Raw genomic sequence first — 115,343 nt, forward strand, 5'->3', positions numbered from 1 at the left:
TTTTTATTATTTACTACATAAGTTCTATATAAATTTTAATAATAAAACCCGTAATAACTATATGACTAATAACAGCAATAATAAAATTAATTATTTTGTAGTTTAAGCTCGATTGGAAGTATTTTTCAACGAAATATAAAAAGTGATGTCAGAGTTGTTCGGATTATATACCCAGCAAATTGTGCTTGATCACCTATTTTTTGCTTCAAATAATTACAAATCCTTAGCGTCATGGAAATTTTCTACATAAATTTGAAGATGTATCTCTTTGCCTTCGAATGTTTTCACAAAGATATCATATACCTGCAAATTTCTAAGTTTAGTAAAAGTATTCGTATCCGGTTCTTCTGCAGTTCCTGCCATTTCTGAATCTAAATCCTTTTCGCCAAGTGTATTAAGCAAGGTGGAGAACTTTACTTGATTCTTCTTAACTTGCTTATTTAGTTTTTTGACTGAAGATTCTTTTACGGTAAATAATGTAACCATATAAGCTACTTCATTATTACTTGTATCCAAGGCCTGTACCATAGAAGTGCATTTCATTCCTGTTATTTCAAATTTTTTTCCTGCCGCAGATGTTATTACAATATCAGCTTTTCCTTGAGGTACGATATTGGTCTGCAATGCTGTTACCCCTGTTCCTTTTGCAACCACGCCTCCCAAATACATTGCAACATCATCATTCACTTCCGTAAACATTTTTTTAGGTTCATACTCATTGGGGAAACCATGGCTTCCAATAACTACCAATACTAATAATAAAAAGAGTTTTCTCATTTTTTCTCCTTCGCGCCGTAGGTGTCAACCTAACATTATTTTAAACCGCATTACATGAAAGTACAATATCGGCTTTGAAAACGGTGTTAGACGTTTTGTTCTTTAGTAATAATCCATCTATTTTTTGTTTTTGAAGCAACATAGCCTTTTGGCAATATATACATTGCTTCATACAATGGATATTTAATAATTATTTCTTCTAATGCCACAACTCTAGCATCTTCAGTATTCAATTGTCTGCCAGATAAAAATTGCCAAGATTCATCTTCATTAGAATATACTACTAATTTTATTTTTTCATTATTTTCGAGAACATATTTATCTGTAAAAGTTATCGAACTTTTTGTTTGTAAAAATTTCCATTCTTTTTTATCGATAATGAAATTATATGTATTAATTAGTAGAATCAGCAAAACCATCCAATAAAGATTATATAAGATGCAAATTGCTTTGTTGCTAAATAATTGACCCTTTAAAATAAAAGAAATTATATTAAGAATAACATAAATTACAATTAAATATATAGAGACTTTATAACTAAAATATTCTCTTTTCTTATTTTTCCATAAATTATTTAAAAGCATTTCATAAATTTCAATATTTTCGTGCACGAATTCATCAGTCTTTTGAATATTAGATTTTCTTCTTGCATCTAATTTTTTTTTACTCACTTTATTGCACAATATTGTCACACATAATCCAACACATATTAAAACAAACGAAATCAATAGGTAATTTATTGAGGATAACAAATTATGATCTTTAATAAAATAATACATTTTTACCCCTTAACTTTCAGCACAGTGTGTATAACATTCGCTTAATCTGCACTTGCGGTCTGTCTGTAATGTCAGGTTGAAGCGGCGCAAAGCTGCGGAAAGCAACTTTTGTGACAAAGGTTTTATCGGCTTTGAAAACCTTGTTATGCTTTTTTTATTTTTACCTTGCCAGTTGATTTTAATAACTGAATCATATTTAGTAAAATACAAATACCACACAAAAACAACGATAAATATATATTTGTAAGTAATTCTCTTTTGACTTCAGGTTCTCTTACTGATTCAAAAGAAAGCTTTACAATTTCAAATATTGGATACCCTTTTATTTCTGGAAGCTTTAATACTTCTTTTATAATAACAGCAATATAACTTAAATATACTCCAACAGCCGTATATACCAAACTTATTAAAGAAATTATAAGTACACCCATCTTGTTCATTTTGCCTTTTGCCCAAACATAGCCTTTTTGTGAAAGATAAAAATATATTAAACCTGACGCACCTGCGATTCTACCTAACAAAAATAAAATGAATGTTACTAATATTCCAGGAATAGAAAAAACTATTGCTGCTATTGAACCTTGAAGATAATTATTTGGTTGGAGCCTAAAATCTTCATACGCATTGTTAATTTTAGTTTCTAATCTTTTTGCACAAGAAGAACACATTGGAACCGGAATACCATCAACATCAAATATATTAAGTCCATCTGTTGCTGTACAGTTATCTCCACTGCATTTTGATTTTTCTTGTGGGTATTTTTGTTTAATATACCCAGTTATGTCATCGATTACTTCTTTTATTTTTGAAATTTTGAAAGGTAAAAAATATTCTGTAAATACAATATGAACATCAAAAGACTGATCGTCAAAAAAATCTATACTTTTTGCATATCCTTTCCTTTTCCAAGATAAAATTTTCTTTTTATCATCTTCATTTAATTCAATTGGAAATATGAAATTCACATTTTTCTGATTCGCCCCATCTGCAAACATAACATATGTATTATTTATAAATCCATAAAAATATGTTCCGTTATTTTTGAACCCAAATTCTTTGCCCAATTTTTTTAAACCTGGAAAAACCATCCTATTCCCCCTTTTTCTGAAAACCACGCCTATAGCGTGTGAGCATAACATTGTTTTAAACTGCAACGCAGCTTGTCTGCGTTGTCAGCTTTGAAAACGGTGTTATGTGTTATTTCAAATTCTCATAGTGTGACCACATTCTAATAATTTTTACTGTGCCCTCATATTCAATACTATCTTCTACCATTTTTCCAACATAAACTTGATAGACAAATCTATGCTGAATGTTTAATCTTCTGGAAAAAAGACCTGACAAATTTCCTACCAAAGCTTCATATGGTGGTTGATTTTGAAAGGGATATTTCCTAACAATTTCTATCAGTTCTTTGGCTTTACTATCCAGTTTTGCTGATTTCAAATTCTGTATATCCTTTATAGCTTGTTTTTCATATACAATTTTATACATTTACCACTCTACATCTTTTTCTGAAATACATTCGCTTAATGGAGTTTCAATTCCACTTTTAAGAGAATCATACATTCCTGGAATCGAGTTTAAATATAAAGTCTCCTGAATCGCATTCCAATCATCTTCGCCAATTAATACAGCATTTTTTCCTTTACTATTTGTAAGAGTAATTGGTTCTGAATTGAAATTTACATTTGCAATAAGCTGAAAAAGCTTTGCCCTCGCTTGAGTTACGTTCATCGCATGCATATAAGACCTCTATCATTAGTATAATGTACACTATTACGTACGTCAATATACTTTTTGTCTATTCTTTAATGTTAAAAACCGAAGTTTCATTAAAATTCAAAGGAATATATCTTTGATGAAATATAATTTCCACTATCATCGAATTTAATTGATAAATAGGTAAAAGGCATTCCAAGGGTAAAAATAGATCCTTGCTTTAAGAAATATGACAATTCATTATCTTGAGTGTATTCCATTTCAACGGCTGTAGTTCCAAGTAACTCTAAAACTTTTTCCTTATTTAGCCTTTTCTTTTCTAATATTTGAATTAAATCATCAGACATTTCAAATCTATGACTTACTTTATCCCATTTATTTTTATCAAATTTAGTTTTTTTATTTGATATATAAAAGATACACAATGAGGCAATAAAAAATACAATTACTGATAAAACAATTTTATTCTTTTTTTCCATAATTCAATAGATAATCAAACGCCGCCACTGGCATTGTACACATAACAAGGAATTACCACAACTGTATTCAGATCTTTTATTCCGAGCAAATCATTTTGCATTACGACGACAGGACGTATTTTTGACGGCAAACTGCCTACCGGCTGCCCAAAATCAATTGTCCATATCTCACCATGTGTCATTTTTTAATTCCTCCCACATAGTGTTCATTGAACCTCGGGCAATATCAGTTTCCATTTCGGCATAGTTTTCTTCATTCCGTTTTTTTTTCAAAGACTCGAGCATTTTTTCCATTAAAATAATTGTCTGTTCATAGGAAAGAGAAAGTACTTGTTCCGTAAAATCTGCGTAAGCGGTATCTGACATATTGCACCTCCAACTTTCATTATACCATATTTCAAACAATTTTTCACAAAATTATGTTTTTTTTATCGGATGCCTGATGACCGTTTTCCATTTTTCCGGAGAACTTTTTCTGGGGTCTGAAAGATAAATTTCATGGTGCAAACGTTTTTCCGTCATATCGTTTTCATATCCATTTGATCGAATGAAATCATCCATAATTTTTACGCTTGTCGGTTCATCGTCATAAGAACCGTTATGCATTATCTGAACGCACAAGCCTTCTTCAATCGATAGAAATTCCGCAGAGGAGCAATCGATTTTTTTCTTTTCAGCAGCAGTCTTTACAGCCCAATCAAAATCTTTTTTTGTAACAAAATCTGGAATACGAATTACCGAAATCCAATTGAAGCTTGATTTGTCTGAATAGTCTACGCCGTCAATCCCGGCCTGCCACCAAAAACCTTCCAACGGAGGAACAACATATTCAAAAAATTCGTTAATTTTATAATCAGTCTTGTAACTCATTTTTAGAGTATACGCTACCGCATATAATACTCCAACTGCCCGCTGATAAGCGCCGCCTGCTTCATTTGGATTTCCTTTTCCCCTAACTGCAATATAATTCATTTTTGGAACTGTTACAATTTCTGGTTTATTTTTGGGAAGATAAAATTCCCGGTATTCTTTCTTGAAATCAAATGCCATTCTTTTCTCCATAATAGCTGCCCGAAGGGCAGTCCACATAACATTCGCTTAACCTGCATTTGCGGCTTGTCCGCAATGTCAGCGTTGAAGCGGGTGTTAGGTGTTATTAATTAACGTTATACCCGAAATTTTCTTGTTAGAAGAGTTTCTTTCCACCACGTTTCTCTTGCTAATATGATTTTATCATCAATGGTTGATTTAAAAATTTCTAAAATTGAATATCTAAAATTTTTCTTTATATATTCAAACTCTATTTTTTTTAGTTCCTTATTTCCTCCATGTCCATTTGCTATATAATTTTCCCATCTTCCAAGAATCATATTTTCTCCATAGGCTGAACCTACATACATTTTTCCAGAATTTATATCTGTTATTAAGTATACGCCTTTCTGATTTTCCAACGCAGTTTTCCATGAATCTATTTTAATTAAGTTTGAAAGTTCATTCCAGCTTACATTTACTTTGTCATAACCTGGAAAATCAATTTTTATAGATTCTCTCTTAATTTCCAAAACATTCATATTTTCTATATACTTTTCTAATCGTAAATATGAAGCTCTAAAATCTTTCTTAAAATTAATAATCAGTTTACCAATGAACTCATTCGCTACATTTAGCAAACAGGTTTCATATTTATATTTACTATTTTCTTCACTTACAGAAACACTTTCATAAATACCAGCAAAAAGCCATTCATCTTTATTCCAATAAATTAGTGACAATATATATTTTCTCCCAAAGTTTTTTTGACTTTGATTCTCTTGCCAATTTTTAAAATTTCCTTCAAGGAATGCATACTTTGGCTCAAATATATCATCACTTCCAGTTGCACAATGAGTTTTTATTTCTTTACATTTTTCTTGCAAAAAAGGAATTAACCTACCTATATTCATATCATTTTCCTATTTATTGCTAAAGTACTCTTACTCTCTTTATATTAAAAACTGCTTAATTTAGTCATTTATTTTTTACCATATAAAAAGTAACTCTTTCACTATGATTATCAGCCGAAGTCCAATATATTAATTCTTCTCCATTTTTGTAATGAATTATTGGTCGTTGAGATATTTCATTTTTACCCCAAGCCCAACAAGGATTATTTGGAGGTGCCTTTCTATATTCTTTTAATGTTGGAAGTCGATAACCATTTGCATTTTTATCTAAAACAAAGCCTTTCGCATCTGTATTATAGTTATTATACAGATTTATAGGTTTTTCATTCAAATAATAACAAGGTGTGAGACCTTCTTTTATACTTAAATCATTACAATATGCAATTGCATAAAAAAACCTATAGTTAAATACAGGTTTTAACGAATCTTCTAAAGGAAAATCCTCTACAACATAAAGAGTTTTCTCTTGTTCCTTTGTGGGTATAACATACTCCATTTTTTTCCTCCATAACTCAGTGCACCGTTCGCCTAACATTCGCTTAACCTGCATTTGTGTCTTTGCCGACGCACAAAGCAGTGGCAAAGTTGGCGCGAAAGTTGCGGTGCCGTATAGGCACTTTAAGCAACTTTCGTGCCAAAACAAATGTCAGCGTTGAAGCGAGTGTTAGAAAGTTCCTTTAGTACTATACTCAGGGTCTATCTTCCTTAAAACTCCTTCGATTACTTGAATAAATACATTTATTCTTTTTTTACTTGCATCAAAATTTACATTTTTAATACTAGATATAGCAAGTAAATGTAATTCTCTACAATAATCCAAAAATAAATTTTTCTCAGTGCTGCTCAAGTTAGAATAGTATTTTTTATAATATTCAGCATATTTCATACCAACGCTATAAGGATAATGTCTATTATCACGCATTTGTCTAGGGTTGGTTATTATAGTTTGAACTTTTTGCAAAACATCAAAATGACTTGGAATATCACCAAGTATACATTGCTCCATCAGTAATTTTCCATATTGATTATCTATTTGAAAAGTGTCATAATTATTAATAGTGTGAGCAAAAGAGTATGCATTTTGAATATAAACATCTGCTTGATCAAGTTCATTTAATGCAATCATTGCTATAGAGTATTGTAGCCAAAATTGAGGATTTTCTTTACACAATCGAAAATCTTTTGCAAGCATATAGAAATCAATAATATGCTTTCTATGTTGATTTTTATTACGAAAAATTTTTTCTAAATTTCCATACATTGTTAGTTCTTTTACAAATAATTTTGAGAATGAAGTATGCCTCTTTTCTGCAACTTTTGATGCATTATAAATAGTTGAGAATAGTAATTCATTACTACCTAATAATTCGATTAAACATTGAGACAAAATAGATGACTTTAATACTACTTGTCCAGTTTTAAAATCAAAAATTTCTTGAAAATCTGAATCTTGACGTAAAATATCTAAATTAGCTTCAAAGTCAATAAGTTCTTGTAAATCATTAATATCAGGGCTGAGACCAATAACATCTGAGACTAGCAATAATATAAATAGTTTAAAACCAGATTCACTTGATGTCATTTTTTTAATTATGGCTTCTATTCGTTTTTTTATATCTTTTGATTTTATAATATCGATAAGAAAAAATGAAAGTTGTTTTTTACATTTTCTTTGTAGATAGTCTTTTTTCTCATTATCTGTATAGTGAGCTATATCTCCCCAAAAATTATATTTATTTAATAATTTTACAAATTCATTAATATCATTATCAGTTAATATATTTAAATCAATTCCATGGTGATTAAAATTTAATGAGTTCTCTAGATTTGCAATAGTTACATCATAGATATTTGTTCGTTCTGATAACACTACTTTTATATCTTTTGATAATAATTGAGCCAATATCTTTTTAGTAGTATGATAGAATAAGTTGTAACGATCAATTATTATTACAATCTTACCGTTCTCCTTTGAAATGAACTCAATTTCTTCATCAATATTTTGATAGGGTTTATTAAAATAGAATACCTTATATCCATTACTGCTTAATTGATAAGACAAAATATTGAGGCACAATGTTTTTCCGTTACCCATGTTTGAATGAATAACCGGAATCAAATCATCATTGAAACAATCAACTATAGTGTTAATTGGATTACGCAAGATTACGTAGTCAGAAGTAGCAGTAGAAATTGATTGTTCTATTAATTTCTGATTAATATTTCCCCAGAAAAGTAAATTAAAAACATCGGAATCATTAACTTTCTCTTTGAGAGAGTTTGTAAAAACCCGCTGCTCAAAGCAGGCTAATGCATTTTTATCAAATTCTTCATATTCAATCTTTTTTTTACTCATCTCAATTGAAAATAACTCAACTCCCGCTCTACACACTTGTCCATACCGCCCTAATTTTTCTATATTTAGATCAGTTTCTTTATCCCAAACAACAAAATATGTTTTTTTTATGTTATGAGCATCACTAAAAAATAGGCGTTTGATATCTAAATCCCCGTCAAGTGAAAAGCCAATAAAAAGGATAACATCAGCTATATTGATATCTGCTTTCAATTGTTCATACCATGTAGAGGATGTTATTGTATCTACTAAATATGACCTTCCTATCAGTTTGAAAAAATTATCAATATTTGATTGTGACAATTCCTTAATATAACCATTTAGATGAATAACTAAATTTGACTTATTTCTATATGATGCAATATCTTGTTCAATTGATGCACTATCGATAAGCTTTTTATTTTTTATAAAAATATTTTCTAATAAATCATCGTAATTTGTTGTATATATCCGAAACCATTTTTGTTGAGAAAAAGAATCGTAATAAGACTCATATTCTGCTATAGTGAAAATTTCCCTTATAGATTGAATTAAGGCAGATATACCGTATTTCTCGATATATTTTTCTGCTGCAAACTGCAAATCAGAATCGCCATCCTTTATACCACATTTAGTATAAATATACTTCGCTAATTGGCTTCCAATAGGTAATCTATTATTGTTATGATTTTTAGCACCAATTGAAAAACCAGAACCAAGAAAAAGCATTACTCTTTTTCCGTCAGAAATCTTTTCAAGCAAGTCATATAATTCAATCATTATTATCTCCTTCTGGTTAATCTTCCTAACATTCGCTTAACCTGCATTGCCGCAAAGGCAATGTCAGGTTGAAGCGGGTGTTAGACGAATTGAATTTTTATCCCTCTACAAGTCTTCCTGTTAAATATTTATGTAAAACACTTCCTGCAAAAATTTCATATTCCATACCTTCTTCAAAAGCTTTGGCTTTTAGATTATTTATATCTTGCTTGGCAAGTATTACATCTATCTTTTCTTTTTTCATAAGCATAGTTTTAGCAGCTTTTTTTAAATCATTGCGAAGATCATAAAAATTTTTTACCGCTTCCCATTCATCATTTTCTATAGATTCATACAGCTCTTTTTCAGTATTCATTTTCTTCTCCTTTAATATCAAGATATTTTGCCGTATATTTTCTACTTGGAAAAATAGTTTTCAAAAAACAAACATTATTTTCAAGTACGCAAGGAACTACATATACATATCTATCAATTTCTACAAGAAGCAAAAGTTGATTTGGATATTTTTCTTTATTTGGATGCTCTAAAATATCCAACAAACTATCTTGTTCAATTGCTATAATAATCCGCTCAAACGATATATTTCTATCTCTTTTAAGCATTATATTCTTTTCATTATTCCAATCGAATATCATACTATAAATAATATATCACTTTTCCAGTTTTTTAACAATAAATCCTAATATTACAAACACCACAACCGTCGGAATGACTTATATTTTGTTAATTTCCTTAATAAGTTTTAAAATTATTAGATAAAAATTTATTTTTTCTCATCCTCAAATAGCCATTATAATAAAAGACACTCTTGCTCAAAGTAACCTAACCCATTAATTGGGGCTTTAAACTTTAATTTATAAAAATATATCCTATTTTTCAAAGTTACAGCTTATCGTGCCGTAAGGCATCCGTCTAACATTCGCTTAACCTGCATTGCTGTAAAGTCAATGTCAGGTTGAAGCGGGTGTTAGATTTCCTTTCATAAATATAATATAATTCTAAAAAATTGAAAAACGAAACAGTCAATTTAATTAATCAATAATGTTTGACAATTTTTCATTTGGTAACTCATAAAAAATTTTGATCTCTAGTATATATTCCAGAATTTTTATTTGATTTTATGATTATTATTTAAAACAAGTAAAAAATTCTGTGCTAATCTACTATCTAAAGGTGCAGCAAAATTGGTTAGTTTGACATAAAATTCTGAAATATCTTTATAGGAAAATGAAAGTTCTTTACCAATTCTAAATTTAGAATTAGGAAATTTTTCAAAAAAACTTTTATTTATGATAGCTCTATTGTGAACAATTAGATTTCGTTTTTTTACAATTTCATCAAACCACATCATATCTTCTTCATTTAAAAACAATTTAACCTCTATTTTTTCAAATCCACGTTTTATATCATTAGTTTTACCATAAGCTATATTTTTTATTTTGCTTGACTCTAAAATAGCAGACTGCTTCGCTACAATTTCTTCCAGAATATTTTTTAAATACATAATAAGATTATCAACACCTCGTGCATATAGAAACTGCCCTAAAAATTTTTCATATTTATAAATAGAAAACCAATGATCAAACTTACCACTTCGTACTAAATCTGATAACTCTTTAAATCTATTATTTTTGGAATCTTCAAGAACTTCAGATGCAAAATATCGTATTTCATAAAAATTTTTCGGAATACTAGCAAATTTATCTGCAAGCAAAAGGAATGTAATAAATCTGTCAATATCATTTATTTCTGTAGTAAATTTCAAATATGATTCTGTACATTCTTCTAAAATGATAGCATCAAACTTATTTTTGAGGTTATCAGTATATTCATTTTCCATATAAACATCACTCCTTCACGTAAATAATAATATAAAAAGAACTACAGAACAATTGAAATGAGTCTAACATTCGCTTAAACGGCGGCAAGCTTGACTTGCCGTCCGCTTTGAAGCTTTGTTATACGACTTTTAGCAAGTTTTTTATTTGCAAATCTACATATTTTACGATTTTAATATCAGTTTCTTTTTCAAATAGATTTGTGTTATGTTTTTCATTAGTTTGGATTAGTATTTTTATAGGAAAATCCTTACCACAAACAGCATTTTCCAAACTAGCAATAGCATCATCTATAGTTTCAGAATTTTTTTGAATTTTTATAGGAATTAGAGAATTATCATTTCTGATAAAACCATCTATGCCCTTATTTCGTTGAACAGGAATTGCATTTAATAAAGACAATAAATTATTTTCAAATGAATTTTTTTCAATATAAGAATCAATACCTTTTGAAAGAACTCCAGATTCTGATATTATCATTTCTGAAAGTCGTTTTTTAGAAAGTTCAATAGCATCAAGATTTTTATCTATGCCAATAAATTTACGATTTAGTGATTTTGCAGCAACACAAGTTGTTCCGCTTCCACAAAATGGATCAAGAACAACGTCACCATCATTTGTAACAAGTTCAATTATTCGCTGAATAAGTTTTACAGGTTTTTGTGTTGGATATCCACATCTTTCTTTTGCTTTAGGATTTAAGAAAGGAATTTCCCATACATCAGATAAAGGAACACCTTTTTTCTCTGATGTAAGAACAATATTTCCTTTAGAATCTTTTTTATATTCTGATTTACCATTTGAGTTTCTTACTCGTTCTTGTAGAATCTGATCAATATTCGTAGATGGTGAATAATCTGTGTAAAACTGATTAAATTTAAAATTTTTTGTTTTACTATAGAAATAAATATTTTGGTGAGCATTTAAAAGCCCTTTTTTTGAATTAGACCATCTCTTATATGACCAAATAATTTCACTTTGAAAATTATTTTCGCCAAATATCTCATCAAGCTCCATCCTTAAATAGTGAGAGGCATATCTATCACAATGAAGAAATATAGAGCCATTATTTGTAAGAATCCGCCTTATTTCTTTTAAAATTGGCGAAATAAAAGAAATATATTCAGCTTTTGAAGAAAACTTATCATTAAATGAATATGTCTTGCCATTAGAACGAGAACTTAATTCGTGCTCTTTTTGGGAAAAAAACGGTGGATCTAAATACACAAGATTTACAGAACTGTCAGCAATATTTTTTAATACTTCACAAGCATCGCCTGTAATAACAGAATTCAAATCAACAGTAGTCATATTCCGCTGTCCTTTCATCTGCAATTTTTTCGAGAATCTCTTTTAAATCAAAGCCTGTATATTCTTTTATAAAATTCCATGCATCATCGCCCGCATAATATTTGCCATTTATACCTTCATATAAAGTTTTTAAGGTTTCTTGTATGCGAATAGCCTGTTCTCGTTGTGGATAGTAAAACATAACACGAATAGGTTTATATCCTTTTTGACTTATTACCTTTACACGAGTATGTTCTTTTGTGATGTGGTCTCCATCGGTTGTCGCATCACGCCATTTTATTTCTAAAGCATCTTTACTATTTAAAAAATCTATTTCATAAGTCAAAGGTCTTTTTCCAAGTGTATTTGGAATTCTTGTTTTACTACCATTCGGATATTTATGTTTCAAACATAAAACTGCGGATTCTTCAAGAAATGAACCTGCATATTTGTAAACAAAACGTCCTTTGTTTTGGTATATGTCGATTAAATTCCCTTCTGATTCAGATATCCCTAAAACTCTATAAATTAAAAAATGTGAATTATCATCTGATTTCATTTCTTCTGTACGTTCATCAATTTTCATACGCAATTCACTTGCGTATTTATCCGAAAGAGATTTTATTTCTTTGTATAATGCTGTATTCATATCTCTAAATATAATATATATTAGTCAAAATTTCTATATCGTTTCTCAACTAGCCCTGAGGGCTATGCGTCCTAACTACCGCTTAACCTGCATTGCCGTGCCCGTATAGGGCTTGGCGTGGAAATTGCATAAAGGAAGCGGAGCCGCTTTAGCGGCACAGCGACATAAGCAATCTCCATGACAAAGGCAATGTCAGCGTTGGAGCGGGTGTTAGACGAATTGAATTTTTATCCCTCTATAAGTCTTCCTGTTAGATATTTATGTAAAACACTTCCTGCAAAAATTTCATATTCCATACCTTCTTCAAAAGCTTTGGCTTTTAGATTATTTATATCTTGCTTGGCAAGTATTACATCTATCTTTTCTTTTTTCATAAGCATAGTTTTAGCAGCTTTTTTTAAATCATTGCGAAGATCATAAAAATTTTTTACCGCTTCCCATTCATCATTTTCTATAGATTCATACAGCTCTTTTTCAGTATTCATTTTCTTCTCCTTTAATATCAAGATATTTTGCCGTATATTTTCTACTTGGAAAAATAGTTTTCAAAAAACAAACATTATTTTCAAGTACGCAAGGAACTACATATACATATCTATCAATTTCTACAAGAAGCAAAAGTTGATTTGGATATTTTTCTTTATTTGGATGCTCTAAAATATCCAACAAACTATCTTGTTCAATTGCTATAATAATCCGCTCAAACGATATATTTCTATCTCTTTTAAGCATTATATTCTTTTCATTATTCCAATCGAATATCATACTATAAATAATATATCACTTTTCCAGTTTTTTAACAATAAATCCTAATATTACAAACACCACAACCGTCGGAATGACTTATATTTTGTTAATTTCCTTAATAAGTTTTAAAATTATTAGATAAAAATTTATTTTTTCTCATCCTCAAATAGCCATTATAATAAAAGACACTCTTGCTCAAAGTAACCTAACCCATTAATTGGGGCTTTAAACTTTAATTTATAAAAATATATCCTATTTTTCAAAGTTACAGCTTATCGTGCCGTAAGGCATCCGTCTAACTAACGCTTAACCTGCATTGCCGCAAAGGCAATGTTAGGTTGAAGCGGGTGTTATGGCAAAATTACTGCTTTTACAGAATTAGATTTCTTAATTTCTTTTTTCATTAAGAAATATTCTGTACTGTTTTTGACAGCGTACCCTTCTATTATGATATTTTTCCTAAGCGGCGTAAAGCCGCGTACTACTGATTCTTCGCGTAACCCCTAAAGTTCAATTTCATTTTAGGAAGAAAGCTCGACTTGCTTTCTAAAATATTCCTTTTTTCTATAAACCTTATTTCTAAAAAATTAAAGAAAATTTATATATCTATTTTTCTTTCCTCCGAAATGTTGGCGTACAATTTCTTCATGACCATCTTCAAATATAAGATTAATTTCCAAATTAATTTCCACTGTATTATCTTTTTTGTAAGTAATCGGAATTTCGAAATAAATACAATAATCTTCTGTTTCTGGATATTCTTCATGTTTGAAGTTTACAGTCTTATATTCTTTGAAATATTCAAGGTATTCATCTTTTCTGTCGTATTTTGAAGTAATTACTGAATGGTATATTTCTGTTATATCCATAAATACCATTTCTCGTTCATTTCGAGTCCAACTACTTGAATCCATAAAAGAAGAAGAATTTCCATTTTTTATTAATTCATTATTAAGAATTTCAGCTTTTATAATTTTCCCAGATTTGCTTTGTATTTTAAATTGAAAATAATATCGTCTACGATAATGAACAAAAAAAATATTATAGCCTTCATAATCATAACTTGGAAAAAAAGATGAATCTATATAGACATTTGAATCTTCATATTCTGCATTACTATTTTCATATGCATCATACATTAATCCGACAAAGAAAAATCTATATACAAGAAAAAGAAATAATAAAATTGAAGATGTTATAAAAAATACTTTCTTCATTTTTCCTTCTAAAAAAGCAGGCCAGTAACCTGTCGCCATAACATTGTTTTAAACCGCAAACCGGCTCGTCCGGTTTGTCGGCTTTGAAAACGGTGTTATGTGATTTATTAACTAAATTTTCTTTTTAAGGAAGCTATATTTTCTATCTCCTCTTTCTTTTTATATTTATTCAATATTAGACTTTCAATAACTTTATATGTTTTATACAAATCATACTTACTTATAATTCCATATCCATGAGAACCTTCATTCCCAACATTTTTTAATATTTTCAAAGTCTCTTTTTGTGGACTATTTATTTTTTTGCAGTTATCTATTCTTTCAGATAAATTTCTAAACTTACCATCTAAAGATGTTTCTGAAACTCCTAATTCGGTTAAAAACATATCTAAAAATACTCGTATTTTATTTGCACATGAATTTTTATCAGAGAAGTATAATAAAAAACTTTCTCGGAGAACCTTTTTCAAATCTTCATTTAGTAAATAATCTATATTAATAAAATCTTTTACTCTTTCGAAATATTTGATTTCATAGACTTCTTCAACATATCGTTCACAATAATCATCTATCTGTTGGGTATAATACTCTGAATAGGATGATTCTCCAAGAAAGGCAATTTTTTCAGAACAATTATTACAGCACAAGAAGCCTATAAATGAATTTCTGAACCAATCTGTATCATATTCTCCATAATAATCAGTTCTTATTTTTTCATTAAAATTCTTGTACTCTTCATTTATAATAGATTTATCATCACTTATACAAAGTCTTCCTTTTTGACATTCTGGACATAAAAAATCTGTTTGAATGGGATATTTCTTTTTAATATCAGAGTAGCCAATAATTAATCTATCAGGAAAAAATAAATCTTCTTTTTTATCTGAAAAAATTTTAAATTCTTCATCATATATTTTACTTAAAATTTTTGATTCTATTTCATGAATATCATCCATATATTCTAAATAATAAATTGAATTTTTATAAACAATTTCAATTCTCGTATTTTCAAATTGAATTGCTAATTTTGAAATATTGTTTCTTTTATCAAACGTAATAAAGAATAAAGTAAAAGAAATACTTTTGCTTTGATTATCTTCTATATTAAATTCTTTTGAAGTTTCATCTAATTTTTTATATTTTGCTTTATATTTTTTTCCTGCATTAGTTTCATTTTTAATTTTCTTAGCAAGATTCTCGAAATCATCATATTTCATTTTTTTCTCCTAAGCGCCTAATAGGGCGTCCACATAACATCCGCTTAACCTGCATTTGCGGCTCGTCCGCAATGTCAGGTTGAAGCGGGTGTTAGATGTTTTCATCTATTTTATTGGCTTTTAAAACTGCATGTATCATAGCATCATTTTTATACTGCTCGCCTAATTCTTTTATATTCTCAATAAATTTTTTACTATCTTCAATATATTCATAAAAAGAATACACCTCAAGATTTCCTTTTGCATAACAATAAAATATGTCATTATATTTTTTACACAATTTGAAAAATAACTTATATTTTTTTGTTTTAATTAAATAATATAATAAATGCATTACAGGGTGTATAATAGTATCCATTATCATATACTGCCATAATTCAAATGAAAAACCTGTTGGCAAATCTTTTCTCTGTAAATCCGCTTCTGTATACAACAGCACAATATTTTTATATTCATTCAGTTCAAAGATTAGTTTCTTCTGTAATTCTGTAATATGCTTATTCCTATTTTTTATATAATTTTGTTTATTGAATATATCGATATTACTTATTTCTTGAAAATCTTGGTTATGTACAATAGCGTTTAGTTTATTTTTTGAAAACATAATCCATTCCAAAAGATGCGCAATGACATCTTTATAATTCCAATCATCATAATTACTGACGAGTTGTTCACTTTTGTAACTACTTATAAAATCAGCAATATCTATTTCTATTTTATTGATTTCTGTTATTATTTCTTTAATTGTCATTTTTCTTTTTTTCTGTATCCATAATTTTTATCAGTTGGTTCTTAAATTCAGGAATAATGTTTTTTGCAACATCCCACACAATTTCATAATCAACGGAAAAATAACCATGAATGAGTTTATCTCTCATACCGGCAATATTTCTCCATGGAACTTCTTTATATTTAATGATTATATCATTTGAAATGTTTTTAACGGCTTCTCCAATAATTTCAATACTCCGTGCAAATGCCCGTTGCGTTTTTTCATCTTTTAGAAACGCCTCTTTTGTCATAGTACCTGTTTCAGATTCCAAAAAAATGATTTCATCAAAAATATGATTATACAAATCTTCATTGGATCGATACATATTCAACCTCATTGAGTATTCTCTGACCAATATACGGACTTAAACTTTCTATAGTTAATAAATCTATTTTTGTATTCAAATTATCTTCCAAGTAATAAACTAAATTTATAAAGTTATTATAGTTTTTTTTATTAGCATGAAATTCTACTAATATATCAATATCGCTATTTTTATTTTGTTGATTATGTATATAAGAACCAAAAAGACCTATTTTTTTTACGCCATAGGACTGGAGAATGTTTTTATTATATTCTAAGAAATTAAAAATCTCTTTTTTTTCTTTAGGTTTCATAGCTCTATTATACTTTTTTTTAATATTAAATCTAGCTTTATATCTAAAAATTCAGCTCGTGCAGTAGCACGAGTCCATCTAACATTCGCTTAACCTGCATTTGCGGCTTTGCCGCAATGTCAGGTTGAAGCGGGTGTTATACCGGATATTCCATCGCCCAATCCTCAATTAATAAGCCTTCTACTCTTGAAAACTCCTTGATATTGTGTGTTATCAATGTTCCACCGTTTGCTAGAATTGTTGCTGCAATCATCATGTCATTCGGACCGATTATGGTGCCATTTGACGATAAAATTTTTCTTAATTTTCCGTATTCTATCGATGATTTTTTATCAAAAACAGCTGTCGGATATAAATCTAAAAATGGTTTATAAACTGAAATTGTCTTTTCATAATCGTTGGAATTCCTTGCCCCGTATTCGAGCTCCGCAAGAACAACAGACGGAATAACTATTCGATATCCTTGCCGCTTCCAAAATACTGCCAAATATTTTTTTTATTTGATTCCTCGCGTAGGTCGAAAGGAAGCCCATTAACAGCAACCGTTTTTTTCATAAAAATTCTGATAGCTGTCGGTAAATCCAGTCCGTAATAATCATAGATATGAGTAACTTCACCTTTTAGAGCTTGATCAACTCTAATTTGAACAAGTGTTGTATTTATCATCACTTCCTCCCTTTTAAGCATTCGATATTCATACATTCATATAGATATTATATATTTAAATAAGTTGTTTTTCAAGGTTGCATCAAGGCTGTTTTTAATGATAGAACTTGTAACTATTTAAAACTTAAATGTCCATTTTCTAATACAAACTGTATTGTCCCAAAAATGATCTTTTTTGTTCTTGAACTCAATTCTGCAAATAAATTTCGTATTTCTGTTTCAGGATATTTTTATTATTATAGAACAAAACTACTTGCTTTTTTAATCTGATATAGATCTAATTCCTCAACTCGTCCGGATAATTCGTTTTTATACACCTCTTTTATATCACCGCCCTATGCGGCGGTGTCGGTATAACATTGTTTCAGCCCTTCCTCATAATATCATAAAAACTACTCGTTCGCAATCTAAACTGTTACAAGATAAGAAATTAAATCTTTCTTCCATAGTATCCACCGGAACACATCATCAACAGCCAGATTAGGCCTATCTTCGCTAAATAGGATAAAGACAAATCGCATTCAATCTATAGGATACATAATTAATAATACGCTCGGTACCAAAAGTACAAATTGATAATCTTGCTATGATGTTTGATGGCGAGAAGATGAAATTACACTCCACCTCACCATAAGATTATGTTCGGCATAGAGGTTAAATACTCAGACCAGATATTTATCATATCCATCGCAAGTCACATCTAAAGAAAACTTCTAAAACCTGAAGTTTTTAGCAGTTCCCAATACTTTCTTAGAATATATCTTCCTTTTTGACATTCCCCCGATTTCGCTATATACTGAAATCATCATAGATGATAGCGACTCTCTTAAAGAGAGAATATCTATCGGTATTCTACATTTATTATTTCATGATAGGAGTTTTTATGATTATTTTGACATTGAACTGCGGCAGTTCTTCGGTAAAGTATCAGGTGTATGATTGGGACAATAAAAGTGTCCTCGCATCGGGTGTTGTAGAGCGGGTAACCCAACCCGGCAGCGTGATTACCCACGAGGCAAGAGGAAAAGACAAGTATGTGCTGGAAAGTCCTTGTCCAACCCACACGGATGCGGTTCAGCTCATCATTAAAACGTTGACGCATTCGTCCGTAGGTGTTATCACCGATATGAATGTGATTAAGGCTGTCGGGCACCGTGTGACCCATGGCGGAGATAAGTTTATCAAATCGGTTATCGTAACCCCCGAAATTCTCAATACGTTCCGCGAAGTACAGGATTTAGGTCCGCTCCACAACCCTGCCAATATCATGGGTATCGAGGCTGCCCAGAAGATTTTACCGAATGTCCCGCACTGCGCGATTATCGACACGGCATGGCATCAGACGATGCCCGAGACCAGCTTTATGTATGCTATTCCGCATGAATGGTATGAAAAATACTATGCCCGCCGCTACGGATTCCACGGTACCAGCTTTTTATACACAGCAAAGCGGGCGTCCGTCATTCTTGGAAAAAAGCCTGAGGATACCAATATCGTCATCGCCCATATTGGGAACGGCGCTTCGATGTGCTGCGTTAAGCAGGGCAAGAGTTTCGATACCTCGATGGGACTGACGCCCTTGGAAGGCTTAGTCATGGGAACCCGCTCCGGCGATTGCGACCCGGCGCTTCCCTTCTATATTATGCGAAAAACCGGCATGACACCGGCGGAAATGGATACTGCCTTGAACAAGAAATCAGGCTTACTCGGTGTTACCGGACAATATGTTGACCGCCGCGATGTTTCAGAAGCTATGGGGGAAGGCGATAAACGGGCACGGCTTGCCTTTAATATGGAAGTATATCGCTTGCAAAAATACTTTGGCGCCTATATTGCTGCGCTTGGTCAAAAACCGGATGCAATCGTCTTCACTGCCGGTGTAGGAGAATTCGGCTTTGACACCCGGCTCGCCGTCTGCGAAGGCTTAACCCATCTCGGTATCAAGATTGATCCCAAAAAGAATGCGCTTGCCCGCACCCGCAATGCAGAAACCTGCATCAGTGCTGATGACTCGCCGGTAAAGATATTTGTTATCCCCACCGACGAAGAGCTCGTTATGACGGAAGACGCATATGCATTGATGAAGGGAACCTACGACGTGCATACCAAGTTCACCTATTCATTCCAGTCGCCCGACTATGTCAACAAAGCTCGCGCGGAAGGCTTAAAAAAAGACCTTGAAAAAAAACCGGAACTTGCAAACATCGTCGTAAAGATTCCCGGCGCACGGTAAACATGGGGCTGTCTAAAAACTTCAGTTTTTGGACAGCTTCCTTAGATTTAGATGCGATGTTTAAAATTAAGTCGTTGCTGTATAAAAACTTAATTTTAAACTCGTCGGGGATGTCCCGAAAGTAACCAACTTTTGGGACATCCCCATTGTTTCTGACATACATCCGTGCATGTCGGGAGTTGAAGTTTCGCCTGATGCGTTTATCCTCGGCCGGACGAAAGGCTTACAGCTGATGTGAGGTCGTCGGACATCTCTAAAAAGCTAACCGAGCTTTTAGAGATGTCCATAAACCTTATATCTCGTCTAGGATTGCGTACAGGTACCCGCATCAGGCCGTGTTCTTCCCTCACTCCCCTTGTCTGCAACCATAGTTCTTTTTACATAACCAAGGTTCTTTTTTATTGGAATCGCTTTTTGTATAGAAGATTTTTGATATTATATTCTAATTTCCGATTCGTTGTCGAGCAGTGTGTATACTGAGTACTGCTCAATGCGTCCAAATCTTTAGGAGGATATATTAATGGATAAAAATGGAAGGACGAACCTGTTTTTAGGCTGGGCAGCGGTGCTGATGCTTGCCGCATCGGTTTTATTTACCGCCTGTCCCAATGCAACAAAGACACCGGAGTCGCCTACACCGATGCCTGAGTACACACCCGTCGCTTACGACAAACTTGCAGAATACCTTGCAAATACTGCTTCAACCACAGAGATAAACAAAATCGAAGTAACCGGTCTTGAGGCAGAGCACTTAAAAGGGGATGATTTCGGATATCCCCCTAAACCGAGTCCGCTCGGAGCAATTCTGCAAGCCCACCCGACTAAAAAGGTTGCACTTAAATTAGGCGGAAGCGTATCAGCTCTTATGGATATGCCCTTCTGCTTTTACGGCTGCAAAAGCCTTGTAAGAGTAACGGCAATACCGAAAGGTGTTAAGGATATGACTGGCTGCTTTGACTCATGTACAAGCCTTACGCAGGCGCCGGTACTGCCGGAAAGCGTTACGAAGATGACCGGCTGCTTTCGAGACTGTACAAGCCTTACAAAGGCGCCTGCGATACCGAAAGGCGTTGACGATATGAAAAGTTGCTTTGCCTCATGCACAAGTCTTAAAGAGGCACCGGCAATACCGAAAGACGTTAAAGATCTGAAAAGTTGCTTTGCCTCATGCATAAATCTTACGCAAGCACCGGCAATACCGGAAGGCGTTAAGGATATGAGCTACTGCTTTCAAAACTGTACAAGTCTTACAAAGGCTCCGGCATCAATACCGGCAAGTGTTGAAAATATGAGTCAATGCTTTGAAAACTGCACAAGTCTTACAGAGGCTCCTGCATCAATACCGGCAAGTGTTAAAGATATGAGCCAATGCTTTCAAAAATGCACAAGTCTTACGCAGGGACCGGCAATATCGGAAGGCGTTGAGGACATGAAAGCCTGCTTTTGGGGCTGCACAAGTCTTACGGAGGTTCCGGCAATACCGGCAAGCGTTACGGAGATGTCAGGCTGCTTTCTCGACTGTGAAGTGCTTACCTCCGTTACGCTTAAATGCAATTATGGTGACGGTAAGTTTGTCAGTGCATTCAAGAGCTGCATTGCCCTCGGCGAAAAGAGCATAAAAGTACCGCAAGCGTATTACGGCAACTACACTACAGCTAAAGCGCTCCATAGTATGGTTGTTCCCGGCACTACCGAAGCCGAAAAAAAAGCAAAGTTTGAAGGGCTGACGCAGCTTAATCCTTAATTCAATGCATAATGGATAATTCCTTTAATTGATAATTGGTAATGGGTAATCGATGTTGGCGGCAGAAGCCAATTATTACCCATTACAAATTGCAAAATTATTTCCATCCCCTTCGCCCCATCCTATCTTCTTTAAACAACGAGCTTAGTCATCTATTTAAGAAAAAGCAAACTGCACTTTTGTATTTTAATATTGGTTTCTTCTTGACAATTACTTCTGTTTAGCATTAGTATAGAAGTATGATAAGAAGTTTTGATGATATAGAAACAGAAGCAATATGCAAAGGTAATAAAAGTAAAAAGTTACCGATGACAATTCAGAATGTTGCAAGAAGAAAACTTCGAATGATTGAAGCTGCAAAAGTGGTAGAAGATTTAAGGATTCCTCTGGGAAATCGTTTAGAAAAACTTGTTGGGAATTTAGACGGATTTTATTCAATCAGAATAAATGATCAATGGAGAATTATATTTAAGTTTGAAAATGGAGGTGCAGAAAATGTTAGAATCACAGATTATCACTGATGAAGATGAAAAATTACCCAATATTCATCCAGGAGAAATTCTTAAAGAAGATTTTTTAAATGCAATGAACATTTCTGCATATCGTCTGGCAAAAGAAATCAATGTTCCTGAAACAAGAATCTCCGAAATAATTCACGGAAAGCGTTCAATTACTGCGGATACCGCTATCAGATTTTCAAAATTCTTTGGAACGACAGCAGAATTCTGGCTCAATCTTCAGAATTTGTATGATTTAGAAGAAGAAAACAATAATCACTCCCGAGAATTTGAAACAATAAAAATGCACGCATATGCATAAATTGTCTAACATCCGCTTCAACGCTGACAAACGGGATTATGCCCATTTGCAGATTAAGCGAATGTTAGCAGCCGAATATGACTATGATACGTTGAGGATTTTCAGTAGCGGCACGGATAAATAAGTGCTTTTGAAAATAAATTTTTCGTAAGCCGTTTGAAAATAGACGATGCAGATACGAGGCGCGAGCACAAATTAACCGCAGGCACGGTAAAAAATATACATCCTTGTATATTTTTTACCTACGTGTTTGCAGGGCAAACACGCTACTGACTAAAACCCCCGCCATCCGTGGCGGTTCTGATACGTTGAGGATTTTCAGCAGTGGCACGGATGCCACTACTGGTTTAAACAGTAGCGATATTTCGGCAAAGCCGAAATTCGCCATTAAAAGTGTACAGGGATGTACACTTTTAATGATGCAACGAAGTAGATGCGCCGTATATTTTCAAACGGAGAAAAGGAGACTCGTATGTACATAAAAAAATTGATAGGCACCCAATGCTATCTTGCGCCGCTCAATATTGAAGATGCCGAACAGTATGCCGTTTGGCTCAACGATATGGAAGTGACCGAAAATCTGCAATTAATTTCGTCGATTATTCCTGTCGATGGAGAAAGAGAGCTTCTAAAAAAGCTCGCTCAAGATCACAATTACGGTATCATCGACAAAAAGACTAATGAACTGATTGGCAATGTCGGCTTTATCGACATCAATCATCTTCACCGGACGGCGGAAATCGGTATCTTCATCGGCAATAAGGGCTATTGGGGTAAGGGATACGGGCGAGAAGCGCTGTCGCTGCTGCTGGATTACGCTTTTAAAAAGCTCAACTTGCATAATATTCTATTACGAGTGTATGACTTTAATCAGCGTGCCGTTGCCTGCTACGAAAAAGTCGGCTTTAAAAAAATCGGAGAAATCCGCGACGGTTTAACCCGAAATATGGAATATCACAATATCATCCTGATGGATATTCTACCTGCAGATTTTTACGAAGCAAATCCGCAGTATAAAGTTGAAAAATAAGGAAACGCTTGCATAAAGTGTCGGAACTTCATAAAATACCGGAGTAACTTCAGCGGCCACAATAAGGCTGCCTCGTTATCCGTCGAGTTTCGGCAGAGCCGAAACATCGCTTATTAAACATGTGCGCTTTTCGCGCACTAATTCAACAGTTTCCAAAATACACATTTTATCCAACTGTTGAATTTTAAGGAATACCATGCTTGACTATCGATTTATCAAAAATAATTTGGAAGCGGTTAAACAAAATATTATTAACCGTGCGATGCATGCCGATGCGGAAGCTGCCGTCCGCCTCTTTGACGAACGAACTGAGATGGTAACTGCGTTGCAAGGGCTTCAGGCAAAACGAAATGAAAACTCCCTTGCAATGAAAAAGGCAAAGGACGCCGCAGAACGAAATGCACTTATCGAAACGGGTAAGGCGATCAAGGCTGAAATTGCAGCTGCCGAAGCAGCATTAAAAGAAAAGGAAGCGGCGCTTGATGCGGCCATGATGCAGATTCCGAACATGGCGCATCCCGATGCTCCCGTCGGTAAGGAAGATACGGAAAACTGCGAAGTAAAGCGAGTTGGTACCGTTCCTCAGTTCGATTTTGAGCCTAAGGATCACGTACAACTGGCGGAAGCGCTCGACTTAATCGACTTTGATGCTGCGACAAAGGTCTCCGGTGTAAAGTTTTACTACCTCAAAAATGAAGCAGTGTTTTTGGAACAGGCGCTGGTACTGTATGGCCTGAATATTTTGCGCAAGCACGGATTTATCCCGTTTATTACCCCGGATGTCGCAAAAGAAGAAATTCTCCGCGGTATCGGTTTTAATCCGCGCGGAAGCGAATCGAATGTCTATACTATAGAAGACGAAGGTACCTGCCTTGTCGCCACGGCGGAAATTACGCTTGGTGGCTATCATGCGGACGAAATACTCGAAAAAGCAAAGCTCCCGTTGATGTATTGCGGACTTTCGCACTGTTTTCGGCGCGAGGCTGGAGCTGCGGGGCAGTTCTCCAAGGGATTATACCGCGTACACCAATTTACCAAGCTGGAGATGTTCGTATACTGCACCCCCGAAGAATCGGATGCCATTCACGAAAAACTCCGTCTTATCGAAGAAGAAATCTTTACCGGTTTAGGCATTGCGTTCCGCGTTGTCGACACCTGTACCGGAGACCTCGGCGCTCCCGCCTATCGTAAATGGGATTTGGAAGCATGGATGCCCGGGCGCAACGGCGGGGAATGGGGAGAAGTTACCTCTACCTCAAACTGTACCGACTATCAGGCGCGCCGCCTCAATGTACGGTTTAAAGACGATGACGGGAAAAATAAATATGTGCATATGCTGAACGGTACGGCGATTGCCGTGTCCCGTGCGCTTGTCGCCATCATAGAAAATTATCAGCAGAAGGATGGCAGTATCAAAATTCCCGAAGTACTGGTGCCCTATTGCGGATTTGACGTCATCAAAAAGAGATAGGAGCGTTTGCAAAGTCTTGCATAAACCTCTCTATTTTTATATAATGCGTGATAATTTACTAAATTTCTGGAGTATCTGTCTATGAGCGGAGTGAGCATTGCATTATTGGTATTTTTCATTATAGTTGCTTTTTTAATTGTGGGGTTGGTATTATTACAGAATGAAGAAGGAGACAGCTTAGGCGGTCTTTTTTCGGGTGGATCGAATTCCGCATTCGGCTCACGTTCCGGCAACATTCTGACAAGGGCAACGTATACCCTGATAACACTTTTCTTTGTCGTTACCTTTTTCCTTGCATGGCTGAACAAAAGTCCCGGCGATTCCGGCTTGCAGCAAGACGCTCAAATACAGCAGGCGGAAACAGCAACGGAATGGTGGAAAGAGAAAGATTCCGATTCCGGCAAAACCGATACTACGGAAAATACCGAAACCGATCCTCGATCTTCCGAAGAGGCGGCAGCTAATAATACGTCTCATTAAAAAGAACTGTTGTATTTAATAACTGTTTTTGTTTTTTGGAATATGAATCGAAATAAGTTGCGGCGAGATGAATATATCTCTATTTCATTCTAGGATTGTTCCTCTATAAAAGGAGCGTACAGGTAGGCATGAAATATTTTATTACATTCGTTAGCACACTTTTTTTAATGGCCGGTTTAGTATTCTGTGCAGATATAACACCACTCTCATTCTATACCGAACCGGTGCTATTCCCCTTTAGCGAAGTTGTCGGCATTGCAGAAGACAGCCATGATTGTCTGTACTTTGCTACCCGTTCTGGTCTTATTAAGTATAACGGGATTACGTCCGAAAAATATGAACACCTGCCTTTTGATAATACTACGATCCGTTCAAGTCAGATTCAGACAGCCTATATGGACGCCGATGACATACTTTGGCTTGGCACATACAACGGATTGGAGCGCTTCGATATTAAGAATGGAACAATCACCCATTTTCCTGTCAGCGATGATGTGATTACAGCGGTTTTTCGCGATTCAAAGCGGCACTTATGGATAGGGACAATTAATGGATTATATTTTTGCCGCGATGGAGGCTGTAAGAACTTTACCCCTTTCAATAACCATCAATATAACTCTTTTATCGGGAACAACACCATCAGATCAATCAGCGAGGACTCTCGCGGTGTCATTTACGCCTCAACGTATGACGGGGTGTGGCAATACAATGAAACAGAGAGGTCTTTTGAGCCGTGCAGCCTCATACCTGAGGGATGTCCCGGAAAAAACGGTGTTGTTTACCATTTTATCGAAGACATCAGCGGCGTATATTGGCTTTCCGTTTGGGGAGTTGGACTTATCCGTATTGTACCGGACAAAAATAAATATGAAATCTATTCGCTACCGGATGCGCGAATATATACACTCTATAATAATTTTATTACCGACGATTACATTGCGGTAGGTACGTGGGGCGGCGGTCTGTACGTCATCAATAAAAAGACAAAAGAAGTAACCCCATATAAAGCTAATCAGAACCTGGCGGGGGCTCTGACCAATAATGTCGTATATTCACTTTTTATAAACAAATACAATATGCTCTTTGTCGGGACCGCTGATGCGCTCAATATAGCGGATTTGAGCCGCCTTTCAGGCGATATTGCCGTACCGCTCTATGACGAAGATGCTGCAAGTCAAAAAAAGTTATCGCATCTTGACGATACAATCTCTTGTTTAGCATCCAGTACGAACTATATTTGGGCGGCTTCCAATAATATCCTTGTTCGATACGACCTTGATCAGTTGGAACCGGAAGAGTTCCCGTTCATAGTGAGTAAAGATCAAGTAAACGGTGTGATTATTTATTCTATCAGTGTTATCAGCGATACGGAAGCTTGGATAGGTACTAATAAAGGCCTGTACTTCTTTGATTCAAATACGGCTTCATTTACGCCGATTTCTTTATATAACGGCAGAATATCCGATACTTCAAGTTTTTTGGTGCGTTCTGTTTATCAAGACGCTGATGATACGCTCTGGATCGGTACGTACGGTGCGGGGCTTGTCCATTTTTCACCCATAAAGGGAATACTTTCACAATACCGTCATTCAGACGTTCCCCGTTCGTTAAGTAACGATATTATCTTTTTTACCAATCGAGACAGTCGCGGTACACTGTGGATAGGTACAAATAGAGGTCTTTGTCGATATGTATCGGAGACAGACGATTTTATTTCGTACCTGTACGACGTAAATAAGCCTACGGGAATTTCTGCCAATCGTATTGATTCTTTTTGCGAAGATTCAAGAGGATTTCTATGGTTTGGCACAAACGACGGCGGTATTTGCCGGTTCGATCCAAAAACAGAACTCTTCCATACCTATACAAAAAGTATCGGTCTCTCCTCTAACCGGATCATCGGTATTACCGATGCGGATGACGGATTTCTATGGATAACAGCACTCAAATATTTAAATTTATTCGATATAGCACATGAAACGGCTCAAGCATATAATATCACCAATATACGCCGATATGGTTATTTCTCATGTGCGCCCATTGCTTTAAAAGACAAGGGATTGTTTTTCTTCGGCACCGATAAGGGTATATTAAAAATATCTCAAGAAAAGCTCTATGCATTCAGACTCCAGTTTGCGCCCATTAAAATACGAGCATTGACTGCAGACGGCCAGTCAATTAACCTTTATACAAGAAAGCAATCAATTACCTTCAGTTACAAAACAAAGGATATTAAAATTTCGTTTGCAGCGCCCTACTTTTCTCAGCATAAAAAGCCAATCGCTGCCTACAAATTGGTAGGCTTTGATAAAGATTGGGTTGTTGCTTCAGATAGGGATTTTGTACGATACACTAACCTTTCCCCCGGTTCGTATACGTTCTTAGTAAAAAATGTAGCAGAGGGACAAGATGTCGTACACGACAGCATTTCGTTCACCATACGGCAGAGTTTTCTTATTTCTCCCGTTATGATTTGGTTTTATATAGTCGTAGTATCTGTGATTGTTTTCCTAGCATATAAGATTCATAAGTTGTATTGGTTGCAGCGATATACCGATCTGCTCGAAGAAAAACAACTAGTGCTCATACAAGATAACTTTACCCTCAAAGAGCTTTCCCTGCTCGATCACTTAACCGGAATAGGCAATCGCCGGTATATCGATATGCTCGGTTTAAAAATATGGCAAATGGCGATAGAGCATAATGTTCCGATAGCGGTTATGATGTTCGATATCGACTTTTTTAAAAATTATAATGATCGCTTCGGCCATCAAGCAGGTGACGAACTGCTGCGTTTGATTGGAGCAGATTTAAAAAAGCGCATTAGAACGGAGACAGACTTGATAGGTCGGTATGGCGGAGAAGAATTCTTGATTGTAATGTATAATTTGCCTCCTGAAAAGGCGATTCATATTGCGGAAGGAATCAGGAAAACAATAGAAACAATGCATGGGCGGTACGCCACAGAAATGGTAGGACAGGCAACTATCAGTATCGGAGTCTTTGCGGGGAAACCTACCGAAAAAGATACTTTTGAACAAATGATCCATAAAGCGGATTGCGCCCTCTATCGCGCAAAACAGACGGGAAGAAATAAAGTTGTATTTTATGATACGACGATGGATCAGATAACAGACTGTAACTGACATACCGGCTATCCCTGATGCGGCTCGATCGAAATAGTGCTCACAGAATATTGGAATATTAAAAAGGAGCAGTGTGTGTGTAACCTTACTACTATGCGAAATATCGGCATCATGGCGCATATTGATGCCGGAAAAACAACGACAACCGAACGTATTCTTTTTTATACCGGAAAAATTCACCGTATTGGAGAGATTGATGACGGCGCTGCGGCAATGGATTGGATGCAGCAGGAACAGGATCGAGGTATAACCATTCAAAGCGCAGCAACAACAACCTATTGGCGTAATCACCAAATCAATATTATTGACACTCCGGGGCACGTCGACTTTACTGCTGAGGTGGAGCGCTCCTTGCGCGTACTCGACGGTGCAGTTGCCGTACTCTGCGCGGTAGGGTGGGTACAGCCGCAGACGGAAACGGTGTGGCGGCAGGCGGATCATTACCATGTACCGCGCATCTGCTTTGTAAACAAAATGGATAGAATCGGCGCCGATTTTTTTGCGGCGATGGAGGATGTTAAAGAAAAATTCAGCTGTACGGTGATGCCGCTAGAAATTCCCATCGGCAGCGCGGAAAGTTTTGAAGGAGTTATCGATCTTATAACAATGGAAGAAATCCGCTGGGATGCGGACACCGAAGGCGAAAAATTTACTCGCAGCCCGCTTTCCGACCAATACCGTGCGGAGGCTGAAAAATATCGTGAAAAAATGCTGGATGTTGTTTCCGCCTACTCTGATGCGGTAACGGATTTAATACTTGAGGGAGAACCCATTCCGGCAGAATTGATCAAAAAAGAAATTCGAGCGGCGGTACTCCGGCGTGATTATATTCCATTTTTGTGCGGAGCTTCGCGGCGCAATATCGGTATTCAGCCGCTCATCGACGCAATTGTGGACTATCTGCCCGCACCCGACGAAGTTGCTCCTGCCGAAGGAATACAGGTCAAAAAAGGTACAGCGGTTTCCGTTCCCTGTAAAAGCGACGGTGTGCCGCTTGGTTTAGTCTTTAAGATTCAATACGATCGAGAGGCCGGTGCGCTCTGCTATGTCCGTATGTATTCGGGAAAGGTAAAATCCGGTGATCAGATATATAATGTCGGCAAGAAAAAGCGGGAGCGGATCGGCCGTATCCTGCGGATGCACTCCAATAAATCCGAGCCGATGGATAGCGTGGAAGCAGGAGATATTGCCGTATTTGTCGGGCTCAAATTGGCGCAAACGGGCGATACGCTCGGCAGCGAAGGGATGCCGATACTCCTTGAATCCATGCAGTTCCCCGAACCGGTTATCTCCGTAGCCATCGAACCGAAAAGTCTTTCGGAAAGCGATAAACTCAAAGAAACACTCGCGATTCTATCACGGGAAGATCCCACCTTTATAAGCCGTGAGGATGCGGAGACGGGACAGCTGATTATCTCCGGTATGGGTGAACTGCACTTGGATGTTCTTACAACCCGTATGCTGCAGGACTTTAAGGTGGAAGCCCGTATCGGCAAGCCTCAGGTAACCTACCGCGAATCCGTTACTCAAACGGTAGAACACACCGAGCGATTCAGCAAGGTGCTGGCCGGTAAAGAGCAGGCGGCACAGCTCACGCTCCGTGTAGAGCCGCTTGAACGAGGTTCGGGGAATAGCTTTAAGAACACGGTTAAGGTCTCGACGGGCGGCACTCCGCAGGCGCATTCCCTACCTGAAGATATTATCGAGGCGGTGGAGCACGCGATCCGCGGCGCCTTTAATTCGGGTATTCAATACGGCTATCCGTGCGTAGACATCGGCGTAACGCTCATCGATGCCGAATACGACGAGCTGACTGCGACAACCTTTGCGTTTGAAGCCGCCGCTGCGATGGGCTTTGACGAGGCGTGCCGAAAAGCCGCTCCCGAACTGCTTGAGCCGGTGATGAATGTTGATATTCTCTGTCCTAAGGAATTTGTCGGAGATGCGATGAGTCAGATGACGCAGCGCGGCGGCATGGTACTCGGCATGGATTCGAAGCCGAATATCGATGTCATTCATGCACAAGCGCCGATGGCGAAACTCTTCGGCTTTTCTACCGATTTACGCTCCGTTACGCAGGGACGCGCCTCTTTTACGATGAGCTTTAGTCATTTTGAAATTAAAAAAGGCGGCCTCGGCAGCTAACCGACCAACAACCGGTTAACCGGCAAAGCAGGTGCCGACATCCCACGCGGCGCGAATCATCGGGTGGTCTTCCGGTACTTTCTTGACCTTATCGGCGACCTTACTGAGGGGTACGGCGGTGATCCCCCCCTGTTGCAGAGCTGTCATAACGCCGTACCGTTCCTCTGCGGCGAACTCGGCAGCAGCAGCGCCGAAGCGCGTTGCCAATATACGGTCATAGCCGGAGGGGGTACCGCCCCTCTGCAAATAGCCGAGCACCGTAACCCGCGCATCGGCACCGGTAGCCGCTTCTATCTCCCCTGCGACCCGATATCCGATCGAACCGACCATAGATTTACGTGCTTCCTTTAAGGCTTTTTTGTTCATATCCTTTTCGCTAAACGATACGGCACCTTCGGCAACAGCAATTACGGAAAAATGTTTTCCTTTTTTACGGCGTTCCAGTAAGTGCTCGGCTATTGCTTCAATCCGGTAGGGGATTTCGGGGATGATAATAACATCGCTGCCGCCGGCAATACCCGCGTAGAGCGCAAGCCATCCCGCCTTATGTCCCATAATTTCTATCACCATAATACGGTTATGACTCGCCGCCGTCGTATGCAGCCGGTCAATAGCATCTGTTGCAATATCAAGCGCGGTGTGGAAGCCGAAGCTCATATCATTATGCACAATATCGTTGTCGATGGTTTTCGGAATACCGATGATATTCAGTCCTTCATTTGCGAGCATATCGGCAGTAGTCTGCGAGCCATTGCCGCCGAGGACGGCGAGACAGTCTAAACGTAAGTCTTTGTAATTTTTTTTAATACAATCAACCGCCCCGCTGCCGTCCGCATTACGCCAACCGCGGTCTTTAAACGGTTTTTCACGGGAAGCCCCCAAAATAGTCCCTCCGCGCGCGAGGATGCCGGAAAGATCTTGCTCCGTCAATATATGATACTTATTTTCGATGAGGCCGCGGTACCCTTGCTCAATACCAACCACTTCCATTCCGTAACGGTTCATCGCTGTCCGAGCTAAAGCTCTGATAGCGGCGTTTAAGCCGGGAGCATCGCCCCCCGATGTTAAAATGCCGAGGCGTTTATGTGCAGTCATATTAAAAGAATACCCTGCTTTCCTCGCTTATGCAAGTGCGCACTGGTAACAGGTATAAAAATTCGCTATACTGAAAAAATGAGTGAATTGATACAACCGAAAGTTCTTAAAGGATTTAGAGATTTTTTACCGCGCGACGAAATACGGCGAGCACTTTTAATCGAAACCGTTACCAATGTATTTAGAAATGCAGGGTTCGTACCCATCGACACCCCTGCTTTGGAATATTCCGAAGTGCTGTTGCGCAAAAGCAACGGGGAAACCGAAAAGCAAGTATTCCGTTTTAACGATAACGGTGGACGCGACATTGCGCTCCGTTTTGACCTGACCGTCCCCTTTGCCCGCTTTATTGCGGAACACTACAGCGAATTATATTTTCCGTTTAAGCGGTATCATATTGCAAAAGTCTGGCGCGGCGAAAAACCGCAGGCGGGACGTTACCGCGAGTTTATTCAATGCGATTTTGACAGCGTCGGTTCGGACTGTGCTTATACCGATTTTGAAATCCTGAAAGTCATGTATAGCGCCCTCAAAGCGCTCGGCGTTACAAACTTCCGTATTCATATCTCGCACCGCGGCATATTCAACCGGTTTTTAGACAGGCTGGAGCTAAAGGATAAAAGCGAAGACATCCTCCGCATTGTCGATAAATTAGCAAAAATCGGCAAAGAAGCAGTAATCGAACAACTCGCGGAAATTGCCGGAGCGGAAAAGGCCGAGCAGATTGTGCAATACAGCAACAGCTTTCCGGTAGGTGCCGATTTTGAAACGGTTCTTGCGCATATAGAATCGCTTGCAGGAGGCGCCGCCCCCGATACCGCTCGCTTGCGGGACGTATATCAGCTCCTATGCGACGCAGGTATCGCGGACAGCTTTGTGCTTGACCCCTCCATTACACGCGGCCTTGACTACTACACTGGCATTGTGTACGAAACCTTTTTAACCGACCTTCCGCAGCTCGGGTCGGTTTGCTCCGGCGGCCGCTACGACAATTTAACGGGACTCTACATGAAAGATACGGTGAGCGGGGTCGGCGCTTCGATCGGACTTGACCGTCTCCTCGCAGGATTGGAGCAGCTCGGCATCGGCTCCAAAGAGGCCTGTTTTATCGATGCAATCGTATTTTACGAGAAAGGCAACTCCATCCGCCGAAACAGCGCAGCGGCGAGTTATCTGGAACAATGTGGCTGCCGCGTAGAGGTCTTCCCCGAACCTAAGAAGATACAGCAGCAGTACGGCTATGCCGAAAAGAAAGGCATCGACTGGGGGCTTTTTATCGAGCCGCTGCCGGAAGGTTCCGATAGCAACAGCGAACCGGATGAGGTCTCCGTTTCTCCGGCACTGCAGAACTGTGCCGAAATGCCGGTGCGTCTTAAACACCTGCCGAGCCGTACGGAAACCCATCTATTATTAAAAGATGTTCCGGCATCTCTAAAAGGTGGTAAAAAATGATTATTGCAATAGACGGCCCTGCAGGTTCGGGCAAAAGCACCGTTGCGAAGATGATTGCGGCGGATTTGGGCTTCACCTTTATGAACACCGGCAGCTTTTACCGTGCAATGGCACTCGCAGTACTCCGTTCATTAGGCGGAGACGAAAGCGGCGCCGGTGCAGAAAAACCGGATTTAACAAACGAGGCCAAGTGGACGGATTTTGCAAAAAACGTATTGCTTGAATATAAGCGGGATGGAATGTATTTAGACGGCCGCTGCGTGGAACCATATCTTCGCAGTGATGCCGTCGAATCGATAGTCGCCGCTCTCTCCGCGATTGTGCCTATCCGGCACCTTATCAACAAAAAAATCCGTGCCGCTGCAGCAAAACTCAACATCGTCTGCGAAGGCAGGGATATGACCACCGTGGTATTCCCTAATGCCGAATGCAAGGTATACCTCGACGCCTCCGTAGATGCCCGAACACGGCGCCGTTTTGAACAAGGTACCAGCAGCCTTTCTGAAGCCGAAATACGGAAAAATATCGAAGAGCGGGACGCTATCGACCGGAATAAAAAAGAGGGCAGTTTAAAAATTGCCGAAGATGCTTTCTATTTAGATACATCGGACTTGACCATAATGCAGGTTTGTGAGAAAATAAAAGACAAAATACACGATAAAGGGTTATTTATGGAACAAAAGGAAGTGGCAATGGATGCAGTTACAAATTCCGATCAGAGCATCCAAACACAATTACCAGAGGAGTATTTAAATTTTGAATCTCCTGAAGTCGGAACATTAAAAGAAGGCCGTATTATTGCGATAACCGATGATTCGGTTTTTATTGACGTTGGCGGTAAATCGGAAGGACGCGTTGCGCGCGAAGAGTTTACCGAAGAGCCCCAGATCGGCGATACCGTACAGGTATACATTGAAAAGACCGAAGCAACTGACGGTAAGCTGATTATTTCCAAGGAAAAAGCAGACCGTAACATTTTACGCAAAGAGTTGCAGAATGCATATCGGAATAAAACTCCGGTAACAGGTGTCATCAAAAAGCTTGTAAACAAAAGTGGATATGATGTTGATCTCGGTGCAAACATGATTGCATTCTTACCTATCAGTCAAGCGGCCGCCCAGAAAGTGGATAAACCTGAATCCCTGTTAGGCGAAAAGGGAACTTTCTATATTGAAAAGATGGTCTTTGACCGCAAGGGAAACAGAGACAATATTGTAGTTAATAGAAGAAAATATCTTGAAGATACGCTTGAAAAGAATCGCGAAGCATTTTTTGAAAATACGAACATCGGTGACGTTGTAAAAGGTACCGTAAAAAGCTTTACCAGCTTTGGGGCATTTATCGACCTCGGCGGTTTTGACGGTTTGCTTCATATTAATGATATGAGCTGGGGACACGTTACCCGGCCGAAAGATTTTGTAAAAAAGGGTCAGGAAATCGATTTAAAAGTTATCAGACTTGATCCCACCGAAAAACGTATCAATCTTTCATTAAAGCATTTCACCCCCGATCCGTGGCTTGAATTTGAAGATAAATTCCAAGTAAACGATATTGTAAAGGGACATGTTACAAAGATTACCGATTTCGGAGCTTTTGTAGAATTATCGGAAGGTATCGAAGGTCTTGTACACATCAGCGAATTCAGCTGGGTAAAAAAGGTAAGCAAACCGAGCGACATGGTTAAAATCGGTGATGAAGTTGAATGTATGATCCTCGGTTACGATATCCAAGCAGGACGCGTCTCCCTCGGCTTAAAGCAGGTAACGGCAAACCCGTGGGATAATATCGATGAACGCTATCCTGTTGGAACCCGCTTAACCCGCAAAGTGGTTAAATTAACCAATGCCGGTGCGTTTATCGAGCTTGAAGAAGGGATTGACGGCTTCTTGCATGTCGACGATCTTTCGTGGACAAAACGGGTACGCCATCCGAACAGTGAGCTTCAGGCAGGTCAAGATCTCGAAGTAATTGTTATCGAATGCAATCCTGCCGAACACCGAGTTCGCCTTGGTGTAAAGCAGCTAAGTGATGATCCCTGGAAGACCTTTGCAGAGGCATATAAACCCGGTTCAACCGTCGAAGGCGAAGTTACCTCGGTAACCGACTTCGGCATATTCGTAAAAGTACCCGGCGGTATCGAAGGTCTTATTCACAAGCAAAATCTTGTAGAAAATCGTGAAGATAATCCCGACGAAGTATTAAAGAAATATGCCGTCGGCGACAAGGTAAAAGCGGCTGTCCTTGACGTAAATGTTAAAGATAAGAAAACGGCTTTTTCCATCCGCGACTATAAGAAACGTCTCCAGCAAGAAGAGCTTTCCCGCTATATGTCTACCAAACAGGAAGACGGCGAAGGCTCCTTTACGTTGGGCGATTTAATGAAGAATAAAGCATCGGAATAGTGTTGCCGTGAGGGCAGCGTATGTATATCTCAGGCCGTATTTTACCCGAAAGATTAGCTGCTCTCATCAACACACCCTTATTCACCCGCGGTGCTTTGGCTTCGGGTGATACCTTGCTCGAACTTATTCTCCGTTCGACTATGCAAGCAGTGGGCAGTACCGCTGCTTCTCTTTTTTTAGCGGATGAAACACTCCAAAATGCCCGGACGATTGCCTATATATGCGATGACGCCTTTTATTGCATTGACGCAAAAAGAGCATTACCGGCAGCAGCGGCATGGGTGTTACGACAAAACGAACCGTTAAGAATGAATACGCCCGATACGGAAAGCCGCTTTACCTCAAACGGTATGGATGAAACTCCTTATTCGGCATCGGGATTTATTGCAGTACCGCTACGTATAGAGGATTTCCGTATAGGAATACTTGAAGCAGTGGATAAAAAAGATGGAGGAAATTTTTCAGAGGCCGATCTTTCGTTATTGAGCCTTATAGCCGGATACGCTGCACCGGTTTATCGTACTTCGTGTGCATACCGACTCTATGTGGATACTGTAAAATACACGGAACAGCGAACAGACCGTGAAGCGAAAGAAACTCCCTTTATAGCGGCCAGTCCGGTAATGCGGGAAAAACTCGCACTCTGTAAACAGCTGGCATTTTCCGATATACCGGTATTTATTATAGGAGAAAACGGAGTAGGAAAGACATCTGTTGCAAAGCAGTTGCATGTTTATAGCCGTCGAGCGGGTTATCCCTTTATTCGTGTGAATTGTGCCGAACCGGCAGAGGAGCTGCTTGCACACCGCTTATTCGGTGCTAAGTCGGACAGTACAGATGTTTCCGATGAAAGCTGTTTTAAACAAGCGGAAGGAGGAACGTTGTTCCTTGATGAAGCAGCCGCCATTCCGCTTTCACTCCAAAAGAGGCTTTTAGACAGGATTTTACAGCTTGAACAAAGCGGCGGAAACATACGGTTGATTGCCTCAACATCCCGCGATATCGAGCAGTTAACCCGCGAAGGAGATTTCCTGTCGGAACTATACGGTAAATTAAACGTATTGCCGCTGTATATACCGCCGCTGCGGCAACGCAAAGAAGATATAGATGCACTCGCTCGGTTTTTTTTGCACCAAGCGGCGCAGGAAATGCGGAAGCCGTTTATTGATTTTTCGCCAGATGCTCACGAAGCGTTACAACAAGCGGAATGGAAGGGAAATATACGGGAGCTAAAAAATACTGTAGAATACGGGTGCTTAAACGGATGTCCGCCGCTTGTTACCGCTGAATATTTATTTCCCCGCTCTACTGTCGCAGTGTCGGCCGGAGACGTTGGCGGCCTTAAATCTGCAACGGATGCGTTTAAGCGGACATATATCAGAACGGTACTTGAAACAACCGGCGGAAATCAAACGGCGGCGGCTTCAATACTCAAAATTCAAAGAACATATCTTTCACGATTGATGAAAGAGTTAAACATAAAGGAGAACCTCTAAAAACTTCAGTTTTTTAGAGGTTTACCTTAGATTTATTTTGCGATGTTTCAATTTAAGTCATTACAGTAAAAAGACTTAAATTGAAACTCGTCGGGCAGCTCTAAAAATCTAACCAAGTTTTTAGAGCTGCCCAAAGGATTAACGGGAGACATATATGACAGAACAAAACGATCAAACGCTTTCTTTTTCGGAACGCTGCGGACAATTTTTAACTCAACATCGGAAACCGATTGTCATTATACTGGGAGTAATTTGTGCCGTTGTCGCTGTCGCTTTGATTGCGTCGGCAATGACGACACGCGCCGCAAAAAGTGCATCCGTAGAAACGGAAGCAATTATCTCCGAATGGGCTGATTTACGGGATAAAAATGCTGAAGATATGACGGCAAAGGAAGATGCCCTTGCCGAAAAATTGGGAAAACAGGCCGTAGCAAACGGCCACACGTATGCCGCATTTCGGGCGTATACGACTCTCGGAGAAATCTATGTGCTCCGCAAGGATTGGGAAAAAGCGCTCGCCTTTTACCAAAAAGCAGGAGAGGCGCTGCCGAAAGCTTATACCGCCGGTATTGCCTATTTTAATGCAGCAGTCTGTGCAGATGAATTACAGCAGCACGATAAAGCATTGGAACTGTATACCTTATCAGCAGCCTTAGAGGACTTTCCGCTGAAGCCCCGAGCATTATTTAACATCGGACGGCTTGAAGAAAGCCTTGCTCATCCGGATAAGGCGATTGAAGCATATACAAAACTTACGGAAGCCTACCCCGATAACGATTGGACACTGCTTGCAAAATCGCGGATTATTGCACTTTCCATCAATTAGCGGGAAGGTACTATAAGGGATTATGCCGCTGTTACGGCTTTTATATCAGCGATACACTTTTCTTTTTTTCTGTTTTACTGGCCTGTTCATAATGGCCTGCGGTATTCCAAGTTTTATCTATCTTGAAAAGCCGCAACGTTCAGGGCATAATCCCAGTAATCTGACCGCCCTAAATGATCGATATTGTGAGTTCAAAACTGCAGATTCTGCAAATACAGCACATGCAGCGGGGTACATTAAGGGAACGGAAATTTACTACCGCATCTATGAGCGAAAAAATGACTGCGAGAACGACCGTAGTAGAATCGACCAATATAATGATGATAACCCATTCACAGCAGCAGAGTATTTGGAAAACACTAAGAAATACTATCGCCTAGCGGCGACCGGTATATATACACGCCCGTTGATTGGTACATATCCATCCGATGCCTCTGTTCGTTTCCGTTTACAGGACTACGGCTCACCGGTTAGCGATCCTGCACAGCTTACCGTAAACGGAATTCAACAGGGTATACCGCAAAGGGATGACAGAATTCCCCATGCCAAACGCACCTTTAATAAAGACAATATTACCGTAGGTGATGACGATGTACAGCAGGCTTCCGTATCGGGAGGAACAGAAACATACTGGTGTGTAAATTTTTATGCTGTCAGCTATGGATACACGGCAACGTTTAGTACGCTCCACAGTGCATTGGAATATCTAGGATACATTTTAATAGAGAAAAAAAATCCGTAAAATACTCAATAAGTGCTGATATTTTAACGATATATAAAATATGAGATTAAAATATTAAGGAATGATTATGCTCAAGAGATTTCCGCTTAAAGCACGCTTGTCACTCACTTTCGGTTTATTATTCACCGTTTCAATGGTAACTATTAATTTTATTTCTGTTCGCAGCTCCCGCCTTGCGCTCGAGCGGCAAGCAGCTTCCCATTTAATAACGCTTGCAGAAAATCAAGCTACGATATTTGAGCAAACATATATTGAAAAATTTAGGATACAAATGGAAACATTAGCTCGGGGATCGGTAGTTTCAAATCCAAACACTCCCCTGTCCGAAAAAATAGAAATTTTAAAAAGTGAGGCAGAAATAGCTAAGAAAGACGGATGCTTGCGGATGATTGTAACCGACGCCCAAGGGAATGCTTATAGAACTGATGGTACGGCGGCAAATGCTAAGAATTTTGAATGGTTCCAAAAGAGCATACAAGGAGAATTTTTCCTCAGTACGCCATACCCTTCGTATAAAGACGGATCGCTTGTTTGCACTATAGCGGCGCCCATCTACGGAAGAGATAAAGCAATCATCGGTACAATTGCAACCGTATACGATGGGCTCAAAATATATGAGACAATACGGAATATAAAAATTGGAGAGAGCGGTGAAGTCTATATCTTGGATAAAGACGGTGTTACTATTGCCGACCATGATGTCGCACTTATTTATTCACAAGAAAACGCATACGTAAAATCTCAATCGGATAAAGAACTTGAAAGTATAGGCCGTTTTGAGCATACAGCGGTTCAATCGACAACTTCCGGCTCCGGATCTTATAAATATAAAGGGGCGATAAAAGATGCCGCTTATGCAAAGATATCTACGACGGGATGGACGCTTATTACGACGGATTACCGGCAAAAATATATGGTTGCTATTAGGCTTATTATCATTATCGATACGATATTGGTGACCTTGGTTGTTTGCATTATTTTTGTCGTGTCGTTGGGACTTTCCCGAGCGCTACAGAAAACGGCTACTGCCCTAAAAGAGATAGCGCAGGGAACGGGAGACTTAACGGTTTCACTACCGGTAAAGGGAAAAGACGAGCTTACCGATATAGCACGATATTTTAATGAAACAATCGGAAAAATTGCCGATGCAATCCGCTCGATAGAAGCGAATACAGCTGACATGGAAGTAACCGGCACCAATCTTGCAGATAATATGCTTGAAACGGCAAGCGCAATACGGCAAATTACGGCAACGACAGAAACGGTAAAAGAGAAAATGATCAACCAAGCAGCAAGCGTTACCGAAACGGCGGCAACCGTTGAAGAGATTATTAGAACAATCAAGCAATTAAATAGCAGTATCGAAACGCAGGTAGGCAGCGTCGCACAATCTTCGTCTTCAATAGAGCAGATGGTTGCAAATATTGCTTCGATCGGTCAAACACTCGGAAAAACCGATCAAATTATCAAAAACTTTGTTTCGGCTACGGGAGACGGGAAAGCAGCCTTAGTAACTTCTAATGCCGTAACACAGAAGATTGCCGAAGAATCCGGTTCGTTAATGGAAGCCTCTAATGTTATTCAACATATCGCCTCGCAGACCAACCTGCTTGCAATGAATGCCGCAATCGAGGCTGCCCATGCGGGAGAAGCCGGAAAAGGGTTTGCTGTTGTCGCCGATGAAATCCGTAAGCTTTCGGAAGATTCTGCAATGCAGGGAAAGACAATTACAGCAACGCTTAAATCCTTAACTGCGGAAATCGAAACACTGTCCACTTCGTCTAAAATTGTCGAAGGGAAATTCAATTTGATTTTTGAATTGGCGGAACAAGTAAAATCGATGAGCAATCTTTTAACAGCAGCAATGAAAGAGCAAGAACACGGCAGCAAAGAGATTTTATCGGCTATTAAAAACATTAACATCGTAACAACCGAAGTACAAGCCGGCTCAGAAGAAATGCTGAAAGGCGGAGAAGGTGCTGCACACGAAATGCATACACTCGACGAATTAACACGCATTATCACCGATAGTATGAACGAAATGGCTTCCGGCGCCGTGCAAATTAACAACGCTGTACAAGAAGTTAATACGATGACGCAGAAGAATCGAGAAAGTATCGCAAGGCTCGCAAACGAAGTGGGAAAATTTAAGGTCAAATAGGGGATATTTTTCTTTTTTCTCGATAAAAAGATAATACGTTTCAGTACGCCTAAGAATGGACAAGGATATTCATTTTTGAGCGAGAACGGAGTAACGTTTCCTCTATTCTTTTTTCTGCAATAAGGTACCTAAATGCTGATGACTGGTCTGTACGACATCCAGTATTGCCCCTGTCTCTTTTAGAAACTCGTTGATAGCCTTAAGCGAGTTGAAGCCTTCGTGTATACTGCCATCTTGCTCTTTAATCGAAGATGAGATTTCTGCTAACGAAAAACCTGCTGCATCCAAGGTTTCCGAATTTTTATCGTAATTGGCAAGAATACCGGTAAAAGATTTTTGAAATTCCGAAAAGAGCGAAATAAAAAGAGACATACTTTCACTGATGCTCTTTACCGATGACTGCAATTCTGCCATTTTCGTTTCGATCATCTTGGCGAAGGTACCGGTTTGGGTAGAAAGATTTCGTACTTCATTTGCAATAATTCTAAAACCGTCACCGGCTTTGCCTGCGTGAGCGGCTTCGATTGAAGCATTAATAGCCAAAATACCGGTTTTTACCGAAATGTTTTGGATGTCAGAGACCATCGCTTTAACTTCTCCGGTGTGTTCCTTGAGTGTTTCAAACGAGGCAGCTGTTATTTGTGCCGTGGATGCCGCTTCATCGATTTCATCAAGTCGTTTATGGATTTCTTTTTGCAGCGTTTTTCTGCTGCCGAGCGCCGTATCCAGCAGATTATCAACACGAACAGCATTCGCAGCAGAAGAACTACTCTCTTTTTGAATTTCTTCAAAGACCGAAAGGATAGTTTCAAACCGTTCTTCCAGCTGCTCCATCGAGCTTTTGATAATTTGAAACGAATGCTGCGTTACAAAGTCTAAGACAACACCTTTGTTGTATTTAACGACAATTTTATCTACTAAATCGGTAAAATTTTGAAGCGCTTCTTGTTCTTCTACCATATAGTCATTTCCTAAAATAACCGGTCAAGATAATCTATGCCGCATTGCAAATGAGAAAGCCAATCTAAGAAGAGCTCTACCTTATCATCGGTGTAAACAGCTCCGTGCTGAGGCGCAATAACAGACGGGTTCAATAGTCGCACTGCTTCAACCCAGCGCTTGACAATCTTATTAGCTGCCATATATCTAACGTGGAAGGGTTCGATCAATGGGATATGCTTTTGGAAATCGTCGATAAAGAGTGTTTCATCTTCCTCTTTTTCAAATACGGCGGCGCCAATATCACCGCTAAACAAGATACGAGAACGTTCGTCAAAGAGCGAAAACTGTCCCGGCGAATGCATAAAATGGGAAGGTACACATCGCAGCTTATTGCCGGAAGTCAAAGAAATGCTCATACCCTTGTCAGGAATGCCGGTCATACGCGAAACGTCAACAATGCCGAAGTGAGGCATGAAACGGAGCCAAAGAGAAGAAATATAAATCTGTGCCTGTGTAATACCAAGCCACAGGGCAATGCCGGAAGATACATCGGGATCTTGATGAGAGAAAAAGATGATGTCGATTTTATCTACTGATATAAACCTACTGACGGCGGTTACTACCTGCGAGAAAAGATGCACCCCACCCGGATCCAGTAGGATTCCGCGACCGTTATCGATGATCAAGTACTGCATGGTCTGTACGGCGCCCTTCCGGTATTTTGTTTCGCCGCCCAGCCAGATAAACTTATGATTCTCATCTTCGTAAAGAATCTTGCCTTGCACACGTACATTTGCATCAGATGTCATTATTTTCCTACTACCTCGTATCTAAAGACTGTATTCAACATATACTTGCAGTATATCGATAAATCAAATGAGAGACAAGTCAAGTGGAGAATGATCCCTAATATTAGCAGTTTATCAGTAGATGAATGATCCCGCATGGTATACGACGTTTACTTTTTTTTGAAAATGATATTGACGATTACGGATAATTCAGTAAATTCTATAAGAAGGCATAATAAAATTAACATAAACAAAAAAATACGCCGGAAGGTTACAAATATGAAATATGGAGAGAGGTATGCGTATACGGTAATAGCGGTTATTGCAGTTGTTACCGTATTTTTCGGCTTTATGATTCCGAAAATCAACATGGATAATGAGTTACGTCATTTCTTCCCGGAAGAGCATCCGTCGAATATCAGGTTCAAACAGTTAACAAAGGACTTTGGCGATCAATATGCGATGGATATTGTGCTGGAAACCAATGAAGATACTATTCTTCGCCCTGATTATATCGCTGCAATTAAAAATATCTCCGAAGAGCTTGCGTTACTCGATAATGTCGTAAAGGTACGGTCTTTAACCGATATCGAGTTTATTACCGCTATGGACGGCGCCCTTATTGTAGAACCATTACTCCCCGAACGGTTTTCGGGAACTGCGGCGGAAATTCAAGCAATAAAGCAAAAGATCTTTGAATGGCCGCACGCCTACCTCGGTACGATTATTTCGGATAGTTTTAAAGGCGTGCAGATTGTCGTAACTATCGCCTCAACGAGTACGCCTACTGAAGTCAGTACGCTCTATAATAATACGGTAGAGATAGTCAAGCGGAATTTGCAAACGGTAAACGGGGTATCGTATAAAATTGCCGGCGATCCGGTACTTGCCGAACATGCAAAGCTTTTTATGTATGCGGATTTACGCAATCTTATCCCGCTGATCACTGCAGTGGTATTACTCTGTCTGTTTTTATCTTTTAAGAATATTGAAGGAACTATTCTGCCGCTGCTTGCGGTGCTTATCAGTACGGTATGGACGATCGGCACGATGGCTCTTATCGGAGAACCGTTGACTATCGTTTCGAGCTGCTTGCCGGTACTGCTGATCGCTGTCGGCTCCGCTTACGGTATTCACATTGTCAATCATTACTATCAGCATCTTGAAACGGAGCCGCCGATCCCCTCACAGGAACGCCATCGCGCCATCGTCGCTGAATCGCTGAAAGGAGTTCGTGCGCCGGTACTGCTTGCAGGTATTACGACAATCGCAGGGTTTATATCCACCATCACCAGCCCGATAAAACCGCTAAAATCCTTTGCAACGTTCAGCGCTTACGGTATTGTAATCGAATTGGTTATAGCATTTCTACTTATCCCTGCATTGTTGATCCTGAAACCCATGAGTCTTGTGCAAAAACAGCAAAAAAAGATGCAGATGCATTCGACAAAGCAAAATGCGCGGCTTGCCGCATTGGGGATAAAGATAGACGAAAAAGGGATGATGCATAGGATTTATCTCTTTTTTAACCGACATCGGGCGGGGTTTATCATCATGCTGCTTGTCATTATCAATCTTTCGATCTGGGGCATCTATCAGTTAAATATTGAGTCGGCTTTTTTGGAGTATTTCCCTAAAAACTCCGAAATACGGGAAGGTGTTTCTTACATCGACAGTCATTATGTCGGCTCTACGGGGTTTAGTCTGGTGATCGACGGTAAAAAGAAAGGTGCGCTTTGCGATCCGGAAATTTTAAAACAAATGGACGGGCTTTCAGGTTTCCTCACGGATAACTACGCCGATATCGGCACGATATTATCGTTTTCCGATTTTATTAAGCGGCTTAATCAGGTGATGCATAAAGATATGCAAACCGAATATTCCGCGACCGCCGAATCCGCCGACAAAGGTTCGCAATCCGGCGAGAGCTTCTTTTCGGATGCCGGAAGTTTCTTTGCCGATTCCGATACCGAACAAGGCAGCAGAATACCGGCTGAGTCTTCACCGGATAGTCTTGCGGTTCAGACTGTATCACGCGCGGCCGACACTTCACCTTCTTTTGCTGCACGGTATCGCGGAAAGGCATTGACAGCCGATGACGTGATGGAGCTTTTTATCGCCGCGTATGCGCAATCGGGAGGAAAGGACGTTACACTCCCCGAATTTATAGCCGCACTGCAAAAGGAACTGAACTACAACGGAGCTGCTTACGATGAAATTCCCTACGACGTTTCAAAATATCCGGTTGCTAATCGTGAGGAATTAAAAAACTTAATTTCGCAATATCTTCTATTATATTCAGGTTCGCTTGATGATTTGGTGGATGAGCAGCTGGAGCCGTCAAAGACCCGTATGCAGATAATGATGCGCGTTCACGACACCGGTAAGATAAAAGCGGTTATCGATGCTGCGACGCAGTATGCGCAGCAGCATTTTCCCGAAGGCTACACGTTGGAAGCCTCCGGCCTTGGGGAGCTTGAAACTGCAATGACCTCGATGATTATCGGTAGTCAGATATCCAGTTTGCTGCTTGCTATTGTGATTGTGTTTTGCATTTTGTCCCTGTATTACCGTTCTCCGTTTGCAGGGCTTATCGGTGCGGTTCCACTCGGCGTTTCCATTCTGATGAACTTTGGCATTATGGGACTCACCGGTATTAACCTCGATATGGTAACCAGTCTGGTGGCAGCGATTGCCATCGGGATCGGCATCGACTATACCGTTCACTTTATGAATAACTATCATAAGGAGCGGCTAAGAACGGACGATTTAACCGCCGTAACGGTCAATACGTTACAGCTTTCGGGAAAAGCCATTATGGTCAACGCCGCATCGGTCGGGTTCGGCTTTGTCGTGCTGTGCTTTTCCCGCTTTGTGGTGTTGCGGTTTGTCGGGTTTCTAGTCGCGGTTGTTATGCTGACCGGCTCCGTCGCAGCTATGACGATTTTACCGATGCTGCTCAACATTTTTAAACCGCGTTTTATGGCTAAATAGATAGGAGGTGTGATAAAAAGCACCGTCTAAAATTGCGTCGGCGCTTTTTATCTCAAGTTTGCGTTGCAAACTCGATTATTATATATGTGCGCGCAACGCGCACGGCTAAAAACTTTTTCGGATGTTCAAACATCCTGCAAAAGTTTTTATAGGAGGTGTGAAGATGACACAGTTAATAAGAAAGATGGTGTTGATACCGTTGCTCGCTGCCGGTATTGCTGGGGTGCTTGCTGCCGAAGACGGCAAAAGTGTCGTACAAAAGTCGCTCGATGTGCCGCGCCCGCGGTTTACCCATAGCGCCGTAAAAATGGAATTGATCGATTCAAATAATTCCGTCGACGAACGTATGATCGAAGAATGGGCAAAGGATCCCGGAGACAAAACCGGCGCGGCGCTGATTATATTCCGACAGCCTGCTTCGGTAAAGGATACGCGCTTTTTGCAAATTGTGAATAAAGACCGTGCCAACGACAAGTGGATCTATATGCCTGCGCTGCGCACTACCCGCCGTATCGCTTCTGCTGACGGAGCAAAGTCCTTTATGGGCACCGATGCCAGTTATGACGATCTGGAAACGCGCAAAATCGACGAAGATACGCACGAACTGCTTGGAACCGAAACGGTCGGCCCGTATACCTGTTATAAAGTTGAATCAACACCGGTTAATGTAAAGTCAAGCCAGTACCTTAAACGGATTTCATACATCGATCAAGAAACATCCATACCGGTTAAAATCGAAATGTACGATAAAAAAGGCGCACTGCTGAAAGTCTTGGAGATCGAGAAGATCGAAAAACAGGGAGACTATCGGATTCCTATGCAGGGGAAAATGACAAACGTACAGACGAAACATACCACCCGCATCACCATCCTCAAGCTCGAACTGGACAAACCGATCAACGATAAAATGTTTACGCAGAATTTCTTAAACACGGGGAAACTGTAATATAATTGGTAATTCATAATTTGTGATGGGTAATTACGTATTACAAATTGCCAATTACAAATTGATTACCATTACCAATTATCCATTGAATTGCCGCAGGAGTCCGTCGCTGATGCGATGAATACGGAGAGGTGCATTATGAAGAAAAAGCTTTTGATGTGTGTGCTGATTTCAGTTGCGTTGATGGGAGCGCTATGTGCGCAGGCCTCTTTTTTTGATGATGGGGGAGAAGTAACTTCCGATTCTGCGGAAACGAATTTCAGTTCAGCGGAAACGGATACGAACGGCGTAATGAATTCCGCTTCGATGAGTAAATCGGAGAAAATACTGGAATGGCACGGCTTTGCCAAACTGGATGCGCGGCTTTGGGTACATCCCGATGTAAAGCGCGCCGATGCAATCCCCGTGTTCGGATTGACGGTAAGTCATAGCAGCCCTAAAACGGAGTTGGCCGCCGATTTGCAGTTGAATGTGCGGACAGTAAAGGATTATCCGCTCGATATCCTCAATGAACTGACAATGCGCGCTTATTTAGGCGACTGCGTGCTATCCGCCGGAAAACTGAAACTCGTGTGGGGCAAGGGCGATATGATTCACGTGCTCGACGTATTCAATGCAAACGACCTTACCGACTTTACCATCCCCGCCTATATAGACCGCAGAATAGGCGAACCGATGGTGCATTTTGCCTATAATGCCCCGATTCCGCTGCGGCTTGAACTTGCATGGGCTCCGTCCATGACACCCGACCGTATTGCGTTATCCGACCCGTGGGTACCGCCTCAGCTGTACCGAGCAAAGCAGAGTGCGCACAATCATCTATTAGGGGCTATAAACGATTCAACTTCGGCTTTTTCACTCTTTTTTGATGAAACAAAACTACAACAAGCGCTTCATGATCCTATTTCAAAGATACTGAAAGAAAATATCCCCAATTCGATTACCATTGATATGAAAGATATTGTAGGGAAACTTAATGAAAGCGCTTTACTTGAGGGCATTACTATTGGAAAAAAAAGTATAAAAAAATTGTTGGAAAATCTTGCAAAACAGAAAATCACCATACCGACTACGGAAATCATTGAAAAGTTTTTGCCTCCCAAACCGGACGGTACCCCCTATACTGAAGCGGAATTGAAAGCGGCGCTGCAAGGGGAGCCGTTTTTAACACAGGCAACAGCCTTTATAGCGAAACAGATCGCCGACACAGCAAAAAAAGCGGAGACGGAATTTATTGCAAGTCTAAAAACAGCCGATGCGGTTATCGGGAGTTTTCGGTTTGATGAATTTGTAAAAATCGGCATGAATGCCTTTTTACCCGATATGCATAACATCAAATACGGTCAGTACGGTATACGACTTTCCGGTTCGGCGGGGCCGGTGGATATGGCGGGGCAGTATTATTTCGGACACTATAAGACGCCGTCGATTGACGTAGACGCTATGGTTGCCAATGCGCTTGCCGGAAAAAGCCTTGCCGATTGCGTACACTACGATCCTGTACATATCTTCGGCATCGATCTGGGAACGGCAATCGCAATGTTCAATTTAAAGTCTGAATTTGCCTACTACATGACAGGCGATTTTAAAGGTACCGACCCTGCAGTGCATAACAACAGCATTCAGTGGGTAATGGGATTTGACGTCGATATCCCCTTGAATAACATCAATGTTAATATCCAAAACCTCGGCGCATGGACGCTCGGCTTCAAAAAAGTGAAAGAAAATAATGAGAACGGGAAATTCGACATGGATTGGAATACGGCGGAAAAATCAACCAACAATAAGTTGATTGTCAACATTTCCGATTCGTGGCTGCATGAAAATCTCACCGATTCCCTTACCTGTATCTGGGGCATAGAACATAACGATTTCGTCATAATACCTAAATTGCGCTACCGTATTAAAGATGAACTGTACGTAGAAGGAACAGGCGCTTACATTTATGCCGCAAATAAAAAGAGCGAGTTTTCAAACTGGAAAAACAATCATTTTGTCCAAGCAAGTCTTGAGTATCGATTTTGAAAACTAATTAATTTTTTAGAGATGATATGCTGACACTTTGTAGAAAAAGAGGTATAGTAGGGCGTCCCAGAAATAGAGATTTCTATTATAACGGTGTTTTTTAAAGGAGTATACGGTATGAAACACGGTAAATTATTTGTCTTTAGCCTTATGATTCTTATTTTTATAATATCGTGCGGCAATAAAGACGCAAAGAATATCATAAGCATTAAAAACGCGTCAGCTGAAAAGCTTATCAATTCATTTACGAAATTTGAAAACAATTTTATGCTGCGCAGTGATATTGCCGACAACGGCTATGAACAATTAAATTTTTTTCTTACCGATTATGATATACAGGGGCCGAAAGTCGAAAAGTTTTTGCAATCGGCAGCACCGTTCATTGATTCGGTTATCGAAAATAAAATCGGTGTAACGAGCCGCTTTATAAACGATAAAAAGGCACAAGCATTTAAGTTTTCTTATGCATTCAATAATATTTTACAAAACGAAGAAAAAACCGATGTCATCAATATCGTTATGGGACAAAAAAATATTGAAGCGGCGAGTCCTTCGATATTCAATAAAGCCTTTTCTATTCCTGCACAAGACCTCGGAAAAGCGCTTGCGCTTATTGCCCCTAAAGAAGTTCCTGCAAACCTCAATATCGATTTGACCTATAATACACTCAGAACATTTACTTCCATTCAACCGGATAAGGCGTCGCAAAAGCGTTATGATAAGGCTCAAGGTATTCTCTATAAGCATGCGGTTATCACACGGAATGGCGATACATATTCCATCGTATTCAATAATGATGATATCGTTAAATTCATCCCGGCTCTGGTAAATGCGGTAAAAAACGATAACAGGATAAAAGCTCTCTGGAATTTTTATGAAAAACTTTTTGAAAAAGAATTTAAAGAGATCGAAGAAAAATTCAATACGGAAATAAAAGACAAGATTAAGGAGTGCTCTTTTACAGAAGAATTGATTGTTAAAGACAATCTAGTCATAAAGGATATATGCACCGTCAGTACCAAAGGTAAAGAAATTGTACATCTTGAGACCGGTATTAAAAATTATGAAAACCCGATTGACGGTATGACGTATACGCTCAATATTACCGATCCTAAACTTATCGATAAAGATACAAAAGCGGATATAATATCTTTTGTATTTGCTACCGAAGGTACTATTACCGATACGACAGCCAAAATCGATTATTCGGCATCTATGTCCGTTACAAACGATACCGAAAAATCCTCCCTTTCGGATATTGATATGCATTACTACTTTTATGCCGATACAACGAAGCAGAACGATAACTTTAAAATAGGAATGGATGTAACCGCATATAACGGTCTTGATGGTAAGGACAAAGGTACAAAACAAGTCCTTATGAATATTGCAATGCAGGCATTAGGAACCGTTGAAAAAGCACCGGATATCATTATTTATAAAGTCGACACCATCGGCATGGACTTGAAGACACCGGATACGGAGCAGTATACCGTGCAACTTGAAACCGATGCATCGGTTATATACAGTAAAAATATCCTTGAAGATATTGTGATACCTAACGATACGGTTAAAGTGCTTGAGACAAAGGTCAATGAGTGGCAAGCCATTAAAGACGAAATTACCGCGAACCTCAACGCACTTTCAACCCTCCTCAATTTATAGGGCATTTCTAGTTTTTTAGAGGTACCCTATAAAACACACCTCACACCACGTGCACGAAATTTTCTCCAAAATTTCGTGCATTTTTTTTCTTCGATAAAGAGGAAAACGCATCAGATGAATAAAGCAACTGCCACAATTATTCTGCGGGCAATGCACCAAGAAATCTGATGCGTTTCCTTCCTTCTGCATGAAATTTTATCCAAAATTTCACGCACTTTATTCTCTAAAAGAGGCAAACGCATCAGATGAATAAAGCAACTGCCACAGAATAATTGAGGTTGCGAGACCATTTGAATCGCAAAGCGATTCAACTCTGGTTGAACGACCTCAATTATTCTGTGGGGGTATAAAAACGTCTGATGCGTTTGCCGATTTCCCTCAAGGTTTTCCGCTAAATTCCGACACTGTAGCAGAAGGGGTATCAGATGGACAAAGTATCCGCTGCAGGGAAAATCGAACAAGTCTTACAGCAGCAAATTAACGTGATGAAAGAAGTATATGCATATCAAAAAGAGCTTTCCGACTCCGTGCGGAACCGCTCATGGGAAGGCATTGAACGCTGCGTGTTGAAAAGTACGCAGGCTTCCAATGAGTTTTTACGGCTTGATAAGCAGTGTTTTTTGCTTCTTAATCAGCTTGATCCGTATAACGAAGAGGTGAGTGATTTTTATGGCTATATTGCATCACTGCCTGCAGAAAATCAAAAAAAGCTATCGTATTTATATCGCCGCCTGCAACAGCAGGTGCAGCTCTCAAAAACTGCAAACGATACGCTTGACGCTTACGTTACTCATGTACAGACGCTGGTACAAGATATGATGGATGCCGCTGAAATCGGTACGAGAACAGCATTTTATACCCGTACCGGTGCGCCGAGTCAATCAAATTACAGCAGTTTGGTTATCGATACGGTATTTTAACGGATAGTATTCAAGAAGGCGAGATAAAAAGCGCTGTCTGAAATAGCACCATCGCTTTTTATCTCAAGTTTGCGTTGCAAACTCGATTATTTTACGAATGCGCTGATGCGCACGGCTAAAAACTTTTTTGGAAATTTAAATTTCCTGTAAAAGTTTTTATGGGAGAAAAAATGTCTACATTTGCTTCGATTGAATTGGGAAAACGCAGTTTTTTTGCACACCAGCAGTCTATTCAAACAGCCGGTCATAACATATCGAACTCATCCACGGAAGGATATACCCGTCAGCGTGTTCAGCTTGATTCTTACGAGCCGCTGTACCGTCCCGATCTTTCACGGGCGGAAACTCCCGGACAAATCGGACAGGGTGTTGCTGTCAGCTCCATTACCCGCCTGCGCGACGAGTTATTGGATCAGCGGATTGTCGCCCAAACCGATAAGCAGGGATACTGGGAGACACGCGATTCCTACATCTATATGCTGGAACAGCTGTATAACGAGCCGGAGGATACTTCCGTACGGACACGGCTCGATCAATTTTGGGATTCATGGCAGGAGCTGTCAGTCTATCCCGAATCGACGGCGGCGCGCAGTGCGGTTGCAACCCGCGCAAAAACGCTGACCGATGCCGTGCACCACCAATACCGGGGATTGCAGGGCATCCGCGATATGATCAACGGAGATATTGAAGCGCGGGTTAAGCAGGTAAACTCCTTTACCCGGCAGATTGCGGCGCTCAATGAAGAAATCGTAAAAGTCAAAGCGATGGGCGATAATCCCAACGACTTGATGGATAAGCGCGATGTTTTAACCGAAAAACTTGCCGACCTTATTTCCATCTCCGTAGAGAAGGTAGATGCCGACGAATCCTATATCATTTATTCGGATGGTATGGAGTTGGTACAGGGGCGAACATTCCGTACTTTCGGGCTTAAAAGTGGTACCGGAAATGAAGGGTATGCTAATGTCGTATGGGAAGATTCCGGCAATCTTGCACACTTCGGCGGCGGTAGGCTGGCTGCTCTTATCGAACTGCGCGACGGAGATGTCCGCGACGAAATCAATAAACTCGATACAATGGCGATGAACTTTGTCGACCTGGTTAACGACATTCATCGCAATGCAATGGGCTTAAACGGAAAAACCGGTATTGATTTTTTCAAAGAACAATATTTTATCAACAATACGGTCGGTAATTTCGACCGGAACGGCGACGGTGAATATGATTCTTCATATATCTTCCGTTTGACCGGCGCATATAGTCTTGATCCGCGCGAACAAATCGGATTGGAAGGGACGATCACCCTTTCCGCAGGAACGGGAACGGTTCAAGTACCCTACGCTTCCACCGATATGGTCGCCGACCTTGTAGACCGCATCAACCGTTCCGGCGCAGAAGTCGTCGCGTATCTCGACCAAAACAACAAACTCGTGCTCAAGGGGACGGCGGCACAGGATACCGAAAATCCCGACTTTGTTATCAGACACGTCGAGGATTCAGGACGCTTTTTAGCGGGCTACGCCGGCGTGCTTACCGGCAGCGGTGCAGAAAACGCCTACGACTGGCAGCAGCCCGATGCGGTGAACGTACTGTCGCAGGAAGGCGCACAGTATGCCGTTTCCCCCATTGCGCACCCCTCCGGCTGGATGGAAATCAATCCGGTTGTGGTAAGCGATTTACAGAATATCGCCGCCGGTTACCCCAGTCCTGAAGGCATCCCCTATCCCGGAGACAACCGCGCCGCCGTCGCTATCGCAAAGATACGGAATACGCCGGTTATGGTCGGCAACACCCGCACCTTCGATGAATTCTTCGCCGAGGCTGTTACCGATATGGGCTTAAAGGGTGAGCAATCCGAGCTTGCGTTGAATACGCAAACTGCTATCGGCAAGGAACTCCGTGATATGCGCGACTCGATTTCCGGTGTCAACATCGACGAAGAATTGGCGGATATTATTAAATTCCAGCACGGCTACAATGCGACTGCTCGTTTTGTCGCTACCGTCAACGAGATGCTCGATACCATTATTAACCGCCTTGGCGTCTAGGCCATGGGTAAATATATCAGGGGGCGGTGACTAATCGAAGCCGCAGAATAAAAGCGGCAGGAAAACCATTTGAATCGCGAAGCGATTCAACTCTGGTTGGACGGCCGCTTTTATTCTGCGGGCTATATCACACTACCCCTGATATATTTACCGGGAAAAAGGAGTAAGTATGCAACGGATTAGTTCAAATATGCAGCATTCGGATAGCAGCTATTCGGTGCGGAGGCAGGAAAGTAGGCTGCACAAGGTAAACAGTCAACTCAGTACTCAGCGGCGCATTCAGCAGCTTCGTGATGATCCTGTTGCGGCTGGACACTCGGTACGCTATAAATCGCTTCTGGCACGGCTTGACCGCTTTGAAAAAAATGCCAAGACGCTCAACGACCAATATAAGGTTGCAGAGGCGCCGATGCAGAGTGCGCTCAATATTATGCAGCGGCTCCGCGAACTTTCCGTAGCGGGTGCAACCGGCACTTATACCGCTTCTGATCTTAAAAAGATGGCGCCGGAAGTAGATGAGCTGTTATACGAGCTTGTTCAAACGGCGAACAGTTTTAGCGCGGACGGCACCCGTCTCTTTGCCGGTACGAAAAGTTTTACCGAACCTTTTGAGATTGTGATGGGCGATATCGATGGCGCCGGTTCCGCGGTTATCACCAATGTACGGTACAACGGTTCCATCGACACCAAACAGGTGGAAAGCGATGAGCTTTCATTTATGGATGCGAATCAGGCAGGAAACCGTATCTTTTGGGCGGAACGGCAAACGCTCTTTTCTGCAACCGATGCACGGAATTTCATCGTGCAGCAGGATAGCGCCATCGAGGTGGATGGAGTTACTATCCCGCTCATCGCGGGCGATAACGTCTATGCGATTATGTCTAAGATCAACAGTTCAGGCGCAGCGGTTAAGGCTTCGCTCGACCCTGTTACCAACGGTATGAATATCGAAACCACCGATGCACGGCAGCTCTGGCTGCGCGATACCGGAGAGGGAAACGTACTTGCCTCGCTCGGCATTGTGAAACCTCAGCAGCGGCCGCCGTACAACCTTGCCGATTCGGTGCGCGTTTCCGGCGGTTCGCTTTTTGATGCGGTAATCGCGATGCGTAATGCGATGTATGCAGGCGACCATGAATCGCTCGGCGGCAAAGTACTCGGCAGTGTGGACGGGGCTATCGACAACCTCGCAGCGCGGCTTGCGGAAAACGGTTCCCGCTATGAACGCGCGGAAGCGGCGCTCGCCCGTTTGAATATGCAGATACCGAACGTAACGGGAGCGGAATCCCGCGAAGCCGATTTGGATTTGACACAAGCGATTTCCGATCTTAAAATGTATGAGTATACTCATCAAGCATCGTTAAGCACGGTCGGCAATTTATATAAAAACACGCTGCTCAATTATTTAAGATAACGGTGACGAAAGAAAGGGAGTTTTAGTATGGAAATAAAAACGAAGGCGCTGGGTACGGTTACGATTGAAGAAGATCAAATCATCACCCTGTCTGAAGGTTTTTACGGATTTAAAAAGTATCACCGCTTTGCATTGCTCGATGCGAAGCAAAAGCCGTTTATATGGATTCAGTCGCTTGACGATGCGCAGCTTGCCTTTATTGCCATCGATCCTTTTATCTTCCGGCCTGACTATGAACTGGATATCGATGACAGTTTGCTTGAGCCGCTCGGTATTGAGTCTCCGTCAGATGTCCTGGTGTTCGCATTGGTTACCGTTCCGTCAGACGGCTCGGCAATTACGGCAAATTTGCAAGGGCCGCTCATTATCAATAAAAAGAATAAAAAGGCAATGCAGCTGGTCATCGGCGGGGAAAAATGGAAGACTAAGCATGATATCGTCGCTGAAATGAAACGCGGAGGTTCGTCATGTTAATCCTTTCCCGAAAGACAAACCAAAAAATCCGCGTCGGCGATTCAATTGAAATTACCGTTATTGAAGTTCGGGGCGATCAGGTTAAAATCGGCGTTGAAGCCCCCCGCTCCGTCAAGGTATTCCGCGAAGAAATTTACGACGAAATTCAGCGCGAAAATAAAGCGGCACTCGCGACCGGCAATATCGATTCGCTCGCTCAACTGGGGTTGAAGTAAAAAGAAAAATCTTAATCCGTATAAGAAGCGGAGAAAGTCAATTCACAATTAAGAATGCATAATTATGAATTATTACCGGCTATTTTTGCATTCGTGCTGTATAAGAGATGTATACTAACGGAGGCAGAAGATGATAAGAGAATCCCCTGAGTGGAACAATCTTCTCTGCGTACGAATAAAAACCTTTTTAAGATTACTTCATATTTTTCCCTGTTTGCCGATATTGAGTAAAGATGAGCCTCTAAAAACTGTAGTTTGTAGAGGCTCGCCAGAGAGGTTCTTATGATTAGAGGTTGGTACACTGCGGCAAGCGGTATGAACGCTCAGCAAAAACAGTTGGACGTTATCGCTCAGAATTTAGCAAATGCCGATACGACAAGCTATAAACGGGACGTTGCGACTCATAAAAATTTTCCCGAATTGCTGATACGGCGCTTAAATGATGACGGCGTTGTTAAAAATCCCTTTGGTTCGTCAGACATTGCGCCCATTATCGGAAAACTCGGCCTTGGGGTGGAGCTGAATGAAATCTTTACCGAGTTTGAGCAGGGTTCCTTAAAGCAGACCAATGCGGCCTCCGATCTCGCGCTTGAAGGCAAAGGCTTTTTCTGCGTGGAAACCCCTTACGGTGAACGGTATACCCGCAACGGGAACTTTACCGTCGGCGTTGAAGGCTATTTGATGACAAAAGAAGGCTATCCCGTCCTTGGGGAAAACGGCCGCATCTTTTTACAGGATAAAGAATACAAAGTGAATCAAAACGGGGAGGTTCATGCGCGGCCGATAACCGAACCTGATTCGGATGCGACGCTTACCGACCGGCTTAAAATCGTTACCTTTGAAAATGACCGGTATCTGAAAAAGCGCGGTTCCAGTTTTTATCTTGACACACCCGTGTCGGGGCCTGCTATCGCTGCGGAGGGCGGCGACCGTCCCGTTGTAGTACAGGGCTTTGTCGAAGCTTCAAATATTAAGGTAGTCAACGAGATGGTACGCATGATCGAAGTAAACCGTGCGTATGAGGCAAATCAAAAGACAATTCAATCCGAAGATACAATGATGAGTAAACTTTGGAACGAGGTTGCGAAAGTAAAATAGCGTAGGAGAATAAGATGGTAAGAAGTTTATGGACAGCCGCAACCGGCATGAACAGCCAGCAAGCAAATATCGATACGGTTGCAAACAACCTTGCAAACGTGAATACCAGCGGTTTTAAAAAGCAGCGGGCGGAGTTTGAAGACCTGCTGTATCAGACCATTCGGGCGGCAGGAACACCTGCAACCGAAGATACGATTACACCTGTCGGCGTGGAGATGGGGCACGGTGCAAAGCTCGCCGCAACGCAGCGGAATTTTGAACAAGGGTCGCTGCAGAACACAGGTGTTTCTACCGATGTGGCTATTGCAGGAGAGGGCTTTTTCCGTGTGCTGCAATATGACGGTACCTATGCCTATACGCGGGACGGTTCCTTTAAAATCGATGCCGACCGGCAGTTGGTAACCTCAAACGGACTCCGCTGTTTGCCGGAAATTATTTTCCCGGAAAACTATCTTCCGCACACAATCGCAATCAGCCAAGACGGCCGGGTGTCGGTGCGGGTAGGGGAGCAGGATGATCCGGTAGAAGTAGGTCAGATTGAGCTGTACCGCTTCCAGAATCCGGTCGGGCTTTCCGCTCAAGGAAGCAATTTGTTCCGGCAAACTCCGGCATCGGGTCAGGCTATCGCAGGGCGCCCCGGCTTTAACGGCTTCGGCAAAACCGAGCATAAATTTTTGGAAATGTCGAACGTCTCTACCGTCAGCGAAATGGTCAACATGATTGTCGCACAGCGTGCCTATGAATTTAACTCAAAAGCCATCCAAACCAGCGACAATATGCTCGGTACCGCAGTCGGCTTAAAGCGGTAGTATTCCTTTTGTACGAAATTTTTCTGAAATTTCGCATATTTTTTTATTGTAGAAAACGGGCAACCATTATTCTGCGGGCTGTTAAAAAAACAGTCTGGCGCGGTTGCCCTGATTGAAAGGAGCACAACAATGATTAGCGCAGTGCAGCACAACAGCCATACCGCACCGCAGCATCCGGCGAACAAACATGCTGCAAAAAACACACAGAGCTTTTCTCAGTTGCTCGATTCTTTAAAGACCGAATCCGCTCGTTTTTCTACAGCGAAGGAATCCGCTCATTCAAATCTCTCGACGCGGCTGCCGGGTGAGTATTTAAGCTCATTTGAAATCGTTAATCCTACTGATGCAGATCGTGCGGTTCAACCTAAGGGTATGGGCGCCGCTGCAGCAGCGCAGGCCGGCGGGAAAGCCGTTATCGATAAAACCTCCGAACTGTATCAGCAAGCCCTTGAACTAGAATCCTATTTTGTCAAAATCATGCTCGATTCCATGCGGAGTACGCTCGGAAAAAACAGCTTGACCGGAAAAGACAGCTTTGCCGGTAAAATGTACGACGATATGATGTACGAAGAGCTTTCCCGCACGATGACTAAAAATGCGGGACTCGGCCTTGCCGATCAAATATACTTACAGCTGAACGGGCAAGCGTAAGGAAATCTCTGTCCCAGCAATTCTTGTTAAAGCCTTGAAACGCCGGTTAATTCAGAAACGAATTAATCGGCATTTTTTTATTCTTGACATTGATAAAAAGTTAGCGTAGGATAACTGTTATTTTTAGATACACGAATGCCTATCTATAGGACATCTCTCAAAACTATAAAAGGATATGATGATGAATGAACAAAAGCATACTCCGCCTCTGCAATTAGGTGCTATACAAGAGACGATGCTGATACCGGTTACGATAAAAGCAACTGAGACTCAGCGGAAAAATGCGAGGATTAAAGATTATACCGCTGTAAAAATTCTTGAGACCTTGCAGTGCGATACTTCAAAATACGACAAATTTATGAGCCATGAGGGAGTTATTGCACGCACGATTATGTTTGACCGGGAAGCTGCCTCTTTTATTGCAGCGCATCCTGATTGTACTGTACTTAATCTTGCGTGCGGACTTGATGACCGATTCTCCCGTGTCGATAACGGAACTATCCGCTGGTTCGATCTTGACCTTGCCGACAGCATGGCGGTACGGCGGCAGTTCTTCTCCGATACCGATCGGAGAAAGATGCTCACCGGATCCGTACTTGATACTGCATGGGTTACCGCGGTAAAGAGTTCCGGTAACTACAAGGAACCCTCTTATGTATTGATCATAATAGAAGGGCTTCTCATGTATCTGACGGAAGCCGAGGTTAAAGAGACCTTTGACATTATTGCAGACTTTTTTCCAGAAGCACAGATTATCACTGAGCTGATGTGTAGAGCCACAGCAGGATTCTCGAAGCACCACGATACCGTTAAACACACCGGTGCGGTATTCCGATGGGGAATCGATAACGGTACTGAGCTTGAAGAGCTGTGCCCAAAGCTGAAGCTGCTTAAAGAAGAAAGCTTTAATCTGGAAATGAGCAAATACACATTCCGCGGCTGGCTATTCGGTAATCTGCCTAAGTTCAAGCGGCTGAATAATAGGCTTGCGGTATTTGGAGTGAAGGCTTACTCTCCTACCCCCACCGTTTCGGTATAGACTTCAATATCCCCCGACACGGAATGCAGGGGGATTAAACGATCCGTACTACTGAATTAAAAATACTGCCGTTTTGCCTCTGCACGGGGATGCAAAATCCATTCTACATCGGCATCGGTAAGCGTCATATTATAGAATTGTTTATAATATTCTTTTATTTTTTGATTCATATCGATATCGCCGAAAAGGTCGGGTCGGGCTGTTTTCGCAAACCACCACATAGCAAGCGGGGTATCGGTTGTGGGCGGCCACCAGCGGTGCATTCCAAACGGAAACTTAAAGACTTGCCGGTTTTTAACGGCATTTATACCGCTCCAATCATGTCCGGGAGCTGCAGTGTTATTGTATAAATTATCCGGTGTCTTATCGGAAAAGGTTAAGATAAAGACCTGATCAGGCTGCCATTCATATATTTGTTCCATATTGATAGCCCCCTGAGTTGCCTTCCCTCCAAGGTTTATGCCGCCCAGCAAGTTTGCCCAGTATTGCCCGAATGATTTTTTTCCGGCAGAGGCGATAGTTGTGTCCGAATACTTACTGATAAACAGAATCTTATTCGGAGAGGGGAGCGGATGCTTTTCAATTCGAGCTTTAATTTCCTTTTCAACTTGTTCGCCGTAGGCAATAATCTGTTGAGCAGGGCTTTCCATTTGCAGCGTTTGAGCCATCGTATCCATCCACGACTTGAGGGTTACAAGCGGGCTTGCATCCCATCCGGTACTCGGATGCGCTAAGGCTACAGCAGCAATCCCGGCTTGCCGGAGCGGTGCGGCAACCGATGCATCCATATAAAAGACAACATCCGGCTTGAGCTTTATCAATTCTTCCAAGTTGAGTTTTCCGCCGGTATAAAACGCAGAGGAAATATTTTGGAAGTCCGGGGCATATTTTGAAAATATGCTGTACTTAGCTCCGTTGACGGAATCGGGAGAGACCCCGACAATATTGTCGGTCTTACCCTGTTGAAACACGGTTAGAACCGTCGGCGCAGGCAGCGGACCTAATACAACGATTCGTTCGATCTTATTGGGAACCTCTACCGAATTTCCCTTAAAGTCCACAACCGTATGAGTTCCTTCTGCAGCACTCATCGCCGCGGTTCCGGCTGTCTTTGCCGGTTCATCTTTTTTACCGGCACCGTAGACACCGCCCAACACAAGAGAAAAAAACAATACCGTTATTAGTAGTTTTTTCATACCTTACACTCCTTCTGGTAAGTAATTGTTTTATTTCGCTAAAGATACCGCCGTTACAGCGCTGTACGGTATCCCTTTATGCGAAGCCCGAAGAATATCAACGTGCACCTGAAAAACATCTTCCATTATCTCTGCGTTAATAACCGCCTCCGATTGCCCGAATATGCTTTCTCCGCTGCGGGAGAGAATGAGCGACTTGTCGGAAATACGCAGGGCATGGGCGGGGTAATGCGTATTGAACACACAGCATAAGCCGTCAACTTTTGCAAGCCGGTGAACCGTTTCCAAAATGATAAGCTGATTGCGGAAATCCAAGTTTGATTCAGGCTCATCCAGCACCAGCATCTCCGGCTTGCTGCACAGCGCCCGGGCGATCAGCACCATTTGCAGCTCCCCGCCGCTTAAACGGTTGCAATACTTGCCGCGTAAATGGGAAATGCCTACGGCTTCCATCGCTTCTTCGCAGTATTGTCTATCCTTTTGTCCCGGTACGCCGAACAATCCGATGTGTACACTGCGTCCCAATAGAATCATCTCCTCTACGGTAAAAGCAAAGGGGAGATATTTTGCCTGCGGAACATAGGCAATACGTCTCCACAGCTGTTGTGCAGGAATTTCTACAATATTCTGTTCGTCAATCGTACTAGTGCCGGAATTCCATTGCAGCATCCCCATCATGCAGCGGAGCAACGTTGTTTTTCCGACACCGTTGGGGCCAAGGATGGATAATATCTGCCCGCTCTCTATCGAAAAAGAAACATCCCGTAAAACCGGTGCGCCGCCTTTAAATGCAAATGTCCCATTGTGAACCGCGAATATCACTTCCAGCCGCCTCCCGTCCGTTTTAACAGTATGATAAAGAAAGGAGCTCCTACAAGGGCTGTCAGAATGGAAAGGGGAATTTCCGACTCCGTTGCACTGCGGGCGACTGTATCTAACAGCAGCATGAACACAGCACCGATACTGGCACTTGCCGGAATAACCCGCCGGTTGTCACTTCCGAAGAGCATCCGGCATACATGAGGCACCACGAGCCCTACCCAGCCGATTTGTCCGCACATAGAAACACTGGAAGCAATAACCGCCGCCGATGCGATAATGATCAGTAAGCGTATTTTTCGGAGATCGATCCCCATAGACTTTGCTTCATCATCAGATAAGGTGAGAATATTGCATTTCCACCGTGCAAGGATTAAGATTACCGTTCCTGTTACAATAATCGGCGCTCCTACGGCTAAACCTTTCCATGTGGCATTATTCAGACTTCCAAGCAGCCAATAGGTAATTGTCGGGAGTTTTTCTTCAGAATCTGCCGTGTATTTAATGAGCGATACCATTGCCTGGAATAGCGCAGATACCACAACGCCTGCTAACACCAGCATAACAATGGAGTTCTGCTGCTTTATTTTTCCTGCTTGGTAGGTGAGGTATAGGGCAAGGATACCGAAAACAAGGGCACTGAGCTGTACAATCAGCAGGCGTTGATCTGCCAGCAGTGCCAGTGCGGCGCCGAAACTTGCCCCTGATGCTACTCCCAGCGTATCGGGTGAAACCAGAGGATTGGAAAGCAGTGCTTGTAACCCTGCTCCGGCGCTTGCCAATGCACAGCCGCAGAGCAGCCCTAATAGGATGCGGGGCAGTCTGATGCCGATAATAATGTGGGCTTCAACATTATCTTTTGCCAATGCGATATTATTGTGTGTAATGAACTGTATAATTGCGCGAATAGTACTGCTTACCGGCACCGAATACCGTCCGATAGAGAGGCTGATCATCATTGCAATAAGCGGTGCTAAAAATAAGGCACAGCCAAACAAAATAGAATATGTCCGCTGCTTATTTCCTATCATTGTTGTTACCCTGTTACCCGTTGTTGACATTGGAAAAAAGTTAGCATAAACTAACCATGTATTCTGTTGCCGTTGCAACAAAGAAGGAAAAAATGCTTAATTTTTGCACAGCTTTTTTAGCGCATTCTGCAGTATTTAAAGGTATTCCCGCCCAAGAAATTGATAAAGCTGTTTCCTGCCTTCACGGATTTTACCGGTTGCTTGAAAGCGGACAGGAAGTACATCCGATAGCTGATACTATCCCTTACGCAGGCATTGTGATTACCGGCTGCATTCATGTTGAACAAATTGGTATCGATGGGAAGATCATACTGCTTAAGCAAGTGCAAAGGGGAGACCTGTTCGGCGCAGAACTCAGTTGTCTAGAGCTGACAAATCCGTTTTTACGTATAGTAAGTGCTCAAAAATCAAAGGTGCTGTTTATCAAAGTGCCGTCTGCACAAAATAAGGCGTGCCGAACCTGTCCGTATAAGATGACTGTTTTAGAGAATATCCTCAGGGAAGTTGCACGTGATGCAGTATATCTGAATCTGAAAATCCAGCTTCTTTCACAGCCGACACTCCGTGATAAACTGCTGTTTTACCTGAATGTAATGCATGACTCGCAGCACTCTCATGCTTTTACGATCCCTTTTACGCGGGAAAAACTGGCACAGTTTATTTGCGCTGATAGAAGCGCGGTATCGCGGGAGTTGAGCCGTATGCAGCGCGAAGGTATTATCACAATTGAGGGGAAACAGATCAAGTTTGTGTTGCACCGGCAACAGACGGTAAACGGATAAATCCGGTATAAGTAATGTATGGAAGATTTAAAGGCTATTTTGGATATAAACCGTGCGTTGTATAAAAGATTCGGCTTACCGCTGCCGATTTTTGATGAGCTTATTACAGGCTTCCGCTGGATTATGACAGCTGATACCAACTCACATATAAGCCTTGCGCTGCGTGTTGAAGAAAATATAAGCCCTGAACAATATGCGAAAATTGCAGCGGAGCTTTACGGTAAGCCGGTAGACGTATGTATCGAGATACTGCTTGAACGGCGGAGTCCTCAGTTGAGGAATCTCATCGTAAGTTTAAGCAGTTTGATGAGTAAACCGCTCAATACGCCGGAGCTTCTGGCTCAGCGCGGCATTGTGAGGACGGAAGGTCTGCAATTCCGGTATCAAACGGAAGGAAAAAAGGTCGGGCTTATCGGATTCGGTGTTTATATCAACCGTTTTTTGAACCGCTGTAAAGAATTTCATGTGTTCGATTTACGGAAACCGGAAGCAATTCTAAGTTATCGTTATAAAAACGGGTTGCAGCGGTTTCCGGAAGGCATACAATGGCATCTTGGACATAATGCCGCTGATTTTTGCGATATACTCAGTACGCTTGATATTATCATTATGTCAGGCAGTACTATTGTGAATAATTCATATACGGCATTGCGGCAAGCGGGAACCAATGCGGAAATTGTAGGCTTGTACGGACCGAGTTGCGAGCTTTGCCCCGACTACTTTTTTGAGCAAGGGTATAACTATATGTTCAGTACCTCGGTTAGGGATAAGGAAACGTATTTGAAGACTGCCCTCGGCGCAGAGCAGACATACCGTGAATTTGACTACATGGATATTTATGAACTTGAAAGGGAAAGGAAAAGGGCATCTCTCAATTAGCAATCGAGGTGTGGAGGTGTCCTTCTCTATAAAACTTTCTGTAGGAGATTATGATGTACGAAGCAGGACATGTTTTTTTAGCAAGAATCGGTAAAACGACGCTTCGGCCGGGCGGTATTGAGGCTACCGAATGGCTAATCGATCAGGCTGCTATAACACAGAAGACAAAGGTGCTTGAGGTTGCGTGCAATAGAGGGCGCACCATGATTCAGTTGGCAAAGAAATTCGGTTGTGCCGTTACAGGTGTCGATCTTGATGAAAATGCCTTACAAGATGCGAAAGCCAATATCGAAAAAAATAATCTACAAGATAACCTTACGCTGATACACGGCGATGCAACAGCATTACCGTTTGAAGATAATAGTTTTGATATTATTATCAATGAAGCAATGCTGACCATGCTGGTGGGCGACCGCAAAGACAAAGCTCTCAAAGAGTATTTCCGTGTGCTTAAACCGGGCGGTAGAGTAGTAACGCAGGATGTCTTTTTTACCGTTAAAGATGCGGCACAGCAAAAGGAACTCAGAATTGGTTTAAGCAAGGCGATTAACGTAAATGTCGAGCCGCTCGATGCCGAGGGGTGGGAGAGTCTTTTCTCCCGGAATGGATTTACCGTAACACAGAAATGCGGAATGATGACGCTACTCAGCCCCCGCGGTTTACTTCGCGATGAGGGCTTATGGAATACGCTGCATATTATCCGGTGCGCACTCAAAAAAGAAAACAAAGCAATGTTCTCCAAGATGTACCGTTACTTCAATGGACACAAGTACGAACTCGGTTATATCTGTAACGCAGGCGTAAAATCGGCAGCGGTCTAATGTTTAGTGTTCAACGCAAAGCCCCACCACCGCCTCAAAGCACAACTGTAGTGCGCACTCATAGGAATCGATTCCCCAATTCCTTTCGCTATAAGCATCACTGTTAGCTAATGTGTCAGCGGTAAAGAGAATTTCTCCCCAGACAGCGCCGCGGAGCTGTGCACACGCAGCTAATGCGGCGCATTCCATTTCTACAACGGAACATCCTTCGGCTTTTCGGTAGGCAACCTTTGCTTTTGTTTCCCGGTAAAATCCGTCAGTAGACCATGTTGTAACTTCGGTATACGCTAAGCCGTGTTCTTCGAGTGCGGCTTCAATGGCGCTTAATGCAGTTGTGTTTATGTCTATAAACCGCGAAGGCTTCATGTAATGATAGGATGTTCCCTCATCTCGTAATGCTTTTATGGGAACTAGAAAGGTGTTTTCCGGTAAATCTTGTAATACACCGCATGATCCTGTTGAAATGATTTTTGTTACTCCATATCCGATAAGCCAATCTAAAATCTGAACGGCAGCAGCTGCACCTACCGGCGCTTGGCAGAAACAAATATCGGAACCTTTGTATTGTGTAATATAAATAGGATATGATTTGGTAGATGAAATGAATAACCCTGCCTGTGTACAATTGTGTTCTTTTGCATACTTTTCGATGTAGTTGCCCAGAAAAGCAAAAACGGCTTTTTGAGGAAGCTTTAGATTGAGGTTTTCGTGTGTAGGCGCGAGAACCGCAGCCGTATCCGTATCGAATTCCAAAATGGGAAGCTCATGTTTAAGAATACTCATAGTGATATATCTATATCTTGCTGCTGCTTATTCGTGCGAGGGGTTCATACTCCGACGTTCTGACTCGTTTCCGCTTATTCCGCTGTATTTGCGCCTACCGTTTCGGTGTAGACCTCTTTGTTGAGCACTTCCAGCGACAGCTTTGTTCCTTCCGGCACGGTGTATGGTACGGAACATGCGCCGCCCGGATGCCGGAATGAGGTAAGGAGATCCTTATCCCCGTTTGGATACGCCGCATAGAGCGAAACGGTAAAGGGGTAGGGAAACTCCGCCAGTGTTGTTTTGAGGATACCGGATACCATACCGTTTGCCGATTTCGGTAGGGAAACGGTCAGTGTTACCGGAGAAAATACCGGAACTTCGCTTTGTGCTGCGGCGCTCTGTTGTTGTACGGCAATATCCATTCCTGTTGTGCTGCCTGCGGTAAAAGCAAACGTTACCGCCGCTCTCTGCATTACCTGATATATTTTTTTAAGATCGGCGCCGGCCATATCGGGAACTTGGGTTGTTTCCGCTTGCGTTCCCTTGCTTACCACAAAGGTCAGCTCCATATTATTTGCAATCGGTGTTCCCGCTGCGGGTTCCTGCTCAAGGATGGTTCCTGCAGGTTCGGCGCTGTATTTCGTCAAATACGGTTGTTTAATCTGGATGTATTGGCGGCTGCCGGAGGTAAACAACTCCCGTATCCGATTTTGTACATCTTCGATATTCTCTCCGATATAGTTCTGTACCGTATCGATGACAGTCCCCTGGCTTACCACCAGCTCAATCCGCTTGCCGCCTTTGACGATAGCACCCGGGCTGGGATCCTGCTCAAGGATAAGTCCTTTTTCGTCCGCTTTTTGGGAATAGCGGAGCTGAATGCGCGGATAGAGTTCACGCGCCTGCAAATCGAGCAGCGCTTCGGGCAAATCTTTACCGACAACATTCGGCACCATCACCTGCTCGGCGCTTTTTAACGAAATAAAAAAGATCAGCGTCGAAACCGCAACAAAAACGATGAGCATCACCAACGATGTAATAACAATTGTTTTTCCGTTTCCGCTGATATCATCAGCAATATCACCTATACCCATACGTAATCCTTAGATTTATGTTTCCGGAAGAGTCCGGAGCGTTGTTCCGATAAAGCCGGCTGCCCCGTTTAAAAAATCCTTCCATTGCATTGCTTTTTTTGTTTCCTTCTGGAGTACCTGTACCGCTAAAATACCCTTTCCCGTTTGTACCAATACGCCTTCCCGTTTATCAATGCCGAGTACCAGTCCCGGCGTTTCGGGAGATTCCGCCGCTGCGTTCCCCGTATACGGATGAGCCTGTATAATAGAAAGTTTTGAACCCATCCAATAGGTAAAGGCTCCCGGCCACGGGGTATAGGCGCGTATTTTCCGGTCTATTGCGCCAGCATCGTCTTGCCAGCAGAGTAATCCGCTGTCTTTTTGTATCAGGGTGCAGTACGATGCCGCCTCGTGATTTTGAGGTACAGCATTGACGGAATCAGTTTCTACCATTTTAAGCGCTTGCACGATGAGCGAAGCGCCGAGTTCTGCACAGCGGGTTAAGAGTGTTTCGGTCGTATCGGACGGTCCAACCGGCAGTTCTTTTTGAATGATGATGTCTCCCGCATCCATTTCCTGCGCCATATACTGAACGGTTACACCGGTTATGCTATCTCCTGCAAGGATTGCTGCGGGTACCGGACTCGACCCTCTCCATCGGGGCAGCAGGGACGGATGAATATTGAGCGCACCGTGCGGAAATAAAGCTAACGTCTTCGGGCCGAAAATCTTTCCATACGCAAAACATACCATTATATCAGGTCGGAGCGTCGCTACTGCTTCGCGAAAATCCGCATTTAATTTCTCCGGTGTAAAGACCGGTACCTCTTGAGCGATGACGCCGCGTTCTTTTAGTTCGGCAACCGCCTGCGCTATCGCAGCGTCCGCATATTTTTTACCGCGTCCGACACGGGCGGGGGGAGCCGTTAACACGCCGGCAAGAGGATAGGTCTTTGCTATTGCCTGTAATGCGGGGATTGCGCACTCAGGGGTTCCGGCAAAAAAAACGTTCATTATGCACGCACCCGCTTTTTTGCTTCACGCTGTCTTTTGCGCTCTTGCTGTTGAGTGAACTTTGCAACGAGGCTATCCCGTTCTTTTTCGGATAACCGATCGATGAAAAGGACTCCTTCAAGGTGATCATACTCATGCTGGATAACCCGCGCGAGTAAACCGGTTGCTTCTATCGTCCTGCGCCGTCCATTCATATCCTGATATTGCACAGTCACGGCTTCGGGGCGGACAACGTCCGCATATATTTTAGGGATGCTTAAACAGCCTTCTTCGTAGCTGCATTGCTTTTCCGAAGTGCCGACAATGAGCGGATTAATGAATACCCGTTCAATACCGTCATCGATTTTTACGATAAAAAGTCTTACATTTTTTCCTATTTGAGGCGCTGCCAAACCGATACCTTTGTCAGTATCCATCGTTATAAACATTTCCCGTATCAGTTCATGCAAGGCTTCATCAATATGCTCTACCGGCTTTGAGGGCTGCCGGAGCGTTTCTTCACCTAAATATAGTACCTTCATCGCGCATCATAGTACAAAATTTATGCCGTGCGGTCAATGTGTTTACAAAGTGAACGTACCGGAAATCTCTGTCCCGCACCTATCAGCTACTTGACTTTTTTGGGGTTATTTGGCATTATCGCCTGTATTCACGGTGGGTGTAGTTCAGTGGTAGAGCGCCAGATTGTGGATCTGGTTGTCGTGGGTTCGAACCCCATCACCCACCCTTTTACGTTTATGCTTGATGCGCAGACGTTTATAAATCAGTCTGTTTTGGGCATAACGGAAAATGCGCCTGTAGCTCAGTTGGATAGAGCAACGGACTTCGAATCCGTAGGTCGCACGTTCGAGCCGTGTCGGGCGCACGTTTTTTACTCATTCATATTTTTTTACAAATCCCGTTACTCATCACCGGACAAGTCTTTTATATACAGCAGCCCTTTCTGCTCAAAACCTTCCCGTTCAAGTAGCGCAATCAAATGAGCCGGTGTGCAAAAGTCGGCAAATATCAGTACATCAGCCAAAGATTTAGCATACATACAGGATCGCTGTAGAAGCTCTTTACCGAGTCCAAGCCCCCGATACTCAGGCAATACCCGCAAGAACGGAATGCAAAAACTTTCGTTAAATGGAAAAGCAACGATGGAGCAAACCCCGCACAACCCGTTTTCATTGTATGCAGTGATATACACAGCATTATGCTGAGTTGTGCCATACTTCTGTCCGGCTGCGGCACAAACATTCGCGTCAAAAAATGATGTGTATCCAAGTAGTCTACCCGCTTCAAATGCTGCCTTTTCATCAAAGTCGTCAAAGGATAGTATCTTATCACTGTCCTCGGAAGTTGCTTCCGTTTTACGGATAAAATTCCGCAAAAGTTCGGTATTCAACGCATCGTATTTTTCAATCAGAAACGTAAAATCTTCCTGTAAAAGCTGACTGTCTGTTTCATCTTCAAAACTGATTTTTTCCAATCCCCAAAGTTTTCTCAGATCATTGTACCATTCGTAAACAGCAGCTTTCATCTGCTGATCCTTGAACCGGTACCATTCACGTTCAACGATAGGCGCGGTTTTCAGTACTTCTTTATACCGGCGAAAGACGCCTTTCCGCTGTCCGAGCGCATTGAGCAATGCCTCCCGCAGCAGAGGGTTATGTACCCGCGCCGTAAACTGTTCCATTACATGGAAGCCTTGAGCGGAAGTCCAGTCGGGGAGATCGTAATAGCGTTGATCGTCGATAACTGTCCCATAATCATCATCAATCTCATCCATATCGACACAGATACCTTCGAGCGCATCGAATAAAAGAATTTCCGTTTGATTTTCCATCGCAAATATAATGTCATCGATTATTTCAGGTGATAAAATAAATGTCATACCATTTGATTATATCATAAAATAAGTGTAATATGTAATGAATTATCTCTAGGGCATCTCTAAAAACTCGGTTAGCTTTTTAGAAGTTCCCTCTGAAAGATGGGAGGTCGTATATGAGCGATATTGTGTATATTGAAGGACGTGAGATTCTCGATTCTCGCGGAAATCCTACGGTTGAAGTTGATGTTGCATTGAGCGACGGCAGTTTCGGACGCGCCTGTGTTCCGTCCGGGGCGTCTACCGGCGAGTTTGAAGCGTTGGAGATGCGCGACGGCGATGCAAAACGCTACGGCGGCAAGGGTGTATTAAAGGCTGTCGATAACGTAAATACCATTATTGCGGAAGAGCTTGAGGGAATGGATGCCTTGGAACAGGCTGAAATCGATCAGACTATGCTTAATCTGGATGGGACACCGAATAAGTCAAAACTCGGCGCCAATGCGATGCTCGGCGTTTCGATGGCAGTGGCTCGCGCCGCCGCCGACTATGTCGGTTTACCGTTGTACCGCTACTTGGGCGGTGCACATACCTTGCAAATGCCCGTACCGATGGCAAATATCATTAACGGCGGCAAGCATTCCGACAACAAAATCGACTTTCAGGAATATATGGTGATGCCGATCGGCGCTGAGTCCATTCACGAAGCGGTGCGCATGACGGCGGAAGTTTTCCATGCGTTAAAAGGCCTTTTAAAGGCGGACGGTAAGGCAACCTCCGTCGGAGATGAAGGCGGTTTTGCCCCGGATATCGATAACGAAGCGGCGCTGGAATATATTATGAAGGCAATCGATAAGGCAGGCTACAAGCCACGCACCGATATTGCTATCGCGCTCGACTGCGCTTCTTCCGAATTGTTCGATGAGGGCGGACGCAAGGGCTATAAATTCTGGAAGTCAAATCCTGGCAAGCTGTTCACTGCGGATGAGATGATCGAAATCTATAAAAAGTGGATTAATACCTATCCGATCGTTTCTATCGAAGATCCGCTCGATCAAAATGATTGGGAAGGCTATGCACGTTTAACTAAAGAACTTGGCAGCAAAATTCAGATTGTCGGCGACGACTTCTTTGTTACCAACACCGAACGGTTGCAGCGCGGTATTAAAGAAAAGGCTTGTAACTCTATTCTGATTAAGCTCAATCAGATCGGTACCGTTACCGAAACCATCGATGCGGTACGAATGGCGCAGAATGCAGGCTATACTGCGGTTATCTCTCACCGTTCAGGCGAAACCGAGGATGCGTTTATCGCCGACCTTGCCGTCGCAGTAGAAGCGGGGCAGATTAAGACCGGTTCGATGAGCCGCAGTGACCGTATTGCAAAGTACAACCAGCTGATGCGCATTGAAGAAGAACTCGGCTGCCAAGCCCGCTATGCAGGCGCCGCAACCTTCGCACGCTACGGATTTTAACATTTAGTCTCACATTCTTAATTATCCATTCATAATTGAGAATGTGAGTAATTACCCATTACAAATTACCAATTACTAATTGATTTATAGGAGAAGTTATTTATGAAAAAGATTATTGCAACAGACAAGGCGCCGGCCGCAATCGGACCGTATTCGCAAGGAACAGCCGCAAATGGCTTTATCTTTACCTCCGGCCAGCTGCCGATCGATCCCGCTACGGGCGCTTTTGTTCCGGGCGGCATTGCCGAACAAACTCGCCAATCGCTGATGAACCTGAAAGCGGTACTCGAAGCAGGTGGTAGCAGTTTGGACAAGGTGCTTAAAACAACCGTATTTTTAAGCGATATGAACAACTTTGCGGAAATGAACAAAGTGTACAGTGAGGTATTCGGTACCGGGAATTATCCGGGGCGCTCCGCGGTACAGGTAGCCCGTCTGCCGAAAGACGGACTGGTTGAAATTGAGGCGATCGCTCTTGCGTAAGTCGATGTTGGCGCTGTCGCTTGCGGCAGCGCTTGTTTTTTCCGCTTGTACAAAACAAAAAGCCGAAACTGCCTCGTCGCAAACGCCCAAAAGCGCATCGACGGTACCGGTTGAAGCACAGCCTGCAAATCATTGGAAATATTTTTCCATTGGTGACAACGGTTCCGTGGAATTTAAAAATGCCGATGCCGTTTCCGCAATACCTGCTGTAGTGTTTAAACCGTGGACGGAGGCGGTTCAAGTTTCCGATTTCGGCTTAAATAACGGGGATGCCGTCTTTTTAATCAATAAGTGCGGGCTGTATCCTATTCGATATTTGCAATCAAATGCACAGCTTCCCGTTAGGCATGAGCTCTTTCCACACGTCACCGCCGGAGATCTCTATGTGGAGGATGGGCAGTATTTTATCCGTATCTATCAAAATTCGATCTTTTCATCGCGTGATATATCCGAAAATACACACTTCCTATTGCGTACCGATCCTGAATGCAAAGTCTATACACCCGCAGCCGATGTTGCATATCTGCATTTACCGAAAGAGGCACAATGTAAATCGCTTGAGCGGGTAGGCGGCCAATGGTATGCAAGTTTTAAAGCTGATAACGGCAGGGATGTTTCTTTCTTCTATATAAGGTGCGGTAACTTTTCCAGCTTTATGCAAGATGATGCCTATAAACATATCGAACAACTGTCTGCCGAGGGCTTTAGAGCAGCCTGCGAACCTCCGCCTTATAACCGGATGCCGGATATGCTCAAAGTGTTGGCGGACGCAATCGAAAATAATAGGGATTTGTACTTAAATGTATTCACCGAAGATTCGGCGGATGGTACTATTTTCTTTAAGTCCGCACGGAATCAAACGAACGATACGCTGGAAGAGAGGGTACCGGTAAACGTTTACGCAGTTCAGTATTCCCAAAGTGACGGTAAGCAGAATGCAGCAATCCTCTTACCTGACGGAACTTTGCTGCTCAATACGAGCGAGCACGGTATCCGCAAAGTACAACTGCCGTCTCTACCGGAAAACTTCACGTATACCGCGTTTTCCATCTCGGATACGGCGATTACTGCTGCTTGGGAAGAATCGATATTCTATGAAGTCGGCCGTGCGGGAATCTTTACCGCCGAGTTGAGCGAACTGGGGCTGTAAAAACTTTCGGAGTGGTTGCAGTGCACTCGGCTTTAATATCCCTTGTTACGGGCTTAAAGAAGCCAAGAAGCACCGAGGTACTAAATCTCTGCACGGATATTTCTTTATACGTCTTTCGGCTGTTTTACAATAAAGGGAAGACCGAGCAGCAATTCATCGAGGCTTGTGATAAGATGACGGGGACGTATCCTATCTTTATATTCAAGCAATTGCTTGAATATAAAGAGGGATTCATCGAGCATTGTACCGAGCGAACCCGGAAGTTGAATCCGTACCTGTAGTGTCCACCGCGAAATAAAGATCATCGCTTGCAGAACAACTGCTTTTTCCAAACCGTTCAGCAAGGCTCCGCTTGTGAGCGAGAAACTCCCTATCGAGAAAAGCTCTTTTCCTACCGGAATAAAAAGATGACATACGATAATACCGACCGTTGAAATACAGAGCGGTATCCAATATATTTTTTGTTTTTCTGCCAAGCAAAGTGCAAATCCGGCGCAAAAAATAACCGTTTTTGCCGGTAAGCCGGGGATAAAAAGGAGCGCTGTGAGCAAGGTAAAGCCGGTTATCAATCGAAGCTGCGGATGAGCGATGGGGTTCGTATTGTCCGGTAACTGTATATAAAGCGGAGAATCGGCATCCCGTATGTGGGCGTACCATTCGGATTCCGCTTCAAAGCTTTCGCAAAAAATACCGAGAAGCAAGGACGTTACTGAACCGATAAAGAGAAACGGTGGCACCATATAACGGATGCCCTCTCCGAAAATAAAGAAGCGTCCGATAAAAAGCTGTATGCAGTTTGATACAAAGGCGCCTGCCATACTAATTCCGGCAAGCGATAGCGCTTTACGGGGAATCTTATGCAAGGCGTACATCATAAGTGCTGCGCCGCTTGTTCCCGCTGCCGAAAACAGGATGAGATAAGAAAAAAGCGTTCCGCTGATAAAAGCCTGTCCCAGAATTTTTATCACCGTCAGTAATAAAAACGCTGGGAACGACAGCACGTCGAGCGCTAACAGCAGCGGAACATTTGCGAGCCCTATCCGCAGAAACGGAAGCGGCTTGGGAATAACAAACTCAATAGCCGAAAGAAAAAAGCATAAAGCGCCGAAAACCGGCACCAACGCATCCTGTTTTTTGTTCATAACGTAACCGGTTTAATGACAGCCTGAACATCCGCCGCAGCCGCCCTCTCCCGTACCGCAGCTGCTTCCGCACCCTGCAACAAAGGATTGCTGAACTTCTTCAAGCTCTTCGGGGGTGGCATCCCGCACACCGGTAACTTTTATGTCGAAGTGTAATGTCTTTCCGGCAAGCGGATGGTTCGCATCCAGCGTGATAATATCGCCGTCAATGCCGGTGATTACCACATGATGGCCACTCGTTTCAAATTCCATACCGACTTCCAGCTGTGTGTCGGGTGGAAACTGCGCGCGGCTTACCTCAAAAACGGCGCGTGGATCGATTTCGCCGTAAGCTTGCTGCGGCGATACCGTAAGCGAAAAACTTTCACCTGTTTCGCGTCCTTGAAGCGCTTTTTCCAAACCGGGGATAAGCTGGCGATAACCGTGAACATAGTCCAGCGGTCCCATCTGTTCCGATGAATCCAAAACCTTTTGGTCATCATCTTTTAAGGTATACTCAAGGGTAACCAAACAATCGTCTGCAATTTTCATGCTGAATATGATACCGATTTTTCTACGTTCGAGCAAGGCAAAAACTCGAAATGCGTTTGTCCTGAATCTGCATCTTGACCTCTATAGGCCGTTTATGCTATATTTCGAAATCAACCGTTTAGTTTTGATGGTATGCACCCGTTCATATATCATCATACAAAAATCTAGAAAATACGCGGAGTTATGTATCGTATTTAATGATAGATACTTCCGCAGAAATGTAAACAGAGGTTTTTATGTACGCACTTTTTGAATATAAAGGCAAGCAGTATAAGGCTGAACAAGGTTCCAAGATTCTGGTGGACAAAATCAACGAACCGCAGGGAACGGCTATCGATATCGATACCGTTTTACTGGTTAACAATGACGGTAAAGTGTCTGTTGGAGCTCCCTACGTTGCGGGCGCGAAAATTTCGGCAACGGTTGAAGAGAGTATGCGTGATAAGAAGGTGATCGTATACAAGTACAAGAGCAAGAAAGACTATCACCGCACAATCGGGCATCGCCAGCACTACACCTATTTAACGGTTAATTCGATTACCGGGGTGTAAGCGCGGAATGATACAAGTCCTTTTGGAGCTTGATGAAAAGGAGCATCTCCTTTCCGTTGAAGCTTCCGGCCATGCGAATAGCGGCATTAAAGGACATGATATTGTGTGTGCAGCCGTAACGATCCTTTTAAGGACGACTGTACAGGCGCTCGGTTCCGTGCAAGCTGATATCAGTGCGGAGCGGCGCGGTTCGCTTTCTTTTCGGGTTCTTAACTATGACGAAACGCAAAGCGAAAAATTACGGTATGCAGCGGAGTTTTTATGGCTTGGGATAGCTTCTTTACAGGAAGAATATCCGCAAGCGGTTCAATGCAAAAAGATACAGCGGTAAGCAAGCAGATGCTTACCTGATACGAGGAGGCTACTATGGCACGGAAACGAGGCGGAAGCGGTGCAAAAAACGGACGAGATTCAAATCCTAAATATTTGGGCGTTAAGGTATACGGCGGACAGACGGTAAAAGCCGGTTCCATTTTAGTCCGTCAGCGCGGAACTCCCATCCATCCGGGCGATAATGTCGGCCGCGGCAAGGATGATACCTTATTTGCAACTGTAGACGGTACGGTTGTGTATCATCACCGCAATGGCAGACATTTAGCATCTGTAACGCAAGCGTAGGGATGGACGAGCGGTTAATTCCGCAATGATATAGAAAACCTCTAAAAACTTCAGTTTTTAGAGGTTTCTCTTAGATTTAAGTTGCGATGTTTTAATTTCAGTCATTATAATATCAAGACTGAAATTAAAACTCGTCGGGCAATTCTAAAAATCTAACCGAGTTTTTAAAATTGCCCAGTTGTAAGCCGGCTCTAATGCCGGCTTTTTTTTCGAGAAGGAAATGAGGCGATGATTCAATTTGCGGATGAAGCTTTAATCGAAGTTTCATCGGGAAAAGGCGGGAACGGATGTATTGCGTTCCGGCGGGAAAAATACGTGCCTAAGGGCGGCCCGGCAGGCGGCGACGGCGGGCGCGGCGGCGATGTGCTGTTTGAGATTAAACGGAATATGCGCACGCTTGTGCATTTACGTCATAAGCGGGTATTCCGGGCAAAAAACGGCTTGGATGGGCAAGGTTCAAAACGGTTCGGTGCGAAAGGTGCTGACTGTATTATTCCGCTTCCGCCGGGTTGCATTATTAAAGACGCCGATACCGATGAGCTTGTCTACGATTTCGGCGACCGGACTGAGGGGCTTATTCCTTTCTTGACCGGCGGTAACGGCGGCTGGGGAAATTGTCATTTTAAAACCTCCACTAATCAAGCGCCGCGCACCGCTTTGCCGGGACAGGAGGGCAAAACCCGCCGGCTTAAAATTGAGCTGAATATCATCGCCGATATCGGACTTGTCGGCTTCCCCAATGCCGGTAAGTCCTCTCTGCTGGATTACTTTACCAATGCCCGCCCTAAGATTGCGCCCTATCCGTTTACCACCAAAATACCGAACCTCGGCGTACTCCGCATCGATGAGGAACAGGATATTATCATCGCGGATATACCGGGGATATTGGAGGGCGCTTCGGAGGGAGTCGGCCTCGGTATCCGGTTCTTAAAGCATATTTCGCGGACGGCGGGGCTGGCCTTTCTGATTGACCTTTCCGATGAAAATTATTTAACCGCGTATGATACCCTCTGCGGAGAGCTTGCAGCCTATTCGGAAGAATTGGCTGCAAAAAAACGGGTTATTATCGCTACTAAACTCGATCTTGAGGGAACAAAAGAGCGGCTTAAAACCCTGCGGGAAAAACTTTCCGATGTGCCTGTACTCGGTATTTCGGTGTTTAACCGCTGGGGCTTGGACGAGGTTCGCGATGCGTTTGTTGCGCTGGTGGAAGAGCTTGCTGCAGCGGATGCAGGCAAAAACGCTGAAACATCGACAGAGAGCATCTCCAGCAAACAGACAGGCAGTACCGCATTCGGCAACACTCCAGTCGACACGGATCCATTTGGCAACGCAGTATCCGGTGATGACTTGACGACCGCAGGTTTATCGGCAGATATGGCTGCGGGCGGTATGTTCGATTTCGATAGCGCTGCCGGCGGCAGTTTTAACGATAGCGCTGCCGGAAGTGCCCATTTCAACGCCTCCGGCGGTGTGCAAAAGACTATCGTGCCGGCTGCGGCAGACAATAACTTTATGCATGCGGAGCTGGAAGACCCTGTTTACGTGCAGCAGGAAGGCTTCGGCGCAACGGTGAGTTTAAGCCGCAAGCGGAAGGGTAAAAAATGAGGCTCGCCGTATTGGGCGGATCTTACAATCCTATTCATATCGGCCATTTGATGCTTGCTGATGCGGTTGCTCTCCGTTATGGGTACGACACCGTGGCCTTTGTCCCCGCATTCTTATCACCCTTTAAAGACGGACACTCCGGCTGCACTGCTGACGACAGACTCGCAATGGTGAAACTCGCAATCGCCGATAATCCGGCTTTCTACTGTGAACCCTGCGAGATACAGCGGCAAGGTGTTTCATATACCATCGATACGTTAAAATTCCTAAAGAAAAAATTTCCTCAGTGTGAAGGAAAAATCGGGTTGATTATCGGCGATGATTTACTGGAAGGCTTTAGCGGCTGGCGTGAAGCGGAACACATACCCGATTATGCCGATATAATAGTAGGAAACCGCATTATAGACCGATATTCTACGGAACAAGCCGCTTCTGCTGGCAAAGTTCCTCATTTAAGGGTAGATAATGCCCTGCTGCCGGTGTCTTCAAGTGGAATACGGGCAGCTATAAAAGAAAAAAAGAGCTGGCGCTATCTTGTACCTTCAGCCGTATACTCGTATATTAAAGAACATAAACTCTATGAATGATATCCGTATTGAAAAATTCATCACAGCGCTGGACAGGTATGCACGAGCCAATCTTTCCGATTACCGCTATGAACATTCATGCAGGGTTGCCTCTTATGCGGAGGAACTTGCCCGTCGCTACGGTTACGGACACAGGCTGCAACGGCTTTGTTATCTCGCCGGTATTTCTCACGATATGTGTAAAGAAAAACCTATCGGCTTTTTGTTCCGCACGGTACGGACGGACGGGCAGCCTGTTACGCCCGACGAAGCGGCAAATTCCGAGTTACTGCACGGACGGGCAGCAGCGGTTTTATTGCAGGAGCATTACGGGATCCATAAAAAATCGCTTTTAAATGCGGTACGCTATCATACCTCCGCTTCTGCGAAGTTTGATGCGTTAGGGCGGATTATCTATATTGCAGATAAAATCGAACCCGGCCGGAAAAATTGCGATTACTTACGGGAAAAGGTTGAGCAGCTGACGCTTGATGAGCTTTTTCTTGAAGTGCTGAAAGAGGTTATCGGCTTTGTGGAGTCAAAAGGAAAAAAAGTGCAGGCGTGTACGTATAAAACATATCGGTTTCTAAAAGAGAAAAATGTTTTACAAGATAGGCAGCAGATACCGGATATGCAGACGAAAACGATCCGTCGGGAGGCAAGGAATTGAAAGAAGGAAAAAACATCATCTTTTTATTGCTCATCTTAGCGATGCTCATTCCTTCGGGGGTGATTGTGGCACGGAATCTCAATGTTGACCCTATCAGTACGTCCCTTTCTGAGGATAATGTGCTCAAGGTGTTGTTTATCATCGAAAACGACAATGTTCCTATTTCTACGAATGTTGTTGCGCACTATTCACAAACACGGCGCGCAGCAATGTTCGATATCCCTGCGAATATCGGGTTGATTTTGCCTCAGCTTGGACGTACCGGAGGTATCGGTTCGCTCTATACGGAAAAGGGCGCGGCTGTCTATAACGAAGAAATTGAAAAACTGATCGGTGTTGACATTCCGTTTTATATTGTCTGTTCGCTGACCGACTTTATGCATTTGACGGATTTGCTCGGCGGTATTTCGGTTTTTATTCCTTCTTCGGTAGATATCGATTCCGAAAAATATGGAAAGATTTTGCTTCCCTCCGGTTCGGTGCTGTTGGATGGCGATAAGGTGCGCGACTATCTGTTGTATGAAGATGAGGCGGATGCCGAAGGTGAAGCGGTAACCCGTAAGCAAAAAGCGGTATTGGCCTTCCTCCGCAGTTTATATGAGCATCCCGAAATGCTCGAAAAAGAACAGTTTAAAGTGTTCAGCCCGTTGCTGCACGGCAATGTTACCGGCGGAAATTTAAAGCAGCTGTTGGAATATCTCTGCAAAATCGATTCGGAGCGATTGGTGCCTCAGCGCTTAACCGGCGCGGTGCGTATCGTCGATTCAAAGGAATTACTCTTTCCGTTCCGCGACGGTCAGCAAATAAAAGAGATTGTCGGGCAGACGCTTGCGGCGCTTGCTTCAAAAGAAGGTACAACGTTGGAACGGGTGTATGCGCTGGAAGTTTTAAACGGAACCGATGTGAACGGGCTTGCGCGGACTGCCTCCGAGCTGTATCAGAGTTTTGGGTATGACGTTATCCGTGTCGGAAATGCGGCACAAACGGGAGTTGAGCATACGGTTTTAATCGATAGAATCGGGAACGAGGCAGTGGCAAAGATTGTCGGACAGGTTGTCCGTTGCGAAAATATCGAATCCGCCCAAATCGGCGACGATCATTCCGGTAGCGAAACGAACGTTGACTTTACGTTGATACTCGGTAAAGATTTTAACGGCTATTCGGTACGGCAAAAAAAATAGAGAAGAGGATAAGAAAATATTATGGAAGTTAATTTTGAACAAGCGGCTTTAACATTCGGAACGATTTTGCGTGATCTTAAAGCGGAATCGGTGGTAGTGCTCGATTTACGAGAAGCGCATATTTGGACGGATTTTTTTGTGATTGCAACCATATCGAGCGGTAAACAAGCCGGCGGTCTTGAAGGCAAAATTATGGAAGCGGCGAAAGAGATGCAGATTGAGGAATACCGGACTATCAGAAAAAGTCCCGATGGCGACGAATGGAAACTGCTCGATTTCGGTTCCATCGTTGTGCATTTAATGAGTCCCACCGCCCGAAAATTTTACGACCTTGAACGTTTGTGGTATGACAGCCCTAATCTGTTAGCGTAGGAGAGTAATTATGGACTGACTGTTAAGTCTCTGACTGAAATAGAACTTGATAATGCATTTTGCGCCAGGGTCTGATAAGTGTGTATAAATGCAACTTGCTTTACTCTATTTTTTACATAATATATAAAGCGCCGGGAATCCCGAAAAAATGAAATTTCTAAAGATTCCTGATCGAGGGTTTTTAAAAGTAAAGTCTTGGAGTTCCGATAATGATTGCAGGAGTATTATAATGAAAAAACTTATTTTTATGATATTAACCGTGCTATCGGTACTCATGGTACCGATGTATGTGGTTGCAGATACATACCCATCGAAAACAACGACCGACAAAACCGTATCGCAGGAGAAACTGCAACCGGAAAATGATACTCAAAAGAGAGAAACAGGACAACCGGAAGAAAAAAAACAAGAGCTGGATGAGATTGAAAAAGCCCGCCAAGCATTACAGTACGGATTGGAATCCGAAATACTTGAGGTAATCAATAAGGTTGATAAGCGAGATTTTGAAACACTGCAAGGCGATTTTAACCGTCTTTTTATGGAGACAAAGAGTCCTGCCGTGCGCGAGGGGCTTTTCGGTTTGTATCAAAAATACAATAATACTCAACTGACAGATGCTGCAGTTGCAGTGTTGGAAGCTTATGAAGCCCAACAACGGACGCTGGTAAAAGCGGTGCTGTCTTACCTCGCAACGGTAAAGCCGGAACTTTCATCCGGCTTAAACGAGGCGCTGCAAAAAATACTTACCCAAAATGCTGCGGAATACGGTGTAGAAACGGTTTCTGTATTAGGAGAAATCGGTGGTAATGAAGAGGCGTCCTTTTTAGTAGAGTATTTTGACAACTTGACAATTGACGATGCAAAGCAGGAACTTATTTTAAAACAGACGATTATGGCTGCGCTTGAAAAGTTACATAGTGAAGATACCCGTACATTTTTGCTGAATCGGGCGCAGGATGAAAACGAAAATATTTATGTTCGTTCCAGTGCTGTTGCCGGTCTTGCCCAAATGGGAAAACCTGATATTGTGCCTCTGCTGGCCGAATTTTTCGAGCAACCGGAACCGCAGCTACGGGAAGCCGCAATACGAGGGGCTGCCTCTTTCGATACGGATGAAACCCGAAAGCTCATCTTGCAGGGATTCAAAGATAGCTATTATAAAGTTCGGCTCGAAGCCTTAAAGACCGTACAAAAGACAAAGATGCAGGAGGCTGCGTCGTATGTGTTGTACCGTGCGAAGTATGACCCGACGGATGCGGTTCGGTTTGCAGCGATAGAAACGCTGGCGGTATTGAATACGGCAGAAGGCAATACATGGCTTGCCGAAATATTCCGTGATTCTAAAAAGAGCGAAAAACTGCGGGTTACAATCCTGAGCGCAGCGTTGAAGCATAATTCTACGGCGCTCGCAGCCGATTTGGATACGGTGGTGTTGGCAACCGTAGCAGATAAAAAGCAAAAAAAACTGCGATATGAGTTCGGTAAGGAAATTGCAAAAATAGAAAATACTGCAACGGCAGAAATTTGCAAGGCTTTTTTACAAAGCGATGATGTGTTAACCAAGAGTATCGGGCTCGATATGTTTAAGACGAACGCTCCTTCGGATGCCCGCACGTTAGTAGAAGCCATCGCGCGAGACGAAAAACAAGGTGCGTTGCAGCGCCGTGCTCAGCGATTACTGGAATAGCGATGGAGTAGGCATTACCCATGGCTTGCATAATCTTTTTCTTTATGGTACTATCCATAAAGAACTTTATTATCCTTATAAGTCTAGGCAGGAGTCGTTCAAACGGCTCTTTTTTTGTTTACGGGAGTTGATGCAATGGAATATGTGCAAAAAGAAACCGTTCCGTATTTTACCGATTATGAACAGCTTGTTACCGGTCTCGGATATAAATTGGTTGATTTGCAGATTGTTCATCAAAAAACAATGTGGCTGGTAAAAGCCGTTATCTACAGTAAAGATGGAGTTGGGATAGATGATTGCTCAAAGGTACATCGGGCATTATTATCACGTGCAGAAGTTTTGCTCAATTCTCAGGATATTCAAATGGAAGTAAGCTCTCCGGGGCTTAACAGAGTGATAAAAAATGCAGCAGAATTTCAAGCCTTTATCGGAGAGAATATAAAGGTATTGGAAGTTTCCTGTCCCGATTGGGTTGAGGGAGAATTGTTGGCTGCGGATTCGACGGGCATCTGTTTAAGTATTTCCGGCGGGCAAAGAGATATCCGGTATACGGATATAAAAAAAGCGAAATTGAATAAGATCTAAGGAGTCGTGATGGCTGGAGTAAAGATTGAAGATGTCCGTAAATTCGCGTTGGAAAAAGAACTGGATGAAGATCTTGCATTGAAAATTGTTGAACAAACATTGAAAGCTGCATACAAAACAGCTTTTAAAACCGATGTTAATGCGGTTGTCATCACCGGCGATGATGCAGTAAGCATATATGCTCGTAAAAAAATTGTTGATGATGTTGTGAACCCTGTGCTTGAGGTGGATATAGAAGAAGCAACAAAGCTCGCTCCTGACTGTGAACTCGGCGATGAGCTTCTTTTCGAGCTGGATCCTAAGGATTTTAAGCGTGGTTCGATTCAAGCGGGTGTACAGCGCGTGCATCAATCGACGCGAGAAATTCAAAAGGACAGCATTTACTCCGAGTATAAGGCGAAAGAGGGCGAGATTATCATCGGTTATTATCAGCGGAAGAAAAACGATAATATTTATGTCGATCTCGGAAAAGTCGAAGGTCTTTTACCGCGGAAATTTCAGCTTCCCCAAGAGATATATCATCCGAACGATAGAATAAAAGCTCTTATAAAAGAAGTAAAAAAACACCGGCAATCAAATGTCGTGCAGCTTATCCTTTCTCGTACCGATCCCGATTTTGTCCGCCGCTTGATGGAGCTTGAGGTTCCTGAAATTTACGATAATATTGTTGAATTGTACAAAATTGTCCGTGAACCCGGCTACCGAACAAAAGTCGCCGTTATCTCTCATAGAGAGGATGTGGATCCTGTCGGCGCCTGTGTCGGTCCGAAAGGTACTCGTATCCAGACGATTATTACCGAGTTGGAGGGGGAGAAAATCGATGTGCTTGAGTATTCGAGTGATCCGGCAGTATTTATTGCCAATGCCCTCTCTCCGGCCGAAGTATTGGATGTTGTTATCCTTGATACGGAAAAACGTACGGCGCTTGCCGTTGTTGCGGAAAGTCAGCTTTCAATCGCTATTGGAAAGCAGGGCTTGAATGTCCGTTTGGCGAACCGGTTGGCGGATTGGAGTATCGATGTAAAGACTGAAAAACAATTCCAAGAGATGGATATCCATGCTGAAACTCGTAAGGCTGCAGAAGAGCTGTTCAATGATGATGTCGCTTTACTGACAGAGGTTGAAGGCATCGATCCTGATGTTTTGGCGCTCTTGCACGAAAATCATATTGAAACAGTCGAACAGCTCTTGGATACTCCGCGTGAAGAACTCTGTGCACTTCCCGGTATGTCGGAAGAAAAAGTTAATGCTCTTGAGACGTTGATCAGCGAATCATTTGAGATTGTCGATGAAAATCAAGAGCCGGAACAAGAAGTGCAGTCTAAAAATCAGCCAATATCTGCATCTGCTGAAGATGAGGAAGAAGAAGTATACGAATGTCCCGAATGCGGGGCTCCGATTACGATCGATATGACAGTCTGTCCTAACTGTGGTGTCGGTTTAAGTTTTGAATATGAGGACGAAGAATAGGAGTCGTATGGCAGAAGGTATCGAAAATACTCAAGAACAAAAAGTTATTCTCAAAAAGGCAAAGCCCGATTCTGCATCGGTAGCGGCAACCCAGCCTCAAGCACAGCAGACCGTGGAACAGAAACCGGTACGGACAATAAAGCGTAAACTTAAACCTGTAGCGCACCCTACTTCGGCAGCGGCTCCAGCCAATACTGCGGGAAGCCGCCCTTCCGGTGAACAAAGGCGACGTCCTGTTGTATCTTCAACTCCTGCGGACATTTCTACTCAGGCAAAAAAAATACCGGAACGTTCGACTCAGTCACTGGAACGAAAAAACCCCGCCCATACACAGGGAGATGAAACCCGCCGCGTACAAAAGCATAGCGGTGAACGCATAGAACGTTATGATAGGAACCGACCTGAAAAATCAATACGGAGAGAAGGTACCGAAGCCCAATCCCAGACTCAACAGGCGCAAGCGGATAGTAAGAATCAAATTCGCTCACTGGATTTAAGCAGTAAACGGCCGGATCGGCGCGCAGGAAATCTTGCCGGCGGTTCCAAACCTACGAGCCGTTTTGGTAGCCAAGGTAACCGTCATAAGCCCGGTTTTGTGGGTGGACAGGGACGGACGCAACAGCAACAGGATGGACGCGGTGATCAGAATAACCGTGGAGGACGTTTGGGAGGCTATTCGTCGGATAGATCGCGAACAGGTGGTTTTAATAAGCCCGGTTTTCAAGGTGGGCAGAATAGAGGCGGCGGCCGACCAATGGCGAGTCCAATGCCGCTTGAAACCAATAAGCAAAATACCAAAAAAGCGTTTAAAGGTAAAAAGACCTATTCACGCAAGGATCAAGAAAGCGAGTTCTTTGAAGAGAAACTGCTTCAGCAAAAGAAAAAGGCTAAAGAAAAGGTAAGTGCTGTTCCTAAGAGTATCGAGATAATGGAATCTATTTCCGTTGCGGAATTGGCTCGGAAAATGAACCTTAAAGCCTCCGAGCTTATCGGTAAGCTGATGGAAATGGGCATGATGGTAACGATGAATCAGTCCATCGATGCGGATACTGCGACTATTCTTGCTTCGGAATACGAATGCGAGGTAAAAATCGTCAGTCTCTATGATGAAACCATTATCGAAACCGTCAGTGATGAAAATGCCGAATTGCTTACACGTCCACCGGTCGTTACTATTATGGGGCATGTCGACCACGGTAAAACAAAGACATTGGACGCTATCCGCAGTACCAATGTTACTGCCCATGAGTTCGGTGGTATTACACAACATATCGGCGCTTATATGGTGTCTACTCCCAAAGGTAATATTACCTTCCTCGATACGCCCGGCCACGAAGCCTTTACGATGATGCGTGCGCGCGGCGCCGAGGTTACCGATATTGTCGTATTGGTGGTTGCAGCCGATGACGGCGTTATGCCTCAGACTATCGAAGCGCTAAACCATGCAAAGGACGCAAAGGTTCCGATTATTGTTGCGATTAACAAGATCGATAAACCGGAAGCCAATCCTGATAAGATAAAGACTCGCCTCGGTGAACTCGGCCTTGTTGCCGAAGAATGGGGCGGAGACACGATCTATGTTCCTATTTCAGCCTTGCAGAAGAAAGGTATCGACGACCTGCTTGATGCAATTCTGTTACAAGCGGAAGTATTGGAGCTCAAGGCAAACTATAATTGCCGCGCAGAAGGAAAGGTCGTTGAGTCTAAAATCGATCACGGTCGGGGCGTTGTTGCAACGATAATCGTACAGCGTGGAACGCTCCATACCGGTGACCCCTATGTCGCAGGTGTATATTCGGGGCGTGTTCGCGCTATCTTTAACGATAAAGGTGAGAAGATCGACGAAGCGACGCCGAGTATGCCGGTGGAGATTTTGGGGCTTGAAGGAATGCCCAATGCGGGAGATCCCTTCCAAGTCACCGAATCCGAGCGTATGGCTCGTCAGATTTCGTTAAAACGGCAAGAGCTCAAGCGGTTTGAAGATTCACGTAACGTGAAAAAGGTAACGCTCGATAACCTGTATGAAACGATTACCGACGGCGAAGTACTTGAGTTAAAAGTAATTATCAAGGGTGATGTGCAGGGATCGGTAGAAGCCTTGAAGCAATCGCTCGAAAAGCTGTCTACCAAAGAGATACGCTTAAATGTTATCCATGCGTCTGCCGGTGCTATCAATGACTCCGACGTTATGCTTGCCGCGGCGGATTCCAATGCGATCATTATCGGCTTCAATGTTCGTCCTACGTCGCAGGCAAAGGCGCTGGCAGAGCAGGAGAAAGTCGATATCCGTAAGTATAACGTTATCTATAAAGCGGTTGAAGAAATTCAGCAAGCGATGGAAGGAATGCTTAGCCCCGATATTAAAGAGAATGTTATCGGTATGGCGGAAATCCGCAGCGTTATCAAAGTACCTAAGGTTGGTAATATTGCCGGTTCTTACGTACTTGAGGGTACAGTGAAACGGAATAGTACGGTTCACCTTATCCGCGACGGGATTGTGGTGTTCTCCGGTAAGCTTGCGTCCTTGCGCCGGTTTAAGGATGATGTCAAGGAAGTGGCCGCCGGTTATGAATGCGGTATTGCACTTGAGAACTTCAACGATATAAAAGTGGGCGATCAGCTTGAGATTATCGAAACTGTCGAGGTTGCACGCAAGCTGACTGATACGCAGCATTATGAAGCGCCCGAAGCTCATACCGATAACGGAGAAGCAGCCAAATGAGTGAGTTCCGATTGGATAAACTTGCGGAGCAAATCCGCGAAGAAATTTCCCAGTTGATTTTTTCGGGAAAGATAAAAGATCCGCGCGTTTCCAACTTTCTTTCGATAAACAGGGTGGAGGTGTCCGGCGATCTTGCGTATGCAAAGGTGTATGTTTCCAGCTTTATGGATGCGCATAAGACAAAGCAGGGTGTCCGGGGTTTGGAAAACGCAGCGGGATTTATCCGTACAAGTTTGGCAAAAAAATTGCACATCCATCAATGTCCTCAGTTTACCTTTATCTATGATGAAAGTATCGAAGATGGCTTTAATATGGTAAAAAAACTTGAAGCCTTAGAAGCGTCGTCTAATTCCGGGAACAATGCCCAAGAGTGAACCTCAATTCATTATCCCCTTTGCAAAACTGTCCGGCATCACCAGCTTTACCTCCCTCTGGCAAGTAAAGCATGCGCTCGATACTAAAAAAGTAGGACACACCGGTACGCTTGACAGCTTTGCTGACGGATTACTCGTATTGCTTTCCGGAAAATTAACCAAACTTGTACCGTATATCACGGATTTCGATAAAACTTACCGTGTGTTGTTTTATTTCGGAAAGGAAACCGATACGCTCGACCCTGAAGGCACCATCATCGCCGAAAAGCCGCTTCCAGTGTATGCCGACTTTATTGCTGCAATTCGGCAGCTGACCGGAACCATCGAGCAAGTACCGCCTGTTTATTCGGCGGTAAAGCAGGCGGGTGAGCGGCTTTCCGATAAAATACGGCGTGGAGAAGCAGTAATCGTACCGCCCCGAATCGTTACCATCTATAACATCGATATCGAAGAAATTTTTTATGCACCGGAAGCTGATACGGGCGTTGAACATCTTGAAGCGGATGCAGCCGCATTGAGTACGGTTCAAAAACTGCCAGGCGCCGAAAAATCCGAAATAGGCGCAGCTCAAAAAGTGCTTGGCGCCGTTCTGTGCGTGCACTGTTCTAAAGGAACATATATCCGTTCATTGGTGCGGGATATAGCCCATCGATGCGGTTCCGCTGCATATGTGTATGCGCTTAGGCGTACGGCTGTCGGGCCGTTTACCCTTGAACAGGCGGCAGGTTTTTCAGCGCTGCCTCCTTTCGGAAGCGCTGCGGCGGGTACGGAAAGTGCTCCATATTCGATTACCGAAGAAGAGATAAAGCGGGCGTCTTTGTCTTTAAGCGAAGAACTTGCCCGTGCCATGTGTTTTCAAACAACGGTGCTTCAAGATAAATATTATCCTGCGTTTATAAACGGGAAAACCATCAGCGGGCACTGGTTTACGGAAGTGCAGCCGCTTTCGGACGGCGGAACTATCGCAGTATTTTATCAGAACATCTGTGCAGGTTTGATCACGAAAAACGGTAACCGGTTTCATTATCAAATAGTATTTAACAGGGGCGGGGTAAACGCATCAGATGTGTAAATTGATTCGTGCGGCGTATATCACAAAGAATCTGATACGTTTACCCTGATAGGCTGGAGTGATGAAGATTATCTACTGGGATGATTTAATAAAAGGAGAAAACATATATCCGCAAGGTTCCGCTATTTCGATCGGCGGTTTCGACGGGCCTCACCGTGGGCACGAGCGTATCTTATCAGCGGTGTTGAAGGCTGCACGAAAAGACGGCATTCCCGCAGGGATTATCACTTTTTTCCGCTCCCCTCGATCGGTTAAGGCGGGCAACATGTACGCAGGCGATGTGTCGACACTGGAAATGAGGCTGCAAAAATTTGCCGAGCAAGGATTTAGCTTTACGGTGCTGATTGACTTTTCCGCTGATTTCGCTAGAATGAAAGGTACTGTTTTTTTTGACATACTAATAAAAACTATCTGCATAAAATATCTTGCCGTTGGCAGTGATTTTACCTGCGGGTATCGCCACGATACGGGAGTAGGGGGCTTACAGCGCCTTGCTCGTGAAAGGGGCTTTTGTTTTGATTCCATCGAACAGCTTTATTCGGCACGGCACGAGCGTATCAGCTCAAGTGCAATACGGCAGGCCGTTGAACAAGCTGATTTCGCCCTTGCAAAAGATCTCCTCGGGTATCCTTTTTTCTTAGATGTCGCAAAAATAGTTCAGCGGACAGAGAACGGTGTATGGGCTGTCGAGAAAGCGGCCGTAACACAGATTCTCCCTCAAAACGGACAGTATTCAGCTCGCGCGTATTTGCAGACGGGAGCGATTATTCCCGTACAGGTGAAAGTTATGGATACTTTGCTTGAAGTTTTCGAAGATACCGCAGCGCCGATTCCGTTTGCCGCAGGAACATTGATACGTAAATTGGAATTTATACGAAAGGAGTAAGAAATGGCACTTACAAAAGAACAGACTGCATCGGTTGTGATGAAATTCGGTGCAAATGAAAAAGATACGGGTAATACCAGAGTTCAGATTGCTTTGCTGACCGATAGGATCCGCCAGCTCACCGAGCACTGCAGAATCAATAAAAAGGATAAGAGCAGTCAGCGGGGGCTTTTGGTATTGGTAGGACAGCGTCGACGCTTGCTGAAATACTACAAGCGGACGAACCTCGAAGGCTACCGTGCCCTTATTAAAGAGTTAGGCTTGCGTAAGTAAGATACATGCTGCTTAATGTGCAGGAAACAGGAGGTGTCCGCAGACTTCGGTTTTTGACAGCTTCCTTGCTTCCTCTTAGATCGCTTTAAGCGGCATACAACGGTTACCTATCGAAAAACGGGTAGGTAGCCGTTTTTTATAAGCAATAGAAATTATGGAAGGAAAGATTATGAGACAGAGAGTAACGTATAAGATCGGAAATGAAGAGTTAATTTTAGAAACTGGCCATTTAGCGAAACAAGCAAACGGCGCAATTTATGCACAGTACGGCGGAACAGCTGTTCTGGCGACAGTGTGTGCGTCATCTACAGCGGTTGAGGGGCTCGACTACGTGCCGGTAACCGTCGATTATAATGAAAAATACTATGCAGCGGGAAAGATACCGGGCGGTTTTATCAAGCGTGAAGGCCGTCCTAAGGATAAAGAGATTTTAGTTTCGCGGCTCATCGATCGTCCGATGCGGCCGTTGTTTGAAAAAGCCTTTGGGCGGGAAATTCAGATTGTACCGACCTGTATTTCGTCGGATATGATCAATCCGCCGGATATTTTAGCGGTTATTGCAAGTTCGGCTGCGGTTGTTATTTCCGACATTCCCTTTAACGGGCCGGTTGCGGGCGCTCGCGTGGCATACCTCGACGGCGAGTTTGTGATAAACCCGACATTCAGCCAGATTGAAAAGGCTGATATGGAAATCGTCGTCGCAGGCACCGCCGAAGGTATTACGATGGTAGAAGGCGGCGCTCACGAAGTTTCGGAAGAGATCATGCTCAAGGCTTTGGAAAAGGCGCATGAATTTATCAAAGCGATGTGTGCACTCCAAAATGAGCTTCGTGCGGCGTGCGGAAAGGAAAAACTGCCGCTTGCCCCGGTGAACGCAACGCTTGCCAATAAAGATGCTATTTACGCAAAGGCTTACCCCGAACTTTCCAAAGCCCTGTATACAAAAGGAAAGGTAGAGCGCCGCGAAGCCTGCGATGCTATCAGAAAGGCTATCGCCGAAGAATATGCGGAGCAGCTCACCGATGAAACACAGGCGAAGCTCTTTGCCGCTTTATTCGACGACATGGAATACCATATTTTGCGCGAAAACATACTGGAAAAAGGCTTGCGGGTTGACGGACGCGGCTTGGAAGATATCCGCCCCATCACCTGCGAGATCGGTGTGCTGCCGCGGCCGCACGGTTCTGCGGTATTTACCCGCGGGGAAACACAGTCGCTTGCCGTTGTTACGCTCGGTACCGTGTTTGACGAACAAGTCTATGATGATATCGAAGGCGACCGGCGTGAGAATTTTATCCTGCATTATAACTTCCCGCCCTATTCGGTCGGTGAGGTAGGACGGCTTGGAACCGGACGCCGCGAAATCGGGCACGGGCATCTTGCACACCGCTCTTTGATGCCGATGATTCCGTCCAGAGAAGCGTTCCCGTATACCATCCGAGTGGTTTCCGAAATTCTGGAATCCAACGGTTCTTCTTCGATGGCAACCGTGTGCGGCGGTACGCTTTCGCTGCTGCACGCCGGCGTTCCGATGAAAAAACCGGTAGCCGGTATCGCAATGGGACTTATCACCGACGGAAGCCGCTTTGCGGTACTCTCCGATATTCTGGGCGAAGAAGATCACCTCGGCGATATGGACTTTAAAGTCGCCGGTACCGCAGAAGGCATCACCGGTTTCCAGATGGATATTAAAATCGCCGGCGTTTCCGCTGAGATTATGAAAAAAGCGCTTGAACAGGCAAAAAAAGGCCGGCTTCATATTCTTGGCATTATGAATCAGACTATTTCTAAACCTTCATCACAGGTGTCCAAGTATGCACCGCGGATTGAAACGCTCAAGATTCCGGTCGATAAAATCGGAGCGCTCATTGGGCCGGGCGGCAAAATTATCAAAGCGTTGTCTGAACAATACCATGTAACAATTAATACCGAAAACGACGGTACGGTTACTATCTATGGACGGGATTCTTCGTCCGCGCTCGGCGCCAAGGCTGCGGTTACCGGTATTGTGGAAGACCCTGAGGTCGGCAGAATTTATGAGGGTACCGTTAAGTGCATCAAGGATTTCGGCGCCTTTATCGAAATTCTTCCCGGTAAAGAAGGGCTTTGCCATATTTCCAAACTGTCGCGCAGTCGCATCGAAAAAGTTACCGACGTGCTGCAGGAAGGACAAAGAGTGCCTGTCAAGCTGTTGGAAATTGATAAGCTCGGCCGTTTAAACCTTTCGTATATCGATGCCTGCGAAGAGCAGGAAAAAAACGCGAGCCGTTAAATGGCAGCTGTTAATCCGTTGGCAGAGGAAAGAGAGTGAGTATCGCTGACGGGGCAGTAAGAGTTTTTTCCGTACTCAAGGAAGGAGCCTTACTGCCTGAATATCAAACATCCGGTTCCGCCGGCGCAGATTTACATGCGTATTTGGCTGAACCGGTAACGCTGAAGCCGATGGAGCGTAGGCTTATCCCGACGGGGTTATTTGTTGAATTGCCTGCAGGCTATGAATTGCAGGTACGTCCGCGTTCGGGACTTGCGTTAAAGCATGGCGTCACGGTACTCAATACTCCCGGCACGGTGGATTCCGACTACCGTGGAGAACTGTGTGTGCTGTTGATAAATTTTGGCAGCGAACCCTTTACCGTACAAAACGGCGATAGAATTGCGCAGGCAGTCGTGGCTCAGGCGGTACAGGTGAGCTTTGTGCAAACTGATGCACTTTCAGAAACCGGACGGGGTGTCAATGGATACGGTTCAACCGGCATCGCATAAATTGATATAACGGTATATAAGATGATCGGTATGAGGCAAAAGCAACTTTTTTTGTATATTTTAAAAGAGATGTTGCTGTATTTTTTTGTCTGCTTTTTGTTTTTGTTCTTTATTTTTTTTGTCAATAATATTTTGCTGTTGGCAAGCGATGTCTTATCAAAACATGCGCCTTTTAAGGATGTCGCATTATTGATGTTGTATTCGCTTCCTGCGGTTATCGCAAATGCCGCTCCCTTTGCAGCTCTAATCGGTATATTAATGGGGCTCGGGCGCTTTGTCAGTGATTTGGAATTCCTTTCTATGAACGCGCTTGGTGTGTCGCCTCGCTTTCTGATGTTGCCTGTGTTACTGTTCGGTTTAGTTGTTTCGGTTGTTTCCTTTTTTACCAACGATGTATTGTTGCCTGTCAGTGCCATTAATTTTCGGCGAGTCTATTGGGATATTGCGACTTCAACTCCTGCACTGGAGCTTTCTTCTTATTCCGTAAAGCGCAATCATAATGCGGTTGTTGTAACGGGATTAATACAGGATGGTAAAATCCACAATCTTTTGATTGTGGATAAAAATGCAGATAAAGCATTTCGCATACTCGGTACACAGGCTGCAGAGATTGAAAAATCCAATGATCCTTCAATCGTGATGTCGCTCAAAATGCTGCTACCACATCTTCTCATTTTAGATCCTTCCGACAAAAAAAAATATGATGCAGTAAACGGCGAAACGGTAACCTACAACGTGCTTGCAAAGAGTATTAGGTCTTCTTATTTTAATACGATCGGTCCGTCCGAAATGTCTTCATTTGATCTTTATAAGGATATAAAGGAAAAACAAACACAAAACGAAGATAGGAGAACACTCAATTTGTATTGGATGGAGTTCCATAAGAAGTTTTCCTTTCCTTTCGGTGCCTTCTTTTTCGTGCTGCTTGCCTTTGCTATCAGCAGTGCCGGTAAGGTACACAATCAAGGTGCGGGTTTTGTGTTAGGCCTTTTAATTGCTGTTGCATATTGGGCATTGTTTATGGGCGGGCAGACACTTTGTTTACGGCTTGATTGGAATGGGACGGTTGCCATGTGGGTTCCTAATATTATGGTATTTGCCGCTGCTATTGTACTGCTGGGGAAAAAGTTATTCAGATGAAGATTCTTCAACGATATTTAATCCGACTCTTTTTCCCCGTCTTTGTGATAACGATTTTATTTTTTATTTTACTGCTCCAGCTTGGTGATCTATTCCTCAATTTGCCACAGTATTTACAAAATCAAGCACGCTTTATTACGCTGCTTCGGGTGATGTATTTGTATTTTCCAAAATGTGTCTCGTTTGCAATGCCGCTTTCGGTTTTATTTGCGAGTTCGTATACAATGGGGAATATGTACGCAAAAAATGAACTTACCTCGATCTTTGCCTCTGGTATGCCGCTTGCCGTATTGGTGGCGCCGCTTGTATTGTGTGGATTTTTGCTATCGATTGGGATGTTTTATTTTGAGGATCGTATCTTAATCCACTTTCAGCGGCAGAAAATTGCACTGGTAAATTCCATCTTGGAACCTCAACAGAATTTGAATAGCAGCGATTTGGTTATTTTATCCGATTCGGGAAAAATCGTGTATTTTGCCGATTATTATGATGATACTCAAAAGGAGTTGAATAATATATTGATTGTTGTGCGTACCGAATCGGGAGATATTTCTACTGTCATAAAAGGTGAATCTGCACACTGGCAAATCGATCATTGGGAGGTGACGGATAAGGCTGTCTACACTTTTACTGGCGAGAATGGTGTGCTTTATCAAGATTCAATCGATGAGAAACTTTTTTCCGAACCTCCCGAAACCTTTCAACGGAATATTACATCTATTGATGAGATGACTATTGCACAGGCAAAACTCTTTATCGACAATTTAAAAAAAATGGGGTTACCCTACCATGAATACCTTTCGCAATATTACCGTCGTTTTTCATTCCCGTTTACAACGTTCATCGTTTTGTTTTTTTCCGTTTCTATTGGAGGTCGCTTTAAAAAAAATATCCTGCTGATGAGTTTACTTTTTAGTTTAGCCCTTGCAATTCTCTATTATGTAACCGAGATGATGACCATGCTTTTTGCAAAATGGGAGTATATCTCTCCGCTTGCCGGTGCGTTCCTCCCTCTTTTAATTTTTACGGTGTTGAGCGTCGCAATGCTTAAAATAGCGCGTACGTAAAAATCATACCTGCTAAACTTCCGTTCCAGAACTAACCCCTAGAATTACGGCGGGTTCTTAGGGTAGAACCCTAAGCCGTTATTTTTCTTTTTAGGGGCCGTAGGGGGCATTTTTCTTTTTATCGGAAAAAAAGAAAAATACCCCCTACTTGACTTTGAATTTGGAGACTTCTACAACTAAATTCTCAATACTTTGTTTATTCTGCTGCGTAATACCGTTAACTTCCTGTACCGCATTGTTGATTTGTACGGCACCGGAAGCCATTTCGTTCATACTGTCGGTAATAACACGGGTAAGGTTATCCAGTTTTCGCATTTCTTCCGCGACACCTTCGCTGCCCTTCAACATTTCAGCGGAGCCTGCTTGTACCTCCAACGTTACCATATTGATGTTTTTGATCGCGGTAAGTACTTCTCTACTGCCGTGCTCTTGTTCGCGCATTGCTTCGGTAAGGCTGTTACTCATCTCTTTAACCTGTTCGGCAAGGGTAAAGATTGTATTGAATTTTCCTTCGACGATTCTGGAAGAATCTGCAAGCGTTTCAATCTCACCCGATAGCGTTTTAAGAGTTGTTGTTATCGTTTTGCCTTGAGCAGCTGAATCTTCGGCAAGTTTGCGGATTTCATCTGCGACGACAGCAAAGCCTTTACCTGCTTCGCCTGCGTGTGCGGCTTCTATTGCAGCATTCATTGCCAGCAGGTTTGTTTGCGATGCAATATGTTGAATAACGCTTGATGCTTCTATCAGAGACCCCGATTCTTCGGCAATCTTTTTGGTAACCGTATTGGAGGTTATCAATGTGTTTTTCCCGTCTCCCGTAGCACCGGTAAGGCTTCTGATAGCTTCATCGGTTCTACCGAGCGTTTGGCCAATGGATGTGATGTTTGCAACCATTTGTTCTATTGATGAAGAAGATTGCGCAACACTCGCTGCCTGCGTTTCGATACTACCGTTTAGCTGCTTAATGGTGCGGACAATCTCTTCGATAGTCGCTGCCGTTTCGGTAACACTTGCTGCTTGAGTAAGCGTTTGTTGTTTAACGCTTTCGATATTTGCATTTATTTGATGTACAGCGCTTGCCGTTTCGGTCATGTTGCTTGCAAGCTCTTCGCCGACATTTTGCATAACCTCTGAGCTATCTTCGACCGCTTTAACCGATGTACCGATCTTCTCTATTGTCTGATTAAAGTAATTTGAAAGATCCGTTATTTCGTCATGTCCTGCAACCGGTAAGCGTACCGTTAAATCACCTTCTCCTTGCGCTATATCTTTTAACGCCTCTACTGCTGCCTTTATCGGCTTTACTATTTTGTATGCAGTAATATACACGACAATAATTGCGAGTATTAAGATTATGGCCGTAATGGTATACAGCACTTTTTGCATAACCGTTATACTGCCTAAAAATTCATATATAGGAGCGGCAACGATAATCCGCCATCCGGTATTTGCAATTATTCCGAAAGCAGCTATTTGTTTTTCGCCATCCCAATCATAGAACCCTACATCCGGTTCTGTGGATTGCAGTGCTTTTTTTTCGAATGCTGCTATTTCGACAAAGGAAGGATCGCTTTTCGCTTTTTCCATACTGTTTTCTTGGGATTTTACCGCCTCAATGTCGGAATCTCCTATAGTATTGCCGGAAAGTCCTATGACATAGCAGTCGCCTGTCTTTCCAACTACAATATCGGATATCATATTGGAAAGCCCTGCAGCATAGACACGCGCATATAACACTCCGATGATATGTTTTTGGTTGTCATAAATAGGAACGGAAAAAAATACAAAAAGTTCTTTGTCGGCGCGAGAAATAATCGGTTCGGTTACATAAGCTTTGCCGTTGATGGCCGATTGGTAGTATGACCGATCGGAAATATTTAATTGATTGCCGTCAGTGATCCATGCATTTCCTATACGGTCGCAAATACCGAACGCATTGATTTCCGAATTGCTAAATGCAAGTTCATTGGCAAGAATAGCCGCTTTTTCTTCATACGAAATGTCTTCTCTTAATACTTCCTGCCGCGCAATAGCTGCAAGCGTAGTAAAAAAAGAATTGATACGTTCATCTATCAGTGAGGCAGTATCTTTCGCCTTTTCGGTAAGTTGCAGACGGACTTTTTCCAGTAGCGCCTTTTTTGAAATCGTTATTGTTGTAATACCTAAAATGGAAATTACAAGCAGTATTAGCAACCCGAATATACAGATAAGCTTACGGCGAATTGAAAAATATTTTCGGGGATGATAATGGTTTCTTTCATTTGTGTCAAGCCTCTCAAATAAAGTCTTCCTAAATATCGATTCTTTCGGCTATATATAATTTATATTGATATTTAAGAGGGGGTAATTATATCCGTAAATATACTCTTGTGCAAGAGAGTCGCCATTCTTTTTTAACCGTAAATATTGAGGGTATGCTATAAAGGGAGACTGTTTATAAAGAATGAAGAGTTTACGTTTCTTTCTTTTTTACGGCAATCTGATCGATACGCTGTCCGTTCATGGTGAGTACCGTACAAACGTAGGAGCCGGTATCGATGCTGTCGCCCAGTCGAGGGATGGTGCCGAGCCGCGCAAGCAAATAACCGGCAAGGGTGTAGTATTCTTCGGTAGGGGGGCGTTCAATATCATTTAAAAGTCCGAGTGCCTGTATTTCGTCAAGACTCACCTGTGCATTGATAATAATACTGCCGTCAGCTTGCCTAATGGATTGTGAGCCTATATGGCTTGCTGTTTGGATGCTTCTATTAAACAAGCCCTCTAACAAACCGCCTTTGGTTATAAAGCCTTCAATGCCACCGTATTCGTCAATAACGCAGGCTGCATTTACCTTACGGTCGTTTAGTAATTCGAGTGTATGTTTAACGTTTTGTGATTCGGGGATGAACAGCGGTTTTGTTAAAATCTTTTGCAGATTCGGAGGCGGTATTTCAAGCCTGCTCTGTAAATAATCCCGTGCACTAACAATGCCGATAACTGCATCAATCTTACCTGCACATACCGGAAAGTAGTCAAAATTTTTGTGTGTCTTTATCAATGTAAGGATATCCTGACTTCTATCCGTAATATCGATCCATACAATATCGGAGCGGTAGGTCATGCAACTACCGATTTTTCGTGTATATGCAGGCTCTCTCTTTCCTTTTTCCTGATACTGCGGCGGTAATGGGATATTCATACGGTATGTGCAGCACAAAAAATGCAAAGCATAAGGTTCGACTAGTATCGATTATAAACTGAGATCGACAAGAGCTGCAGTCCGTGCCGTACTGGCATAGATACTTTCTTTATGCGCATAAGGCCGTTTCAATGATGCTATTTGCTGCCGTAAACCGGTAATATGCGTTTGCAGGAGCTCACGGTTTCTCTTATTCTGAGCCAAAACTCGTTTTTGCAAGTCATCTAAATCCGTTTTAAGATGTGGAATATCAGAATGTTCATTTTTGCAAATATTGGTATACATATATTCCAGCGGATCGATTACTTTTTGAATAGTAAATATTTCGGCAATAATAGATTCTTCCAATTCCGTGTGCTGTAGGACAGCATCGGCATTCTCATCGGAAATACTTTTTTCTTGTTTTTCTAATACTGTAAGATATTCGCGGAATTTAAGCCGCTGTTGCTCTAACAACGACCTGAATCGTTTGAGAACCGCAACCCGTTCGGCAATTTCAGAATCGTTAAGTTTGGCTGTATGCATAACCCTATCCTGCTATATTGACGCCCGAAACTACCGGTTTTATTTCTGTTGCAGCGGCGGCTGTTGAGTTTACAACATGATGCCATGCCTCACGCAGTTCTTCCATCATGCCGCGTACCGTTATAAGCGGTTGCGGATCCTTTTGTATATTCGCTTGAAAAAGCTGTTGGTTGAAAAAGGAGTAAAGCGATAATAGATTTTCAGCAATTTCTCCTCCTTCATCCATATTTAAAGCCGCCATTAGCTCGGTAATAATATCTTGTGCTTTTAATATATACTGGTGGATGCGCTCAATATTCTCCGCTTCGATTTTTCCGCCAGGCATGCCTTCAATGGCAAGGGTAATATTTTTAATTCCCTCATCGTACAGCATAATGATTAGAGATCCCGGACTCGCCGTCTTTACCCGTGTCTCTTTATATGCCGTTAAGGCTTGACTGTTATAACTCATTTTTAATCCCCCATGCGATCGCGTGTTCCTTCTATCTTATCGGCAAAAGAAACGGTCTGTTGAGCTCTTGAGTGAAGAATCTTTCGCATTCCTTTATGGGAAGCCCCAAATATCGCAGCTTTTAGAAACGCCCCCTATATCTTAAACTTTCTAACCTCAGCAGCAAGATTTTCGATGCTTACTGTGTTTTCTTGCGCAATACCGTTAACTGCTTGTACAGCATCACCAATCCGTTCGGAAGCGGCAACCATACCGTGCATATGTTCGCTGATGCTCAGTGTTATTTGATTTAACCGCTGCATTTCTTGTGCGACCTGCTCTCCGCCGCGCAGCATCTCGGCGGAAGCATCGCGGACACCGCCGGTAACTTCGTTAATATTCCGAATTGCCGCCAACACTTCGCGGCTTGTATTCTCCTGTTCGGCCATTGCGGTAACAATTTGTTCTTCTTGTTGAGAAATTTGGTTGACCGATTCATATACTTCAACAAAGCTTTTTTCTGCTCCGGCTCCGGCGGTGGTTAAGTTGCTGATTATTTGTATTGCATCCTTTATAACGGTACCGATCTGTTTTCCTTGTGTATTTGATTCTTCGGCAAGTTTGCGGATTTCGTCGGCAACAACTGCAAAGCCTTTACCTGTTTCTCCGGCATGGGCCGCTTCGATTGCCGCATTCATAGCCAATAAGTTTGTTTGGCTGGCAATATTTTGGATAACCTGGCTTGCTTCCAAAAGCGCTTCAGTTTTTTCGGCAATTTGCCCGACAACCTCATTGGCATACCTTACTCGGTGTTTACCGTTTTTAGTTTGATCATAAACCGTCTTGATAACCGTATTATTCTTTCCGAGGCGGTCTGAAACGGCGCCGATATTTGCGACCATTTCTTCTATGGCGGCTGATGATTGTGCAACGCTTTCCGCTTGTCTTTCAATACTTTGATCCAGCTGCTTGAGTCTTTTAATGACCTCTTCAATTGTTGCAGCCGTTTCGGTTACGCTCGCGCTTTGGTCTACCGTTTGATTTTGTACTAATGCAACGCTTTTTTCTATTTCTTGTGCCGCCATTTCAGTTTCTGCCATATTTCCGGCAAGTTTTTTGCCGACCGTTTGCATAGTGCCGGTGTTATGTGAAACTGCCTCTATAACCGATCCGATTCTTTCAATGGTTTGTTCAAAGTATTGGGAGAGTTCGGCTATCTCGTCGTTCCCTTCGACCGAAAGATGAACGGTTAAATCGCCCTCCGCTATGGACATGAGCGCATGGATAACTTTTTTGACCGGCTTTATAATAAATTTTCGGGTAAATCCGGTAATTGTTACTACAAAAAGGCAAAGGATTACAATGAGAATAATCGCTGTTTTAAGGAAGAAATCCGTTCTTCTTGTTAAAGTATGTTCGATTGAAAAACAGAATTTTGCATATCCGATTCTTTGTCCAGAAAAGTCTTTTAGCGGATAATAGGCAAAGGCATCGTTTTTTTCAGTGCGAATCATTCCGTCATCGGGCAATGTTTCCGTGATTTGTGCAGCATCCGAATCAACTTTGCTTTCAAAATTGGAACCGATGAGCTGATAGGTATTATCCAAGGTACGAGCAATAACCGCTACTTTTAAGCCGTCTTTTAATACTTCCGGTGTTGTCGTTAGAACGAATTGGTCGATAAATGCCGTATTTACCGCACCGCCGTATTCTACGGTTCCGAGCATTCGTCTTGCCGTATCGAAAAGCGGCCGTACGACTCTAAAACCCAGATCGTTTACCCCAACTTCAAGGCCGTAAATTTCTTTTTTTTGTGTTTGGGCGGCTACGATGGTCGCTCTAAAAGAAGAAAGGTCGTCGCCGAATTTTGCAGGATTCTGAACGCGAAGAAAAGAGACTGCCGACGGCGTATGAAAATGGAATTGCTGCGCTCTATATTTTTGCTTTATATCGGTAAAAATCGGCTGCGTTAACTCCAGCAGCTTTGCTCTGTCCCGTGAAGCAAAGGCTTGAACAATATTTTGATCCCGAGCGATATCGTCTAAAAGGATGCGGCCGACAAGCGAATAACTATTTAATTCGTTATAAAATGCAGAATATTTAAGATCTGCAGTTGCTTTAATTTGATTTTCCGAAAACTGTGTGATGCTCCGCCAATCCTTATAGGCAATAATCCCATACTGAAGCAGTAGCAGCATGATAGTAACAATGAGCAGTTTCGTACCGATGGACCGAACCTGTTTTTTACTGAAATGCAGTCGTTGAAAATGAGCGTTGTTTTTGATCATACTGTGGTGGTCTCCTTTGCAAGACTTTTATGTGAACTTTATACGAATAGTGTCAATGTGACAATCGGTATATTAATCAAAGAGAAAGTAGTTGAGATGGAAATATGAGTAGGAAAGAATTGTTGTTGTGTGCCACAGCGGATGAAGGGAGTCGAACCCTCGTCTCCAGCTTGGAAGGCTGGGGTAATAGCCGTTATACGACATCCGCAAAAAATATGAAGCTACTATACCGGAAAACACCTGATATGTCAATCGGAATCTTTATTTTTTATACGGTAGATTCCGGTATTTACCGAAGTCTGCCGTATAAGAGGCATCTTAAAAGACTTTTTCGGTTTTTTAAGATGCTTGCGTACTTATTCGTGCGGAAGGTTTAATACCCGCCGTCCTCGGCAACGCTCTGCGCCGTAACAAAGGGTATTAAAGCCGACTGCAACCACCTTATAGAACATACCGTGTGAAACGTTGAGCACGGTACCCCGGTGCTTGCGTCGGGGTTGTTGATTTTTTACTCATAGTCGATTTCTAAGACACTTTCGTTGACGTATTCCTCTTGCATATAATACGATCTCCGGCCAGGAATATTGTTACCGTTTACCTTCCACAGTACTGCAGAACCGTCTACTGTGCGGAAGATGAGTACATCGCCTTTTTCTCGCTGACCGGGCGCAATAGGTGTCTTATCATACAGTTTTGTACACCGTATCTTTGAAGAATCGAATTTCAACTCTAACCTTTCTGCAATTTTTTCCGTATAGTCGAATCGAAGGTCAGAATCTTCCTTGTCGACCCTATAAAAGCCAGAATTTCCCATATGCAGTAACCCATCAGTGCCATTGACCGTCCAAGAATCGACCATCTTTCCGGCAGGAAGTTTGGCGATACACATGAGATTATCATGCTCGTAAACAGTACCACCGTCAGCTATCGGTATATCGGGGGTGGTATCTGAACCAAAGAATCTAAAGCATTTTATTTTGGAAGAATCAAAGTGTATGGTCGCTTGTGCCGCCGTTTTTTCTATATAAGCAACGGTGATAGGGCCGCTTTGTATAGCATAAGTATCTACGGTGTAATGGAATATCCATGGGAGTGCCCCAGTTGGCTCGTTGCCGTTGACAGTCCAGCTTTTAACTGTCTGTCCGGCGGGTAGATTTATCGCTATAAAGGATAGAGCGTCATTTTCATACACGACGCCACCTGTGTTAACAGTAGTACTGTCTTTCTTGCATTCTATTTTTGAAGGATCAAAATGTATAACTGTTTGTGCTGCTGTTTTTTCCGTATAGTCAATGGAAATAGTACCGCTTTGCACGTCTTCAGCCTTTACGGTATAATCAAACTGTGTACCTGTTGTATTCGTTGCCACACCGTTGACAGTCCACTTTTCAACCGTCTGTCCGGTAGGCAGCAGCGTCGACGCAAAACTCAGCCGGTCATTTTCATATACCGCAGCTCCTGTATTAAGAGGTCTGCGGTTTTTCCAGCAGGTCATTTTAGAAACATCGAACTGAATAGTAGTTTTCCATTGTGCGTAGAGCGTAGTGGCCGTGGTAACGGTATCCGTTGCAAAGTTCCATGGCGTCGTACATTCTTTTTCTTTATACCAGCCGCCGAAAGCAAAGGGTGTCTTTTCCGGATTATCCGGTTGTGTAACCGTTTTACCGTGTTCTACCTCAAGCGGTGCTACCGCAGAGCCTCCTTGTGCGTCAAAGGTTACCGTATATTTTTTTAATGTAAACGTTACCGTTACCGTGCTGTTTTTTGTTACCGTGAGCTTTGTCGTCTTATTATCCGGTTCAGCCGTTGCATCTCCTGTCCAGCCGGAAATGTCATAGCCGATATTCGGTACGGCAGTAAACACGAGGACGGTGCCTTTTTCTATCTTTTTTCCTGAGGTAAGGGACGTACCGTCTGTAGATTTTGCACTTATTGAGCCTCCTGTTGCGGGATTGGCACTATAAGTAATAGTGAATAATTCTGTTGCAGGAGCAACAGGAGTCCATTTTGCAAATAATGTAATGTTCGCGGTAACGGTATCGGTTGCAAAGTTCCACGGCGTTGTACATTCTTTTTCTTTATACCAGCCGCCGAAGGTAAAAGAAGCTTTGACCGGATTATCCGGTTGTGTAACCGTTTTACCATGTTCAACCTTGAGTGACGTTACCGTAGAGCCTCCCTGCGCGTCAAAGGTGACCGTGTAGAACGCTGGGGTTGGATTGAGGCCTTTACAGCTAAGAAAAACGCTTAATCCTGATGCCATAAGAAGCAGGAGGAGAATGCTTCGTAACATTTTTCGTATCTTCATAATGATACTCCTTTATTATTTTTAATGAAATTTCTTCCATAATACCTTAAAGTCAAGCGTATGATTCCATTTTGCTGCCGGATTCGATATACTCTATAGTATGATTAAAGCATGTATTTTTGATTTGGATGGAACATTGACCGATACCGTCCGGACACTCGCTTATTTTGTCAATACCGAGACGGCAAAGCACGGATTACCGCCTGCGCCGGTGGAACAGTTTAAGTATTTTGCGGGAAACGGCGCACGGACGCTTATTCATAGAGTTTTGGCATATCACGGCGTTACGGATGCTGCGCTAGAAAACAGTATTTTACAGGATTACAACGCAGCCTATGATGCCGATTTTTTACACCTCTGCTCTTTGTACGACGGCGTTGCCGATATGATACAAGAGTTGCATGGCAGGGGGATTCAACTAGCAGTTCTTTCGAACAAACCGCAGCCGACTACGCAAAAAATCATCAAAGCTTTTTTTGATGAGGACACATTTTCTGTTGTTTTCGGACAGCGGGAAGGGGTTCCGCTCAAACCGGATCCTGCCGGCGTATTTGAGATTTTAGGTCTTTTACACCGCCAAAAACAGGAATGCCTCTACATCGGCGATACTGCCGTTGATATAAACACTGGAAAAAGCGCAGGCTTGACAACCGTCGGTGTCCTGTGGGGCTTCCGCGGCCGTGCCGAACTGGAAGATACCGGTGCAGCGCATATAATCGCAAAGCCGCAGGAGCTGCTCCCGCTTGTAACCGCAATCCGGTAATTAGTCTTTTTTCAAAAATAGCATAAGTGCAATCGTGCAGATAATGACATATCCGGCAATGCTGTAACGGTCGGGAACTTCGTGGAACAGTAAAAAACCGAACGCTGCGGCAAATAGGATTTGAGTGTAGTCGAAAACCGCGATATTTTTTGCCGGTGCATAAGAATACGCCGCGGTAACGGTAAATTGCCCTCCTGCGCCTGCTGCACCGGTTGCAATCAGCCAGAAAAGCTGCTGTAAGCTCATCGGCGCAAAACTGTAGAGGAAAAAAGGCAATAACATCAGCATGGAAGCAGCCGAAAAGAAGAACACTACAAATGTACCGGATTCTTTATGCGTTAACAGATAGCGCACACAGGTATATGCACCGCCTGCACAGAGGCCGCCGAAACATGCCACTGAGGCTGCAAAGATATGACCCGATCCGGCAAAAGCAGGCTTGATAATTAAAAGGCTTGCGGCAAATGCACAGACGGCTGCAAGAAGCCGGGTAAAACGTATGCGCTCTTTTAAAAACAGAAACGAGAAAAAAATGGTAAAAAACGGTGCAAGCTTTGCCAAGATAGAAGCATCGGCAAGCGCTAAGTGACTGACGGCATAGAAATTGGAAACTAAACCGGCAGTGCCCAATACCGCCCGCAATATAAGGAAGGGCATATTTTTTTTCTGCGGCAGCACAAATTGACGGTTCTTTATTAAAACAAAGAGTGATGTACAACAGGCAATACTGTTCCTAAAAAACGCTTTTTGGATAGACGGCAAGTCGCCGGAAAGCTTTGCGCATAAATTCATTACAGTAAAAAAGAAAGCCGAACAAATGATGCACAAGATCCCTTTTTGTGCGGATGTCAATCGAATACTCATAATACCGGTAAAGTATAGCAGAAAGAAAGATAATTGAAAATTGCTTCGTGTGAGTATTTGCATTGTCAGCTGTTTTTAGGTTAAATAATTTTAACACTTTCCTTTTTGCATAAAAATACTATTTTACTCATAGTTTTTCTCTATTTTTTGTATATTTATGCATATTGTGCTTGACATTTTTTGTATAAGGCCTTAGTATCAAATTAACGGTTGTTTTTAATATACATTTTAAAAGCTGCCGAATGTAGGAGGTGTCGCGTTATGATATCCTTACACTATCAAAAGGAGATAACTATGAAAAAAAGAATGTATGCCGCATTTGTTTTGTTGTCTGCCGTACTCTTGAGCCTATCCATCTTAGGGTGTAGCAAAAAAACGGAAACAAAACCGGAGAAAGTCGAGTCGGATGGTAACGGAAAAAACGCCTCGTACCATATCGGTATTGTAACGGGAACCGTCTCCCAATCCGAAGATGATCTCCGCGGCGCCGAAAAACTGATAGAAATGTACGGTTCCGCAAAGACCGGCGGTATGATTCAACATATCACCTATCCTGACGATTTTATGTCGCAGCAGGAAACGACTATTACACAGATTGCCGCTCTTGCGGACGATCCGATGATGAAGGCCATTATCGTCAATCAAGGAATTCCCGGAACTGCAGAGGCGTTTAAGCGCGTTCGAGAAAAACGTCCCGACATATTGTTGTTTGCAGGAGAACCGCATGAAGACCCGCTGGTTATTCAAGCTGCGGCTGATATGGCGATAAGCAATGACTTTGTATCCCGCGGATATACGATTATTTGGGCGGCAAAGGAGCTCGGTGCAAAGACATTTGTGCATATTTCTTTCCCACGGCATATGTCCTATGAAACGCTCGGCCTTCGCCGCCAAATTATGGAAGCCGCATGTAACGATACCGGGGTGAAATTTGTGTTTGAGACCGCTCCCGACCCGACCAGCGATGTCGGCGTTGCGGGCGCTCAGCAATTCATCCTTGAAAAGGTTCCGCAGTGGATTGAAAAATACGGCAAAGAAACTGCATTCTTCTGTACGAACGATGCACATACGGAGCCGCTCTTAAAGCAGCTTTTACAGTACGGCGGCATCTTTGTTGAAGCAGACCTTCCTTCACCGTTAATGGGGTATCCGGGCGCCCTTGGTATCGACCTTACCGAACAGGCAGGGGACTTTGCCGCTATCTTAAAGAAGGTTGAGCAGTCCGTTATCGACAAGGGCGGAGCGGGCCGGTTCGGTACGTGGGCATACTCCTATGGCTTTACCGTCAGTGCCGGTTTGGGTGAATATGCCCGCCGCATTATCGACGGCGAAGCGGAGAAAGGCAGCCTTGCTGATTTGTCAAAAGCGCTGGGTGTCTTTACTCCCAATGCACGGTGGAAGAGCGCATACTATACGGATGCAAATACCGGTGTGCGTGCAAAAAACCAAGCGTTAGTATTTATGGATACTTATATTCTCGGAAAAGGCTTTTTGTCGACAACCGAGCAAGAGGTACCGCAGAAATACTTGAATATGAAATTTAATAAATAGTAGAGAATGGAAACTATTTAAAAAAAGCCTCCTCAGCAGAACGGGTACATGGAAAATTTTGAAGTAAACCTGTTCCGAAACGGAAGTTGCGGAATAGGTTACCTTGAATGCGTGTACCCGTTTTTTTTATCGATAGCAAAGAGGAAACATTGAGATCGGATATCTCTATTGTTTATAAGGATGATAGAAGTTTATGAATAATGATGAAGTTATCTTATCCATCGATCATATTACGAAGGAATTTTCAGGAACGCCCGTTTTGCAGGGGGTGAGTTTTGATGTCCATGCGGGAGAGGTGATTGGGCTGGTAGGAGAAAACGGAGCCGGAAAGACAACGCTGATGAGCATCCTGTTCGGTATGCCGGTGATTGCCGAAACGGGCGGATACGGCGGAACGATTCGGCTGCAGGGCAAAGAGGTCGTGTTCAAAACGCCGTTCGACGCTCTCGGTGCGGGCGTCGGGATGGTGCATCAGGAATTTTCGTTGATTCCGGGTTTTTCTTCCGGTGAAAATATTATGCTGAACCGCGAGCTCGAACAGGAAAGCATTATCTCCGACCTCTTTGGGCCGCGGCTTACAACGTTAAACCGCAAAGCGATGCGCGAGCGGGCGCAGCAGCGGCTTAACCAACTCGGGGTTTCGATTAGTGCAAAGACGCTCATTTCCGAAATGCCGGTCGGGCATAAGCAGTTTACCGAAATCGCCCGCGAAATAGACCGCGATAATGTGCGGCTTTTGGTGTTGGATGAGCCGACTGCCGTCCTCACTGAATCGGAGGCGGAGGTTCTGCTCAAATCCATCAAAGCATTGGCGGAGAAGGGCATCGCGGTTATCTTTATTTCCCATCGCTTGCACGAAGTTATGGAAATTTGCGACCGGGTTGTCGTATTGCGCGACGGTGTTTCAATCCAAGACACGGAAACCGCAAAAACGGATATGCAGGCGATTGCGGCCGCGATGGTCGGAAGAAAGGTTGAAGGGCAGACGGCCGAAAGAACGGCGCGTCAGTTTGACGAAACCATCCTCGAGGTAAAACACCTGTGGGTGGATATGCCGGGAGAGCTGGTTGATGATGCAAGTTTCTCCGTTAAAAAGGGAGAGATATTCGGTATCGGCGGTTTGGCGGGGCAGGGAAAAATCGGTATCCCCAACGGTATTATGGGGCTGTTCCGTGCGGGCGGTGAGGTTATCTTTAAAGGCAAGCCGCTCGACATCAGCAAAACCTCAAAAGTGCTTTCGGAAGGGATTGCCTTTGTTTCCGAAGATCGGCGCGGCGTCGGCCTTTTGTTAGATGAAAGTCTTGACTGGAATATCGCCTTTACCGCTATGCAGGCAAAACATAAATACTTAAAAAAATATCTGGGCGGGTTAATCACCGTCCGCGACGAAAAGGCAATGAAGGCGCTTGCCGACGAGTATATCAAGATGCTGCAAATTAAATGCACCGGTTCCCAGCAAAAGGCGCGGGAGCTTTCCGGCGGTAATCAGCAAAAGCTGTGTTTGGCAAAAGCCTTTTGTCTGGAGCCCGATTTGCTCTTTGTTGCGGAGCCGACGCGGGGTATTGATGTCGGCGCTAAAGCGCTGGTGTTGGAAGCAATCCGCACGTTAAATAAAGAAAAAGGCGTTACCGTTGTGATGATTTCGAGTGAACTTGAAGAGCTGCGGTCTGCATGCGACCGTATTGCGGTCGTATTCCAAGGCAAGGTTGCGCATATACTGCAGCCGTCCGAAGATCCGGCGGAGTTTGCGCTTTATATGGCAGGAGTAAAATAGATGGAACAGTTAAAAAAACAACTTGCGGCATTCGGATGGCCGCGCATTATCATTTTCTTGTTTTTATTGTCGCTGTTTATTGCGGCTCCTTTTGTCAATGTCAGTATCGGCGCTTCCCTGTCGGATACGATAAACCGCTTCGGTATGAATGCCCTCTTGGTGCTTGCGATGGTGCCGATGGTGCAGGCAGGCTGCGGCCTTAACTTCGGGTTATCGCTCGGCGTTATCGGCGGACTGCTCGGCGCAACGCTCGCAATGGAACTGAACCTAACCGGATGGGCTGGCTTTTTTTCAGCCGTCTTATTCACGGTACTGATATGTGCGGTGATCGGCTATGCTTACGGTAAACTTTTGAATCTGATTAAAGGCGAAGAGATGACTATCGCTTTGTATGTCGGCTTTGCTGCGGTTATGTTCATGTCGATTTTATGGCTGCTGTTGCCGTACACCAATCCGACGATGGTGTGGGGTTATGCGGGAAAAGGTTTACGTACAACCATCACGCTCGAAGGATACTGGCTGAAAATACTGAACAATTTATGGGCCTTTAAAATCGGCGCTTTCGTGTTTCCGACCGGGCTTATTCTCTTTGTCTTTATCTGCTTTTTTATTATGAAGGTATTTATGAAGACACGGACGGGAACGGCGTTGACTGCGGTCGGTTCAAATCCAGAATTCGCACGGGCAAGCGGTGTAAATATCGACCGCGCGCGGATTATCAGTACGGTGTTGTCTACCGTTATCGGCGGTGTCGGGATTTTGCTGTATCAGCAAAGTTTCGGCTTTATTCAGCTGTATCAGGCTCCGCTCTTTATGGCGTTTCCGGCGGTAGCGGCTATTCTGATCGGCGGCGCCTCGGTCAATAAGGCGTCGATTTTAAACGTAATGCTGGGAACATTTTTGTTTCAAGGTATTTTAACAATGACTCCCTCCGTTATTAACAGTGTGTTGCAAACCGATATGTCGGAGGTTATCCGTATTGTCCTGTCAAATGGTATGATCTTATATGCACTGACGCGGAAGACGCAGGCGGCGAGGTAGATTATGGTATCGTCTAATATGCTTAAAAAAAAGTGGGAACATTTTTCCGCGGTAGATTTTATTCTGGATAATTTGGTATCCATCATATTTTTGGTTATTTCGTTCCTTGCCATTCCCGTGTCGGGGTTATCGGCGCACCATATTATCGCCGAAATTTTAACGCGGATCGGCAGAAATTCCTTTTTGGTGTTTGCGCTCATCCTGCCGATTATGGCCGGAATGGGTATTAACTTCGGGATGGTGCTCGGTGCAATGGCAGGGCAGATCGGCCTTATTTTTGCAATGGACTGGAGCATCGGCGGTATCTATGGGCTGGTATTTGCAGCCGGTATCGGGATGCCGCTTTCCATCCTGCTTGGGATTGTTGCCGGCTCGGTACTGAACCGTGCCCGCGGGCGGGAAATGGTTACCAGCTACATCCTCGGTTTTTTCTTTAACGGGATTTATCAGTTCTTTGTGCTGTACATCCTCGGGTCGGTTATTCCGATGCACAATAAGGCGATTATGCTTTCCCGCGGCTACGGGGTACGTAATACGCTTGAGCTGGCGCCCGTCCGGCAGATGCTCGATACGGCCATTCCGTTGACGATTGCAGGGTTTAAAATTCCGATCCTTTCGTATCTGATTATCATTGCGCTGTGTTTTTTTATCGTGTGGTTTAGAAAGACAAAGCTCGGACAGGATATGCGGGCAATCGGTCAAAATCAAGCGGTTTCGCTCGCCTCCGGTATTGCGGTTGAGCGGACACGGATTATATCGATTGTTATTTCGACGGTGCTTGCCTGTATCGGGCAGATTATCTTCTTGCAGAATATGGGAAACATGAGCACCTATAACGCGCATGATCAAACCGGTTTCTTTGCCGCCGCGGCAATCCTTGTCGGAGGCGCTTCGGTGAATAAGGCAAGTATTAGAAACGTCTTTATCGGCATTATCTTGCTGCACTTTTTGTACATCGTTACGCCGATGGCAGGACAGCACCTCTTTGATTCTGCGATGATCGGCGAATACTTCAGACAGTTTTCCGGCTATGCGGCGATTGCGTTATCGCTTGTTATGCACGCGGCGCGTAATCAAAAGAATGCGGAAAAACAGCGGGCTGCGCTGCGGGCCGAAAGCGGGAGGGCATAATGATTCGAGTACGTTCAAAAAAAGGTCAGCGGCTGGTAAAAATAGGCTTGGTCGTTTTTTACTTGCTCATTATGGCGCTTATGTTTTTATTCGGCCGCTCTCATACCGTACTGATAGATAACAATAGCGATCCGAACGGCGCATATAAAGCGATTGACGGTTGTACCATTTCGTTTAACGGTGAAAAGCCGATCGAGATGTTTAAGGGCGACCGCGATAAAATTATGCTGCGGGGGCAAACCCATCGCGTAAAGGTTAGCTTTTTTAACGGGCAAGAAGATGTTACCGGTACTATCACCGTTCCGCTTTTTGAAGATGCGGTGATGGTGTCAATTCCGGCCTTTACTAAAGGCGAAAATGCCGTCAGTCACTTTGAGCTGTACGCTCCGGCGGAAGAGTAGGGCGGTGATGGGTAACTTAAAATTATGAATTATGATTAGGTGCGCTTTCCTCACCTCTTATCATTTGCCCCCGTTTTTGCTATAGTTTGCGGTATGCCTCAAGATTTTGTTCATTTACACGTGCACTCCGACTATTCGCTGTTGGACGGCGCTTCTTCCATAAAGAAACTGATAACAACCGCTAAAAACCTCGGACAAACAGCCCTTGCGCTGACCGACCACGGCAATATGTTTGCCGCCTTACGCTTTTTTCGCGAATGCAAGGCGCAGGGGATAAAGCCGGTTATCGGCTGCGAAGTATATGTTGCGAACGGCAGCCGCTTCGCAAAGCCGGAGAATACCAATACCGGTGTCCGCAAATACTTTCACCTTATCCTGCTTGCCGAAACCGAAACCGGCTACCGGAATTTGATGGTGCTGTGCTCCAAAGGCTACACCGAGGGGATGTACTATAAACCGCGTATTGACGAGGAGCTGCTGACACAGTATTCGGAGGGGCTTATCTGCCTTTCGGCCTGTCTTGCGGGAGAATTACCGTCGCTGCTGTTGCAAGGTAAAAAGGCTGAGGCCGAAGCGCATGTCAGGCGTTACCGCAGCATATTCGGTATCGACAATTACTTTATCGAGTTGCAAAAGCATGGTATTGCCGACGAGGAGAAGGTTGCGCCGATGCTGATTGAGATTGCACGCAAGATAGGCGTGCCGATGGTGGTAACAAACGATGCTCACTATGCGGAGCAAAAGGATGCGGTTGCGCAGGATATCCTCCTCTGTATCGGCACAAAAAAGAACCGCTCCGACACTAACCGCATGAAGTTTGAAACCGATCAATTCTATCTTAAATCGGCAGAGGAGATGGAACAGCTCTTTCCCGGTTATCCCGAAATGCTGTCCAACACCTGCCGCATCGCGGAGCGCTGTAATTTTGACATTCCGCAGCCGGGGCCGCTTCTTCCCGTGTATCAGATACCGGAAGATTTTGCGACAAAAGAAGAGTATATCACCCACCTCGTGCACGAGGGCTTAAAAAAACGCTACAATCCCGTTACCGAAGAGATGACCCAACGTGCCGACTATGAACTCGGTATTATCATGAAGATGGACTTTGTCGGGTACTTTCTTATCGTATGGGACTTTATCAACTGGGCGAAGGAGCACGGCATTCCGGTCGGGCCGGGGCGCGGTTCCGGGGCGGGGTCCATTGTTGCCTATGCGATGCGGATCACCGACATCGACCCGCTCAAATATAAGCTGCTGTTTGAGCGCTTCCTTAATCCCGAACGTATTTCCATGCCGGACTTTGACGTTGATTTCTGCTTCGAACGGCGGCAGGAGGTTATCGATTACGTCCGCAGAAAATACGGTGATGAAAGCGTCGGTCAGATTATCACGTTCGGAACATTGAAGCCGAAAGCCGCAATCAAAGATGTCGGACGGGTTTTGGAAATTCCGCTCGGCGAGGTAAATGCCATCACTAAAATGATGCCCTCCGATCCCAAGCTTACGTTTGAAAAGGCCTTTGCGGATGTCCCCGAACTCGCCGAAATGCGTTCCGACCCGCGGTACACGGAGCTTTTTTCCATTGCGGAAAAGCTTGAAGACCTCAACCGGAACACGAGCCTTCATGCGGCGGGTATCGTTATCGGTAAAACGAAGCTGACCGATTATGTACCGCTGTACAAGGATTCCAAGACAGGCAAGACCGCCTCTCAGTTTACGATGGATTTAATAGAAGACTGCGGTTTGGTAAAGATGGACTTCCTCGGGCTTAAGACGCTGACGCTGATTAAGCATACGGAAGATCTCATCAAAAAGCGGGGAGGGGAGTACGCGAACTTCTCCATTGCGCAGATCGATGAACAGGATGCGGCGACGTTTAAAATGCTCGGCGAAGGAAAGTCCGCCGCGGTCTTTCAGTTTGAAAGTCAGGGTATGCAGAACATCTTGAAACGTGCAAAGCCCGATAAAATAGAAGACCTCATCGCGTTAAACGCTCTCTACCGTCCCGGTCCGATGGCCTATATCGATCAATTTATTGAATCAAAATTCGATGCATCGAAAATTCAATATCCCGACCCTTGCCTCGAAGACATATTGTCGGAAACCTACGGCGTTATCGTCTATCAAGAACAGGTTATGCAGGTTGCGCAGCGTATCGGCGGCTACAGCCTCGGTCAAGCGGACTTGCTGCGGCGCGCAATGGGAAAGAAGAAAAAAGAGGTTATGGAGAAGGAGAAAACGCGGTTTATCGAAGGCGCCGTAAAGAACAATTTTAAGGAAAAAGACGCCGACCGTATCTTTGAAATCCTGATTCCTTTTGCCGGTTACGGGTTTAACAAGAGTCACGCCGCCGCTTATTCGGTACTGGCGTACCAAACCGCCTATCTCAAGGCGAATTTCCCTGCGGAATTTATGGCGGCGAACCTCACCAACGAGATTACCTCGACGGATAAGCTGCCGGAGTATATCAGTGAAGCGAATAAGATGGGTCTTGCGCTCCACGCTCCCGACATCAATACCTCGGAAGAATATTTTTCGGTCTATGAGGGAGATATCGTATTCGGGCTGCTCGGGATTAAGGGGGTAGGGGAGCAGGCTGCCCGCGATATTGTCGCTGAACGCACCGCGCACGGCCCCTACAAGTCGTTTATCGATTTTCTCGACCGGCTGGACTTGCACACCGTGAATAAAAAGAACTTGGAAGTGCTTATCAAGACGGGGTGCTTCGATAAGCTCGGTCAGAACCGTTCCGAGCTGCTGGATAATCTTGAAGCGGCAATGGCGTTCAGCGCGCAGAAAAAAGCGGGATCGGCAGTCGGGCAAACCAGCCTCTTTGAGGACACCGGCATTAAAGAGTTTTCCGATTTTACCTTTAAGCAGGTCAACGATTTGCCTCAAAAGGAAAAGCTCCGTATCGAAAAAGAGCTGATGGGCTTTTATATTTCCGGCCATCCCCTCGATGAGTACAAAAAGGCGATTGACCGCAGCGCTACCTTGGAGCTGATTAATTTCCGGCGTGCGCAGAAAGAAAAGCTGTATACCATCGTCGGGATGATTACCGGTATCCGCCCCTATCAGACTAAAAACGGCAAGTGGATGGGCTTCGGCACCTTTGAAGACCGTACCGGCACCATCGATTTAACCTTCTTTTCCAAGGTGTGGGAAGAAAACCGCGCCAATGCGCTGCCTGAAACCGTCTGCGGCCTCATCGGGAAAGTAGACTGCTCGCGCGATACGCCGTCGTTCCTCGTTGAATCGATGGTGAGCATTGATGAGCTGAAAGAGCGTTCGATTAAAGAGGTGCACCTTGAACTTGATCCGCTCATCGAAACCGATTTACAGTTCCAGCCGCTCAAGGATTTCCTCTTTGGCGCACAAGGCACTTGCGATATTTTTATCCATATTACCGATAACGATACCGTCTATCAGGTGAAAGGCTCCTCGCAGCTGAAAGTATCCTCTTCCGATGAATTTATCGAACAGCTGGGGAAGCAATCTGGGGTTCTTCAGGTCTGGAAAGAGTAATCTTTTGAAAATATGCATACCGTCTACGGCGTTGCAGAGCGAATAACAGTCCTCGACGTGCAAAAAGCACGCCTGCGGGTGTTATTCGCTCTGCGCCTTGTATCCGGTACCACTATTTTCAAAAGCGCTGGAAAGGCGGGGCATCTACTGCGTCGCATCATGAAAAGTGTACGTCCGTGTACACTTTTCATGGCGAATTTCGGCAAAGCCGAAATATCGCTTCTGTTTAAACCAGCGGCATCCGTGCCGCTACTGAAAATCCTCAACGTATCAGAACGGACAAGGATGTCCGTGGTTCCATGCAGAAGCAAGTTTTTTGCCAAAAAAACTTGTCGTTGAAAAGCGTACACGGAAGTACGCTTTTCAACAGCCTGCGGTTAATTTTTGTTCGCGCCTTGTATCTGTACTGTCTATTTCAAAAGGCTTACGGAAGGGCTATATACCCGTATGCCGTTACTGAAAACAATCCTCGACGTATCAGAACCGCCATGGATGGCGGTGTTGCTGCACAGCAGCGTGTTTGCGCAGCAAACACGTAGGTAAAAATGTACAAGGAGGTACATTTTTACCGTGCCTGCGGTTAATTTTTGCTCGCGCCTTGTATCTGCACCGCCTATTTGCAAAAGGCTTACGGCAAAAAGCTTTTCAGAACGGACAAGGATGTCCGTGGATTGAGCAGTAGCGAGTTTTTCGCGAGAAAAACTCGTCGTTGACCAGTGTACAAGGAGGTACACTGGTCAACAGGCTATTTGCAAAAGGCTTACGGAAAAGGCGCAGCTACTTCGTCGCGAGGGCTTTACGGTTTGAATTTTAATCAGTATGTTATACGGAAATGCGATCGGTAAAATTTGCCGATTAATATGAGGAGCCTGCTATGGTGCGTTCGTTATTATTAACTGTTAGGCAGCTTATCAATGTCTATCTCTTTTTATGCTTTATTAAGATTTTGCTGTCGTGGGTTCCCTCTGCGGCATATTCATCATTCGGTCGGATGTTGTCATCCATTTGTGATCCTTATTTGAATTGGTTCAGACGGTTCAGATTTACCCGCATTGGTATGGTTGATTTTTCTCCTGTTTTGTCGCTCGGTATCTTGTCCATTGCGGCGCAGCTTATCACATCCCTTCTGACGACCGGTACAATTTCGCTTTGGGGGCTCTGTGTCAGTATCATAGAACTGGTATGGTCGTTTATCGGCTTTATGTTGAACTTGCTGATCATCTTTTTGATTATCCGGCTGGGGTACGATCTTTTCGGTTCGTCAAGCAGTTCTCCGTTTTGGTATAATTTAGATAGATTTTTAAGTCCCGTTATTGCGAAAGTTACCGGTTTTTTTCCGCAAAAACCGCTACAGTACCGTACTCGGCTCATATTGACGATTCTCATTATTCTATTACTCCGTATTGCGCTTGGCCTTTTGGTCGGTTCTCTGTTATTTCAATTTAAAGTGATAAGAATCATCTAAGAACTCCTATATGGATAGCTTCCCTTTTCTATTGTATTTTTACCGGTTTTTGTATATGGTATTATAGAAGAGGGGGATGGGAAATTGTCTTCGGGAAAAAAGCTGATAAAATACAATAGCGAGCTTATCCACGATTTACCGCCGTGGGCACAGGAGCTCGCAACCAAATATTGTACCGAAACGGTCAACCTTTATTTTGTGCACGGCAATATCCGTGACTTTTTACCGCACAACCATCGGGCAAGTGCTCATTTTGTTTTTGTAAAGATATGGGATTATATTTCGGAAGTTATTTTCGGCAATAAAGATATTATCGTATTTTACGATAAATCAAGCGGCGTGTCTTTTTGTATGCAAGAGATGGAGCAAGCCTATATTGCGACGATGCACAGCCGGTATCCCGAAGTCCCCGTCGAAGA

General features: G+C 43.2%; 108 protein-coding genes, 3 tRNA genes and 1 pseudogene (1 of these 112 only partly in view). 65 read left to right on the forward strand and 47 right to left on the reverse strand.

What is annotated here, in order from left to right; translation table 11 throughout:
* Window positions 1-213 precede the first annotated feature (213 nt).
* The 26 genes from ABH09_RS02930 to ABH09_RS03055 form a co-directional block, all read right to left on the reverse strand.
* Entirely contained in the window at window positions 214-777 is a 564-nt protein-coding gene (locus tag ABH09_RS02930) for a hypothetical protein (protein ID WP_253715139.1), read from the reverse strand.
* Window positions 778-863: 86 nt separating this feature from the next.
* Entirely contained in the window at window positions 864-1,469 is a 606-nt protein-coding gene (locus tag ABH09_RS02935; RefSeq protein WP_253715140.1) for a hypothetical protein, read from the reverse strand.
* Window positions 1,470-1,699: 230 nt separating this feature from the next.
* The gene (locus ABH09_RS02940) at window positions 1,700-2,644 is read right to left on the reverse strand and encodes a VTT domain-containing protein (RefSeq protein ID WP_253715141.1); all 945 of its coding nucleotides are present in this window, start codon (window positions 2,642-2,644) and stop codon (window positions 1,700-1,702) included.
* A 109-nt stretch (window positions 2,645-2,753) separates the two neighbouring features.
* Entirely contained in the window at window positions 2,754-3,050 is a 297-nt protein-coding gene (locus ABH09_RS02945) for a Txe/YoeB family addiction module toxin (RefSeq protein WP_253715142.1), read from the reverse strand.
* A complete protein-coding gene (locus ABH09_RS02950; RefSeq protein ID WP_253715143.1) occupies window positions 3,051-3,302 on the reverse strand; it encodes a type II toxin-antitoxin system Phd/YefM family antitoxin in 252 nt (83 codons plus the stop codon).
* Window positions 3,303-3,391: 89 nt separating this feature from the next.
* On the reverse strand, window positions 3,392-3,757 hold the full coding sequence (locus ABH09_RS02955; RefSeq protein WP_162662613.1) for a hypothetical protein: 366 nt from the start codon (window positions 3,755-3,757) through the stop codon (window positions 3,392-3,394).
* Between the two features lie 14 nt (window positions 3,758-3,771).
* Window positions 3,772-3,939 (reverse strand): type II toxin-antitoxin system PemK/MazF family toxin, encoded by a 168-nt coding sequence (locus ABH09_RS02960; RefSeq protein WP_253715144.1) that lies wholly within the window; start codon window positions 3,937-3,939, stop codon window positions 3,772-3,774.
* Entirely contained in the window at window positions 3,926-4,123 is a 198-nt protein-coding gene (locus ABH09_RS02965; RefSeq protein WP_016518909.1) for a hypothetical protein, read from the reverse strand. Before ABH09_RS02965 ends, ABH09_RS02960 begins: the two co-directional genes overlap by 14 nt.
* A gap of 51 nt (window positions 4,124-4,174) precedes the next feature.
* Window positions 4,175-4,807 (reverse strand): GyrI-like domain-containing protein, encoded by a 633-nt coding sequence (locus tag ABH09_RS02970; RefSeq protein WP_016518910.1) that lies wholly within the window; start codon window positions 4,805-4,807, stop codon window positions 4,175-4,177.
* Window positions 4,808-4,923: 116 nt separating this feature from the next.
* Window positions 4,924-5,700, reverse strand: coding sequence for a GIY-YIG nuclease family protein (locus tag ABH09_RS02975; protein ID WP_253715145.1), 777 nt, complete (start codon window positions 5,698-5,700; stop codon window positions 4,924-4,926).
* 64 nt (window positions 5,701-5,764) lie between these two features.
* On the reverse strand, window positions 5,765-6,196 hold the full coding sequence (locus ABH09_RS02980) for an SUMF1/EgtB/PvdO family nonheme iron enzyme (protein WP_253715146.1): 432 nt from the start codon (window positions 6,194-6,196) through the stop codon (window positions 5,765-5,767).
* A gap of 168 nt (window positions 6,197-6,364) precedes the next feature.
* On the reverse strand, window positions 6,365-8,815 hold the full coding sequence (locus ABH09_RS02985; protein ID WP_253715147.1) for a P-loop NTPase: 2,451 nt from the start codon (window positions 8,813-8,815) through the stop codon (window positions 6,365-6,367).
* A 97-nt stretch (window positions 8,816-8,912) separates the two neighbouring features.
* Entirely contained in the window at window positions 8,913-9,170 is a 258-nt protein-coding gene (locus ABH09_RS02990; RefSeq protein WP_253715148.1) for a hypothetical protein, read from the reverse strand.
* Window positions 9,160-9,450: a hypothetical protein gene (locus ABH09_RS02995; RefSeq protein ID WP_002669594.1), complete on the reverse strand. Its 291-nt coding sequence runs from the start codon at window positions 9,448-9,450 to the stop codon at window positions 9,160-9,162. Before ABH09_RS02995 ends, ABH09_RS02990 begins: the two co-directional genes overlap by 11 nt.
* A gap of 473 nt (window positions 9,451-9,923) precedes the next feature.
* The gene (locus ABH09_RS03000) at window positions 9,924-10,655 is read right to left on the reverse strand and encodes a hypothetical protein (protein ID WP_253715149.1); all 732 of its coding nucleotides are present in this window, start codon (window positions 10,653-10,655) and stop codon (window positions 9,924-9,926) included.
* A gap of 118 nt (window positions 10,656-10,773) precedes the next feature.
* Complete coding sequence (locus ABH09_RS03005; protein ID WP_253715150.1) at window positions 10,774-11,964, reverse strand: DNA-methyltransferase; 1,191 nt, start codon at window positions 11,962-11,964, stop codon at window positions 10,774-10,776.
* Window positions 11,951-12,592 carry an ApaLI family restriction endonuclease gene (locus ABH09_RS03010; RefSeq protein WP_253715151.1) on the reverse strand — a complete coding sequence of 214 codons (642 nt, stop codon included), beginning with the start codon at window positions 12,590-12,592 and terminating at the stop codon, window positions 11,951-11,953. Before ABH09_RS03010 ends, ABH09_RS03005 begins: the two co-directional genes overlap by 14 nt.
* Before the next feature lie 227 nt (window positions 12,593-12,819).
* Window positions 12,820-13,077, reverse strand: a complete 258-nt coding sequence (locus ABH09_RS03015) for a hypothetical protein (protein WP_162664135.1) — start codon at window positions 13,075-13,077, stop codon at window positions 12,820-12,822.
* Window positions 13,067-13,357: a hypothetical protein gene (locus tag ABH09_RS03020; protein ID WP_002669594.1), complete on the reverse strand. Its 291-nt coding sequence runs from the start codon at window positions 13,355-13,357 to the stop codon at window positions 13,067-13,069. Before ABH09_RS03020 ends, ABH09_RS03015 begins: the two co-directional genes overlap by 11 nt.
* 569 nt (window positions 13,358-13,926) lie before the next feature.
* Window positions 13,927-14,556 (reverse strand): hypothetical protein, encoded by a 630-nt coding sequence (locus tag ABH09_RS03025; RefSeq protein WP_253715152.1) that lies wholly within the window; start codon window positions 14,554-14,556, stop codon window positions 13,927-13,929.
* 107 nt (window positions 14,557-14,663) lie between these two features.
* Window positions 14,664-15,773 carry a DUF4145 domain-containing protein gene (locus tag ABH09_RS03030; RefSeq protein WP_253715153.1) on the reverse strand — a complete coding sequence of 370 codons (1,110 nt, stop codon included), beginning with the start codon at window positions 15,771-15,773 and terminating at the stop codon, window positions 14,664-14,666.
* Window positions 15,774-15,864: 91 nt separating this feature from the next.
* Entirely contained in the window at window positions 15,865-16,524 is a 660-nt protein-coding gene (locus ABH09_RS03035; protein WP_162664134.1) for a hypothetical protein, read from the reverse strand.
* Window positions 16,514-16,870, reverse strand: a complete 357-nt coding sequence (locus ABH09_RS03040; RefSeq protein ID WP_162664133.1) for a HepT-like ribonuclease domain-containing protein — start codon at window positions 16,868-16,870, stop codon at window positions 16,514-16,516. The genes ABH09_RS03035 and ABH09_RS03040 overlap by 11 nt, the downstream gene beginning before the upstream one ends.
* Window positions 16,854-17,162 (reverse strand): nucleotidyltransferase family protein, encoded by a 309-nt coding sequence (locus ABH09_RS03045; protein ID WP_010697523.1) that lies wholly within the window; start codon window positions 17,160-17,162, stop codon window positions 16,854-16,856. Before ABH09_RS03045 ends, ABH09_RS03040 begins: the two co-directional genes overlap by 17 nt.
* A 136-nt stretch (window positions 17,163-17,298) precedes the next feature.
* Window positions 17,299-17,649, reverse strand: coding sequence for a type II toxin-antitoxin system VapC family toxin (locus ABH09_RS03050; protein WP_253715154.1), 351 nt, complete (start codon window positions 17,647-17,649; stop codon window positions 17,299-17,301).
* Entirely contained in the window at window positions 17,613-17,828 is a 216-nt protein-coding gene (locus ABH09_RS03055; protein WP_253715155.1) for a type II toxin-antitoxin system RelB/DinJ family antitoxin, read from the reverse strand. The genes ABH09_RS03050 and ABH09_RS03055 overlap by 37 nt, the downstream gene beginning before the upstream one ends.
* An 883-nt stretch (window positions 17,829-18,711) precedes the next feature.
* Here ABH09_RS03055 and ABH09_RS03060 point away from each other — a divergent pair.
* From ABH09_RS03060 to fusA, 9 genes are all read left to right on the forward strand, one after another.
* Window positions 18,712-20,061: an acetate kinase gene (locus ABH09_RS03060; RefSeq protein WP_162662617.1), complete on the forward strand. Its 1,350-nt coding sequence runs from the start codon at window positions 18,712-18,714 to the stop codon at window positions 20,059-20,061.
* Between the two features lie 520 nt (window positions 20,062-20,581).
* Complete coding sequence (locus ABH09_RS03065) at window positions 20,582-21,805, forward strand: leucine-rich repeat domain-containing protein (protein WP_253715156.1); 1,224 nt, start codon at window positions 20,582-20,584, stop codon at window positions 21,803-21,805.
* Window positions 21,806-22,044: 239 nt separating this feature from the next.
* Complete coding sequence (locus tag ABH09_RS03070; protein ID WP_162662621.1) at window positions 22,045-22,326, forward strand: type II toxin-antitoxin system RelE/ParE family toxin; 282 nt, start codon at window positions 22,045-22,047, stop codon at window positions 22,324-22,326.
* Window positions 22,301-22,624, forward strand: a complete 324-nt coding sequence (locus tag ABH09_RS03075) for a HigA family addiction module antitoxin (RefSeq protein ID WP_253715157.1) — start codon at window positions 22,301-22,303, stop codon at window positions 22,622-22,624. The genes ABH09_RS03070 and ABH09_RS03075 overlap by 26 nt, the downstream gene beginning before the upstream one ends.
* A 472-nt stretch (window positions 22,625-23,096) precedes the next feature.
* Entirely contained in the window at window positions 23,097-23,654 is a 558-nt protein-coding gene (locus ABH09_RS03080; RefSeq protein ID WP_253715158.1) for a GNAT family N-acetyltransferase, read from the forward strand.
* A gap of 196 nt (window positions 23,655-23,850) precedes the next feature.
* Complete coding sequence (gene serS / locus ABH09_RS03085; protein WP_253715159.1) at window positions 23,851-25,125, forward strand: serine--tRNA ligase; 1,275 nt, start codon at window positions 23,851-23,853, stop codon at window positions 25,123-25,125.
* 81 nt (window positions 25,126-25,206) lie between these two features.
* Window positions 25,207-25,605, forward strand: coding sequence for a preprotein translocase subunit SecG (secG, locus tag ABH09_RS03090; protein ID WP_162662626.1), 399 nt, complete (start codon window positions 25,207-25,209; stop codon window positions 25,603-25,605).
* A 128-nt stretch (window positions 25,606-25,733) separates the two neighbouring features.
* A complete protein-coding gene (locus ABH09_RS03095) occupies window positions 25,734-28,751 on the forward strand; it encodes a ligand-binding sensor domain-containing protein (RefSeq protein ID WP_253715160.1) in 3,018 nt (1,005 codons plus the stop codon).
* A 93-nt stretch (window positions 28,752-28,844) separates the two neighbouring features.
* Window positions 28,845-30,896: an elongation factor G gene (gene fusA, locus ABH09_RS03100; protein WP_253715722.1), complete on the forward strand. Its 2,052-nt coding sequence runs from the start codon at window positions 28,845-28,847 to the stop codon at window positions 30,894-30,896.
* Window positions 30,897-30,911: 15 nt separating this feature from the next.
* Here the strand turns inward: fusA and ABH09_RS03105 are convergent, their stop codons facing one another.
* Window positions 30,912-31,991 carry a 6-phosphofructokinase gene (locus ABH09_RS03105; protein WP_162662630.1) on the reverse strand — a complete coding sequence of 360 codons (1,080 nt, stop codon included), beginning with the start codon at window positions 31,989-31,991 and terminating at the stop codon, window positions 30,912-30,914.
* A gap of 78 nt (window positions 31,992-32,069) precedes the next feature.
* Here ABH09_RS03105 and hisS point away from each other — a divergent pair, with 78 nt between their 5' ends.
* The 6 genes from hisS (at window position 32,070) to ABH09_RS03135 (ending at window position 41,070) form a co-directional block, all read left to right on the forward strand.
* On the forward strand, window positions 32,070-33,443 hold the full coding sequence (hisS, locus tag ABH09_RS03110; RefSeq protein ID WP_253715161.1) for a histidine--tRNA ligase: 1,374 nt from the start codon (window positions 32,070-32,072) through the stop codon (window positions 33,441-33,443).
* A complete protein-coding gene (gene rpsA / locus ABH09_RS03115) occupies window positions 33,440-35,845 on the forward strand; it encodes a 30S ribosomal protein S1 (RefSeq protein ID WP_253715162.1) in 2,406 nt (801 codons plus the stop codon). Before hisS ends, rpsA begins: the two co-directional genes overlap by 4 nt.
* Before the next feature lie 20 nt (window positions 35,846-35,865).
* Window positions 35,866-37,341 (forward strand): sigma 54-interacting transcriptional regulator, encoded by a 1,476-nt coding sequence (locus ABH09_RS03120; RefSeq protein WP_253715163.1) that lies wholly within the window; start codon window positions 35,866-35,868, stop codon window positions 37,339-37,341.
* A gap of 154 nt (window positions 37,342-37,495) precedes the next feature.
* Window positions 37,496-38,167 carry a tetratricopeptide repeat protein gene (locus ABH09_RS03125; protein WP_162662636.1) on the forward strand — a complete coding sequence of 224 codons (672 nt, stop codon included), beginning with the start codon at window positions 37,496-37,498 and terminating at the stop codon, window positions 38,165-38,167.
* 91 nt (window positions 38,168-38,258) lie between these two features.
* A complete protein-coding gene (locus ABH09_RS03130) occupies window positions 38,259-38,909 on the forward strand; it encodes a hypothetical protein (RefSeq protein WP_230977998.1) in 651 nt (216 codons plus the stop codon).
* A gap of 67 nt (window positions 38,910-38,976) precedes the next feature.
* On the forward strand, window positions 38,977-41,070 hold the full coding sequence (locus ABH09_RS03135) for a methyl-accepting chemotaxis protein (protein ID WP_253715164.1): 2,094 nt from the start codon (window positions 38,977-38,979) through the stop codon (window positions 41,068-41,070).
* 102 nt (window positions 41,071-41,172) lie between these two features.
* Here ABH09_RS03135 and ABH09_RS03140 read toward each other — a convergent pair whose 3' ends face one another.
* Both ABH09_RS03140 and ABH09_RS03145 read right to left on the reverse strand, forming a co-directional pair.
* The gene (locus tag ABH09_RS03140; protein ID WP_162662641.1) at window positions 41,173-42,030 is read right to left on the reverse strand and encodes a methyl-accepting chemotaxis protein; all 858 of its coding nucleotides are present in this window, start codon (window positions 42,028-42,030) and stop codon (window positions 41,173-41,175) included.
* An 11-nt stretch (window positions 42,031-42,041) separates the two neighbouring features.
* Window positions 42,042-42,821, reverse strand: a complete 780-nt coding sequence (locus tag ABH09_RS03145) for an oxygen-binding di-iron domain-containing protein (RefSeq protein ID WP_162662643.1) — start codon at window positions 42,819-42,821, stop codon at window positions 42,042-42,044.
* Between the two features lie 258 nt (window positions 42,822-43,079).
* Between ABH09_RS03145 and ABH09_RS03150 the strand changes: the two genes are divergently transcribed.
* The 13 genes from ABH09_RS03150 to ABH09_RS03210 all read left to right on the forward strand — a co-directional run bounded on the left by ABH09_RS03150 (window position 43,080) and on the right by ABH09_RS03210 (window position 59,098).
* Window positions 43,080-45,794 carry an efflux RND transporter permease subunit gene (locus ABH09_RS03150; protein WP_253715165.1) on the forward strand — a complete coding sequence of 905 codons (2,715 nt, stop codon included), beginning with the start codon at window positions 43,080-43,082 and terminating at the stop codon, window positions 45,792-45,794.
* Between the two features lie 184 nt (window positions 45,795-45,978).
* Window positions 45,979-46,740, forward strand: coding sequence for an outer membrane lipoprotein-sorting protein (locus ABH09_RS03155; RefSeq protein WP_230978140.1), 762 nt, complete (start codon window positions 45,979-45,981; stop codon window positions 46,738-46,740).
* Window positions 46,741-46,878: 138 nt separating this feature from the next.
* On the forward strand, window positions 46,879-48,765 hold the full coding sequence (locus ABH09_RS03160; protein WP_253715166.1) for a hypothetical protein: 1,887 nt from the start codon (window positions 46,879-46,881) through the stop codon (window positions 48,763-48,765).
* 117 nt (window positions 48,766-48,882) lie between these two features.
* Window positions 48,883-50,430: a hypothetical protein gene (locus tag ABH09_RS03165; RefSeq protein ID WP_253715167.1), complete on the forward strand. Its 1,548-nt coding sequence runs from the start codon at window positions 48,883-48,885 to the stop codon at window positions 50,428-50,430.
* A 425-nt stretch (window positions 50,431-50,855) separates the two neighbouring features.
* On the forward strand, window positions 50,856-51,350 hold the full coding sequence (locus ABH09_RS03170) for a hypothetical protein (RefSeq protein WP_162662653.1): 495 nt from the start codon (window positions 50,856-50,858) through the stop codon (window positions 51,348-51,350).
* 170 nt (window positions 51,351-51,520) lie between these two features.
* Window positions 51,521-53,398 (forward strand): flagellar hook-associated protein FlgK, encoded by a 1,878-nt coding sequence (flgK, locus tag ABH09_RS03175; RefSeq protein ID WP_253715168.1) that lies wholly within the window; start codon window positions 51,521-51,523, stop codon window positions 53,396-53,398.
* A gap of 169 nt (window positions 53,399-53,567) precedes the next feature.
* Complete coding sequence (locus ABH09_RS03180) at window positions 53,568-54,812, forward strand: flagellar hook-associated protein 3 (protein WP_253715169.1); 1,245 nt, start codon at window positions 53,568-53,570, stop codon at window positions 54,810-54,812.
* A 27-nt stretch (window positions 54,813-54,839) separates the two neighbouring features.
* A complete protein-coding gene (gene fliW / locus ABH09_RS03185; protein WP_253715170.1) occupies window positions 54,840-55,286 on the forward strand; it encodes a flagellar assembly protein FliW in 447 nt (148 codons plus the stop codon).
* Window positions 55,280-55,501: a carbon storage regulator CsrA gene (csrA, locus tag ABH09_RS03190; RefSeq protein ID WP_006188992.1), complete on the forward strand. Its 222-nt coding sequence runs from the start codon at window positions 55,280-55,282 to the stop codon at window positions 55,499-55,501. The genes fliW and csrA overlap by 7 nt, the downstream gene beginning before the upstream one ends.
* A 282-nt stretch (window positions 55,502-55,783) precedes the next feature.
* Window positions 55,784-56,599: a flagellar basal-body rod protein FlgF gene (gene flgF, locus ABH09_RS03195; RefSeq protein WP_253715171.1), complete on the forward strand. Its 816-nt coding sequence runs from the start codon at window positions 55,784-55,786 to the stop codon at window positions 56,597-56,599.
* Window positions 56,600-56,613: 14 nt separating this feature from the next.
* Window positions 56,614-57,408, forward strand: coding sequence for a flagellar basal-body rod protein FlgG (gene flgG / locus ABH09_RS03200; protein ID WP_016524140.1), 795 nt, complete (start codon window positions 56,614-56,616; stop codon window positions 57,406-57,408).
* A gap of 129 nt (window positions 57,409-57,537) precedes the next feature.
* Window positions 57,538-58,059 carry a rod-binding protein gene (locus tag ABH09_RS03205; protein ID WP_253715172.1) on the forward strand — a complete coding sequence of 174 codons (522 nt, stop codon included), beginning with the start codon at window positions 57,538-57,540 and terminating at the stop codon, window positions 58,057-58,059.
* Window positions 58,060-58,240: 181 nt separating this feature from the next.
* Window positions 58,241-59,098: a class I SAM-dependent methyltransferase gene (locus ABH09_RS03210; protein WP_162662666.1), complete on the forward strand. Its 858-nt coding sequence runs from the start codon at window positions 58,241-58,243 to the stop codon at window positions 59,096-59,098.
* Between the two features lie 56 nt (window positions 59,099-59,154).
* On the opposite strand, the gene ABH09_RS03215 is transcribed toward ABH09_RS03210, so the two are convergent.
* From ABH09_RS03215 to ABH09_RS03225, 3 genes are read right to left on the reverse strand one after another with little or no spacing between them, the layout of a single operon-like run.
* Window positions 59,155-60,294, reverse strand: a complete 1,140-nt coding sequence (locus ABH09_RS03215; RefSeq protein ID WP_253715173.1) for an ABC transporter substrate-binding protein — start codon at window positions 60,292-60,294, stop codon at window positions 59,155-59,157.
* A 30-nt stretch (window positions 60,295-60,324) separates the two neighbouring features.
* Window positions 60,325-61,116 carry an ABC transporter ATP-binding protein gene (locus tag ABH09_RS03220; protein WP_253715174.1) on the reverse strand — a complete coding sequence of 264 codons (792 nt, stop codon included), beginning with the start codon at window positions 61,114-61,116 and terminating at the stop codon, window positions 60,325-60,327.
* Entirely contained in the window at window positions 61,113-62,144 is a 1,032-nt protein-coding gene (locus ABH09_RS03225; protein WP_253715175.1) for a FecCD family ABC transporter permease, read from the reverse strand. The genes ABH09_RS03220 and ABH09_RS03225 overlap by 4 nt, the downstream gene beginning before the upstream one ends.
* A gap of 92 nt (window positions 62,145-62,236) precedes the next feature.
* Between ABH09_RS03225 and ABH09_RS03230 the strand changes: the two genes are divergently transcribed.
* Genes ABH09_RS03230 through ABH09_RS03240 form a run of 3 tightly spaced genes read left to right on the forward strand, consistent with a single transcriptional unit; the run spans window position 62,237 to window position 64,626 of the window.
* Complete coding sequence (locus ABH09_RS03230) at window positions 62,237-62,926, forward strand: Crp/Fnr family transcriptional regulator (protein WP_253715176.1); 690 nt, start codon at window positions 62,237-62,239, stop codon at window positions 62,924-62,926.
* A gap of 18 nt (window positions 62,927-62,944) precedes the next feature.
* Window positions 62,945-63,805 (forward strand): Rossmann-like domain-containing protein, encoded by an 861-nt coding sequence (locus tag ABH09_RS03235; RefSeq protein ID WP_253715177.1) that lies wholly within the window; start codon window positions 62,945-62,947, stop codon window positions 63,803-63,805.
* A 50-nt stretch (window positions 63,806-63,855) separates the two neighbouring features.
* Window positions 63,856-64,626, forward strand: coding sequence for a class I SAM-dependent methyltransferase (locus tag ABH09_RS03240; RefSeq protein WP_253715178.1), 771 nt, complete (start codon window positions 63,856-63,858; stop codon window positions 64,624-64,626).
* Window positions 64,627-64,629: 3 nt separating this feature from the next.
* Here the strand turns inward: ABH09_RS03240 and ABH09_RS03245 are convergent, their stop codons facing one another.
* The 4 genes from ABH09_RS03245 to def form a co-directional block, all read right to left on the reverse strand.
* On the reverse strand, window positions 64,630-65,409 hold the full coding sequence (locus tag ABH09_RS03245) for a nucleoside phosphorylase (protein WP_253715179.1): 780 nt from the start codon (window positions 65,407-65,409) through the stop codon (window positions 64,630-64,632).
* Between the two features lie 74 nt (window positions 65,410-65,483).
* Window positions 65,484-66,485 carry a PASTA domain-containing protein gene (locus ABH09_RS03250; RefSeq protein WP_253715180.1) on the reverse strand — a complete coding sequence of 334 codons (1,002 nt, stop codon included), beginning with the start codon at window positions 66,483-66,485 and terminating at the stop codon, window positions 65,484-65,486.
* A gap of 15 nt (window positions 66,486-66,500) precedes the next feature.
* Entirely contained in the window at window positions 66,501-67,478 is a 978-nt protein-coding gene (fmt, locus tag ABH09_RS03255) for a methionyl-tRNA formyltransferase (protein ID WP_253715181.1), read from the reverse strand.
* Entirely contained in the window at window positions 67,478-67,999 is a 522-nt protein-coding gene (def, locus tag ABH09_RS03260) for a peptide deformylase (protein WP_253715182.1), read from the reverse strand. The genes fmt and def overlap by 1 nt, the downstream gene beginning before the upstream one ends.
* A gap of 133 nt (window positions 68,000-68,132) precedes the next feature.
* Between def and ABH09_RS03265 the strand changes: the two genes are divergently transcribed.
* Together ABH09_RS03265 and ABH09_RS03270 are read left to right on the forward strand one after the other, a co-directional pair.
* Window positions 68,133-68,204 (forward strand) — tRNA-His (locus ABH09_RS03265).
* 65 nt (window positions 68,205-68,269) lie between these two features.
* Window positions 68,270-68,343, forward strand: a tRNA-Arg gene (locus tag ABH09_RS03270).
* Between the two features lie 36 nt (window positions 68,344-68,379).
* Here the strand turns inward: ABH09_RS03270 and ABH09_RS03275 are convergent.
* Window positions 68,380-69,357, reverse strand: a complete 978-nt coding sequence (locus ABH09_RS03275; protein ID WP_253715183.1) for a GNAT family N-acetyltransferase — start codon at window positions 69,355-69,357, stop codon at window positions 68,380-68,382.
* A gap of 113 nt (window positions 69,358-69,470) precedes the next feature.
* Between ABH09_RS03275 and eno the strand changes: the two genes are divergently transcribed.
* The 3 genes from eno to ABH09_RS03290 all read left to right on the forward strand — a co-directional run bounded on the left by eno (window position 69,471) and on the right by ABH09_RS03290 (window position 72,402).
* Complete coding sequence (eno, locus tag ABH09_RS03280; RefSeq protein ID WP_162662683.1) at window positions 69,471-70,769, forward strand: phosphopyruvate hydratase; 1,299 nt, start codon at window positions 69,471-69,473, stop codon at window positions 70,767-70,769.
* Window positions 70,770-70,871: 102 nt separating this feature from the next.
* Complete coding sequence (locus tag ABH09_RS03285; protein WP_253715184.1) at window positions 70,872-71,252, forward strand: RidA family protein; 381 nt, start codon at window positions 70,872-70,874, stop codon at window positions 71,250-71,252.
* Window positions 71,245-72,402 carry a DUF8086 family protein gene (locus tag ABH09_RS03290; protein ID WP_230978000.1) on the forward strand — a complete coding sequence of 386 codons (1,158 nt, stop codon included), beginning with the start codon at window positions 71,245-71,247 and terminating at the stop codon, window positions 72,400-72,402. Before ABH09_RS03285 ends, ABH09_RS03290 begins: the two co-directional genes overlap by 8 nt.
* Window positions 72,403-72,506: 104 nt before the next feature.
* On the opposite strand, the gene ABH09_RS03295 is transcribed toward ABH09_RS03290, so the two are convergent.
* Window positions 72,507-73,544, reverse strand: coding sequence for a Gx transporter family protein (locus ABH09_RS03295; RefSeq protein WP_253715185.1), 1,038 nt, complete (start codon window positions 73,542-73,544; stop codon window positions 72,507-72,509).
* A gap of 12 nt (window positions 73,545-73,556) precedes the next feature.
* Window positions 73,557-74,075 carry an FKBP-type peptidyl-prolyl cis-trans isomerase gene (locus tag ABH09_RS03300; protein ID WP_162664726.1) on the reverse strand — a complete coding sequence of 173 codons (519 nt, stop codon included), beginning with the start codon at window positions 74,073-74,075 and terminating at the stop codon, window positions 73,557-73,559.
* Window positions 74,076-74,311: 236 nt separating this feature from the next.
* On the opposite strand from ABH09_RS03300, the gene rplU reads away from it, so the two are divergent.
* The 20 genes and pseudogenes from rplU to ABH09_RS03400 all read left to right on the forward strand — a co-directional run bounded on the left by rplU (window position 74,312) and on the right by ABH09_RS03400 (window position 93,680).
* Window positions 74,312-74,626, forward strand: a complete 315-nt coding sequence (gene rplU, locus ABH09_RS03305; RefSeq protein WP_016522145.1) for a 50S ribosomal protein L21 — start codon at window positions 74,312-74,314, stop codon at window positions 74,624-74,626.
* Between the two features lie 7 nt (window positions 74,627-74,633).
* On the forward strand, window positions 74,634-74,957 hold the full coding sequence (locus tag ABH09_RS03310; protein WP_253715186.1) for a ribosomal-processing cysteine protease Prp: 324 nt from the start codon (window positions 74,634-74,636) through the stop codon (window positions 74,955-74,957).
* 35 nt (window positions 74,958-74,992) lie between these two features.
* On the forward strand, window positions 74,993-75,244 hold the full coding sequence (rpmA, locus tag ABH09_RS03315) for a 50S ribosomal protein L27 (RefSeq protein ID WP_006187878.1): 252 nt from the start codon (window positions 74,993-74,995) through the stop codon (window positions 75,242-75,244).
* Window positions 75,245-75,472: 228 nt separating this feature from the next.
* A pseudogene (gene obgE / locus ABH09_RS03320) lies at window positions 75,473-76,501 on the forward strand (GTPase ObgE); the annotation flags it as partial.
* A 347-nt stretch (window positions 76,502-76,848) separates the two neighbouring features.
* On the forward strand, window positions 76,849-77,439 hold the full coding sequence (gene nadD / locus ABH09_RS03325; protein WP_253715187.1) for a nicotinate (nicotinamide) nucleotide adenylyltransferase: 591 nt from the start codon (window positions 76,849-76,851) through the stop codon (window positions 77,437-77,439).
* On the forward strand, window positions 77,432-78,088 hold the full coding sequence (yqeK, locus tag ABH09_RS03330) for a bis(5'-nucleosyl)-tetraphosphatase (symmetrical) YqeK (RefSeq protein WP_253715188.1): 657 nt from the start codon (window positions 77,432-77,434) through the stop codon (window positions 78,086-78,088). The genes nadD and yqeK overlap by 8 nt, the downstream gene beginning before the upstream one ends.
* Window positions 78,085-79,269 (forward strand): LCP family protein, encoded by a 1,185-nt coding sequence (locus ABH09_RS03335; protein ID WP_162662695.1) that lies wholly within the window; start codon window positions 78,085-78,087, stop codon window positions 79,267-79,269. Before yqeK ends, ABH09_RS03335 begins: the two co-directional genes overlap by 4 nt.
* Window positions 79,270-79,290: 21 nt before the next feature.
* The gene (gene rsfS / locus ABH09_RS03340) at window positions 79,291-79,641 is read left to right on the forward strand and encodes a ribosome silencing factor (protein WP_253715189.1); all 351 of its coding nucleotides are present in this window, start codon (window positions 79,291-79,293) and stop codon (window positions 79,639-79,641) included.
* Window positions 79,642-79,870: 229 nt separating this feature from the next.
* On the forward strand, window positions 79,871-81,328 hold the full coding sequence (locus ABH09_RS03345; protein WP_253715190.1) for a HEAT repeat domain-containing protein: 1,458 nt from the start codon (window positions 79,871-79,873) through the stop codon (window positions 81,326-81,328).
* 135 nt (window positions 81,329-81,463) lie between these two features.
* Window positions 81,464-81,913 carry a ribosome maturation factor RimP gene (gene rimP, locus ABH09_RS03350; RefSeq protein WP_162662699.1) on the forward strand — a complete coding sequence of 150 codons (450 nt, stop codon included), beginning with the start codon at window positions 81,464-81,466 and terminating at the stop codon, window positions 81,911-81,913.
* 9 nt (window positions 81,914-81,922) lie between these two features.
* A complete protein-coding gene (nusA, locus tag ABH09_RS03355; RefSeq protein ID WP_162662701.1) occupies window positions 81,923-83,383 on the forward strand; it encodes a transcription termination factor NusA in 1,461 nt (486 codons plus the stop codon).
* Window positions 83,384-83,390: 7 nt separating this feature from the next.
* Window positions 83,391-86,105 carry a translation initiation factor IF-2 gene (infB, locus tag ABH09_RS03360; protein WP_253715191.1) on the forward strand — a complete coding sequence of 905 codons (2,715 nt, stop codon included), beginning with the start codon at window positions 83,391-83,393 and terminating at the stop codon, window positions 86,103-86,105.
* Window positions 86,102-86,479 carry a 30S ribosome-binding factor RbfA gene (gene rbfA / locus ABH09_RS03365; protein ID WP_162662704.1) on the forward strand — a complete coding sequence of 126 codons (378 nt, stop codon included), beginning with the start codon at window positions 86,102-86,104 and terminating at the stop codon, window positions 86,477-86,479. Before infB ends, rbfA begins: the two co-directional genes overlap by 4 nt.
* A complete protein-coding gene (gene truB, locus ABH09_RS03370) occupies window positions 86,466-87,551 on the forward strand; it encodes a tRNA pseudouridine(55) synthase TruB (protein WP_253715192.1) in 1,086 nt (361 codons plus the stop codon). Before rbfA ends, truB begins: the two co-directional genes overlap by 14 nt.
* A gap of 61 nt (window positions 87,552-87,612) precedes the next feature.
* On the forward strand, window positions 87,613-88,437 hold the full coding sequence (locus ABH09_RS03375) for an FAD synthetase family protein (RefSeq protein WP_253715193.1): 825 nt from the start codon (window positions 87,613-87,615) through the stop codon (window positions 88,435-88,437).
* 3 nt (window positions 88,438-88,440) lie between these two features.
* Entirely contained in the window at window positions 88,441-88,710 is a 270-nt protein-coding gene (rpsO, locus tag ABH09_RS03380; protein WP_162662710.1) for a 30S ribosomal protein S15, read from the forward strand.
* Between the two features lie 169 nt (window positions 88,711-88,879).
* Window positions 88,880-90,982, forward strand: coding sequence for a polyribonucleotide nucleotidyltransferase (gene pnp, locus ABH09_RS03385; RefSeq protein ID WP_253715194.1), 2,103 nt, complete (start codon window positions 88,880-88,882; stop codon window positions 90,980-90,982).
* Window positions 90,983-91,017: 35 nt separating this feature from the next.
* Window positions 91,018-91,473 (forward strand): dUTP diphosphatase, encoded by a 456-nt coding sequence (gene dut / locus ABH09_RS03390; RefSeq protein WP_162662712.1) that lies wholly within the window; start codon window positions 91,018-91,020, stop codon window positions 91,471-91,473.
* 30 nt (window positions 91,474-91,503) lie between these two features.
* Window positions 91,504-92,613, forward strand: a complete 1,110-nt coding sequence (locus ABH09_RS03395) for an LptF/LptG family permease (protein ID WP_253715195.1) — start codon at window positions 91,504-91,506, stop codon at window positions 92,611-92,613.
* The gene (locus ABH09_RS03400; RefSeq protein ID WP_253715196.1) at window positions 92,610-93,680 is read left to right on the forward strand and encodes an LptF/LptG family permease; all 1,071 of its coding nucleotides are present in this window, start codon (window positions 92,610-92,612) and stop codon (window positions 93,678-93,680) included. The genes ABH09_RS03395 and ABH09_RS03400 overlap by 4 nt, the downstream gene beginning before the upstream one ends.
* Before the next feature lie 144 nt (window positions 93,681-93,824).
* Here the strand turns inward: ABH09_RS03400 and ABH09_RS03405 are convergent, their stop codons facing one another.
* The 7 genes from ABH09_RS03405 to ABH09_RS03435 form a co-directional block, all read right to left on the reverse strand.
* A complete protein-coding gene (locus ABH09_RS03405; protein ID WP_371922141.1) occupies window positions 93,825-95,867 on the reverse strand; it encodes a methyl-accepting chemotaxis protein in 2,043 nt (680 codons plus the stop codon).
* 265 nt (window positions 95,868-96,132) lie between these two features.
* Window positions 96,133-96,858: a transporter associated domain-containing protein gene (locus ABH09_RS03410; protein WP_253715197.1), complete on the reverse strand. Its 726-nt coding sequence runs from the start codon at window positions 96,856-96,858 to the stop codon at window positions 96,133-96,135.
* Between the two features lie 51 nt (window positions 96,859-96,909).
* Entirely contained in the window at window positions 96,910-97,383 is a 474-nt protein-coding gene (locus ABH09_RS03415; protein ID WP_253715198.1) for a flagellar biosynthesis protein FlgN, read from the reverse strand.
* 4 nt (window positions 97,384-97,387) lie between these two features.
* Window positions 97,388-97,834, reverse strand: coding sequence for a flagellar export chaperone FliS (gene fliS / locus ABH09_RS03420; RefSeq protein WP_162662720.1), 447 nt, complete (start codon window positions 97,832-97,834; stop codon window positions 97,388-97,390).
* A gap of 134 nt (window positions 97,835-97,968) precedes the next feature.
* Entirely contained in the window at window positions 97,969-100,101 is a 2,133-nt protein-coding gene (locus tag ABH09_RS03425; protein WP_162662722.1) for a methyl-accepting chemotaxis protein, read from the reverse strand.
* A gap of 136 nt (window positions 100,102-100,237) precedes the next feature.
* Window positions 100,238-100,309 (reverse strand) — tRNA-Gly (locus ABH09_RS03430).
* Window positions 100,310-100,609: 300 nt separating this feature from the next.
* Window positions 100,610-102,409 carry an InlB B-repeat-containing protein gene (locus tag ABH09_RS03435; protein WP_253715199.1) on the reverse strand — a complete coding sequence of 600 codons (1,800 nt, stop codon included), beginning with the start codon at window positions 102,407-102,409 and terminating at the stop codon, window positions 100,610-100,612.
* A 100-nt stretch (window positions 102,410-102,509) separates the two neighbouring features.
* Here ABH09_RS03435 and ABH09_RS03440 point away from each other — a divergent pair, with 100 nt between their 5' ends.
* Complete coding sequence (locus ABH09_RS03440; RefSeq protein ID WP_253715200.1) at window positions 102,510-103,172, forward strand: HAD family hydrolase; 663 nt, start codon at window positions 102,510-102,512, stop codon at window positions 103,170-103,172.
* Here ABH09_RS03440 and ABH09_RS03445 read toward each other — a convergent pair whose 3' ends face one another.
* Window positions 103,173-104,024: a DMT family transporter gene (locus tag ABH09_RS03445; RefSeq protein ID WP_253715201.1), complete on the reverse strand. Its 852-nt coding sequence runs from the start codon at window positions 104,022-104,024 to the stop codon at window positions 103,173-103,175.
* Between the two features lie 306 nt (window positions 104,025-104,330).
* On the opposite strand from ABH09_RS03445, the gene ABH09_RS03450 reads away from it, so the two are divergent.
* From ABH09_RS03450 to ABH09_RS03485, 8 genes are all read left to right on the forward strand, one after another.
* On the forward strand, window positions 104,331-105,587 hold the full coding sequence (locus ABH09_RS03450) for a DUF3798 domain-containing protein (protein ID WP_162662726.1): 1,257 nt from the start codon (window positions 104,331-104,333) through the stop codon (window positions 105,585-105,587).
* A 193-nt stretch (window positions 105,588-105,780) separates the two neighbouring features.
* A complete protein-coding gene (locus ABH09_RS03455; protein WP_253715202.1) occupies window positions 105,781-107,361 on the forward strand; it encodes a sugar ABC transporter ATP-binding protein in 1,581 nt (526 codons plus the stop codon).
* On the forward strand, window positions 107,362-108,402 hold the full coding sequence (locus ABH09_RS03460) for an ABC transporter permease subunit (RefSeq protein ID WP_253715203.1): 1,041 nt from the start codon (window positions 107,362-107,364) through the stop codon (window positions 108,400-108,402).
* Between the two features lie 3 nt (window positions 108,403-108,405).
* Window positions 108,406-109,533 carry an ABC transporter permease subunit gene (locus tag ABH09_RS03465; protein ID WP_253715204.1) on the forward strand — a complete coding sequence of 376 codons (1,128 nt, stop codon included), beginning with the start codon at window positions 108,406-108,408 and terminating at the stop codon, window positions 109,531-109,533.
* Window positions 109,533-109,934 carry a DUF6672 family protein gene (locus ABH09_RS03470; RefSeq protein WP_253715205.1) on the forward strand — a complete coding sequence of 134 codons (402 nt, stop codon included), beginning with the start codon at window positions 109,533-109,535 and terminating at the stop codon, window positions 109,932-109,934. The genes ABH09_RS03465 and ABH09_RS03470 overlap by 1 nt, the downstream gene beginning before the upstream one ends.
* A 93-nt stretch (window positions 109,935-110,027) precedes the next feature.
* Window positions 110,028-113,459, forward strand: a complete 3,432-nt coding sequence (gene dnaE, locus ABH09_RS03475) for a DNA polymerase III subunit alpha (RefSeq protein WP_253715206.1) — start codon at window positions 110,028-110,030, stop codon at window positions 113,457-113,459.
* An 874-nt stretch (window positions 113,460-114,333) separates the two neighbouring features.
* Window positions 114,334-114,924 (forward strand): YggT family protein, encoded by a 591-nt coding sequence (locus tag ABH09_RS03480; protein ID WP_162662732.1) that lies wholly within the window; start codon window positions 114,334-114,336, stop codon window positions 114,922-114,924.
* Window positions 114,925-115,008: 84 nt separating this feature from the next.
* A protein-coding gene (locus ABH09_RS03485; protein WP_253715207.1) for an ATP-binding protein crosses the window boundary here: on the forward strand, window positions 115,009-115,343 show its 5' end (the start). Its footprint extends 1,423 nt past the window's final position; only the first 335 of its 1,758 coding nucleotides appear in the window; the start codon lies at window positions 115,009-115,011; its stop codon lies off the right edge, out of view.

The organism is Treponema sp. OMZ 803 (genome assembly GCF_024181165.1).
Classification (GTDB): Bacteria; Spirochaetota; Spirochaetia; order Treponematales; family Treponemataceae; genus Treponema.

Bases quoted from the DNA above. Each gene is read 5' to 3' on its own strand.
- ABH09_RS02930 (WP_253715139.1), bottom strand. From the start codon at position 777: ATGAGAAAACTCTTTTTATTATTAGTATTGGTAGTTATTGGAAGCCAT.
- ABH09_RS02940 (WP_253715141.1), bottom strand. From the start codon at position 2,644: ATGGTTTTTCCAGGTTTAAAAAAATTGGGCAAAGAATTTGGGTTCAAA.
- ABH09_RS02945 (WP_253715142.1), bottom strand. From the start codon at position 3,050: ATGTATAAAATTGTATATGAAAAACAAGCTATAAAGGATATACAGAAT.
- ABH09_RS02950 (WP_253715143.1), bottom strand. From the start codon at position 3,302: ATGCATGCGATGAACGTAACTCAAGCGAGGGCAAAGCTTTTTCAGCTT.
- ABH09_RS02955 (WP_162662613.1), bottom strand. From the start codon at position 3,757: ATGGAAAAAAAGAATAAAATTGTTTTATCAGTAATTGTATTTTTTATT.
- ABH09_RS02960 (WP_253715144.1), bottom strand. From the start codon at position 3,939: ATGACACATGGTGAGATATGGACAATTGATTTTGGGCAGCCGGTAGGC.
- ABH09_RS02965 (WP_016518909.1), bottom strand. From the start codon at position 4,123: ATGTCAGATACCGCTTACGCAGATTTTACGGAACAAGTACTTTCTCTT.
- ABH09_RS02970 (WP_016518910.1), bottom strand. From the start codon at position 4,807: ATGGCATTTGATTTCAAGAAAGAATACCGGGAATTTTATCTTCCCAAA.
- ABH09_RS02975 (WP_253715145.1), bottom strand. From the start codon at position 5,700: ATGAATATAGGTAGGTTAATTCCTTTTTTGCAAGAAAAATGTAAAGAA.
- ABH09_RS02980 (WP_253715146.1), bottom strand. From the start codon at position 6,196: ATGGAGTATGTTATACCCACAAAGGAACAAGAGAAAACTCTTTATGTT.
- ABH09_RS02985 (WP_253715147.1), bottom strand. From the start codon at position 8,815: ATGATTGAATTATATGACTTGCTTGAAAAGATTTCTGACGGAAAAAGA.
- ABH09_RS02990 (WP_253715148.1), bottom strand. From the start codon at position 9,170: ATGAATACTGAAAAAGAGCTGTATGAATCTATAGAAAATGATGAATGG.
- ABH09_RS02995 (WP_002669594.1), bottom strand. From the start codon at position 9,450: ATGATATTCGATTGGAATAATGAAAAGAATATAATGCTTAAAAGAGAT.
- ABH09_RS03000 (WP_253715149.1), bottom strand. From the start codon at position 10,655: ATGGAAAATGAATATACTGATAACCTCAAAAATAAGTTTGATGCTATC.
- ABH09_RS03005 (WP_253715150.1), bottom strand. From the start codon at position 11,964: ATGACTACTGTTGATTTGAATTCTGTTATTACAGGCGATGCTTGTGAA.
- ABH09_RS03010 (WP_253715151.1), bottom strand. From the start codon at position 12,592: ATGAATACAGCATTATACAAAGAAATAAAATCTCTTTCGGATAAATAC.
- ABH09_RS03015 (WP_162664135.1), bottom strand. From the start codon at position 13,077: ATGAATACTGAAAAAGAGCTGTATGAATCTATAGAAAATGATGAATGG.
- ABH09_RS03020 (WP_002669594.1), bottom strand. From the start codon at position 13,357: ATGATATTCGATTGGAATAATGAAAAGAATATAATGCTTAAAAGAGAT.
- ABH09_RS03025 (WP_253715152.1), bottom strand. From the start codon at position 14,556: ATGAAGAAAGTATTTTTTATAACATCTTCAATTTTATTATTTCTTTTT.
- ABH09_RS03030 (WP_253715153.1), bottom strand. From the start codon at position 15,773: ATGAAATATGATGATTTCGAGAATCTTGCTAAGAAAATTAAAAATGAA.
- ABH09_RS03035 (WP_162664134.1), bottom strand. From the start codon at position 16,524: ATGACAATTAAAGAAATAATAACAGAAATCAATAAAATAGAAATAGAT.
- ABH09_RS03040 (WP_162664133.1), bottom strand. From the start codon at position 16,870: ATGTATCGATCCAATGAAGATTTGTATAATCATATTTTTGATGAAATC.
- ABH09_RS03045 (WP_010697523.1), bottom strand. From the start codon at position 17,162: ATGAAACCTAAAGAAAAAAAAGAGATTTTTAATTTCTTAGAATATAAT.
- ABH09_RS03055 (WP_253715155.1), bottom strand. From the start codon at position 17,828: ATGATAAATACAACACTTGTTCAAATTAGAGTTGATCAAGCTCTAAAA.
- ABH09_RS03060 (WP_162662617.1), top strand. From the start codon at position 18,712: ATGATTATTTTGACATTGAACTGCGGCAGTTCTTCGGTAAAGTATCAG.
- ABH09_RS03065 (WP_253715156.1), top strand. From the start codon at position 20,582: ATGGATAAAAATGGAAGGACGAACCTGTTTTTAGGCTGGGCAGCGGTG.
- ABH09_RS03070 (WP_162662621.1), top strand. From the start codon at position 22,045: ATGATAAGAAGTTTTGATGATATAGAAACAGAAGCAATATGCAAAGGT.
- ABH09_RS03075 (WP_253715157.1), top strand. From the start codon at position 22,301: ATGTTAGAATCACAGATTATCACTGATGAAGATGAAAAATTACCCAAT.
- ABH09_RS03080 (WP_253715158.1), top strand. From the start codon at position 23,097: ATGTACATAAAAAAATTGATAGGCACCCAATGCTATCTTGCGCCGCTC.
- serS (WP_253715159.1), top strand. From the start codon at position 23,851: ATGCTTGACTATCGATTTATCAAAAATAATTTGGAAGCGGTTAAACAA.
- secG (WP_162662626.1), top strand. From the start codon at position 25,207: ATGAGCGGAGTGAGCATTGCATTATTGGTATTTTTCATTATAGTTGCT.
- ABH09_RS03095 (WP_253715160.1), top strand. From the start codon at position 25,734: ATGAAATATTTTATTACATTCGTTAGCACACTTTTTTTAATGGCCGGT.
- fusA (WP_253715722.1), top strand. From the start codon at position 28,845: ATGCGAAATATCGGCATCATGGCGCATATTGATGCCGGAAAAACAACG.
- ABH09_RS03105 (WP_162662630.1), bottom strand. From the start codon at position 31,991: ATGACTGCACATAAACGCCTCGGCATTTTAACATCGGGGGGCGATGCT.
- hisS (WP_253715161.1), top strand. From the start codon at position 32,070: ATGAGTGAATTGATACAACCGAAAGTTCTTAAAGGATTTAGAGATTTT.
- rpsA (WP_253715162.1), top strand. From the start codon at position 33,440: ATGATTATTGCAATAGACGGCCCTGCAGGTTCGGGCAAAAGCACCGTT.
- ABH09_RS03120 (WP_253715163.1), top strand. From the start codon at position 35,866: ATGTATATCTCAGGCCGTATTTTACCCGAAAGATTAGCTGCTCTCATC.
- ABH09_RS03125 (WP_162662636.1), top strand. From the start codon at position 37,496: ATGACAGAACAAAACGATCAAACGCTTTCTTTTTCGGAACGCTGCGGA.
- ABH09_RS03130 (WP_230977998.1), top strand. From the start codon at position 38,259: ATGGCCTGCGGTATTCCAAGTTTTATCTATCTTGAAAAGCCGCAACGT.
- ABH09_RS03135 (WP_253715164.1), top strand. From the start codon at position 38,977: ATGCTCAAGAGATTTCCGCTTAAAGCACGCTTGTCACTCACTTTCGGT.
- ABH09_RS03140 (WP_162662641.1), bottom strand. From the start codon at position 42,030: ATGGTAGAAGAACAAGAAGCGCTTCAAAATTTTACCGATTTAGTAGAT.
- ABH09_RS03145 (WP_162662643.1), bottom strand. From the start codon at position 42,821: ATGACATCTGATGCAAATGTACGTGTGCAAGGCAAGATTCTTTACGAA.
- ABH09_RS03150 (WP_253715165.1), top strand. From the start codon at position 43,080: ATGAAATATGGAGAGAGGTATGCGTATACGGTAATAGCGGTTATTGCA.
- ABH09_RS03155 (WP_230978140.1), top strand. From the start codon at position 45,979: ATGGTGTTGATACCGTTGCTCGCTGCCGGTATTGCTGGGGTGCTTGCT.
- ABH09_RS03160 (WP_253715166.1), top strand. From the start codon at position 46,879: ATGAAGAAAAAGCTTTTGATGTGTGTGCTGATTTCAGTTGCGTTGATG.
- ABH09_RS03165 (WP_253715167.1), top strand. From the start codon at position 48,883: ATGAAACACGGTAAATTATTTGTCTTTAGCCTTATGATTCTTATTTTT.
- ABH09_RS03170 (WP_162662653.1), top strand. From the start codon at position 50,856: ATGGACAAAGTATCCGCTGCAGGGAAAATCGAACAAGTCTTACAGCAG.
- flgK (WP_253715168.1), top strand. From the start codon at position 51,521: ATGTCTACATTTGCTTCGATTGAATTGGGAAAACGCAGTTTTTTTGCA.
- ABH09_RS03180 (WP_253715169.1), top strand. From the start codon at position 53,568: ATGCAACGGATTAGTTCAAATATGCAGCATTCGGATAGCAGCTATTCG.
- fliW (WP_253715170.1), top strand. From the start codon at position 54,840: ATGGAAATAAAAACGAAGGCGCTGGGTACGGTTACGATTGAAGAAGAT.
- csrA (WP_006188992.1), top strand. From the start codon at position 55,280: ATGTTAATCCTTTCCCGAAAGACAAACCAAAAAATCCGCGTCGGCGAT.
- flgF (WP_253715171.1), top strand. From the start codon at position 55,784: ATGATTAGAGGTTGGTACACTGCGGCAAGCGGTATGAACGCTCAGCAA.
- flgG (WP_016524140.1), top strand. From the start codon at position 56,614: ATGGTAAGAAGTTTATGGACAGCCGCAACCGGCATGAACAGCCAGCAA.
- ABH09_RS03205 (WP_253715172.1), top strand. From the start codon at position 57,538: ATGATTAGCGCAGTGCAGCACAACAGCCATACCGCACCGCAGCATCCG.
- ABH09_RS03210 (WP_162662666.1), top strand. From the start codon at position 58,241: ATGAATGAACAAAAGCATACTCCGCCTCTGCAATTAGGTGCTATACAA.
- ABH09_RS03215 (WP_253715173.1), bottom strand. From the start codon at position 60,294: ATGAAAAAACTACTAATAACGGTATTGTTTTTTTCTCTTGTGTTGGGC.
- ABH09_RS03225 (WP_253715175.1), bottom strand. From the start codon at position 62,144: ATGATAGGAAATAAGCAGCGGACATATTCTATTTTGTTTGGCTGTGCC.
- ABH09_RS03230 (WP_253715176.1), top strand. From the start codon at position 62,237: ATGCTTAATTTTTGCACAGCTTTTTTAGCGCATTCTGCAGTATTTAAA.
- ABH09_RS03235 (WP_253715177.1), top strand. From the start codon at position 62,945: ATGGAAGATTTAAAGGCTATTTTGGATATAAACCGTGCGTTGTATAAA.
- ABH09_RS03240 (WP_253715178.1), top strand. From the start codon at position 63,856: ATGATGTACGAAGCAGGACATGTTTTTTTAGCAAGAATCGGTAAAACG.
- ABH09_RS03245 (WP_253715179.1), bottom strand. From the start codon at position 65,409: ATGAGTATTCTTAAACATGAGCTTCCCATTTTGGAATTCGATACGGAT.
- ABH09_RS03250 (WP_253715180.1), bottom strand. From the start codon at position 66,485: ATGGGTATAGGTGATATTGCTGATGATATCAGCGGAAACGGAAAAACA.
- fmt (WP_253715181.1), bottom strand. From the start codon at position 67,478: ATGAACGTTTTTTTTGCCGGAACCCCTGAGTGCGCAATCCCCGCATTA.
- def (WP_253715182.1), bottom strand. From the start codon at position 67,999: ATGAAGGTACTATATTTAGGTGAAGAAACGCTCCGGCAGCCCTCAAAG.
- ABH09_RS03275 (WP_253715183.1), bottom strand. From the start codon at position 69,357: ATGACATTTATTTTATCACCTGAAATAATCGATGACATTATATTTGCG.
- eno (WP_162662683.1), top strand. From the start codon at position 69,471: ATGAGCGATATTGTGTATATTGAAGGACGTGAGATTCTCGATTCTCGC.
- ABH09_RS03285 (WP_253715184.1), top strand. From the start codon at position 70,872: ATGAAAAAGATTATTGCAACAGACAAGGCGCCGGCCGCAATCGGACCG.
- ABH09_RS03295 (WP_253715185.1), bottom strand. From the start codon at position 73,544: ATGAACAAAAAACAGGATGCGTTGGTGCCGGTTTTCGGCGCTTTATGC.
- ABH09_RS03300 (WP_162664726.1), bottom strand. From the start codon at position 74,075: ATGAAAATTGCAGACGATTGTTTGGTTACCCTTGAGTATACCTTAAAA.
- rplU (WP_016522145.1), top strand. From the start codon at position 74,312: ATGTACGCACTTTTTGAATATAAAGGCAAGCAGTATAAGGCTGAACAA.
- ABH09_RS03310 (WP_253715186.1), top strand. From the start codon at position 74,634: ATGATACAAGTCCTTTTGGAGCTTGATGAAAAGGAGCATCTCCTTTCC.
- rpmA (WP_006187878.1), top strand. From the start codon at position 74,993: ATGGCACGGAAACGAGGCGGAAGCGGTGCAAAAAACGGACGAGATTCA.
- nadD (WP_253715187.1), top strand. From the start codon at position 76,849: ATGAGGCTCGCCGTATTGGGCGGATCTTACAATCCTATTCATATCGGC.
- yqeK (WP_253715188.1), top strand. From the start codon at position 77,432: ATGAATGATATCCGTATTGAAAAATTCATCACAGCGCTGGACAGGTAT.
- rsfS (WP_253715189.1), top strand. From the start codon at position 79,291: ATGGAAGTTAATTTTGAACAAGCGGCTTTAACATTCGGAACGATTTTG.
- ABH09_RS03345 (WP_253715190.1), top strand. From the start codon at position 79,871: ATGAAAAAACTTATTTTTATGATATTAACCGTGCTATCGGTACTCATG.
- rimP (WP_162662699.1), top strand. From the start codon at position 81,464: ATGGAATATGTGCAAAAAGAAACCGTTCCGTATTTTACCGATTATGAA.
- nusA (WP_162662701.1), top strand. From the start codon at position 81,923: ATGGCTGGAGTAAAGATTGAAGATGTCCGTAAATTCGCGTTGGAAAAA.
- infB (WP_253715191.1), top strand. From the start codon at position 83,391: ATGGCAGAAGGTATCGAAAATACTCAAGAACAAAAAGTTATTCTCAAA.
- rbfA (WP_162662704.1), top strand. From the start codon at position 86,102: ATGAGTGAGTTCCGATTGGATAAACTTGCGGAGCAAATCCGCGAAGAA.
- truB (WP_253715192.1), top strand. From the start codon at position 86,466: ATGCCCAAGAGTGAACCTCAATTCATTATCCCCTTTGCAAAACTGTCC.
- ABH09_RS03375 (WP_253715193.1), top strand. From the start codon at position 87,613: ATGAAGATTATCTACTGGGATGATTTAATAAAAGGAGAAAACATATAT.
- rpsO (WP_162662710.1), top strand. From the start codon at position 88,441: ATGGCACTTACAAAAGAACAGACTGCATCGGTTGTGATGAAATTCGGT.
- pnp (WP_253715194.1), top strand. From the start codon at position 88,880: ATGAGACAGAGAGTAACGTATAAGATCGGAAATGAAGAGTTAATTTTA.
- ABH09_RS03395 (WP_253715195.1), top strand. From the start codon at position 91,504: ATGAGGCAAAAGCAACTTTTTTTGTATATTTTAAAAGAGATGTTGCTG.
- ABH09_RS03400 (WP_253715196.1), top strand. From the start codon at position 92,610: ATGAAGATTCTTCAACGATATTTAATCCGACTCTTTTTCCCCGTCTTT.
- ABH09_RS03410 (WP_253715197.1), bottom strand. From the start codon at position 96,858: ATGAATATCCCATTACCGCCGCAGTATCAGGAAAAAGGAAAGAGAGAG.
- ABH09_RS03415 (WP_253715198.1), bottom strand. From the start codon at position 97,383: ATGCATACAGCCAAACTTAACGATTCTGAAATTGCCGAACGGGTTGCG.
- fliS (WP_162662720.1), bottom strand. From the start codon at position 97,834: ATGAGTTATAACAGTCAAGCCTTAACGGCATATAAAGAGACACGGGTA.
- ABH09_RS03425 (WP_162662722.1), bottom strand. From the start codon at position 100,101: ATGATCAAAAACAACGCTCATTTTCAACGACTGCATTTCAGTAAAAAA.
- ABH09_RS03435 (WP_253715199.1), bottom strand. From the start codon at position 102,409: ATGAAGATACGAAAAATGTTACGAAGCATTCTCCTCCTGCTTCTTATG.
- ABH09_RS03440 (WP_253715200.1), top strand. From the start codon at position 102,510: ATGATTAAAGCATGTATTTTTGATTTGGATGGAACATTGACCGATACC.
- ABH09_RS03450 (WP_162662726.1), top strand. From the start codon at position 104,331: ATGAAAAAAAGAATGTATGCCGCATTTGTTTTGTTGTCTGCCGTACTC.
- ABH09_RS03455 (WP_253715202.1), top strand. From the start codon at position 105,781: ATGAATAATGATGAAGTTATCTTATCCATCGATCATATTACGAAGGAA.
- ABH09_RS03460 (WP_253715203.1), top strand. From the start codon at position 107,362: ATGGAACAGTTAAAAAAACAACTTGCGGCATTCGGATGGCCGCGCATT.
- ABH09_RS03465 (WP_253715204.1), top strand. From the start codon at position 108,406: ATGGTATCGTCTAATATGCTTAAAAAAAAGTGGGAACATTTTTCCGCG.
- ABH09_RS03470 (WP_253715205.1), top strand. From the start codon at position 109,533: ATGATTCGAGTACGTTCAAAAAAAGGTCAGCGGCTGGTAAAAATAGGC.
- dnaE (WP_253715206.1), top strand. From the start codon at position 110,028: ATGCCTCAAGATTTTGTTCATTTACACGTGCACTCCGACTATTCGCTG.
- ABH09_RS03480 (WP_162662732.1), top strand. From the start codon at position 114,334: ATGGTGCGTTCGTTATTATTAACTGTTAGGCAGCTTATCAATGTCTAT.